The sequence below is a fragment of the Nocardioides sp. AE5 genome (genome assembly GCF_031844485.1).
In the GTDB taxonomy this organism is placed as follows: domain Bacteria; phylum Actinomycetota; class Actinomycetes; order Propionibacteriales; family Nocardioidaceae; genus Nocardioides.
In genome coordinates this window covers 1-115,343 of the sequence record NZ_JAUZVI010000001.1, presented here as the reverse complement: position 1 = coordinate 115,343, position 115,343 = coordinate 1, and the positions used below count along the sequence as shown (strand labels likewise).

Annotated in this window: 99 protein-coding genes (1 of these 99 running past the window's edge); 34 read left to right on the top strand and 65 right to left on the bottom strand. The window is 69.4% G+C overall.

Features of this window, described 5'->3' with window-relative positions; translation table 11 throughout:
• On the bottom strand, positions 1 to 240 hold the 5' portion of the coding sequence (locus Q9R27_RS00495; RefSeq protein WP_311250363.1) for a VOC family protein. It extends 132 nt beyond the left edge of the window; the window shows 240 of its 372 coding nt (coding positions 1-240); its start codon is at positions 238 to 240; its stop codon lies off the left edge, out of view.
• Between the two features lie 87 nt (positions 241 to 327).
• On the bottom strand, positions 328 to 768 hold the full coding sequence (locus tag Q9R27_RS00490; RefSeq protein WP_311250362.1) for a hypothetical protein: 441 nt from the start codon (positions 766 to 768) through the stop codon (positions 328 to 330).
• 4 nt (positions 769 to 772) lie between these two features.
• Here Q9R27_RS00490 and Q9R27_RS00485 point away from each other — a divergent pair, with 4 nt between their 5' ends.
• From Q9R27_RS00485 to Q9R27_RS00465, 5 genes are all read left to right on the top strand, one after another.
• The gene (locus Q9R27_RS00485; protein ID WP_311250361.1) at positions 773 to 1,129 is read left to right on the top strand and encodes a CAP domain-containing protein; all 357 of its coding nucleotides are present in this window, start codon (positions 773 to 775) and stop codon (positions 1,127 to 1,129) included.
• Positions 1,130 to 1,142: 13 nt separating this feature from the next.
• Positions 1,143 to 1,889 carry an SDR family oxidoreductase gene (locus tag Q9R27_RS00480; RefSeq protein ID WP_311250360.1) on the top strand — a complete coding sequence of 249 codons (747 nt, stop codon included), beginning with the start codon at positions 1,143 to 1,145 and terminating at the stop codon, positions 1,887 to 1,889.
• Between the two features lie 109 nt (positions 1,890 to 1,998).
• Complete coding sequence (locus Q9R27_RS00475) at positions 1,999 to 2,571, top strand: DUF6318 family protein (RefSeq protein WP_311250359.1); 573 nt, start codon at positions 1,999 to 2,001, stop codon at positions 2,569 to 2,571.
• 364 nt (positions 2,572 to 2,935) lie between these two features.
• A complete protein-coding gene (locus Q9R27_RS00470; protein ID WP_311250358.1) occupies positions 2,936 to 3,397 on the top strand; it encodes a hypothetical protein in 462 nt (153 codons plus the stop codon).
• A 235-nt stretch (positions 3,398 to 3,632) separates the two neighbouring features.
• The gene (locus tag Q9R27_RS00465; RefSeq protein ID WP_311250357.1) at positions 3,633 to 5,348 is read left to right on the top strand and encodes an HNH endonuclease signature motif containing protein; all 1,716 of its coding nucleotides are present in this window, start codon (positions 3,633 to 3,635) and stop codon (positions 5,346 to 5,348) included.
• 107 nt (positions 5,349 to 5,455) lie between these two features.
• Here the strand turns inward: Q9R27_RS00465 and Q9R27_RS00460 are convergent, their stop codons facing one another.
• The 5 genes from Q9R27_RS00460 to Q9R27_RS00440 form a co-directional block, all read right to left on the bottom strand.
• Entirely contained in the window at positions 5,456 to 5,950 is a 495-nt protein-coding gene (locus Q9R27_RS00460) for a hypothetical protein (RefSeq protein WP_311250356.1), read from the bottom strand.
• A complete protein-coding gene (locus Q9R27_RS00455) occupies positions 5,937 to 7,448 on the bottom strand; it encodes a zinc ribbon domain-containing protein (protein ID WP_311250355.1) in 1,512 nt (503 codons plus the stop codon). The genes Q9R27_RS00460 and Q9R27_RS00455 overlap by 14 nt, the downstream gene beginning before the upstream one ends.
• Entirely contained in the window at positions 7,445 to 7,867 is a 423-nt protein-coding gene (locus Q9R27_RS00450) for a hypothetical protein (RefSeq protein WP_311250354.1), read from the bottom strand. The genes Q9R27_RS00455 and Q9R27_RS00450 overlap by 4 nt, the downstream gene beginning before the upstream one ends.
• 72 nt (positions 7,868 to 7,939) lie before the next feature.
• Positions 7,940 to 8,617 carry a histidine phosphatase family protein gene (locus Q9R27_RS00445; protein ID WP_311250353.1) on the bottom strand — a complete coding sequence of 226 codons (678 nt, stop codon included), beginning with the start codon at positions 8,615 to 8,617 and terminating at the stop codon, positions 7,940 to 7,942.
• On the bottom strand, positions 8,618 to 9,412 hold the full coding sequence (locus Q9R27_RS00440) for an SDR family NAD(P)-dependent oxidoreductase (protein WP_311250352.1): 795 nt from the start codon (positions 9,410 to 9,412) through the stop codon (positions 8,618 to 8,620).
• Between the two features lie 45 nt (positions 9,413 to 9,457).
• Between Q9R27_RS00440 and Q9R27_RS00435 the strand changes: the two genes are divergently transcribed.
• On the top strand, positions 9,458 to 10,015 hold the full coding sequence (locus tag Q9R27_RS00435) for a hypothetical protein (protein WP_311250351.1): 558 nt from the start codon (positions 9,458 to 9,460) through the stop codon (positions 10,013 to 10,015).
• Positions 10,016 to 10,131: 116 nt separating this feature from the next.
• Here Q9R27_RS00435 and Q9R27_RS00430 read toward each other — a convergent pair whose 3' ends face one another.
• Together Q9R27_RS00430 and Q9R27_RS00425 are read right to left on the bottom strand one after the other, a co-directional pair.
• Entirely contained in the window at positions 10,132 to 12,336 is a 2,205-nt protein-coding gene (locus Q9R27_RS00430) for a 3-hydroxyacyl-CoA dehydrogenase NAD-binding domain-containing protein (RefSeq protein ID WP_311250350.1), read from the bottom strand.
• A 33-nt stretch (positions 12,337 to 12,369) separates the two neighbouring features.
• A complete protein-coding gene (locus Q9R27_RS00425) occupies positions 12,370 to 13,581 on the bottom strand; it encodes an acetyl-CoA C-acetyltransferase (protein WP_311250349.1) in 1,212 nt (403 codons plus the stop codon).
• A gap of 146 nt (positions 13,582 to 13,727) precedes the next feature.
• On the opposite strand from Q9R27_RS00425, the gene Q9R27_RS00420 reads away from it, so the two are divergent.
• Positions 13,728 to 14,468 (top strand): MerR family transcriptional regulator, encoded by a 741-nt coding sequence (locus Q9R27_RS00420; protein WP_311250348.1) that lies wholly within the window; start codon positions 13,728 to 13,730, stop codon positions 14,466 to 14,468.
• 16 nt (positions 14,469 to 14,484) lie between these two features.
• On the opposite strand, the gene Q9R27_RS00415 is transcribed toward Q9R27_RS00420, so the two are convergent.
• From Q9R27_RS00415 to Q9R27_RS00385, 7 genes are all read right to left on the bottom strand, one after another.
• Positions 14,485 to 15,660, bottom strand: coding sequence for an acyl-CoA dehydrogenase family protein (locus Q9R27_RS00415; protein WP_311250347.1), 1,176 nt, complete (start codon positions 15,658 to 15,660; stop codon positions 14,485 to 14,487).
• Between the two features lie 32 nt (positions 15,661 to 15,692).
• Complete coding sequence (locus tag Q9R27_RS00410) at positions 15,693 to 16,355, bottom strand: DUF5701 family protein (protein ID WP_311250346.1); 663 nt, start codon at positions 16,353 to 16,355, stop codon at positions 15,693 to 15,695.
• A gap of 162 nt (positions 16,356 to 16,517) precedes the next feature.
• Entirely contained in the window at positions 16,518 to 17,954 is a 1,437-nt protein-coding gene (locus tag Q9R27_RS00405; RefSeq protein WP_311250345.1) for a DEAD/DEAH box helicase, read from the bottom strand.
• 331 nt (positions 17,955 to 18,285) lie between these two features.
• Entirely contained in the window at positions 18,286 to 19,725 is a 1,440-nt protein-coding gene (locus tag Q9R27_RS00400) for an NAD(P)/FAD-dependent oxidoreductase (protein ID WP_311250344.1), read from the bottom strand.
• 150 nt (positions 19,726 to 19,875) lie between these two features.
• Positions 19,876 to 21,498, bottom strand: coding sequence for a hypothetical protein (locus tag Q9R27_RS00395; RefSeq protein WP_311250343.1), 1,623 nt, complete (start codon positions 21,496 to 21,498; stop codon positions 19,876 to 19,878).
• Positions 21,499 to 21,561: 63 nt separating this feature from the next.
• Positions 21,562 to 23,250: a tetratricopeptide repeat protein gene (locus Q9R27_RS00390; protein WP_311250342.1), complete on the bottom strand. Its 1,689-nt coding sequence runs from the start codon at positions 23,248 to 23,250 to the stop codon at positions 21,562 to 21,564.
• A gap of 128 nt (positions 23,251 to 23,378) precedes the next feature.
• Positions 23,379 to 26,990, bottom strand: coding sequence for a carboxypeptidase regulatory-like domain-containing protein (locus tag Q9R27_RS00385; protein WP_311250341.1), 3,612 nt, complete (start codon positions 26,988 to 26,990; stop codon positions 23,379 to 23,381).
• A 236-nt stretch (positions 26,991 to 27,226) separates the two neighbouring features.
• Between Q9R27_RS00385 and Q9R27_RS00380 the strand changes: the two genes are divergently transcribed.
• Positions 27,227 to 29,191: an LTA synthase family protein gene (locus Q9R27_RS00380; RefSeq protein ID WP_311250340.1), complete on the top strand. Its 1,965-nt coding sequence runs from the start codon at positions 27,227 to 27,229 to the stop codon at positions 29,189 to 29,191.
• Between the two features lie 23 nt (positions 29,192 to 29,214).
• Positions 29,215 to 29,904 (top strand): DUF2510 domain-containing protein, encoded by a 690-nt coding sequence (locus Q9R27_RS00375; protein WP_311250339.1) that lies wholly within the window; start codon positions 29,215 to 29,217, stop codon positions 29,902 to 29,904.
• Between the two features lie 573 nt (positions 29,905 to 30,477).
• Here the strand turns inward: Q9R27_RS00375 and Q9R27_RS00370 are convergent.
• Complete coding sequence (locus tag Q9R27_RS00370) at positions 30,478 to 31,722, bottom strand: acyl-CoA desaturase (RefSeq protein WP_311250338.1); 1,245 nt, start codon at positions 31,720 to 31,722, stop codon at positions 30,478 to 30,480.
• A gap of 14 nt (positions 31,723 to 31,736) precedes the next feature.
• Positions 31,737 to 32,870 carry a ferredoxin reductase gene (locus tag Q9R27_RS00365; RefSeq protein WP_311250336.1) on the bottom strand — a complete coding sequence of 378 codons (1,134 nt, stop codon included), beginning with the start codon at positions 32,868 to 32,870 and terminating at the stop codon, positions 31,737 to 31,739.
• A gap of 72 nt (positions 32,871 to 32,942) precedes the next feature.
• On the opposite strand from Q9R27_RS00365, the gene Q9R27_RS00360 reads away from it, so the two are divergent.
• A complete protein-coding gene (locus Q9R27_RS00360; protein ID WP_311250335.1) occupies positions 32,943 to 34,268 on the top strand; it encodes a helix-turn-helix domain-containing protein in 1,326 nt (441 codons plus the stop codon).
• On the opposite strand, the gene Q9R27_RS00355 is transcribed toward Q9R27_RS00360, so the two are convergent.
• The 4 genes from Q9R27_RS00355 to Q9R27_RS00340 all read right to left on the bottom strand — a co-directional run bounded on the left by Q9R27_RS00355 (position 34,237) and on the right by Q9R27_RS00340 (position 41,738).
• Positions 34,237 to 35,685, bottom strand: a complete 1,449-nt coding sequence (locus Q9R27_RS00355; RefSeq protein ID WP_311250334.1) for a pentapeptide repeat-containing protein — start codon at positions 35,683 to 35,685, stop codon at positions 34,237 to 34,239. The two genes, Q9R27_RS00360 and Q9R27_RS00355, sit on opposite strands and share 32 nt — an antisense overlap.
• A gap of 53 nt (positions 35,686 to 35,738) precedes the next feature.
• Positions 35,739 to 36,374, bottom strand: a complete 636-nt coding sequence (locus Q9R27_RS00350; RefSeq protein ID WP_311250333.1) for a hypothetical protein — start codon at positions 36,372 to 36,374, stop codon at positions 35,739 to 35,741.
• A complete protein-coding gene (locus tag Q9R27_RS00345; protein ID WP_311250332.1) occupies positions 36,371 to 36,916 on the bottom strand; it encodes a hypothetical protein in 546 nt (181 codons plus the stop codon). The genes Q9R27_RS00350 and Q9R27_RS00345 overlap by 4 nt, the downstream gene beginning before the upstream one ends.
• Before the next feature lie 100 nt (positions 36,917 to 37,016).
• Positions 37,017 to 41,738, bottom strand: a complete 4,722-nt coding sequence (locus Q9R27_RS00340) for an AAA family ATPase (RefSeq protein ID WP_311250331.1) — start codon at positions 41,736 to 41,738, stop codon at positions 37,017 to 37,019.
• Between the two features lie 184 nt (positions 41,739 to 41,922).
• On the opposite strand from Q9R27_RS00340, the gene Q9R27_RS00335 reads away from it, so the two are divergent.
• Genes Q9R27_RS00335 through Q9R27_RS00325 form a run of 3 tightly spaced genes read left to right on the top strand, consistent with a single transcriptional unit; the run spans position 41,923 to position 45,119 of the window.
• Positions 41,923 to 42,321 (top strand): hypothetical protein, encoded by a 399-nt coding sequence (locus tag Q9R27_RS00335; protein WP_311250330.1) that lies wholly within the window; start codon positions 41,923 to 41,925, stop codon positions 42,319 to 42,321.
• A gap of 14 nt (positions 42,322 to 42,335) precedes the next feature.
• Positions 42,336 to 44,420: an LCCL domain-containing protein gene (locus Q9R27_RS00330; protein ID WP_311250329.1), complete on the top strand. Its 2,085-nt coding sequence runs from the start codon at positions 42,336 to 42,338 to the stop codon at positions 44,418 to 44,420.
• Between the two features lie 45 nt (positions 44,421 to 44,465).
• Positions 44,466 to 45,119 carry an MSMEG_1061 family FMN-dependent PPOX-type flavoprotein gene (locus Q9R27_RS00325; protein WP_311250328.1) on the top strand — a complete coding sequence of 218 codons (654 nt, stop codon included), beginning with the start codon at positions 44,466 to 44,468 and terminating at the stop codon, positions 45,117 to 45,119.
• Between the two features lie 24 nt (positions 45,120 to 45,143).
• Here Q9R27_RS00325 and Q9R27_RS00320 read toward each other — a convergent pair whose 3' ends face one another.
• The 5 genes from Q9R27_RS00320 to Q9R27_RS00300 all read right to left on the bottom strand — a co-directional run bounded on the left by Q9R27_RS00320 (position 45,144) and on the right by Q9R27_RS00300 (position 54,911).
• Positions 45,144 to 48,305 carry a type I restriction endonuclease subunit R gene (locus Q9R27_RS00320; RefSeq protein ID WP_311250327.1) on the bottom strand — a complete coding sequence of 1,054 codons (3,162 nt, stop codon included), beginning with the start codon at positions 48,303 to 48,305 and terminating at the stop codon, positions 45,144 to 45,146.
• Positions 48,302 to 50,065: an ATP-binding protein gene (locus Q9R27_RS00315; protein WP_311250326.1), complete on the bottom strand. Its 1,764-nt coding sequence runs from the start codon at positions 50,063 to 50,065 to the stop codon at positions 48,302 to 48,304. Before Q9R27_RS00315 ends, Q9R27_RS00320 begins: the two co-directional genes overlap by 4 nt.
• A 92-nt stretch (positions 50,066 to 50,157) precedes the next feature.
• Entirely contained in the window at positions 50,158 to 51,351 is a 1,194-nt protein-coding gene (locus Q9R27_RS00310; protein ID WP_311250325.1) for a restriction endonuclease subunit S, read from the bottom strand.
• Positions 51,344 to 52,930, bottom strand: coding sequence for a class I SAM-dependent DNA methyltransferase (locus Q9R27_RS00305; RefSeq protein WP_311250324.1), 1,587 nt, complete (start codon positions 52,928 to 52,930; stop codon positions 51,344 to 51,346). The genes Q9R27_RS00310 and Q9R27_RS00305 overlap by 8 nt, the downstream gene beginning before the upstream one ends.
• Before the next feature lies 1 nt (position 52,931).
• On the bottom strand, positions 52,932 to 54,911 hold the full coding sequence (locus Q9R27_RS00300) for a hypothetical protein (RefSeq protein WP_311250323.1): 1,980 nt from the start codon (positions 54,909 to 54,911) through the stop codon (positions 52,932 to 52,934).
• A 169-nt stretch (positions 54,912 to 55,080) separates the two neighbouring features.
• On the opposite strand from Q9R27_RS00300, the gene Q9R27_RS00295 reads away from it, so the two are divergent.
• On the top strand, positions 55,081 to 55,572 hold the full coding sequence (locus tag Q9R27_RS00295; protein ID WP_311250322.1) for an Ltp family lipoprotein: 492 nt from the start codon (positions 55,081 to 55,083) through the stop codon (positions 55,570 to 55,572).
• Between the two features lie 4 nt (positions 55,573 to 55,576).
• Here the strand turns inward: Q9R27_RS00295 and pssA are convergent, their stop codons facing one another.
• From pssA to Q9R27_RS00265, 6 genes are all read right to left on the bottom strand, one after another.
• On the bottom strand, positions 55,577 to 56,500 hold the full coding sequence (pssA, locus tag Q9R27_RS00290) for a CDP-diacylglycerol--serine O-phosphatidyltransferase (RefSeq protein WP_311250321.1): 924 nt from the start codon (positions 56,498 to 56,500) through the stop codon (positions 55,577 to 55,579).
• Positions 56,500 to 57,201 carry a phosphatidylserine decarboxylase gene (locus Q9R27_RS00285; protein ID WP_311250320.1) on the bottom strand — a complete coding sequence of 234 codons (702 nt, stop codon included), beginning with the start codon at positions 57,199 to 57,201 and terminating at the stop codon, positions 56,500 to 56,502. Before Q9R27_RS00285 ends, pssA begins: the two co-directional genes overlap by 1 nt.
• An 81-nt stretch (positions 57,202 to 57,282) precedes the next feature.
• Positions 57,283 to 58,110, bottom strand: coding sequence for a M23 family metallopeptidase (locus tag Q9R27_RS00280; protein WP_311250319.1), 828 nt, complete (start codon positions 58,108 to 58,110; stop codon positions 57,283 to 57,285).
• A complete protein-coding gene (locus Q9R27_RS00275) occupies positions 58,107 to 58,637 on the bottom strand; it encodes a winged helix-turn-helix domain-containing protein (protein ID WP_311250318.1) in 531 nt (176 codons plus the stop codon). The genes Q9R27_RS00280 and Q9R27_RS00275 overlap by 4 nt, the downstream gene beginning before the upstream one ends.
• Positions 58,638 to 58,693: 56 nt before the next feature.
• Positions 58,694 to 59,320 carry a PaaI family thioesterase gene (locus Q9R27_RS00270; protein ID WP_311250317.1) on the bottom strand — a complete coding sequence of 209 codons (627 nt, stop codon included), beginning with the start codon at positions 59,318 to 59,320 and terminating at the stop codon, positions 58,694 to 58,696.
• Positions 59,321 to 59,335: 15 nt separating this feature from the next.
• Positions 59,336 to 60,505 carry a CaiB/BaiF CoA-transferase family protein gene (locus Q9R27_RS00265; RefSeq protein ID WP_311250316.1) on the bottom strand — a complete coding sequence of 390 codons (1,170 nt, stop codon included), beginning with the start codon at positions 60,503 to 60,505 and terminating at the stop codon, positions 59,336 to 59,338.
• Between the two features lie 106 nt (positions 60,506 to 60,611).
• On the opposite strand from Q9R27_RS00265, the gene Q9R27_RS00260 reads away from it, so the two are divergent.
• Positions 60,612 to 61,175 carry a PadR family transcriptional regulator gene (locus Q9R27_RS00260; protein WP_311250315.1) on the top strand — a complete coding sequence of 188 codons (564 nt, stop codon included), beginning with the start codon at positions 60,612 to 60,614 and terminating at the stop codon, positions 61,173 to 61,175.
• Positions 61,176 to 61,204: 29 nt separating this feature from the next.
• Positions 61,205 to 63,223: an NADPH-dependent 2,4-dienoyl-CoA reductase gene (locus Q9R27_RS00255; RefSeq protein WP_311250314.1), complete on the top strand. Its 2,019-nt coding sequence runs from the start codon at positions 61,205 to 61,207 to the stop codon at positions 63,221 to 63,223.
• A gap of 13 nt (positions 63,224 to 63,236) precedes the next feature.
• On the opposite strand, the gene Q9R27_RS00250 is transcribed toward Q9R27_RS00255, so the two are convergent.
• The gene (locus tag Q9R27_RS00250) at positions 63,237 to 63,656 is read right to left on the bottom strand and encodes a TA system VapC family ribonuclease toxin (protein ID WP_311250313.1); all 420 of its coding nucleotides are present in this window, start codon (positions 63,654 to 63,656) and stop codon (positions 63,237 to 63,239) included.
• The gene (locus tag Q9R27_RS00245; protein ID WP_311250312.1) at positions 63,653 to 63,874 is read right to left on the bottom strand and encodes a type II toxin-antitoxin system VapB family antitoxin; all 222 of its coding nucleotides are present in this window, start codon (positions 63,872 to 63,874) and stop codon (positions 63,653 to 63,655) included. Before Q9R27_RS00245 ends, Q9R27_RS00250 begins: the two co-directional genes overlap by 4 nt.
• A 54-nt stretch (positions 63,875 to 63,928) precedes the next feature.
• On the opposite strand from Q9R27_RS00245, the gene Q9R27_RS00240 reads away from it, so the two are divergent.
• From Q9R27_RS00240 to lysS, 4 genes are all read left to right on the top strand, one after another.
• Positions 63,929 to 64,627: a pirin family protein gene (locus Q9R27_RS00240; protein WP_311250311.1), complete on the top strand. Its 699-nt coding sequence runs from the start codon at positions 63,929 to 63,931 to the stop codon at positions 64,625 to 64,627.
• A gap of 13 nt (positions 64,628 to 64,640) precedes the next feature.
• Positions 64,641 to 65,324, top strand: coding sequence for a DUF3592 domain-containing protein (locus Q9R27_RS00235; RefSeq protein WP_311250310.1), 684 nt, complete (start codon positions 64,641 to 64,643; stop codon positions 65,322 to 65,324).
• A 79-nt stretch (positions 65,325 to 65,403) separates the two neighbouring features.
• Positions 65,404 to 65,754 (top strand): VOC family protein, encoded by a 351-nt coding sequence (locus Q9R27_RS00230; protein ID WP_311250309.1) that lies wholly within the window; start codon positions 65,404 to 65,406, stop codon positions 65,752 to 65,754.
• Positions 65,755 to 65,784: 30 nt separating this feature from the next.
• On the top strand, positions 65,785 to 67,494 hold the full coding sequence (lysS, locus tag Q9R27_RS00225) for a lysine--tRNA ligase (protein WP_311250308.1): 1,710 nt from the start codon (positions 65,785 to 65,787) through the stop codon (positions 67,492 to 67,494).
• Positions 67,495 to 67,503: 9 nt separating this feature from the next.
• Here the strand turns inward: lysS and Q9R27_RS00220 are convergent, their stop codons facing one another.
• The 5 genes from Q9R27_RS00220 to Q9R27_RS00200 all read right to left on the bottom strand — a co-directional run bounded on the left by Q9R27_RS00220 (position 67,504) and on the right by Q9R27_RS00200 (position 69,759).
• Positions 67,504 to 67,848, bottom strand: a complete 345-nt coding sequence (locus tag Q9R27_RS00220) for a Uma2 family endonuclease (RefSeq protein WP_311250307.1) — start codon at positions 67,846 to 67,848, stop codon at positions 67,504 to 67,506.
• 19 nt (positions 67,849 to 67,867) lie between these two features.
• Positions 67,868 to 68,422, bottom strand: a complete 555-nt coding sequence (locus Q9R27_RS00215; protein ID WP_311250306.1) for an SMI1/KNR4 family protein — start codon at positions 68,420 to 68,422, stop codon at positions 67,868 to 67,870.
• Between the two features lie 5 nt (positions 68,423 to 68,427).
• Positions 68,428 to 68,841 carry a DUF3151 domain-containing protein gene (locus Q9R27_RS00210; RefSeq protein WP_311250305.1) on the bottom strand — a complete coding sequence of 138 codons (414 nt, stop codon included), beginning with the start codon at positions 68,839 to 68,841 and terminating at the stop codon, positions 68,428 to 68,430.
• A 169-nt stretch (positions 68,842 to 69,010) separates the two neighbouring features.
• Positions 69,011 to 69,310, bottom strand: coding sequence for a transcriptional regulator (locus Q9R27_RS00205; protein WP_311250304.1), 300 nt, complete (start codon positions 69,308 to 69,310; stop codon positions 69,011 to 69,013).
• Positions 69,307 to 69,759: a hypothetical protein gene (locus tag Q9R27_RS00200; RefSeq protein ID WP_311250303.1), complete on the bottom strand. Its 453-nt coding sequence runs from the start codon at positions 69,757 to 69,759 to the stop codon at positions 69,307 to 69,309. Before Q9R27_RS00200 ends, Q9R27_RS00205 begins: the two co-directional genes overlap by 4 nt.
• An 81-nt stretch (positions 69,760 to 69,840) precedes the next feature.
• Here Q9R27_RS00200 and Q9R27_RS00195 point away from each other — a divergent pair, with 81 nt between their 5' ends.
• The 3 genes from Q9R27_RS00195 to Q9R27_RS00185 all read left to right on the top strand — a co-directional run bounded on the left by Q9R27_RS00195 (position 69,841) and on the right by Q9R27_RS00185 (position 72,369).
• Positions 69,841 to 71,343 (top strand): DHA2 family efflux MFS transporter permease subunit, encoded by a 1,503-nt coding sequence (locus tag Q9R27_RS00195; RefSeq protein WP_311250302.1) that lies wholly within the window; start codon positions 69,841 to 69,843, stop codon positions 71,341 to 71,343.
• A 115-nt stretch (positions 71,344 to 71,458) separates the two neighbouring features.
• Positions 71,459 to 71,947, top strand: coding sequence for a DNA starvation/stationary phase protection protein (locus Q9R27_RS00190; RefSeq protein ID WP_311250301.1), 489 nt, complete (start codon positions 71,459 to 71,461; stop codon positions 71,945 to 71,947).
• Between the two features lie 62 nt (positions 71,948 to 72,009).
• Positions 72,010 to 72,369, top strand: coding sequence for an SIP domain-containing protein (locus tag Q9R27_RS00185; protein ID WP_311250300.1), 360 nt, complete (start codon positions 72,010 to 72,012; stop codon positions 72,367 to 72,369).
• Positions 72,370 to 72,378: 9 nt separating this feature from the next.
• On the opposite strand, the gene fbaA is transcribed toward Q9R27_RS00185, so the two are convergent.
• From fbaA to Q9R27_RS00135, 10 genes are all read right to left on the bottom strand, one after another.
• A complete protein-coding gene (fbaA, locus tag Q9R27_RS00180) occupies positions 72,379 to 73,407 on the bottom strand; it encodes a class II fructose-bisphosphate aldolase (protein ID WP_311250299.1) in 1,029 nt (342 codons plus the stop codon).
• A gap of 73 nt (positions 73,408 to 73,480) precedes the next feature.
• Positions 73,481 to 74,995: a serine/threonine-protein kinase gene (locus Q9R27_RS00175; protein WP_311250298.1), complete on the bottom strand. Its 1,515-nt coding sequence runs from the start codon at positions 74,993 to 74,995 to the stop codon at positions 73,481 to 73,483.
• A complete protein-coding gene (locus Q9R27_RS00170; RefSeq protein WP_311250297.1) occupies positions 74,992 to 76,161 on the bottom strand; it encodes an FHA domain-containing protein in 1,170 nt (389 codons plus the stop codon). Before Q9R27_RS00170 ends, Q9R27_RS00175 begins: the two co-directional genes overlap by 4 nt.
• Complete coding sequence (locus Q9R27_RS00165) at positions 76,158 to 76,985, bottom strand: protein phosphatase 2C domain-containing protein (protein ID WP_311250296.1); 828 nt, start codon at positions 76,983 to 76,985, stop codon at positions 76,158 to 76,160. The genes Q9R27_RS00170 and Q9R27_RS00165 overlap by 4 nt, the downstream gene beginning before the upstream one ends.
• On the bottom strand, positions 76,982 to 77,410 hold the full coding sequence (locus tag Q9R27_RS00160) for a hypothetical protein (RefSeq protein ID WP_311250295.1): 429 nt from the start codon (positions 77,408 to 77,410) through the stop codon (positions 76,982 to 76,984). Before Q9R27_RS00160 ends, Q9R27_RS00165 begins: the two co-directional genes overlap by 4 nt.
• Positions 77,400 to 79,769: a transglutaminaseTgpA domain-containing protein gene (locus tag Q9R27_RS00155; RefSeq protein ID WP_311250294.1), complete on the bottom strand. Its 2,370-nt coding sequence runs from the start codon at positions 79,767 to 79,769 to the stop codon at positions 77,400 to 77,402. Before Q9R27_RS00155 ends, Q9R27_RS00160 begins: the two co-directional genes overlap by 11 nt.
• Positions 79,766 to 80,923, bottom strand: coding sequence for a DUF58 domain-containing protein (locus Q9R27_RS00150; RefSeq protein WP_311250293.1), 1,158 nt, complete (start codon positions 80,921 to 80,923; stop codon positions 79,766 to 79,768). Before Q9R27_RS00150 ends, Q9R27_RS00155 begins: the two co-directional genes overlap by 4 nt.
• The gene (locus tag Q9R27_RS00145) at positions 80,923 to 81,897 is read right to left on the bottom strand and encodes a MoxR family ATPase (RefSeq protein WP_311250292.1); all 975 of its coding nucleotides are present in this window, start codon (positions 81,895 to 81,897) and stop codon (positions 80,923 to 80,925) included. Before Q9R27_RS00145 ends, Q9R27_RS00150 begins: the two co-directional genes overlap by 1 nt.
• Before the next feature lie 25 nt (positions 81,898 to 81,922).
• Entirely contained in the window at positions 81,923 to 88,159 is a 6,237-nt protein-coding gene (locus Q9R27_RS00140) for an Ig-like domain-containing protein (protein WP_311250291.1), read from the bottom strand.
• 58 nt (positions 88,160 to 88,217) lie between these two features.
• Positions 88,218 to 88,868, bottom strand: coding sequence for a TrmH family RNA methyltransferase (locus tag Q9R27_RS00135; protein WP_311250839.1), 651 nt, complete (start codon positions 88,866 to 88,868; stop codon positions 88,218 to 88,220).
• Between the two features lie 99 nt (positions 88,869 to 88,967).
• On the opposite strand from Q9R27_RS00135, the gene Q9R27_RS00130 reads away from it, so the two are divergent.
• On the top strand, positions 88,968 to 89,672 hold the full coding sequence (locus tag Q9R27_RS00130) for a DedA family protein (protein ID WP_311250290.1): 705 nt from the start codon (positions 88,968 to 88,970) through the stop codon (positions 89,670 to 89,672).
• Positions 89,672 to 90,352, top strand: a complete 681-nt coding sequence (locus tag Q9R27_RS00125; protein WP_311250289.1) for a DedA family protein — start codon at positions 89,672 to 89,674, stop codon at positions 90,350 to 90,352. Before Q9R27_RS00130 ends, Q9R27_RS00125 begins: the two co-directional genes overlap by 1 nt.
• Positions 90,353 to 90,367: 15 nt before the next feature.
• Here the strand turns inward: Q9R27_RS00125 and Q9R27_RS00120 are convergent, their stop codons facing one another.
• A complete protein-coding gene (locus Q9R27_RS00120; RefSeq protein ID WP_311250288.1) occupies positions 90,368 to 91,045 on the bottom strand; it encodes a class E sortase in 678 nt (225 codons plus the stop codon).
• Between the two features lie 33 nt (positions 91,046 to 91,078).
• Between Q9R27_RS00120 and Q9R27_RS00115 the strand changes: the two genes are divergently transcribed.
• The gene (locus tag Q9R27_RS00115) at positions 91,079 to 92,257 is read left to right on the top strand and encodes a pyridoxal phosphate-dependent aminotransferase (protein ID WP_311250287.1); all 1,179 of its coding nucleotides are present in this window, start codon (positions 91,079 to 91,081) and stop codon (positions 92,255 to 92,257) included.
• On the opposite strand, the gene Q9R27_RS00110 is transcribed toward Q9R27_RS00115, so the two are convergent.
• From Q9R27_RS00110 to dnaK, 9 genes are all read right to left on the bottom strand, one after another.
• On the bottom strand, positions 92,234 to 93,346 hold the full coding sequence (locus tag Q9R27_RS00110; RefSeq protein ID WP_311250286.1) for a hypothetical protein: 1,113 nt from the start codon (positions 93,344 to 93,346) through the stop codon (positions 92,234 to 92,236). The two genes, Q9R27_RS00115 and Q9R27_RS00110, sit on opposite strands and share 24 nt — an antisense overlap.
• Positions 93,347 to 93,380: 34 nt before the next feature.
• On the bottom strand, positions 93,381 to 95,975 hold the full coding sequence (clpB, locus tag Q9R27_RS00105; protein WP_311250285.1) for an ATP-dependent chaperone ClpB: 2,595 nt from the start codon (positions 95,973 to 95,975) through the stop codon (positions 93,381 to 93,383).
• A gap of 117 nt (positions 95,976 to 96,092) precedes the next feature.
• Positions 96,093 to 96,956, bottom strand: a complete 864-nt coding sequence (locus Q9R27_RS00100) for an Abi-alpha family protein (protein WP_311250284.1) — start codon at positions 96,954 to 96,956, stop codon at positions 96,093 to 96,095.
• 16 nt (positions 96,957 to 96,972) lie between these two features.
• Positions 96,973 to 98,298: a hypothetical protein gene (locus Q9R27_RS00095; protein ID WP_311250283.1), complete on the bottom strand. Its 1,326-nt coding sequence runs from the start codon at positions 98,296 to 98,298 to the stop codon at positions 96,973 to 96,975.
• Positions 98,295 to 98,954: a TetR family transcriptional regulator gene (locus Q9R27_RS00090; protein WP_311250282.1), complete on the bottom strand. Its 660-nt coding sequence runs from the start codon at positions 98,952 to 98,954 to the stop codon at positions 98,295 to 98,297. The genes Q9R27_RS00095 and Q9R27_RS00090 overlap by 4 nt, the downstream gene beginning before the upstream one ends.
• 59 nt (positions 98,955 to 99,013) lie before the next feature.
• Positions 99,014 to 99,436, bottom strand: a complete 423-nt coding sequence (locus Q9R27_RS00085; RefSeq protein WP_311250281.1) for a heat shock protein transcriptional repressor HspR — start codon at positions 99,434 to 99,436, stop codon at positions 99,014 to 99,016.
• A 2-nt stretch (positions 99,437 to 99,438) separates the two neighbouring features.
• A complete protein-coding gene (gene dnaJ, locus Q9R27_RS00080; protein WP_311250280.1) occupies positions 99,439 to 100,563 on the bottom strand; it encodes a molecular chaperone DnaJ in 1,125 nt (374 codons plus the stop codon).
• 34 nt (positions 100,564 to 100,597) lie between these two features.
• Complete coding sequence (gene grpE, locus Q9R27_RS00075; protein WP_311250279.1) at positions 100,598 to 101,197, bottom strand: nucleotide exchange factor GrpE; 600 nt, start codon at positions 101,195 to 101,197, stop codon at positions 100,598 to 100,600.
• On the bottom strand, positions 101,194 to 103,047 hold the full coding sequence (dnaK, locus tag Q9R27_RS00070) for a molecular chaperone DnaK (RefSeq protein ID WP_311250278.1): 1,854 nt from the start codon (positions 103,045 to 103,047) through the stop codon (positions 101,194 to 101,196). Before dnaK ends, grpE begins: the two co-directional genes overlap by 4 nt.
• Before the next feature lie 170 nt (positions 103,048 to 103,217).
• Between dnaK and Q9R27_RS00065 the strand changes: the two genes are divergently transcribed.
• From Q9R27_RS00065 to Q9R27_RS00050, 4 genes are read left to right on the top strand one after another with little or no spacing between them, the layout of a single operon-like run.
• Positions 103,218 to 104,429 carry an AAA family ATPase gene (locus Q9R27_RS00065; RefSeq protein WP_311250277.1) on the top strand — a complete coding sequence of 404 codons (1,212 nt, stop codon included), beginning with the start codon at positions 103,218 to 103,220 and terminating at the stop codon, positions 104,427 to 104,429.
• A 1-nt stretch (position 104,430) separates the two neighbouring features.
• On the top strand, positions 104,431 to 105,477 hold the full coding sequence (locus Q9R27_RS00060; RefSeq protein WP_311250276.1) for a tetratricopeptide repeat protein: 1,047 nt from the start codon (positions 104,431 to 104,433) through the stop codon (positions 105,475 to 105,477).
• Positions 105,470 to 106,516: a tetratricopeptide repeat protein gene (locus Q9R27_RS00055; protein ID WP_311250275.1), complete on the top strand. Its 1,047-nt coding sequence runs from the start codon at positions 105,470 to 105,472 to the stop codon at positions 106,514 to 106,516. The genes Q9R27_RS00060 and Q9R27_RS00055 overlap by 8 nt, the downstream gene beginning before the upstream one ends.
• The gene (locus Q9R27_RS00050) at positions 106,513 to 107,568 is read left to right on the top strand and encodes a tetratricopeptide repeat protein (protein ID WP_311250274.1); all 1,056 of its coding nucleotides are present in this window, start codon (positions 106,513 to 106,515) and stop codon (positions 107,566 to 107,568) included. Before Q9R27_RS00055 ends, Q9R27_RS00050 begins: the two co-directional genes overlap by 4 nt.
• Here the strand turns inward: Q9R27_RS00050 and Q9R27_RS00045 are convergent.
• Both Q9R27_RS00045 and Q9R27_RS00040 read right to left on the bottom strand, forming a co-directional pair.
• Entirely contained in the window at positions 107,531 to 108,892 is a 1,362-nt protein-coding gene (locus tag Q9R27_RS00045; protein ID WP_311250273.1) for an ATP-binding protein, read from the bottom strand. The two genes, Q9R27_RS00050 and Q9R27_RS00045, sit on opposite strands and share 38 nt — an antisense overlap.
• A 3-nt stretch (positions 108,893 to 108,895) precedes the next feature.
• Positions 108,896 to 109,504, bottom strand: a complete 609-nt coding sequence (locus tag Q9R27_RS00040) for a response regulator transcription factor (protein WP_311250272.1) — start codon at positions 109,502 to 109,504, stop codon at positions 108,896 to 108,898.
• A 101-nt stretch (positions 109,505 to 109,605) separates the two neighbouring features.
• Between Q9R27_RS00040 and Q9R27_RS00035 the strand changes: the two genes are divergently transcribed.
• From Q9R27_RS00035 to Q9R27_RS00020, 4 genes are all read left to right on the top strand, one after another.
• Positions 109,606 to 110,658, top strand: a complete 1,053-nt coding sequence (locus tag Q9R27_RS00035; RefSeq protein WP_311250271.1) for an iron ABC transporter substrate-binding protein — start codon at positions 109,606 to 109,608, stop codon at positions 110,656 to 110,658.
• A gap of 113 nt (positions 110,659 to 110,771) precedes the next feature.
• Positions 110,772 to 112,190, top strand: coding sequence for an iron ABC transporter permease (locus Q9R27_RS00030; RefSeq protein WP_311250270.1), 1,419 nt, complete (start codon positions 110,772 to 110,774; stop codon positions 112,188 to 112,190).
• Positions 112,187 to 113,218: an ABC transporter ATP-binding protein gene (locus Q9R27_RS00025; RefSeq protein WP_311250269.1), complete on the top strand. Its 1,032-nt coding sequence runs from the start codon at positions 112,187 to 112,189 to the stop codon at positions 113,216 to 113,218. The genes Q9R27_RS00030 and Q9R27_RS00025 overlap by 4 nt, the downstream gene beginning before the upstream one ends.
• 20 nt (positions 113,219 to 113,238) lie before the next feature.
• Positions 113,239 to 114,078: an aldo/keto reductase gene (locus Q9R27_RS00020; RefSeq protein ID WP_311250268.1), complete on the top strand. Its 840-nt coding sequence runs from the start codon at positions 113,239 to 113,241 to the stop codon at positions 114,076 to 114,078.
• A gap of 15 nt (positions 114,079 to 114,093) precedes the next feature.
• On the opposite strand, the gene Q9R27_RS00015 is transcribed toward Q9R27_RS00020, so the two are convergent.
• The 3 genes from Q9R27_RS00015 to Q9R27_RS00005 are packed head-to-tail and all read right to left on the bottom strand — an operon-like array spanning position 114,094 to position 115,229.
• A complete protein-coding gene (locus tag Q9R27_RS00015) occupies positions 114,094 to 114,423 on the bottom strand; it encodes a hypothetical protein (protein WP_311250267.1) in 330 nt (109 codons plus the stop codon).
• A gap of 9 nt (positions 114,424 to 114,432) precedes the next feature.
• Positions 114,433 to 114,792 (bottom strand): fluoride efflux transporter CrcB, encoded by a 360-nt coding sequence (gene crcB, locus Q9R27_RS00010; protein WP_311250266.1) that lies wholly within the window; start codon positions 114,790 to 114,792, stop codon positions 114,433 to 114,435.
• A complete protein-coding gene (locus Q9R27_RS00005; RefSeq protein ID WP_311250265.1) occupies positions 114,789 to 115,229 on the bottom strand; it encodes a CrcB family protein in 441 nt (146 codons plus the stop codon). The genes crcB and Q9R27_RS00005 overlap by 4 nt, the downstream gene beginning before the upstream one ends.
• Positions 115,230 to 115,343 lie beyond the last annotated feature (114 nt).

Genomic DNA, 115,343 nt, shown 5'->3' with positions numbered 1-115,343 from the left:
CTCGAGGTCGTCGACCTCGATGACGATGATCGGTCCCTGGCCGGGGCCCTCGCTGCGCAGCAGGCCGCCGTTGACATAGCCCGGTCCGGTCGGCTCGAAGTCCTCCGACGGGCCGGTCACGGCGTGCATGTAGCCGCGCCCCGCCTCGGTGACCTCCCAGCCGAACGCCTCGGCATAGAAGGACCTGGCCCGTTCACCATCCACGTAGGGAAGCTCGAAGTGCACCACTCGACCGCTCATGGTTGAGGAGATTACGCGAGTCGCTTCCGCCGCGACACCGTCAGTGCCACACTTCGAACACGAAAGGGGGGTCGGGATGCGAAGTGTTCACCTGGCTGGTCGTGTCGGGTGGTTCCTGGGTGGTGCGATGCTCGTGCTCGCCGGTTGCGGGGAGGCGACCCCGGACGCAGCGAGCTCCGCCTCCGATCCTTCCGCCGCTCCCAGCAGTACGGCGCCCGTGTCGCCGTTGTCTTCGTCGCCCGCTGAATCTGAGACGGCGTCTGCAACTGTCACCCCCACTGGGTCCGCATCACCCACCGAGGCGGACCAGACGCCCAGCAAGACTCCGAGCGCGGCGCAGTCCGCGACTGCCAAGCCGTCGACCGCGAAACCCTCGAACAGGCCGACCCCGCGGTCGACGCCGAAGCCCTCCAGCACGCCCAAGCCGAAGCCCAAGCCGACGGCGACTCCGAAGCCGACAGCCAAGCCGAAGCCCGAGCCGACCCCGGCGCCGGCGAAGTGCGCTGCCCCCGCCAAGACGGGATCCAACGCGGTGAACCTGACCAACAACGAACGATTCAAGGCGTCCAAGACCCCCAGTTGCCTGCGCGCGCTGAAACTCAGCTCATGCGCGCAGCGAGCGGCCCAGAAGCAGGCGGACGCACAGGCTGCGGCCGACAAGATGTTCCACAATGCCGATCTGACTGGCGTGATGACGTCGTGTGGCGCCTCAGCCGTCGGCGAGAACGTGGCTTATGGCTTCTCCTCCGACGCCGCTGTGATGGCAGGTTGGATGAACTCCTCCGGACACCGGGCCAACATCCTCAGCACGAAGTACACCAGCGTTGCCGTGGCTTGGGCGGTGGGATCGAACGGGCAGCGCTATTGGGCGCAGGTCTTCCTGGGCTGACAGACTCAGGCCCATGACGAAGACGATCCTGATCACCGGCGCCAGCTCCGGACTCGGCGCAGAAATGGCCCGCCAGTTCGCCGACCGGGGGCACGACCTGGCGCTCGGTGCGCGGCGTACCGAGAAGCTCGAGGCCCTCAAGGGCGAGATCCTCGCGCGCCACCCGCAGCGCCGCATCGAGATCCGCGCACTCGACGTGACCGACGACGACCAGGTCTTCGAGGTCTTCCACGCCTTTGCCGACGACTTCGGGACGCTGGACCGGGTGGTGATCAATGCCGGGCTGGGCAAGGGTACGCCGCTGGGCACCGGCCGTTATGACGCCAACCGGGAGACCGCGATGACCAACTTCATCGGCGCGCTGGCCCAGGCTGAGGCGGCGATGGAGATCTTCCGGGCCCAGGAGCGCGGCCACCTGGTGATGATCTCGTCGATGTCGGCGATGCGCGGGATGCCGAAGGCGATGACGACGTACGCCGCGACCAAGGCCGGGGTCGCCCACCTCGCCGAGGGACTGCGCGCCGAACTGCACGGCACGAGGATCAAGGTGTCGGTGATCTACCCCGGCTTCATCGACTCGGAGATGAACGACGTCCCCGGCGCGCAGCCGTTCCAGGTCTCCACCGAGAAGGGCGTCAAGGCGATCGTCCACGCCATCGAGAAGGAGAAGGCCTCCGCAAGTGTCCCGCCGCTGCCGTGGGCGCCGCTCGGTGTGGTGATGAAGCTGGCACCCGACGCGGTGATGAAGAAGATGGTCTGACCGGCCGCCTTTCTGCGCTGTCCACAGGCTGCGTGGGACGCCATTCCGGATTGTCCGGGTTGGCTCTAGGGTCGTGGGTGGTTTCGCCGTTCGTTGTTGTCTCGGGAAAGTGGACGGTCTGATGGGTTTCATGCGACGGGTCGCGGTGGTCGTGGCGTGTGTGCCGGTGTTGGTGCTGGCTGGGTGCGGTGACGACGAGCCGGCAGAGCCGGTGGAGTTGCCGTCGTTGTCGCCCTCAGCGCCGGTGTCGCCGAGTGCGTCGGAGTCGGTGGGGGTCGAGGAGTTGCCGGCGAGTGAGGTGGAGCCGGAGGAGTTCGTGCGTGCGTGGGTGGAGGCATACAACGCAGCCACCCTCAATGGGGACACGACGCGGATGCGCGCGATGAGCGCTGAAGGATGCGTGACTTGTGCCTCGCTTGCAGAGTCCTACTTCGAGATCTACGACGCAGGTGGATCGATCACTGTGAACGCTGGCGAACCGGTAGAGGTCAGCGAGTTGCATCTTGAACCTGGCACCACGGAGTTGGAGGCACAGGTCTCGGCGGGCCTTCATTTCAACTCGGGCAAGACTGTCGAGTCAGCGGGAGCGGAACCCGTCGCATTCCAGGAGAGTGATCTGGCGTGGGATTTCTATCTCGCTGTCGTCGATGGCCACTGGCGCATAACTGACATCGGGATCTGAGATGCCGATTCACAGGTTTGGACCTTCCTCATCTGCGATCGCATGCGGCATGGCCATGGCCATCTGCCTCACTGCAGCGGGTGCGGCAGTCGCGGACCCACGAACCGACTCGAATCGCTGCGGATCAAGGGCGAGCGCGAGTGCGTCACCGCACGCGTTCACCATCCACGGAACAGACAAGAGTGGGTGCAAGCCGCTGGCTGAGAAGGCTGATCCAAAGCCGAGGGTGGAGTGGCGTCGTACCTCGGTGCCGACGGTGGTGGGGTCGTTGGAGTGGGAGCACTGTTTCCAGTTCTTCGAGCAGGCAGGGAACGCGGATCGTCGTACGTTGACGAATCGTTGTGCGGAGGTGGTCGAGGGTGGCGTGGACACGGCGACCTTGGTGCGGCAGGCGTTCGAGGATGTGGTGATCCCGGCATCAGTGGTGGTGGTGCAGCCGCCGGGTGGGGTGACGTTGGTGAATCTGGAGACGTTGTTCCGTACGGAGGCAACGCCGTTCGAAGAGTCGGTGTCGTTGTTGGGGCGCCAGGTGGTCTTGCGGATCCGTCCGGTGCAGTTCGTGTGGCATCCCGGGGATGGGTCGTCGTTCTCGACGACGTCGCCGGGGAGGGTGTTCGAGAAGGGGCGTCCGATGAGTGATTACGTCTCCCACACCTATCCGGATGTGCATGAGCAGGTGATGGTGAGTGTGGATGTGGTGTGGGCTGCGGAGTACAGCGTGGACGGTGGTCCGTTCCTGCCGGTCGCGGGCACGGTCACCACGACGGGTCCTGGTGTGGAGTTGCGGGTGAAGGAAGCAGTACCGGTGCTGGTCTCCGGCGGCTGATCGGGTCTCATCCTTCCCCGCGTTCGGAATCGCCGCGGACTGCCTTGGTTCGTCCCGAGCGTGCGCTGTCTTTCCGTCTTCGGGGGCAAGTGTCGGGGGTGTGTGCGAGGGTTGACCCGGTTGACGCGGTCGCCTGCGTGGTGGGTAAAAACATGGTCTGACCTGTGGAAACAATCCCGCGCGGTACCGTTCAAAGTGTTGTTTTCGAACATCTGCTCGAGGTAGAATCGGGTCCATGACCACCGGCGATCACACCCACCGCCCCGGCCCCGTGCCGGGTGCTGGTGACGTGCTGGCGGATGCGGTCCGGTGGCGCTGGATCGCCGATGACGCGGAGCGTCAACTGCTCATCACGGCGGTGGCGTGGGCACACGCACACCCCGCCGACGGTGACGACGAAGCAGTGACGGGTCCGTGCCTGGTCGACGGCACCGAAGTGCCGGACTGGGATGACCTACCAGCGGTCGCATGGGATGCGGGTGTGGAGTTCGCCGCCGCACTGGGAATGTCACAGGCCGCAGGAGAACGGCTACTGGTCGAGGCGTTGGAGTTGCGGCACCGGCTACCTGGTGTGTGGGGTGAGGTGCTGGCCGGTCGGGTCCAGGCGTGGCGGGCCCGTCGGATCGCGCAGCACACACTCGGCCACCCTGGTGATGTGGCGGCGTGGATCGATGAGCGGGTAGCTCCGGTGGCGGCACGGGTGGGTGTGGGCAAGCTGGACAAGTTGTTGGACGAGGCGATGCTGCGGCTGCACCCCGCACAGCGGGAGGCAGCCGACAAGGCTGCGTTGGATGCGCGGCAGGTGCGGATGTTGGCGGATGTGTCGGCCTCGATGGTGGCGCACATCGTGATCGATGCCGACTTCAAGGACTGTGACGACTTCATGCACACCGTCAACGCCCTCGCAGCCCGGTTGGGCGAAGCAGGGTGTGAGGAGTCACTGGACGTACGACGGTCGCTGGCGGTGGGGATCCTCGCGGACCCGGAGGCTGCGTTGACGCTACTCAACGGAACCGGCGACGCCGACGACATCGACGCCGACGCGACGAACGCTGACGAGCCTGCTGCCGCGGCCCAGCCCACCATGCCGGTCCGGCCTGGTGCCCGGCGCAAGCAGGTCCGTCTGGTGGTGCACCTGTCCGCGGACGCCCTCACCCGCCACAGCCACAGCCACAGTGACTGCGGGTGCGGGTGCGGGTGCCCGGACGCGGTCGCGTTGGGTCGCCTGGAACGCGACGACGTCCCCGTGTTGGCCTCTATGGTGGCGAACTGGTGCGGCCGCTCCGACACTGACCTTGTCCTCACGCCGGTGATCGACACCGGTGAGCACATCCAGGTGGATCGTTACGAGATCCCCGACCGTCTGGTCCGCCAGATCGAGCAGACCCATCCGACGTGCGTGTTCCCGTTCTGTACGCGACCCGCCAGGGCATGCGACAAGGACCACATCGTCCCCCACGGCGAGGGTGGGGCGACCTGCAGTTGCAACCTGGCGCCGTTGTGCCGGCGCCATCACCGGTACAAGACGCTGACCGGGTGGGATTACCACCAACCCAGGGCGGGGGTGTTCGTGTGGACCTCACCCCAGGGCCGGTGCTACCTGCGTGACCACGCCGGCACCGTCGACCTCACCGCACCGACCGGACCCACCGATGGCTGTGCCGAACATACCGCCGCGCACGAGCGGACCGCGGGACGCGTGGTCGAGCACCAGTGGACACCCGCCGACCTTCGCGAACACCGTCAACACCTCCAGACCAACCTCGCCGCCGTCGCCACCACTTACGGTCCGCCGGGCTGGCCGATCGACCCACCCGACCAACTGTGCCACCGCGGCAAGTACGACCACATCCCCGAACCCTGGGAACCCGAGTGGGACCACTACACCGGACCCGGCACCCCACCCTGGGACCCACCACCAGCACCAGTCGACGACACACCACCCTTCTGACCGCCGAGGTGAGCCGGCTCAGGCGTCCAGTTCTGCGCGGAGCAACTTCATCCTTTGGTGCGAGACCACTGCCCAAAGCAGGGCGATCCCGCTGGCACCGAGTGCAATCAACCACAGCAACCAGATCGGCACGCTGACCCCGTCGGGCGGCTGGACCGGCGTGCTCTGCGCCGCGCCGGGTTCGGCTCCCGACGCCACCGGAGCGAAGAGTTCCGCGCCTTCGGCTGCGACCGTGGCCTCCGCAGGAGGCATCGCCGTCCGGCGCCGGTCAGGAGCAGCCCCAGGACGGCGCTGCAGCCCGAGCCGAGGACGTAGACCGCGACCGAGGCCAGCGCCGCACCGGCACAGACGGCGATCACTGTGCTGTCCATCCGCAGGCCACGGACGATGGTGCCGGTGTCGTGCCGTACCTCGTGCCACACCGTGCCCAGGGAGAGGCCCTGGGCGCCGATCGCCAGGCTGGCGCCGGCGCACAGGACCAGGACGCCCATACTGAGAACCAGGAGGCCGGTGCGTCCCAACGCCCCGAGCACGGTGCTCTTGGGCAGCGTCGGGTCACGCCGGATGAGATGGACGGGACGCACCCGCTCAGTACTCGTCATAGTCATCGATGCTGCAGTCACAGTGACGCTCGAACCACTCCTCGACGTAGCCGTCCTCCTGGGTCTCGATGGCGCGGTCCACGGCATCGATGAACGAGTCCAGCGGCCGGTCCCCGAAGCCGGTCACCAACGCATCGGCGTACGCGACCACCGTGGCCAGCGGATCGAGCTGATAGCCGCCCTTCACCTCCCGCAGCACAACGAACGCGCCGTCGAGACCGAAGTCGTCGAGGAGCCACTGCGGGGCACAGGCGGACCCGTAGTCGTAGTCGTCCTCAAACCAGCCGCACTCCCCCTCGAGTCCGAGGTTGAGGTATTCGTCGGAGTAGTCCTCCTCCTCGAAGGTCACGCCCACGTCCGCGGCGTCGAGCCAGAGCCGGACCAGACCGTCACCCATCTCCTCGGTGGTGGTGTCGAGTTGGTTGATGTCGATCCGCAGCCCCAGCCGGTTGTCGTCCCAGGGCTCCTGGACCAGGTGGACGAACGGCTGCAGCACCGCGGACTGCTCGATGGGCACCCGGCGCAGCAGGTCCGAGAAGTTGCCGCCCTCGGCGGCATCCGCGAGGTCGTCGATCACGTCCGCCGGCTCGGCCGAGGTGATCGGGTCCTGGCCGAGCGCTCGGTCGTACGCCGTCCAGTCCCCACCCCGGTGGTCCCTGCTCTCGATGATCGCCGTGTACTCGGCCCAGGTGCCGGCCGGGGTGATGTACCACCTGCCGTCCTTCTCCACGACCATCACGAAGAAGCCGATCTCGTGGTCGACGTACCCGTCCTCGTATTCACTGTCCTCGTCGTCACCGACGCGACCCTCGTCATAGGTCCAGTACGTCGGCGACTCCAGGTCACGGATCGTGTAGGTCTTCTGCCAGGTGTCGCCGACCTCGTCGCGCACCGCGTCACGGACTCCCGATAGCCGGTCCGGGAGCTTCGAGGTGTCGAAGGTGACGGTGGCGGTGAAGTCCTCGACGTCCACCTTGGCGGCGTGGTCACTGACCATCTCGGTGCGCAACTCGAGGTCGGTGAAGTCGATGCTGCCGGCCTCCAGCAGGCTGTCCGACGACTTGAGCTCCTGGCTCACCAGGCGATCGTTGAGGCTCTCGTAGAGTGCGTCCACACTGCGGGCCTCACCGGGGTTGACCAGTTTCAGTGCCTCGATCGGGTCCTGCGACTCGACCGCGGCGAACATCGCCTCGACCGCCTCGTCCGGGTTGCCCGCACCACCGGCCGAGGCGAAGAAGACCTTCCACACCACCAGACCGACCACCGAGGCCGCCACCAGAGTGAGCACGCCGATCAGGGCCGGGACGAGCCAACGGGATCGACCGCTGCCGCTGGGCGGCGGCACCGGTGGCCCGGTCAGGGGCGCCGTGGCCGTGGCAGGCGGGGGCGCGGCAGGCGGCGGGGGCGCCGCGGTGACCGCTTGGACCGGATTGCCGCACGCGGGGCAGAAGCGCACGCCCGGCGGGAGCTGGTTGCCGCAACGGGGACAGAAGTTCATCGGTTCTCCTTGATCACGACCGACGAGGCGAAGGCCCCGACGGCAAGCAGGACCCCGGCCAGCGCGAGCCATGCACCGGGGCCGAAACGGTCCGGCTCCGCACGGGTCAGGCTGGCCAGGATGACGAGCAGGATCGCCGAGGCGATGCCGGCCAGCACCGAGCGCAGCACGCGCCAGGCCCGGCCGGACAACGGCACCGTGACGAGCAGGATCGCCGCCACGGCCGGCACCAGCACGATGAGCCAACCGACGGACGCGGGCACGGAGCCGAGCACGCCGTCATGGCGCAAGGCCCCGGCCTCCAACGGTGTCGCCCGGGAGAGCGGACCACGGCTGGTCCAGGGCAGGAACACCTGGCCGAGCCAGGCCCCTGAGGCTGCCGCCCAGAGCACGGCTGGCACGGCGGCGGCAGGTCTCACAGGGAGATGTTGGCATCCATCCGGGGGTGTTCGTCGGGTTTTGCCCGATTTTTCTTCCGCGGCACCCGGATTTCAGCGGTAGGTGAGGCCGTCGCCCTCGAGGTGCCCGTGCTCGTTGAAGGTGACCAGCGTGGCGACGCCGGACCGACCGACCACCACCTTGGTGACCGAGGAGTTCACCGCCACCCGGTTGAGCTGGTTCCACATCCGCGCCGGGGGCGGCTCGTCGTCACAGCCGGCGGCCAGGCAGGCCGCGGCGACCGCGATCGGGCCGCCCGAGGTGACGACCAGGCCGGTCCCACCTGCCGCGACCCGTTGCGCTGCCCGCTCCAGCGCGGCCCGGACCCGGTGGGCGAACCCGGCGTACGACTCGGCGTAGTCATCGTCGTGCTCGCCGCTGGCCCAGCGCTGGCTCGCGGCGACGAACCACTCCTGGAACTCTGCCGGGGTCAGCTCTGACGTCTCCCGCGGCCACGGCTGCACCGCGAGCATCGCCAGGTGGTCGAACTCGTTCCACGCCTCGTCCTCGACCACCTCGATCCCCTGCCAGCCAGCACCCTCGACAACCGCCTCGGCGGTCTCGCGGTGGCGGCGCATCCGCCCCTGCACCACGAAGTCGGGCGTCACCTCCCGCGCTGCCAGCGCTGCACCCAGCAGGCGCGACTGCTCCCAACCCAACGGCGACAACACGTCATAGTCGTCGGTCCCCCACGAAGCCTGGCCATGACGCACCAGCAGAAGTTGGCCCACTCAACCCATCCTGTCCAGCTTGGCGGCCTGCTTGCGCATCACCGCGTCGTACCCCACGCGGTCATTCTGCTTCAGGGACCATGCTCCGCGGGCGGCTTCGTCAGGAATGATCACTTCTTCTCCGCGATCCATCCCGGCCAGCACCTCGGCAGCGATCTGCTCGGCCGAGATCGGCGAGTTGGTGACCAGGGAGCTCATCACCTCGCCGAGGGCTGCGTCAGCGCCCTGGAGGCTGTCCATCAGGTTGGTCCGGAAGTACGACGGGCAGACCACGCTGCAGCGCACGCCGTACGCCGCGAGTTCGTGGCCGGTGGTCTCGCTCAGCGCGACGACGGCCGCCTTGACCGCGTTGTAGGAGCCCATCCCGGCCGGGTGGACCAGCCCGGCCAGCGAGGCGACGTTGACGATGTGACCGCTGCCCTGCTCCTTCAGAAGCGGCACGAAGGTGCGCAGTCCCCGCACCGCCCCGAAAAGGTTGATGTCGGTGATCCACTGCCACTCCTCGATCGTGGCCCGGTCCAGCCGGCCGCCACCGGCCACGCCGGCGTTGTTGACCAGGACGTCGAGGCCGCCCCAGGTCTCCATGACGTGGTCCCGGGCGCGGGCCCAGTCGTCGTCGGAGGTGATGTCCAGGCGCAGGTCGGCACCCTCGGCCCGGTCGGTGCGCAACACCGTGTCGCCGCGGGCGGTGAAGGCCTCCGCGAGCGCCGCGCCCAGGCCCGAGGCCGCGCCGGTGATCAGGACCCGTCGTCCGGTGGGCACGGGGTTGGCGGTGGTCTCCTGCGTGGTCTCCATGCGTCGAACATAGTCACCCGCCCCGCGCGCTGCCATGATGACCCCATGCGTCGAGTCGCCGTCATTGCCCCGTTGCTCAGTGTCCTCCTGGTGGCCACCGCCTGCGGGTCCGAGGACTCCGATGAATTGAGTTCCGACGAGCGCAAGGCGGCACAGTCGCTGGCCGCCGAATTCCAGGGCCCCGGGCCGAGCGCGAGCCGCCGCGACAACGGGGTCTGCCTGGGCAAGGAACTGGTCCGCCGGGCCGGGGTGGACCTGCTGGTCTCCTCCGGGATGCTGACCGAGGACCTGGAGGTCAACCAGGACCTGCCCGAGACCGTGCCCGACGAGATCGCCACCGCCTATGCCGACGCCTACGTGGCCTGCCAGGACCTGCGCGCCGAACTCGCCGACGTGGCCGACTTCTATCCGGACCTCACCGACGCCCAGGTCGACGACTACATCGCCTGCATGGACGACGTCGACGACGACCTGCTCCGCGCCGCCGTAATCGCGCAGGTGACCGGCGAAGGCGAAGAAGCTGCCACTGCCGCATGGACCGAGGCGACCAAGTCGTGCACCGACCTGCTCGGGGCGCCCGGCGGCGACCTCCCCACCCCCTGACACGAACGCTCAATGGTTGTGTCGCGAACGCTCAATCGTTGATGCGCGAACGCTCAGTCGTTGTCGGAAATGCGTCGAGGCGGCGTCCATTGACGCCGCCTCGACGGTTGGATTGATCAGGCGGGGAGGGACTCGCCCTTCGCCGCCAGGTCGCGCAGGTACTGCGTCGGCTGGAACCGGTCGCCGTACTTCGCGGCCAGTTCGTCGGCGCGCTTGATGAACGCCTCGATCCCGACCTCGCCGTCAGCGGCGATGTAGCCGGTGATGAACTGCGCGGCGCCACCGGTGGCCGGCGGGAAGCCGATGCCCATGATGGAGCCGATGTTCGCGGCCGCCGACGAGGTGATCACGCCCTCCTCGAAGGTCTTCGCGGTCTCCAGCGCCTCGGCGAAGAGCATCCGGTCCTTGATGTCCTCGAGCGGGATCTGCTCCTCGGCCAGCGGGAAGAGGTCGGCCAGCCCGGACCAGATCGATCCGCGCTTGCCGGACTCGTCGTAGTCGTAGAACCCGGCGCCACGCAGGCGTCCGGAACGACCGGCCTCGAGCATCTTCTCGACCACGGCCTGGCCCGGGTGCGGGGTGTACGGCGTACCGTCGCGCTCCGCCGCGTCCGCGGTGGCCTTGGCGATCTTGCCCATCAGCTCGAGGTTGAGCTCGTCGGAGAGCTGCAGCACCGGAGCCGGGTAACCGGCCTGGGTGGTGGCCCGCTCGATGCTCCAGGGGTGGACGCCCTCGGCGAGCATCGCCATGCCCTCGTTGACCATGAAGCCGATCACCCGCGAGGTGTAGAAGCCACGGCTGTCGTTGACCACGATTGGGGTCTTGCGGATCTGCTGCACCACGTCGTACGCCTTGGCCAGCGCCTCGTCGGAGGTCTCCTTGCCGCGGATGATCTCCACCAGCGGCATCTTGTCGACCGGGCTGAAGAAGTGCAGGCCGATGAAGTCGGCCGGGCGGGCAACGCCGGTGGCCAGCTCGGTGATCGGCAGGGTGGAGGTGTTGGAGCAGAGCAGCGCGTCGGGGTTGACGTGCTCGATGACCTCGGCGAAGACCTTGTGCTTCAGCGCCGGGTCCTCGAAGACGGCCTCGATGACCAGGTCGCACCCGGCCAGGTCGGCCGCGTCGGCGGTCGCGTTGATCCGGCCCAGCAGCTCGGCCTTCTTCTCCTCGGTCGACTTGCCGCGCGCGATCGCCTTGTCGAGGAGCTTCTCGGAGTAGGCCTTGCCCTTCTCAGCGTTCTCGTTGCTGACGTCCTTGAGCACGACCTCCATGCCGGCGCGGGCGCACGAGTAGGCAATGCCGGCACCCATCATCCCGGCACCCAGTACGCCGACCTTGGTGGCCTTGAACTTCTCGAAGCCGTCGGGGCGCAGCGAGCCGGCACCGATCGCCTGCAGGTCGAAGAAGAACGCCTGGATCATGTTCTTCGAGCCCTGGTTGATGATCAGGTTGGTCAGATAGCGCGACTCGATCCGCGAGGCGTTGTCGAAGTCGACCTGGGCGCCCTCGACCGCGGCCGAGAGGATCGCCTTCTGCGCCGGGAAGTCGGCACCCTTGAGCTGCTTGCGCAGCAGGGCCGGGAACGCCGGCAGGAACGCAGCCAGCTTGGGGTTCGACGGCGTGCCGCCGGGCATCTTGTAGCCGGCGCGGTCCCACGGGTTCTGCGCGGCCTCGGGGTTGTCCTTGTTCTCCATGATCCACGACTTGGCGGCCGGGACGAGCTCCTCGCGGGTGGCGACGAGTTCGTCGACCAGGCCCTTCTCCTTGGCCTGGGCAGGGGAGAACTGCGGGCCCTGGAGCAGGACGTCCATCAGGCCGGACTGGATGCCGAGCAGGCGGACGATGCGGGTGACGCCGCCGCCGCCGGGCAGCAGGCCGAGCGTGGCCTCGGGGAGGCCGATCTTGACGGAGTTGTCGTCCACGGCGATGCGGTGGTTGGTGGCCAGGGTGATCTCGAAGCCACCGCCGAGCGCGGCGCCGTTGATCGCGGAGACGACCGGACGGGGGTAGGTCTCGAGACGGCGCAGGTCGGCCTTGATGCCCTCGGACATCGCGAAGATCTCCGCGGCGTTCTCCTTGGTCGCCTTGACCATGTTCTTCAGGTTGCCGCCCGCGAAGAAGGTCTTCTTGGCGGAGGCGACGACGACGCCGGTGACGTCATCGACCTCGGCGTACAGGCGGTCGACCGCCTCGGCCATCGATGCCTTGTAGAGGTCGTTCATGGTGTTGGCGCTGGCCGTCGGGTCGTCCAGCGTCAGGGTCACGATGCCGTCCGCGTCACGCTCGTAACGGACAGCGGTCTGGGTCTGGGTGTCAGTCATGTTCGATGTGTCCTTGGAAGAAGTCGTGGGTGGTCAGACGAGCTCGACGATGGTGGCGATGCCCATGCCACCGCCGACGCAGAGCGTGGCGAGACCGCGCTTGAGCTCGCGCCGCTCCAATTCGTCGATCAGGGTGCCGAGGATCATCGCGCCGGTGGCGCCGAGCGGGTGGCCCATCGCGATGGCGCCACCGTTGACGTTGGTGATCTCGTGGCTGATGCCCATGTCGCGCATGAACCTCATCGCCACCGCGGCGAACGCCTCGTTGATCTCGAAGAGGTCGATGTCCTTGACCTCCAGTCCAGCCTTGGCCAGGGCCTTGCGGGCGGCCGGTGCCGGGCCGGTCAGCATGATCGTCGGGTCGGCACCGGAGACGGCGGCGGAGACGATCCGGGCTCGCGGGGTGAGACCGTTCGCCTTGCCGGCGGCCTCGGTGCCGATGGCGACCAGCGAGGCCCCGTCGACGATGCCGGAGCTGTTGCCGGCGTGGTGGACGTGGTTGATCTTCTCGACCCAGTGGTACTTCTCCAGGGCAACGTCGTCGAAGCCGGCGTCGGCACCGATCTGGGCGAAGCTCGGCTTCAGGCCGGCCAGGCTCTCCGGGGTGGTGCCGGGGCGGATGAACTCGTCCTTCTCCAGCACGACCAGGCCGTTGATGTCCTTGACCGGGATGACCGAGTTGTCGAAGTAGCCGTTGGCCTGGGCCTTGGCCGCGCGGGCCTGCGACTCGGCGGCGAAGGTGTCGACGTCGGTGCGGCTCCAGCCCTCGAGGGTGGCGATCAGGTCGGCGCCAATGCCCTGGGGAACGAAGCCGGTGGCCAGTGCGGTGGCCGGGTCACCGGCCCACGAGCCGCCGTCGGAGCCCATCGGGACGCGGCTCATCGACTCGACGCCGCCGGCGAAGATCAGCTCCTCGAAGCCGCCGCGGACACGCGAGGCGGCCTGGTTGACGGCCTCGAGGCCGGAGGCGCAGAAGCGGTTGAGCTGGACACCGGCAACGGTCTCCGGCAGGCCCGCCTTGAGCGCGGCGGTCTTGGCGATGTCGCCGCCCTGGTCGCCGATCGGGGAGACGACACCGAGCACGACGTCATCGACAGTGTTGGGGTCCAGGGACGGGTTCCGCTTCTGGAGCTCGTCCAGGAGTCCCACCGCGAGGTCGATCGGCTTGACCTCGTGGAGTGATCCGTTCGCCTTCCCCTTGCCGCGCGGCGTACGAATGTGGTCGTACACGAATGCTTCAGCCATGACCGTCCCTGTTCCTTGATCGCTGGGTGTGTGGAGTCGACGCGCCGGGAAGGGCCGCCAACCTGCTCGATTGTGACACCATTACTGTCAGAATAGTAAGGGGTGGGTCAAGATGTGACTCGCTTCATAGGAACAGGACGGTCCGGATGAGCGAAGACGCCGACTCCACCAGCGATCTGATGACCCTCGACGAACTGTGCGAGCGGGTGCAGATGAGCGTGCGGAACGTGCGGTTCTACACCACCAAGGGCCTGGTCCCGCCGCCGATCCGCCGCGGCCGCTCCGGCTACTACACCGTCGACCACGTCGCCCGCCTGGAGCTAGTGACCGAACTGCAGGCGCACGGCTTCACCCTGGCCGCGATCGAACGGTACGTCGCCCGGATCCCCGAGGACGCCACCGCTTCGACGATCAGCCTGCACCGCACCCTGCTCGCGCCGTGGATGGCCGAGCACCCGCAGTCGATGGGCGCCGACGAGCTCACCGCCCTGACCGGCCGGGAGCTGACCGAGGACGAGATGGCGGTGATGGACGAGCTCGGGATCATCTCCCCCGCCGGCCCGAACCGGTACGACGTGGCAGTCGGCCACCTGGACGCCGGGATGAAGTTGATCGCGGTCGGCTACCCGCGCTCCGCGGCGTCGGCGGCCAGCAAGGTGTTCACCCATCACGCCTCGGCGATCGCCGAGGCAATCAGCGAGATCTTCCGCCAGGAAGTGTGGCCGCACTACCGCGCCTCAGGGGCCAGCCCGGAGGACCTGACCGTCGCCATCGAGGCGCTCAAGCCGCTCTCCATCGCCAGCCTGGTCAACGCGTTCGAGAAGGCGATGAACGAGGACAAGCGGAAGATCATCGCCCGCCGTGCCGGCGAGGAAGCCGCCGACTGACCCGTCGGCGTCCGGTTCACCGGAAGGCGGACTCCCCGGTCAACGCCTGGCCGATCACCAGTTGGTGCACCTCCGAGGTGCCTTCATAGGTGAGCACCGACTCGAGGTTGTTGGCGTGCCGCATCACCGGGAACTCCAGCGTGATCCCGGCGGCACCGAGGATCGTGCGGCACTCGCGGGCAATGGCGATCGCCTCCCGGGTGCTGTTCAGTTTGCCCATGCTGACCTGGGCCGGCGTACTGCGCCCTTCCTCCTTGAGCCGGGCCAGGTGGAGCGCCAGGAGCATCCCCTTGCCGAGTTCGAGGCCCATGTCGGCGAGCTTGGCCTGGGTGAGCTGGAAGGCGCCCAGTGGCTTGTCGAAGATCTCGCGCTGTGCGGCGTACGCAATGGCCGTCTCCAGGCAGTCGCGGGCCGCACCCAGCGCGCCGAAGATGATCCCGAACCGGGCCTCGGTCAGGCAACCGAGCGGGCCGCTGAGCCCGACCGCTTCCGGCAGCACCGCATCGGCCGGGAGGCGTACGTCGTCCAGCGCCAGTTCGGCGGTGACCGAGGCGCGCAGCGACATCTTCTGCTTGATCTCGTGCGCCGAGAATCCCGGCGTGTCGGTGGGCACCACGAAGCCCCGGACCTGGCCACCGGCGTCCTCGTCGGCGCGCGCCCAGACCACGGCCACGTCGGCGACCGATCCGTTGGTGATCCACATCTTGTTGCCGTTCAGGATCCAGTCGGCGCCGTCGCGCCGGGCCCGGGTCCGCATCCCGCCGGGGTTGGAGCCGAAGTCGGGCTCGGTCAGCCCGAAGCAGCCGATCGCCTCGCCGGTGGCCATCCGCGGCAGCCACTCCTGCTTCTGCTCCTCGGAGCCGCTCTTCCAGATCGCGTACATCGCCAGCGACCCCTGGACGCTGACCAGGGAGCGGAGCCCGGAGTCACCGGCCTCGAGTTCCATGCAGGCCAGCCCGTAGGCCGTGGCGCTGGTGCCGGCGCAGCCGTATCCGGTCAGGTGCATGCCGAGGAGGCCGAGCTCGCCGAGTTCACGGCTGACCTCCCGGGCCGGCACGGTGGCCGCCTCGTACCACTGCGCGAGGTGGGGCCGGGCACGATCGTCGACCCAGCGGCGGACCGTGTCGCGAATCGCGCGGTCCTCCGCGTTGAGCAGGGAGTCGGTGTCGAGGAGCCCGAGCGGAGCGGTCATGGGCCCAGTCTGTCAGCCCGCGGCGAGGTGCCTCACACGCTGCGGCGGGCGCCGGCCGAGGCGACGCCGAGCCAGGTGTGTGGATTGCCGTCCCAGCACCAGCCCAGCTTGGGCGCATTCTGGCTGATCCACAGCGCCGGAACGCGTCGATCGCCGCGGCGCGAGCCGGAGAGCATGAAGCACTTGTTCTTCTCCAGCAGGTGCGGTGCGTGGGTGGCCAGGGCGATGCCCTCGTCGATGGTGAGCGGCGTACGTCCCCGGTCCCGGATCACCGGGAGCGCCTGCTCAGGGGCGACGTTGCAGAACTCCTCACCTCGCTCGACGTCGACCAGGAGGTAGGCCCGGGCGTCGGGGAGCTCCAGTTCCTCGAGCGGATGGTACGTCGCCAGGTCACCCTCGGCATGGTTGCGGTCGATCACGCCGGGCTTGCTGCCCAGTCCCCGCTTGCCCATCAGCCGCAGCAGCGGAACGGTGGCCTCGGGATCGACCATGTCGCGGGTGATCACCAGGACGAACGGGGCGCGACCCTCGGTCGGCGCGGAGCCCAGGACGTCCGGGACGTCCGGGAGTTGCTCGGCCAACGGCGCGACCAGCGCACGCAACTCCTCCTCGGCGATGCCGGCGAGGGCGGGATATCCCAGCTCCACGAGGCGGTCGGTCTGGCGGTGGAACTCGGTGCGTGCAGCGTCGGTCAAGGTTCTCCTGGTGTGTTGGGGACCTTGTTCAACGTCGTACGCCGGCGGAAGGTTCCCCCGGGCGTGCGAACGGTCATGCAGTTCGCGGCCTGTTCGGGCCGCTCACGCTCAGCGCACCAGGCGCCAGCGCCGAACTGCATGTCCGTCGGCAGGTCGCTCCAATCAGCGGCGACCAGAACTGAACGACGCCGCGCTGTGGCCCCCGCTGCTGCCCCCACTGGCAGCGGGACCACCGCGACGCTGGCCGCCCTTGCCGCCGCCGGCGCTCGAACCGGCCGGGGCCGAGGAACGGTTGCCGCCGGAGCGACCACGGTTGCCGCCGCTCGAGCGCGAGCCGCCCGAGCCGGAGCCGTTGCCGCCACCGGAGCGACGGCGGTTGCGTCCGCCGCCCTTCTTCGGGGCGCCGCCGGTGGTCATCGCGTTGCCGCCGGACTCGATCACCAGGCCACCCGGGGTGGAGCGTTCACCGGGGGCGAGGTCGACCAGGATCGGGTGCGAGGTGCCCTCGAGGCGGGTGGTGGTCGGCTTGATCCCGGCGGCCCGGGTCAGCGCCCGGACGTCGCGGACCTGCTCGTCGGTCATCAGGGTGATCACGGTGCCCTCGGCGCCGGCGCGGGCGGTGCGGCCCGAGCGGTGCAGGTAGGCCTTGTGCTCGACCGGCGGGTCGGCGTGCACGACCAGCGCAACGTCATCGACGTGGATGCCGCGCGCAGCGATGTCGGTGGCCACCAGGGTGGTCGCCTTGCCGGAGTGGAAGGCGTCCATGTTGCGGGTGCGGGCGTTCTGGCTGAGGTTGCCGTGCAGGTCGACCGAGGGTACGCCGTTCTTGTTCAACTGGCGGGCCAGCGCCTTGGCGCCGTGCTTGGTGCGGGTGAAGATCACCGTGCGACCGGGCGCACTGGCCAGGTCGACCAGGACCGGCACCCGGTGCTCGCGGGCGGCCAGGTGCAGCACGTGGTGGCTCATCTTCGCCACCGGCGACTGGGCCGAGTCGGCCTCGTGGGTGACCGGGTTGTGCAGGAACTGCTGGACCAGGGTGTCGATCGCGTTGTCCAGGGTGGCCGAGAAGAGGAGGCGCTGGCCGTCGCGCGGGGTCTGCTTGAGCAGGCGGCGTACGGCGGGCAGGAAGCCGAGGTCGGCCATGTGGTCTGCCTCGTCGAGGATGGTGACCTCGACGTCGCCGAGGTTGCAGTGGCCCTGGCCGATCAGGTCCTCGAGGCGACCGGGGCAGGCGACGACGATGTCGACGCCCTTGCGCAGGCCCTGGACCTGCGGGTTCTGCCCGACGCCGCCGAAGACGGTCTGGACGGAGAGGCCGGCGGTGCGCGCGAGCGGCTTGAGCGACTCGACGATCTGGGTCACCAGTTCGCGGGTCGGGGCCAGGATCAGGGCGCGCGGTGCTCCGCTGCGCGGCGTACGACGGGTGGCGTCGAGGCGGGCGACCAGCGGCAACACGAACGCGAACGTCTTGCCGGAGCCGGTGCGGCCACGGCCGAGCACGTCGCGGCCGGCGAGGGAGTCAGGCAGGGTCGCGGCCTGGATCGGGGTGGGGGTGGTGATGTCGAGTCCGGCGAGGACGTCCACGAGGTTCGCGGGCACGCCAAGATCTGCAAAGGAAACTGAAGACACGTTGAAAGATTCGCTATCCGTTGGTGTGTCTCACCAAACGATCACGGACCCTGGTGGATCCGGAAGGCGACGCATGTGAAGGCAGCTCCATGTGGGCTGCGCGCCGACGACCCGAGGCAAGACTGGACGGATCGCTGCGCCAAGCCTAGGGGAGGCAGGGCCTGAAGCCAGCATCGGCGGGGCCGGTTGTGACCGACCTCTCGCCACGGCGTACGTCGGGACTTGCGCGCCCTTGCTGCGCCTTTGCACCCCGCCGGCGGGGTGCAAAGGCGCATGGACAGCGCTTTACAGCGGGGACGGGTCAGCTGAAGGCGAGGACGCCGTCGTCGAGTTCGCTGTTGCGGATCTGGCGCACGTCATAGAACCAGTTCTGCTTCAACTTCCACGGCTCCACGTCGCCCTGCTTGGGCAACTGGTCGAGCGAGCGGAGCACGTAGCCGGCCTCGAAGTCCATGAACGGCTCCTCGGCGACGCCCTCCTGGCGCACCGGCACCACGGTGGTGGCGCCCTTCTCGTCCATCTTCTCCAGCAGCCGGCAGACGTACTCCGCGACCAGGTCGGCCTTCAACGTCCACGAGGCGTTGGTGTAGCCGATCGTGTAGGCGAAGTTGGGCATCTCCGAGAGCATCAGCCCGCGGTAGGCCATCGTGTGCGGCGCGTCGAACTTCTTGCCGTCCACGCTGACCTCGACGCCACCGAAGAGGTGCAGGTTGAGGCCAGTCGCGGTGATGATGATGTCCGCCTCGAGTTCCTCGCCCGAGCCCAGCCGGATGCCATCGGGGGTGAAGGTGTCGATGGTGTCGGTGACCACCTCGGCCTTGCCGGAGCGGATCGCCTTGAAGAGGTCGCCGTTGGGCACCAGGCAGAGCCGCTGGTCCCAGGGCCCATAGGTCGGCTTGAAGTGGACGTCGACCGGATAGTCCTCGGGCAGCATCCGCTGGGTCAGCTTGCGGATCATGGCCCGCATCAGTCTCGGCTGCTTCTGGCTGACCGTGTAGAGCGCGGCGGCCTGGGTGATGTTCTTCAACCGGGTCACGTTGTAGGCGGCCTGCTTGGGCAGCACCTTGCGCAACCCCAGCGCCAGCGGGTCCTTCGACGGCAGCGACAGGATGTACGTCGGGGAGCGCTGCAACATGGTCACCTTGGCGGCGTCCGGCGCCATCGCCGGCACCAGGGTCACCGCGGTGGCACCCGAACCGATCACGACGACCCGCTTGCCCGTGTAGTCGAGGTCCTCGGGCCAGTGCTGGGGATGGACGATCTGTCCGGTGAAGTCGTCACGGCCGGCGAAGTCGGGGGTGAATCCCTCGTCGTAGTTGTAGTAGCCGCTGCACGACCACAGGAAGTTCGCCGTGTACGTCGTGGGCTTGCCGTCAACCTCGGCAGTGACCGTCCAGGCGCTGGTCACCGAATCCCACTCGGCGCTCTTCACATGGTGGTCGTAGCGGATGTGCCGCTCGACGTCGTACTCCTCGGCGGTCTCGCGGACGTAGTCGAGGATCGAGGCGCCGTCGGCCAGCGCCTTCTCCCCCATCCATGGCTTGAACCGATAGCCCAGGGTGTACATGTCCGAGTCGGAGCGGACGCCGGGATAGCGGAACAGGTCCCACGTGCCACCGCTGGCGGAGCGGCGTTCGAGGATCCGGTAGCTCTTGCCGGGCTGGCGCTGGGCAAGCGTTGCGGCAGCACCGATCCCGGAGAGCCCGGCACCGATGATGAGGACGTCGACGTGTTCGGCCATGGGATAACATTACTGAATAAAGTTCAATGACGGAACCCCGTCCCGGCTGAGCGTCTTGCCACATTGATATCGTGGCCGAAACGGTGGCGCGCAGACATCGCCTTGGGCTGGAAATCATCAATCCCTGGGAACCAGCGGCATAGCCGCCGGTCAGTAGGTGTCGCGGATCCGCACCATCCCGGCCAGGGTGGCGATCCAGGCAGTCCCGTCCGGGGCGATCGTCACCGCGGCGTAGTGGTTGTTGAACAGGGTGCCGATCCCGGTCCGGACGCTGAAGACGTGGCGACCGGTGTGCACGTCGATGCCGGTGAAGTACCACGCATTCACACCCCACAGGTTGGGCCGCTTGGAGTAGACATAGAGCAGCCCCGTGGCCAGCGACACCTTCGGCACCGAGGTCGGTGCGATCACGTCACTGGTCCACGCCACCTCGCAGGTGTCGCCCTCCACGTCGACGCGCGCGATCCCGCCGACCGGGGCGCGACCGAACATCACCCGCTGCGGGCCCGTGTAACCGTAGTTGTTCTCCACGATGACGCCGCCGTCGACGGTGACCAGGGAGTTCTCGGTCGCGCTCTCGCCGCTGTCGAAGACGGGCGCCTTGCAGACCACCTCGCCGGTCGCCCGGTCGTGGAAGACCACGTTCATCCGGTCATCGGCGTTGTCGGTGATCGCGACCAGGCGCTCGTCGACCACGGTCGGTGTGGTCCCCGACCCCTGGCTGAGCTGGCCGGGCTTGTGCTGTACGCCGCGGTCATAGGTGGTCCGCCAGGCGATGGTCGGCGTGCCGCCGGGGCCCGACTCGAAGCGGTAGAAGGCGGTGTCGGAGACGATGTAGACCCCACCGGTCTCGTCGACGGAGAACGAGTTGACCAGTTCCTCGCCGAGGTCGTGCGCGCGCACCTCGCCGGCTCCGTCCACGGTGCCGACCAGTCCGCCCTGCGACTCGAACCAGACCAGTCCGTCCCAGTCCGGCAGCAGCGCGATCAGGCAGTCACCCCCACCGATCGTCGCCGACAGGTCGACGGTCTCCACCTTGGCCAGGGCCGGCTCGCCGTCGGCGTCGGAGGTGGTGAAGGTGAGGATCCGGCGATCGCTGGTCGCCACCACGGCCCGGTCCTGCTCATCGAGGTAGAAGTATGCCCCGCCGCACAGGTTCTCCCACGGCTTGACCCCGTCCTTGCTGGGTCGCTTGGGCAGGTTGACGGTGTCCAGCTTGCGCATGGTGTCAGGGTCGAGGATGTGCAGGTTGGCGCTGTTGATGTCCCCGCACAGCGCGATCAGCCGCTCGTGGCTGTCGAAGGCAAGAGTGGCGCACTCCTCGATGCCGAACCAGGCCGTGTCCACCTCCGGGTCCGCGCCGCGGGGGCCGGCCCACGTGTACGCATCACTGGCCCACGCATCGTTGTGCATGCTGTTGGCGCCGTTGCGGGCCAGGTAAGGGTGCTGGGGCAGGTCGACGCCGCGCACCGGGTTCACCTGCGCGGGTTGTCCGACGTACGACGGAGTGACCAGGTGACCTGCCCCGGGCGGGATCGGCAGCCAACCGTCCGGGATGACGACCACGAGCGTGACGAGAACAACCACCACGGCCCCGGTGGCGCCAGCCACCTTCCACCGCAACCAGCCGCGCACCGTGGCGCCGACGGTACGTCGTACCCGTGGGACCGCCAGGGTGGCCAGCAACGCCACCACGGCCCACGGGCCGATCGCCCAGATGAGGACGAGCGCACCGAGCGCCACCAGCCATGTATAGAACCTGTTCCACTGCACCCAGTCATCGTGCCACCTGACCGCCGTCCTGTCCGGCAACGCCGGGCCTGACGTGCGTCCGACTCACCGACCGGCGCGTTCGTTGATCGCCGCCAACAACCGCGCAGGGATCGGATCGTCTGGGTCCAGTTCCAGTGCGTGCCGGAGGTCGGCAGTGGCGCCCGCGACGTCCCGCAGGCCGTATCGGGCCACGCCCCGTTGCACCCACGGCTGCACTGCGGTCGGGTCGCGGGCGATCGTGCGGTCGAGCAGCTCGACTGCCCGCTCGAAACGGCCCTCGCTGTTCTCCACGACCGCCAGGGCCACCGCCGCCTGGGTGGAGCGGGAGTGTTCGGTGAGCGCGGTGATCGCCCAGGCCCGGGCATGGCGCTGGGCACCGGGATCGCCGTACGACGCTGGTGCGGCCAGCGAGGCTGCCGCCATCACGGCGATGTCGTGGTCCCAGGGTTTGAGTTCGTGGGCCCGGGTGAACTCCCTGTCGGCCACCTCCACCTCGCCACGGGCCGCCGCAGCGAGACCCTGCTCGAGGTGCATGTCTGCGCGGCCTGCAGCCGACCACACCACGACGACCAAGACTGCAGCAACGACGGCGGCAGGGGGCACCGCCCGCGACAGCAATGCCGTGCTCCTCGCGCGTGTCGGGCGGACTGCCACGAGCGCCCCGGCCACGAAGGCAGCCAGGCACGTCGTCCCCGGCGACGTGAAGTGGGTGAGCAGCACCAGGCCGTAGCCGACGACGGCGCCGAGCAGGTCCGCGGCGTACGGCGACTCGCGTGCCTTGTGCCACCCCCGGCGCAGCACGACAACCGCCAAGGCGACGGCGACTCCGAGCAGGAGCACCCCACCGGCGAGCAGCGCCTGGAGCATCCAGTTGTGCGGCGAGTCGGGCGGATTCGCGACCCCGACGACCTCGGCCCAGCGCATCGAGTGGTGTTCGCCGATCCGGTCGACGAAGCCACCCGGCCCGACCCCGAGCAGGGGGTGCTCCCGGGCCAGGGCAAGGCTGTCCCCCCACAACTCGAGTCGACCGCGCACGGTGCCGGAGGCGAGGAGCCGGTCCCGCGCCTGCGGCACCAACAACACGAATCCGATCAGGAGCGCGGCGCCGCCGAGCCACTGCCAACGAACTGCCCGGCGGGAGAGCACGGCGTGCAGGCCGACGACGCACAGGCCGGCAAGCAGGACCGCCCGCGAGCCGGAGAGCAGCATGGTGGCCAGTCCCGCCACCGTGCCGGCGACGGCCAAGGCGTGTCGCTCCGTGATTGCCTCCCGGCCCAGCACCGCAGCGACGAGGAGTCCGATGATGCCTTGGTCGGTGGCATTGCCGAGCAGGGCTCCTGGTCTTTCGACCGTCGTCGCACCGGGCCACCAACCTCCCGCCTGCAGCAGGGAGCAGACGGCCAGGACGACGGCGGTGAGGGCCAGCGCTCGCCGGAACGCGGTCATCCTGTGTCCCTCAGCCAGGTGGCCGACCAGGCGCGCCCCCAGCCAGGCCATCAGCACGTAGAGCGGGACGACCAGGAGCCCCTCGTGGCGTGGCCAGCGGCCGAATGGTGCCGGATCGGGCGACGCGATGACTGCGGTGGCCAGGACCAGTCCGCCGGCAGCCAGCAGCCAATGCACTTCAGTGCGCAGGCGACCGGCCGGCAACGCCCAGACCCCGACGGCGACGGCGAGGGCGACCAGGATGAGTTTCGCCGCGACGTACTGGACGTGTGCACCGGGCCAGATCGCCAACGTGGACAGCGGCACCAGCCAGAGCGCGACCGTGGCTGCATCGACCGACCACGTCCCGGGGGGTCCCCATGATTTCCAGATCGGTGGTCTCCGGTTCAGTGATCTCCGGATCCGGGACGTGGTCCGCTGCAGGGTGTTCGTGCTCAGGCCTGCACCTCGACCCGGGCGCCCCTGCGCAGCAGTGCCAGGCCCACGCCGACGAGGATCACACCGGCTCCGATCGGCAACGGGTTGGGGCCACCGGTGGCGGGCAGGGCCGAGGACTGGTCTCCAGCGCCCGCGTCTCCAGCGCCCGCGTCTCCAGCGCCCGCGTCTCCAGCGCCCGCGTCTCCAGCGCCCGCGTCTCCAGCGCCGGCGTCTCCAGCACCCGGGGTGCCGCCACCGCCGACGACGGTGAAGGCATGCCAGCCAATGACGCCCCCCGTCCCGACCAGTGCCACTCGGTGATCGCCGGCGGGCAACGCCGCCGGGACCGTGACCGTGGCCGTGCCGTCGGGGGCGACCGTGACCATGCCACCGGAGATCGGGTCGGAGAAGAAGAGCACCTCGAACTCCTGGCCGGCGAACTCCTCACCCGCATCGAGGGTCATCTGCTGGCCCGCCTGCGAGTTCGAGGGCCCAGTCAACGAACCCTTGTTCTCCGCGACCAGGTCGGCCTCGGTGATCGGGTCCTCGTTGTCACCCGGTTCGTTGTCCCCGGGCTCACCGTCCCCGGGCTCACCGTCCCCGGGCTCACCGTCCCCGGGGTCGTCCACCGCGAGGATGGTGAACGCGTGCCAGCCGATCAGGTCGCCGTCGAGCGTGTAGGCCGCGACCTTGTAGTCACCGGGCCCGTACTGCATCGGCACGATCACGGTGGCGTCCCCATCGGTGTCGACCGTTGAACTGGCGCCGTAGACGGTGGGCGAGAAGAACCACAGGTCCACGTCGTCGCCCGCGTGCTCCGTGCCGATGTGCAACACCATGGGCGTCTCGTTGCTGCCCGTGCCCGGTCCCGTCACCGAGCCCTTGTTCGCGTCGGTCAGTTCATCCGCGGACGGAATTCCGGGCTCACCATCCCCGGGCCCACCATCCCCGGGCTCGTCGACCGCGTCGATGGTGAACGTGTCGGTGTCGACCACGTTGCCCCCGTCAGTGATCAGTGTCAGCGTGTAGTCACCCGGCGCGAGCCCGTTCACCAGCGGATCCACGAAGGGGTCCGCATCGCTGTTCTCGTTGCCGGTGGCATACGTGAGCTGCGCGCCATCGGTGAGCACGTACTTCCAGGCCGGATGCCACGGGAACTCATAACCCAGACCGGTCGGCGTACGCAGGGTGACGCCGTCATCATCGAGGGTGTAGACAGACGTGCCTGCCGGGGTGCCGTGGACGGCGATGGTGACGGTGACGGTCTGTCCCTCTTCGACGACGACGTCCTGGGGCTCGGGCAGGTCGCCCTCGCCCTCGAGCTGGACGCGATAGCTTCCCGCAGGGACCCCGAAGGAGAAGCCGCCCTCACCGTCGAGCGTGACCAGTTGGTGGAAGCCGGAATCCAATCCGTCGATCCACACTCCTTCGGTGGTGAGGTCAGGCCCGGCCAGGACGGTGCCAGCGATGGTGCCGGTGCCCTCGTCGTCACCGTCGTCAGGAACCGTCGCTCCCACGACCAGGGTGTCCAGGTCGAGCGAGCCCGGCACCGAGGAGGTCACCGGGACTGCGTCGGCGCGGTCCCGCGAGAGCATGCCCGGACCGGCGTAGAAGTACTCGCCTTCCGCGACCCCGTCGGGCACCGGAGCCTCGACGTACTCATCGGTCTCTTCGTCATAGACCCAGTCGCTGCGGAACCAGACACTGACCAGGTAGTCGCCCTCGGCCAGACCGGCCACCGCGAAGGATCCGTCATCGTGCCCCATCCCCGAGCGGGCGAAGAGGCTGTCGTCGTCGGTGAAGGCAACGACCTGGCTGGCCCGCAGCGCATTCCCCTCGACGTCCTCGATGTGGCCGGTGAGGGTGCCTGCGGCGAGGCTCGGGTCGATCCCGGTGACGTGCTCACCCTCGGCGAGGGTCAGCACCTCTGCCCCCGCGAGGTCGCGGGAACCACCGTAGAACTGCTCCGAGATCGTGCTGTAGCCCGATGCACGGCCGAAGCTCACCGCATACGAACCGGGCAACAGGTTGGAGATGACATAACTGCCCGTCGCCCATCCGTCTTCATCCCACTCGTCCGCATCCGCCCAGGCATTGCGGACCCACTCGCCGGTCTCCGGATCCACCGCCTCGGGGAGCGCGCCGGAGCCTTCCCACAGTCCGTCCGCCTTACCAGAGATCCGTGCCTGGTCATAGACGGTGAAGTCAACCGTCGTGCCCTGGCCGGAGACCACCACGACGTTGTCCTGGTAGGAACTGGCGAGGTCAACCTCCGGGTCGCCCCAGGTGCCGTAGGTGCTGGTGGTCACCGTGTAGGTGGAGGGCGGCAGACTGATCCGGTAGTAGCCGTTGTCGTCAAGCTCCGCGACACCACCGAGGTCCCAATCCTCCTCGGCCATGCCGGAGGCATAGACCTCGAACCCGTCGATGCCCACCACCGGGTTGCCGGCACTGTCGGTGACTGTGCCCTCGATGTAACCGTTGGGTTGCAACGCAAGATCCACGGGCGTCACGGCCCCAGAAGCGACCTCGATGGTGGTGTCGACGAAACCTTCAGGACCCTCGCCGTACTCGTCGGAGTAGGTGACCCGGTAGGTGCCCGGCAGCACGTTGTCGATGTCGATCGCACCATCGGTGAGCCATGCCTCGGCATAGCGAACCTCGTCGCCGGGCTGCACGGTGTCGACATCGATGCCTTCGAGGTCGACGCGGCCGCCATTGACGAGTTGCCCGTCCACATCCTTGATCGTGCCGCTCACCGAGCCGAAGACGACAGGCAGCTCGATGTCGAGGGTGGCCGCCGTTCCGGCGTCCACGACGACCGTGCCCTCCGCCAGGACGGGCGGCTGCGGTCCGTAGTAGACCTGCCAGTCGTAGTCACCACTGCGCAGCGAGGCAAGGGAGAAGGAGCCCGAAGCGTCAACATCTGCCTGCGACCCGGAGCCCGTCTCCTCCTCGTACAGGTTGAGCAGGAACGGCCCGACCGGGTCACCGTTGGCGTCGGTCACCGTGCCGCTCAGCGACCCGTAGGCCGTGGAGACGGTGATGCCCAACGTGACGGCTTCACCGCCGGCGACCTCAACGGTACCGAGCACCTCGCCGGCCAATGAGTACTCGTACGTCCCGGCATCGACCCCGTCGACGAAGTAGGCACCGGACGCATCAGTGTCGCCGTAGAAGTAGTTCCAGTCATCGCCGTTGCCCTGGAACTCGACCCGGTGTGACTGGATCGGCCTACCCGCGCTGTCGCGGACCACGCCCGCCACAGTCCCGGTGCCGTCCTCGGCGACGCTCATCGCGACCAGGGCCTGGGGCTCCACTGCCGGGGCCTGGTCGTCGTCACCGGCCTCGGGCCCGTCCCCTGCCGGCGCATCGTCGGGGACAGGTGTGTCAACAGCGGCGCCGTCCGGCTCCGGTGTGTCACCTCCCAGCGCATCCCCGTCCGGGGCGTCCCCTTCCGGCGCTTCGGTCACAGCCCTGTCCGTCGTGGGGGCCTCCGTCGTGGGGGTCCCGACCGTGGGTGTCCCGGCAGCGACTTCCCCGGAGGGAGGCGCAGCATCGTCGGCCTGCACCGGCGCGAAGGCCGCGAAGGACAGGGCGACCAGGATCAACGCAGCAAGGATGGCCACCAGGCCATGGCGTGGTGATGACTTCGACACAGGGGTCCCCCGCACAACAGTTCGTAGGTGCCCCAGCCAACGGAACCGCCCCGTCAACCCCCGAGAAGACACACCGTGTGCCATTCCATCGAATTCGGACAATCGTCGCCATCCCCAAAAAGGGGGACACGTGGGGCATTGCCACATAGCCCGAACGGACTACGATCACCCGGGCCCATCGTCCCCCGAACCCGGAGAGGAATTCCTTGAGCGAACTCCCCTCCGCCGACCCTGGCACACCGCCACCGCCGTCGATGTCGGACGCATGGCTGGAGCCGAACCAGCCGCCACCCGTCCACTTCCCGATCACCCGGGTGCTCATCGACCTGCTGGTCTCGACCGGAGCCGCCGGGGTTGTGACCATCGTCCTTGAGTACTCGACGGTCGGCGGCTGGGAGTCGCGGTGGTGGGAGGATCTCTTCGGCTTCATGGGCTTCTATGTCGACGGACTCATCGTATGGCTGGTGCTCGTGGCGCTCTGGGCCGCGCTGGGCCGCCTCCCGCTGGCCGTCGGCGTGCTCTGGAGCCTGGGACTCGTCGTGGCGTTCGCGAACGCAACGAAGCTGACGCTCCGCAACGAGCCGCTCTATCCCAGCGACCTGGACTTTGCCGGCGATCTCGGGTTCCTGCTCTCCATGGTCTCGACCACGAGCATCGTCGGCGTACTGCTGGCCTGCCTGGTCTGCCTCGGCGGCGCCTGGTGGCTCGAGCAGCGCCGCCGGGGGCGAGCGAGGCTGCGCGACCTGCATCCACATGGCGCGACCGTTCTTCTTGGCACCCGGGCGGTGACCATGCTGATCACGTGCTGCCTGCTGTGGCAGACCACGAACTTCAACGAGCCCGACAATCCGTGGCGTTCCCTCTACGAGTTGCGCGGGGACCACTGGCGGATGTCGAACCAGGCAGCGAACTACAGCAGCAACGGCTTCGTCGGGGGATTCCTCTACAACATGCCGGTCGAGCCGATGGCCGAGCCGCCGGGCTATGGCCCTGAGGCGATGGCGGCGATCGTGGAGCGACAACGGACCGCGGCCGCAGCGATCAACACCGGCCGATCCGGGAGCCTGGCCGACGTCAACATCGTCTTCGTGCTGAGCGAATCGTTCACCGACCCGATGGGCATGCGGGGCTTCGAGCTGGACCACGACCCGATCCCGCACGTGCGGGCCACGATGGCCCAGACACTCTCCGGAGACCTGCTGTCGCCGATGTACGGCGCCGGCACCGCCAACGTCGAGTTCGAGATCCTGACCGGGCAGTCCCTTGCCCTCTTCCGGCCCCAGGTGAACTCGCCCTACCAGAACTTCGTCGCCGGCATGGACGACTATCCCTCCTTGGTCGGCTGGCTCAAGGACCAGGGCCACCGCACGGTCGCCATCCACCCCTTCGGCGGCCAGATGTACAAGCGCAACCAGGTCTACCCGGCGCTCGGCTTCGACGAGTTCATCGACGCCGACGGCCTCTCCCGGGCTTCCCGCATCGATGACAACCCCTACCTCAGCGACGCCTCGGCCTTCGACGAGGCGATGGACCAGATCCGCACGTACGACGAGCCCGTGTTCGTCCACCTCGTGACGATGCAGAACCACATCCCCGTCACGGGCCACTACGACGACCCGCTGCAGGTCACCGGCGTCGACGGCGACCAGGCCGAACGCCTGGGTCACTACGCGCGCGGGCTGGAGCACAGCGACGCAGCCGTGGTCGACCTTCTCGATGCCCTGGCAGCCAGCGGCGAGAGAACCATCGTGGTCTACTACGGGGATCATCATCCCGGGATCTACGACGCCGAGGTCAAACGGGCCACCGGCGGACTCGGGATGCACCGGGTGCCGTTCTTCATCTGGCGCAGTTGGGGCAACCAACCACAACCGCAGCCACTCACTGCTCCGACGTCGATCCTGCCCCTGCTCTTCGAGGCGGCCGACGCGCCTGTCCCACCCTATGTGGCGCTGCTGGAGCAGCAGCGCCGCCAGGTCGGCATCCTGCGCCGCTCCGACGGGGGCAGCCGACTGGGTGGACCCAGGGCCCACGATGCCGTCACCGGCCTGGTCGACGACTTGCGCATGGTCCAGTTCGACCTCTCCATCGGGCAGCGCCACGGCGCCGCCGGCCTGTGGGACGTTGCACCGGATCCGGGAAGTCCGGCCAATTCGCCCACAGGGCACTAATCCGTGCATTACCATCGTCGCTCGTGACGCATCCACCGCAGACGCCCGCAGGCTGGTACGACGACGGCTCCGGCCGCAAGCGCTGGTGGGACGGCACCGCCTGGGGCCAGTACGCCGACGTGCCGCCGCCGACTCCACCCCAGAAGTCCAACACCGGCGTGATCATCGGCTTCGTCGGCTTCCTCGTGGTGCTGCTCGGTCTGGGCGTGCTCGCGTTCGTCCTCAACATCACCGGCTCCAGCGGCGCCGAGAAGGCGCACGACGACCTCCGGTCAGCCTGGGCCGAGTGCGACGCGGACCAGTTCCGCGAGGTGACGTCGCGCTCCTACCGACGCCAGGTCAGCACGAGCGACTTTGATGACTGGTGCAGGATCGATGAGCCGACGATCGGCAAGCCTGACGAAACCTTCGACGACATCTCCGACTTCCACGATTGGTGCAGGGACGAGTACGGCAGGGATTGCCTCGCCGACCCGCGCCGGACGGACTACTACGCCGAGTCACTCGACAACTTCACCGCAGATGCGGACGACGCCACGGTCATCGTCGCACGCTACCGGGACAATGACGGCGACAACCAGGACATGGCCTTCTACTACTCGAAGGTCGACGGCGACTGGACGCTGGAGTTGATGTGGGAGATCGAGGACGTGTATTCGGATGAGTATTACGACGATGAGTACTACGACGACGACTATTACTACTCATACTGAGTCTCAACGCCGACTCGGCGCTGATCTACGTCAACACATGCCGACTCGGCGCCGGGGCAACGGGAGGGTTGTCATGATGCGATGGGGACGCTGCAGTCCTGTGCCTGACCTTGACCGGGTGTTCCGGAGCGAGCGACCCGGCAGAGTCTGCACCAACGTCGGAGTCACAACCGGAACCCGACCCTGACCCGGGCCACTTCCGAGGACAGTGACCCCCATCGGCCTTTCAATGTACGTGCCTGCCAGTTCCGTCATGCGCCCATAGTCACCGACCGTGATGTCGACCTGGTGACGATCGTTGACGTTGGCTGCGGCGACAATGGCACCGGTGTCGAACAGGATCACCGATCAGTCACGACCAAAGCCCTCAAAATGCTCGTGACTGGTCGAGAGATCAGAGGGCCCACTGAACGAACCCACCCATGCGAACGCCTTATCCGAGGAGACCGCGTGTAACTGGGCACGCCGACGCACGTCGCTCAGGACCTGCTTGACCTGCTCCTCGGGAAGAGCATCGATCAGCTGATGAAGTTCATCGCGACTCTTGGGGCAGGGATCGACCAGTGGCGCGAGTCAGGCAGCAGCGGCTGCGGCCCGGCGCTGGTTCTCGGCCCGGCGCTGCGCGGCGTCGTACGCCCGGCGCACCTTGGGGCCGCCGGTGGTGAGCTTCCACAGCAACGCCACCTGCTGGGGTGCGTTCTTCACGTTGGTCTCGGCGAGCCAGCCGTTGGGCAGGGAGAGGCGGACCACCTTGTGCCAGGCCGAGTAGACCTGCTTGGGCAGCGGCGCGGTGTGGTAGTTGAGGTCGTACTTCTCGAAGAGCGCCCGCACCTTCGGCGCCACTTCGGCATAGCGGTTCGATGGCAGGTCCGGGAAGAGGTGGTGCTCGATCTGGTGGCTCAGGTTTCCGGTCATCAGGTGCATGAACTTCGAGCCGGAGATGTTGGCCGAGCCGAGCATCTGGCGCACGTACCACTCACCGCGGGTCTCGTTCTCGGGGATCGCCTTCTTCTCGAAGGTCTCGACACCCTCGGGGAAGTGGCCGCACAGGATCACCGAGTTGGACCACAGGTTGCGCACGATGTTGGCGGTGAAGTTCGCGGCCAGGGTGGGCAGGAACGAACCGGTGGGGATGGAGAGCGCCGGGTGCACCACGTAGTCCTTGGTCGCCTGACGGCGGATCTTGGCCAGCGTCGCCTTGGCCTTCCGCTTGAACTCCTCGCTGCGCTTCTCCTTGGGGATGCGCAGGTTCTTGCCGAGCTCGAGGTCGTAGGCGGCGATGCCGTATTCGAAGAAGCAGGCGTTGATGAAGTTCCAGATCGGCTGGCCGAGGTAGAGCGGCATCCAGCGCTGGTCCTCGTCCACGCGCATGATCCCGTAGCCGAGGTCGTTGTCCTTGCCGACGATGTTCGTGTACGTGTGGTGCACCTGGTTGTGCGAGTGCTTCCAGCCCTCGGCGGTCGAGGCGTTGTCCCACTCCCAGGTGGTCGAGTGGATCTTCGGGTCACGCATCCAGTCCCACTGGCCGTGCATCACGTTGTGCCCGATCTCCATGTTCTCCAGGATCTTGGCGATGCTCAGACCGATCGTCCCGGCGATCCAGGCCGGCGGGAAGACCGAAGCGAGCAGCACCGCACGCGAGCCGAGCTCCAGCTTGCGCTGCACGTCGACGACCTTGCGGATGTACGCCGCATCGGCCTCGCCGCGGGAGTCGAGGACGTCCTGGCGGATCTGGTCCAGTTCGAAACCGATCTGCTCGATGTCGGCCTCGGTGAGGTGGGCGGTGGGGTTGACTTCCTTGCGGGTGATCGTGGTCATGACGCCTCCCGGGGTCAGTGGTCGATGGCGCACGGCCCGGCGGCCGCGCTGATGCAGGTCTGGATGGAGACGCCACCGGCGTTGGTCTCGCCGGGGGTCGCCGTGGTGATCTCGCCGTTGCGCAGGTCGCGGACCGCTCCGGACTTCAGCGGCAGCACGCAGCCCATGCAGATGCCCATCCGGCAACCGCTGGGCATCAACACGCCGGCCTCCTCGGCCGCGTCGAGGATGGTGGTGGCGCCGTCCAGGTCGAGGGAGACGCCGGCCTTCTCGAAGGCGACGGTGCCGCCCTCCCCGGCGGCGATCACGACGGGGCGGAACTGCTCGGTGAAGAGCTCGATGCCGCGCTCGGCGTGGTGGGCGGCGAGCGCGTCGAGCAGGCCGCCCGGGCCGCAGGCGTACGTCGTACGCTCGGCCAGGTCGGGGACCAGCGCGTCGAGGTCGGCCACATCGAGCACGCCGTGCTCGTCGTCGTGGCGGGCGACCAGGTTGATCGCGCCCGCATCGGCCAGTTCGCGCAGGTTGCGGATGAAGATCGAGTCGGCCTCGCTCGGGGCGATGTGGACCACGGTGATGTCGAGGCCCTCGCTGCGCGGCAGCCGCAGCACCCCGGATTCGGTGGCCGGGAAGAGGTTGCGCAGCATCCCGATCACCGGGGTGACGCCGGATCCGGCGGTGACGAAGAGGAACTTCTCCCCGGCCAGGCGCTCGGGGAGGACGAAGTCGCCGGTGGCTGGCTCGAGGTGGACCAAGGTGCCGCGTCGCGCCCGGTGGACCAGGTGGTTGGAGACGATGCCGTCCGGGACCGCCTTGACGGTGATCGAGATGAAGCCGTCCGCGCGGGGACCGTGGGTCAGCGAGTAGGCACGCCATTGGCGTACGCCGTCCACGTCGATGCCCAGACGGATGTACTGCCCCGGCACGTGGCCGGACCAATCGGCGCCGGGGCGGATCACGATGGTGGCGGCGTCGCGGGTCTCGGGGATCACCTGCTCGATCCGGCCGCGCAGGTCGGCGCCGGAGCGGAGCGGGGCGAAGAGGTCGAGGTAGTCGGCCGGCAGCAGCGGCGTGGTTGCCGCCTCGACGACGCGGACCAGGCGGTCACGGACGCGGGTGCTCCGGGGACCGGAGGCTTCCAACAGGGCCATGGCTCCATGCTCTCCGCTCGGCGCGAATGATTCATGACCTGCTCTGCGTGAATCGGGCGTACTCTTTTGTTCGTGACGAGTGAAGATCGCCGATCAGGACGGGTCGAAGGGCTGCGACTGCCCGAGCCGGTGATCGCCGCCATGCGTGCCGAACTGGCCGGCTGCGCGGAGCGTGTGGTCGCGGCCGTGGTCCACGAGGTGCCGAGCTATTCCGAGCCGTTCCGCGGCCGGATGGGGCGCAACATCGAGAACGCCGTCGCCCTGGCCCTGGGCGGCTTCCTGGACATGACCGCCACCGGGACCACCGCCGCCGAGGCAGGCGACCAGGTCCAGATGGTCTTCGAGGCGGCGTACGGCCTGGGGCGCGGGGAGGCGCGCAGCGGACGGACCATGGATGCCCTGGCGGCGGCGTACCGGGTCGGCGCCCGGACGGCATGGCACGACCTGTCCACCGCGGCCGTCGAGGCCGGACTCCCGGCGGCCGACCTGGCCCGGTTCGCGGAACTGGTCTTCGACTACATCGACGAACTCTCCGACGTCAGCGTCTCCGGCCACGCGGACGAACTGGCCACCACCGGCCGGGTCCGCGAGCGCCACCTGGAACGCCTCGCGCTCGGGATCCTGCAGGGCAGCGATCCCGACCACCTGGCCGCGCTCGCCGAACGCGCCGAGTGGGAACCGCCCACCACGCTGACCCCGATCATCACCGCCGACGCCGCCCTGGGCACGCTGCGTCCGCACCTGGACGGGCGCACCCTCGGCCTGGGCTCCGAGGCGCCGGGCCTCGAGGAGCACCAGGGGCGCGCCGTCGTGCTGATCGCCGACCTGTCGGCGCGCGAGCGACGGCGCCTGGTCGACCTGGTCGGTGACCGTGCCGTGGTGATCGGGCCGAGCGTGCCCTGGACGAGTGCGGGTACGGCGTACCGGCGGGCGCTGCGCCTGGTCGAGCTCGGCCTCGACGGCGAGGACCACTCCCCCGATGCCGCCGACCACCTGGTCGCGCTGGTCACCACGGCTGACCCGGCCGCCCTGGCCGACCTGCGTGCGCGGGTGCTGGCGCCGATGGCGGGGCTACGTCCCTCGACGGTGGAGAAGCTGGTCGAGACGTTGCGTGCCTGGCTGCTGCACCAGGGGCGCCGCGAGGAGATCGCGACGGCGCTCTTCGTGCACCCGCAGACGGTGCGCTATCGGGTCGGCCGGCTGCGCGAGCTGTACGGCGACCGGCTGGGCGATCCGCAGTTCGCGCTGGAGGCGACCATCGCCCTGGCCCTGCACGGACCGTCGTGGCCAGGTATGGATCTCCCCCTCCGGGCGAGCGGCGAGGGAGGCTCGGGACCAAGCGTCGGCCCTCGCGACGCGCTACGACTCAGCTACGACCTCCCCGCGCAGGAACCGTGACCCGTCGGGCCCGGCCCAGCAGGAGTACGCCGAGTCCGAGCAACACCAGGCCGACGATTGCCGCCGAGAGGTCGGCACGAGCGCCCACGTCGGGCAGCACCTGGTCGCTGCTCGCCGGACTCATCCCGCCGGTGCCACCGGCGGTGTTGTCCTCGGCGCCGCCTGTGTCGTTTTCATCGGTGTCGTTGTCGTCGCCCGTGTTGCCACCGGTGGTGTCATCGGTGTCGCCGGTGCCATCGTCGCCATCATCGCCATCGTCGTCAGCATTTCCCGGAGCCGCGGCGATCGTGATCGTCAACTCCTGCTCGTCGAAGCCGAAGTCGTTGGTCAGCCGAAGGGTGAAGGTCCACGTGCCTGCCTGCGCCGGCGTGCCGGAAATCAGCCCCGAGTCCCGGTCGAGGACCAGGCCCGGCGGGAGCTCACCGTCGCTGAGATACAGCGCGAGCCCCGGGTCGCCGGCCACGGTGACCTGGTGGGCGTAGGCAACGTCGACCTCACCTGCCGGAGCCGCACCCGAGGTGATCTCCACCGGAGCTGCCTGGTCGACGGTGATGCTGAAGGTACCGGTCGCCCGGCCGCCCACGGTGGTGTTCGCCCGGTACTGGCAGGTGACCACATGGGTGCCGACCGGAAACACACTGCCGGAGGCGGGCGTGCAGCTCGTCATCTGGACTCCGGTGGGCAGAGTTGGCGCCCAGGTGATCACTGCACTCGCATCGTCGGCCGGGATGGTGTGCTCGATGTCCCAGGGCATCAGGGTCGACCCCGTGACGGAAGCGCCTTCCAGCCGGGCACCGGTCAGGTCCGCTCCGGTGAAGTCCACCTCCTCCAGGTCGGCGAAGCGCAGGACCGCATCACGCAGGTCGGCGCCACTCAGATCGGCGCCACTCATCGTCGCCTCATAGAAACTGGTACCAACCAGGGTCGCCTCGGAGACGTCGGCGTCACGCAGATCCGCGCCGCGGAGTTCAGCGTCGGTGAGGTCAGCACCGCGCAGGTCTGCACCGCTCAGGTCGGTGCCGAAGAGGTTCCCCCGCCGTAGGTCGGCATTGGTCAGGTCGGCCCCGGCGAGCCCGGTGTAACGCATCTCGGCATCCACCGCCGTTGCTCCCGACAGGTCCGCCCCGGACAGGTCGGCCTCGTAGAGGTAGGCGTCCGTCAGGTCGGCGCCCGAGAGGTCCACCCCGGCCAGGTCGGCACCACGCATTCGCGCCCAACGCAGGTCCTTGCCAGTCAGGCTGGCCCCCTCCGCGGACCATCCGCTGCCGCAGTCGGTGTGCACCGCAGCGGTGGGGAACTCGACGATGGTGCAGCCGTTGATCACCTCGTCGGCGGCATGGGCGGAGGGTTGGGCCAGGACAAGGGAGCCGAGCAGGAGGGCCGGCGCTGCGAGACGGGCAAGGACTGTGCGGGACATGGGCATTTGCTCCAGGGGGCTTGACAAGAGGAATCGAGAAAGGGGGATGGTCACTACTCGCGCTGCATCACCGTGCTGACACCGTCCACGGAGACGGTCAGGGTGTCGCCGGAGCAGGTGAAGACGCCTTCGTGCAACTCGCCGGGTTGGTGCTCAACCTGGGGAATCGGGATCGTCATCCCACCGGCGGTGATCGATGCCTCGACCCGGGAGGCGATCTCCGTCTCTTCAAGGCTGATCGTGCCGTCCGGACGTGTCATCCAGCGGCCGGTGTCGGTGCCCTCGCGGACCAGCACCATTTCGCCCTCGGGCATCCGGGCGGTGAAGGTCCACGCCTGGTATTCGGTGGCCGCACTGCCATCCGCGCCGGCCACGAACCGGGCCCGGCCGGAGATCTCGACCTCGAACCCACCGCCGAATTCCTTCAAGGCATCGGTGAAGGTGCTGTTCTGCAGTGCCCAGGTGCCGACGATGCAGTCACCGTCGTCCGACACCGGGTCGGGGGTGCCCGGCTGCTCCGGGCCGCTCTCCGGCGTGGTCGCCCCACTGGGGCCGGTGCCGGGTGCCGTGCCGGCACCACCAGCGGTCGTCGTCGACTGGCCCGCGTCCGGCCGGTCCTCGTCATCACATGCCGCCACCGAGAGGGCCAGGCAGACGACCGCCGCCACGGCCAGGAACCGCGCCGTCATCGCGCTTCCAGGCACGTGACGGAGACCTTGCCGTCTCCGCTGGCGACCCCATCGGCGTTCCGCGCCTGACCGGTGAAGTCGTGGCGATCCCCGACCTGCTCGTGCCCCAGCGGGTCGCCGAAGTTGGTCACCACGACCTCGTCGTCCGTGGTGACGAACCGGTCGGTGGTGCCGACCTGAGCCCGGACCTCACCGACCCAGTCCCCGGCCTCGTCTGCGAAGAGATCTCCCTCCAACCAGGCTGGCTCGCCCGCGCCGGCCTCCATCCCAGGACCGGCAATCAGGAAGTCCTCATCACTGATCAGGCAGGTCTCCAGGGTGAAGGAGAAGATCCGTCCGCCCGCCTCCATGCTGACCGATCCCCGTGAGTTGGCCGCACTGGTGCCCTCGGACGGGGTGGTCGGGGTGGTCGGCTCGGCCGGGTTGGACGGGGCGTCGGCGTCCGATGACCCGGAGCAGCCGGCCAGGAACAGGACGACGACGGCCAGCACTGCCGGTGCAGGCAGGCGGCGTTTCCGGGTCGGTTGAACGGGGGTGGGCATCGGGATCCTCTCGCGACAGGTGTCGGGGTCGGATCCACGCTAGGAAGCGAGTTGTGACTTTTCTTAAAGCCGCATCTGGCGCCGAAACGCCGGGGCGGCCTCAGTCCCTGGTCAACTCGGTCAGGCGAGCCTCGAACTCCTCGGCCAGCACACGCGCCTGGCCGTGGGCACCCATCGCCTGCAACGTCTCGACCAGGCCACGGTTGGCCGCGTCGTGGAAGGGGTCGACCTCGAGCACCCGGCGGAACAGGGCGGCGGCGGCGGGGTGCTCCGCACGCTGCGCCTCCAACGCGGCCAACTTGGTGGCCGCATGACAGAAGGCGACCCGCGCCTGCTCCCGCACTCCCGCGGCCCACTCCGCCTCCACTTCATCGGCGAAGGCATCGCCGCGATAGAGCTCGATCGCCCGACGCAGCTCGGCAATCTCGTGACCGACGGCCAGGACGTGGAACTGGTCCAGATCGGTCCGGATCGCGTCCACGTTGAGTCGGAGCAGGTCGTCGCGCATCTCGACATGGTGATCGGTGGGGAACTGCCTGCCCGGGTCCAGCGCTCGCCGCACGGTGGCCAACGCCACCGAGAACCGGTTGGCCAACCGGGACGGATCCTGGTCGGGCCAGAGCAGGTCCATCAGGGTCTCCCGGCGGACCGCAACGCCCTGCTTGGCCACGAGCACCTTGAGCAGGGTGCGTGCCTTGCGCGAGGTCCAGCGGGGCACCGAGCCGTCCGCGGCCTCCACCCCGAAGCCACCCAGCACCCGGACCATGACGCCCTGGCCGGACACCCTCGGCGTGGCGCGCACCTCGGCGGCACCGACGCCGACCGGCGATGGGTCGGTGAGCCGTCCTGCGGTCAACTCTGCAGCCTGCGCGGCCAGCGCAGTCAGGCCCAGACGCTGGGCACCGGCCAGGGCTTGATCGGCCAGACCAGCCACGTCGATGTCCCCGCGCCGGGTCCGGGCGCCGAATGCGGCCAGGGCGAGTTGTGCCTCGACCAGCCACGGCTGGGCACCGACCCGCAGGCAGAGCGTCGCGCTGGTCGCCAGGTGCCGGTGCGCCTCGTCGAATAGCCCCAGGCCCTCGGCCAGCAGGCCCAGAGTCTTGGCGACCGTTCCCCAGAAGGCGACTCCTGCACCGATCGGGACCACCCGCTCGACGTACGGAACCAGCACGTCGTACAGGCGCTGCATCTGATCGCGGTCGCCCTTGATGTGGGCAACCTCGGCCAGCACGGTCAGCGTGGCCAACCCGTTGCGGTCCCCGAGGATCTGCTCGACCGGCGGCAACTGGTCCAGCACTGCCCGCGCCGCGTCGTGGCGCCCCTGGGCGAGCCGGGCCCAACCCAGCGATGCGGGCCACAGGGCCTCGTCGGGCTCTTCCTGCCTGGCCCGCAGGAAGAGCGGCTCGAAGGCCGCTGCGTCTCCGCGCTGCCAGGCGATGATGGCGCTGTGCGTGATCCATACCGCGACGCTGTCCGGATCACCAGCGGCCTCTCCCTCGGCCAGCAACTCCGCGGCCAGGCTTGCCGCTCCCTCGGTGTCCCCGTCGAGCAGCGCGCGAGCGCAACGGAACCGGCCCCGGACGGGGCCGGGCATCAGGAATGGCATCCTGGTCAACAGGACACTGCGCCAACTGAGCTCGGCGTCGAGGGCCGCGATCTCCCCCGCCTCCAGGAGGGCCGAGAGGAGCACGAAGTACGCCGCGTTGGCCAGCCACCGGTTCTCCTGCTGGGCGACCTCCTCCACCAGCGCCCTGGCCGTGGCGACCCGCGGTCCCAGCGGTGCCTGTGGATCGATGATCAGTGCCTCGCCGACGCGGATCGCGAGCAGGGCGCCCGGGTCGGAAGGCGCAACGGCCATGGCCAGGCCCCGTGCCTGATCGACCAGCTCCCGAGCGGCCCGGCGATCGCCCCGCCACTGCGCGGCAGCCATGGTCAGCACGACCTGGACCCGCAGGGTGGACTCCTGTGGGTCCAGGTGCTCCAGCACCTCCGCACAGCGCCGGGCCTGCTCGGCGAGCGCCTGGCCGGCCGACCCGATCGGCAACTCCGGACCGATTGCCGCCCGTGCCGCCTGGGCCATGTCATCGTCCGCGAGCGCCTGGTGCCAGGCCAGATCGAAGGAGGTCCGGGCGGCACCCCGGTCCCCGGCGTACCAGTGGTGCCGCCCCTCGGCCAGGTGGTGGCCGGCAGGTCGCGCTGGGTGGTGCACCGCTGCGGGACAGGCCAGGCTTCCCGGGGATGCCGCCAGGGTGCCCAGCCAGCGGTCTACGTGTACGCGCCAGGCCCGGGCGCCAGCCGCGTCGCACTGGCGAGCGGCCGTCGTGCAGTGGCCGCGGGCCAGGCCGATGTCCCCGAAGGTGGCGGCCAGGGAGCCGAGGTGAAGGTCGACGGGGCCGGCGTCGATGGTGCCGTTGTGGGCGAACATCCCGGCGTACGGCGCCAGTTCGGCGTACACCGCATGCGCGGCATCGGCATCACCCAGGCGCACCACGGCACTGGCCAGGAAGGCCAGACCTTGGAGGCGCAGCATGTCCTGGGGCAGGTTGGCGAGGCCGCTGCTGACGAACTCCTTGACGATCTGCTCCGCCTCGGCCTCGCGGCCCGCCGAGGCCAGGGTGAAGGCGAGCCCTGCCTGCCACGCCGGGACGGCCGCGGCGTGCTCGGCGACCTGCTCCTCGATCGCATCGATCAGCTCGGCGGTGCGGTCCTCGAGGTAGCGCAGCCCATAGAGCTGGCCGGCGAACCAGGTGAGGGCATCGGGTTGGTCCAGCGCCGCACCGAGTTCGTACGCCGCGGAGGCCAGTTCCTCGGCCCGGGCCACGTTGCCGCGCATCGCCGTACGGGTGGCTATCCAGACCCGGGCCAGCCACAGCCGCACCGGCCGGTGCACCCGCGTGGCCAGGGCTTCCGAGAGGAGCAGGGCCTCGTCGGAGGTGGTGAAGTCGCCGATCAACATGGTCGACTGGGCGACCGCGATCGCCGCGTTGAGCAGGTGGCCCTCGTCGCCGCTGGCCCGGGCCAGGGACTCGATCCGGCGGGCCAGGGCCACGCATCCGTGCGGGTTCTCGAAGCTGGCATACATCACCGAGAACCGGTCGCAGAGGATGTCGATGAGCAGGTGTGGGTCGCCGGCCTCCTCGGCGAGCTGGACCGCCTCGACACTGCGCGCGAGGACCCGATCACGCTCGTCCGGGTCGCGCACGTTCTCCATCGCCCACATCGCGTTCAGTCGGGCCCGCGCGGCCAGGTCGTCGACAGGGCAACGCAGCAGCGCCAGCGCGATCAGCTCGACCCGCTCCCGGTCCACCCCGACGGTGCTCGAATACCAGCCCCGGTGATTGGCCACCACGGCCTGCACCAGGTGGTCCACGTGCCCGGTCCGGGCCGCCTCCCGCGCCGCCTCCAGGAGCGTCCCGCGGAAGACCGGCAGGCCCGCATGGAACTCCGCGATGCCCCGGGCGATCATCAACGCGCACCGCTCGTCGACCGGTGCCTCCGGCCCGAGCAACTCCTCGGCCCGGCGATAGCGCTGGGCGGCGGTCGCATGGGCCCGACGCTGCGCGCTCAGCTCCGCTGCCCGGGCCAGGTGGCGGCTCGCCTCGCGTGCCGAACCCGCGACGGTGGCCCGACCCAGGTGGTGCCCCAGGGCGAGATGGACCCCCTCGGTGTCCGAACCGGCGTGGTGGCGGGCCAGGACCCCCGCGATCCGGTGGTGCAGTTCGGCACGCTGCAGCGGTCCCCATGCGGCGTACAGGGCCGTGCGCACCGCGTCGTGGCAGAACCGGAAGCGGAGGGGCGCCGAGCCGTGCTCCTCGACCAGCGACCTGGCAGCGCCGATGGTGAGGCAGTGGTCGATCCCGTTGGCCGCCATCCCGGTGACCTCGGCCAGCACTGCCGGCTCGAACTCACGACCGAGCACCGCGGCGACTTGCAGGCAGGAGCGTACGTCGTCCGGCAGCCGGGCAGCGCGCTGCCGGATCGCGTCGAGGAGTCCATCGGGCAGGGTGGTCAGCGGCCCCGCCCCGACGTCGGGATCCGCGGCGTACTGCCGGGCGAGTTCCAGTACGAAGAGCGGGTTGCCCCCTGCCGCCTCGTGTACCCGATCGGCGACGGAGGCGATCCGGTGCAGCGTCGCCTCGGTCAGCGCCGACACCTCCAACTCGACCAGGGTTGCCACGTCATCGCGGTCCAGGCCAGCGAGCGGCAGGCGACGCAGCCGGTTCGCGGGTCGGAGCAGGCGGGCCACCCGCTCCTCGTTCGGACTCGCCTCGTGCTCACGACAGGTCACCACCACCAGCATCGGCAGGTCGACGCACTCGTCGAGCAGGTGCTCCAGGGTGGCCAGTGTGTCCGCGTCGGCCCACTGCAGGTCGTCGATGAAGAGGCAGACACGATCGCTCGCAGCGGCCGTCGCCAGCCAGCCAGTGATCGCCTCCAACAGTCGGTGTCGCTCCAGGCTCGGGTCAGTCCCGGGCTGCGGTTCCGCACCGCTCTCAGTGAGGAGTCTGATCAGGTCACCGGCTCGCTGGCCCAGGCGCCGGAGGAGTTCCTCGCCATCGTGGTCACCGCAGTCGCTGCGGAGCATCTCGATGAAGGGACGGTGGGCGACGTCGAGGAACTCTCCGCACCGCCCGGTCAATACCCGGGCGTCCCGCCCCACCGAGGCCAGGAACTCATCCACCAGGCGGGTCTTCCCGATCCCGGACTCACCGAGGACGGCCACGACTCGCAGGCCACCGTGCGACTCCTCCCACGCGGCATGCAGGCGCTCCAACTCGTTGGAACGGCCCACCAGACGAGACGGGACGGACAGGTGTGCCAAGACGACCCCTTCACCAAGACGACCCCTTCACCAAGGCGAACTCAGACCCTAGCAACGTTCCGCGGGCGCGGGGACGGCGATCGGGAAAGTTCACTCGGCCCGGGCTTTAAGAATGCTCACAGATCGCGGACCACGATGCTGTCGGACCGACGTGGCCCTCCAACCCCACTCCCCGAGGATTCCGATGAACCCCACCAGCCGCCTGCTCCACCGGACCGGCCTGGCCCTGGCTGCCCTGACCCTGGCCCTGGCCGCTGCCGGCTGTTCAAGTGACGACCCCGACAATCCCCAGGGCAGCTCTGGCGGTGGATCGAGCAGTTCTGGTTCCGGATCCGATCGACCGATGGGCAACATCGCCGACGATGACGCGATCCGGATCATCGCGAACACGCTCAAGGCCGACCGTGCCGAGTGGCGCGGCGAGGTCGCGGTCTTCCACTTCGCCGACGGCAGCCGAGACGATCCGCTTAGCCGCATCAACTGCTCGGCCATCAGCCACCTGATCGCCGACACGGAGAGCGCGGAACTCCACTATCCCGACGGTGTCCTGGACTGCACCGAAGCCTTGGCACCGCTGAACTGATCGGACCTTTCCTGATGCGCAGACCCATTCTTGCCCTACTGGCCTCCGCCGCGCTGATCCTCGGCGCATGTTCGGGCTCCGACGAGATCGGCGCAGCCGGGAATCCAGCGGCCAGCGGCGCGCCGACAGCACCCGCCGCACCTGCCGCCGCTGAGGACAACGGCCCGAACGGACCGTGGGTGCAGGACCTGTGGGTCTATGAGTCGGTACGCACCGTGGATGCCGCGGGCCAGGAGGTGGACCTGACCGATGAGATCATCGACGGCCTGGGCGCCCCGACGCGCTCGGTCGACCTGCCCGAGGGGGCGACCTTCCATGTGTACGACGACCTGGCCGGGACGGTGACCAGCCATGGCCACACGCGTGGCGACGTCACCGTCATCGCCGGCGTGATCGAGTTCGAGGGCAGTCGCTCCCTGGCCGCACTGGGCACCCCGGACCCCGACGCGGAGGAGCCGATCGGGCCCGACGATGCCGTGGAGCTCGACCTGACCTTCCTCGGCGAACGCCTGCAGCCCGGCGACCCGATCGCGGTCGACTTCCTCTTCGTGCAGGCCCGCCCGGCCGCCGACGAGGAGGCGGCCTCCGGGATCGACCTGCTGGTCTCCCGCCTGCGCGCCGGTGAGGTCCACCACCTGGCCGAGACGGACGGGGAGGATGCCGAACCCCTCGCCTTCCAGTCCGTGATGGGCGTCGCCGTGGCCGGCTCCACCCGGATGCAGGCCCCCGGCAAGGGCCCCATCTCGGGGCCGGCGATGAAGGCCCTCAACGGCTTGATCTGCACCACCCTCCCGATCCGCTGCATCCGGAAGTACTTCCGGAAGATGACCAAGGGAGTGGAGGGTGCCATGGAACTGCTCGAGTGCAACCTGGGCCCCTGCAAGGAGCCGCCACCCCCTCCGCCCCCGCCGACCTGCATCGGCTTGGGCTGTCCACCGCCCAACGTCCGAGCCGATCCGCACGTGACCAGCTTCGACGGGTTGGACCTGTCCATGCAGGGCGTCGGTGAATACGTGGTCACCCGCGCCGGCGACTTCGAGGTGCAGATGCGCACCGCACCGGTGAGCCAGGAGAACCGGTTCGCCTCCGGGGTGACCATGGCCGCGCTGCGAGTCGGGGACGACACCGTCCAGGTCGGCTTCGACGGCGCCGGTGAGTTGGCCGTCTGGGCCGGTGGCACCGCCATCGAGCCGCCACCGGGACCGACCACCCCGAGCGAGGCTCGGCATGGCGACCTCACCGTGACCTGGCTGGGCAACGACGTCGTGATCTCCACGCCCGACAGTGCCGGCCTATGGGTGCATCGGTCCTTCGGCCGCTGGCTGGACCTTGCCGTCGCCCTACCCGACGGACACGATCAGGTGGTCGGCCTGCTCGGCGACGCCGACGGCAACCCGGACAACGACTGGACGGCCCGCGACGGATCGGTCCTGCCCACCAGCACCACTGGACGGGAGCTCTACACGGGCTTCGCCGACACCTGGCGGGTGGATCCGGCGGAGTCGATCCTGCGCTATGGCTCCGGGGAGGACACCGGGACGTTCACCGACCTGTCCTTCCCGGACCAGGTGATCACCCTGGCCGATCTGGATCCGGGGGTGCGTGCCCGCGCCGAGGCGGTGTGCCGGATGGCCGGCGTCGACGAGGAGCCGCTGCTGGGCCAGTGCATCCTGGACTACGCACTGTCGGGCGAACTCGGCTTCGTCCACTCTGCGCAGGACGTGATCCGGGCCGAAGTGACGCTGGGCTCGACGGCCTCCGGCGGCTCGACACCAGGAACTCCTTCCCCGGACAACGGCGGGTGGAGCAGCACGGTCTCCGGGCAGGGCCACCGCGGCGGTGCGGCGTACCGGCACTCGTGTGATCCGAACGGGACACCGCACACAGTCTGGGGCGGGGACGGTGGCACCTACACCGACGACTCGTCGATCTGCACCGCCGCGGTCCATGCCGGGCTGCTCACGCTCACGGCAGGCGGCTCGGTGCTGGTGACACCGACGCCCGGGCTCGACGACTACGGTCCGGGCAGCACGCAGCACGGGATCACCACCCAGTCGTGGACCAGGAGTTGGCCGGGATCGTTCACGCTGTCCCCGTGAACCGGACGGACACCACCCGCATGGATCGCGGCCTATCCTCGATCCATGACGACCCTGGACCGCGAGACCCTGCGTGAGGAGCTCGGCCAGCCCGGTGAGGCAGCCAGCAACAAGTCGATCCGGGCCCTGGACGAGCACTGCGAACAGTTCCTGGCTCTTTCCCCCTTCGTGGTGGTCGCCACGGCCGACGCCCGGGGACGCACCGACGCCAGTCCACGCGGCGGTCCGCCGGGCTTCGTCCGGGCGCTCTCCTCCACCCGGGTGGCGCTCGGCGAACTGCCCGGCAACCGGCTCTTCGACGGCGCGCAGAACCTGGCCGAGAACCCGTACGCCGCGTTGTTGGTGATGGTGCCCGGCGTGATCGAGACACTGCGCATCGAGGGATCCGCACACCTGAGCCGGGACGAGACGATCCGGGCCGCCGTCGCCCTGGACGGTCGCCTGCCCTGGGGCGCGTTGGTGGTCGACGTCGAGGCCGCCTTCACCCACTGCGGCAAGGCTTTCAAACGGTCCCGGCTCTGGGAGCCGGAGTCCTGGCCGACCCTGGACCGGCGCCCCCGGATGGGCGCGGTGATCGCCGACCACATGCGCCAGCCGGGCCCCGTGGACCGTGGCCCCGAGCCCGGCCCGGACCGCACCGCGGAAGAGGTCCAGGCTGGCCTGGACGACTCCTACGCACACCGACTCTGGGAGGCCTGAGCACAGCAGTCGGCCAGACCGCAGTCATGCTGCGTATCTGGGCGCCATCGCCTCCATCTGCTCCATCACCAGGTTGATCGCGTCGGGCTGCTTGTCCGGCGGATACTTGTGCTTCACCAACAGCCGCTTGATAGATGAGCGCAGCTTGGCCCGCACGTCGTCGCGCACCGTCCAGTCGGTCTTCACGTCGCGTTGCATGACACCGACCAGCTCCCGGGCGATGGCGGCCAGCACGTCCGACCCTTGGAGCTCAACGGCCGACTCGTTGGTGCTCACCGCGTCATAGAACGCGAGCTCGTCTTCGTCCAGGGGCGGCTCGAAGCCCTGTCCGCGGTTGCCTTCAATCGCGACCTCACGCGCCATCTCGATCAGCTCAGCGATGACCTCGGCGGAGGTGAGTTGCTGGTTGGTGTATTTGTTCATCAACTCCTTGACTCGTTCGGAGAACGCTCGCTGGCGGACCACGTTGTGCCGGGAGACCTTGCCGGACTCCTCGGTCAGGAGTGCCCGGAGTGCCTCGATGGCGAGGTGTGCGTTGGAGGACGACTGCGCCACCGCAACGAACTCCGGGCCGAGGTCGGAGAGGCTCGGTTTGGGGATGCCGGCCGCCTGATAGATGTCGACGATCTCCCCGGACTCGGTCGAGGTGGCGACGAGTTGGGAGAGCATCCGCTGGATCTCGTCCGGGATCGGCCTGCCGTCGGCCTGGCGTTCCTGCGCATCGAACTTGGCCATCCAGACCCGCACCTCTTCATAGAAGCGCGCCTTGGTGCGCAGGTGCGCCAGGGTCTGGTTGCCGGAGCAGAGCGCCCAGGCCCGGGCGAGGGAGTTGGCCAGCTGTCGATAGCGCTCGCCGAGGGTCTCTTCGCCGTCCGGAGCCTCCCGGGGAGCGCGCAGGTGGTTGGTCAGGCCCACGGCTGCCTGCACCCAGCTGCGCGGCCCACCATCGAGCTTCGCCATCCAGTCGTACGACGCACAGAGGTCATCCAGGGCACCGATCAGGTCGGTCGTGGCCGCGACGACTGCGTCGATGTTGCGACCGACGGGCTTGGTGGCCCGATCCGTCTCGGTGTATTCGGCGAGAGCCTTGTTGAGGTTCTCCGCCAAGGGTGCATAGGCCACCAGCAGGCCGTCCTCCTTGCCCCGGAAGGTGCGGTTCACCCGGGCCAGGGTCTGCATCAGCAGGGCGCCCTGGAGCGGGCGGTCGAGATAGAGGGTGTGCAGCGGCGGGGAGTCATAGCCGGTGAGCATCATGTCCTTGACGATGACGATTTCGAGTTCGTCGTCGACGTCGCGGAGCCGCTCCTTGATGACCTTGTTCTCAGACTCGCGGCGCACGTGCCGAGCGACCGGTTCCTGGTCCTGTGCGCTGCCGGAATAGACGACCTTGATCCGGCCCTTGTCGATCGCGTCCGCATGCCAGTCGGGACGGAGCGCGACGATCTCGTCGTACAGCCGGGCGCAGATCTCGCGGGTGCCGCCGACGATCATGGCCTTGCCGGGCGCGTCGATGAACTTGCGCATCTGGGCTGATCTGTTCTCCCAGTGGGTGACGATGTCCTCGGCCAGGGCGTGCAGTCGGGCGGGGGCGCCGTACACCGCATTGATCACCGCGACGGACTTCTCGACCTGAGCGCGTTCGACCTCGTCCAGGCCGACCGTTGCTTCGTCTGCCGCTTGATCCAGGTCGTCCTCGCTGATCGCCGAGGCCAGGCCGACCTTGACCAGGCGCGGCTCGAAGTGGACCGGCACGGTGGCGCCGTCCTCGACCGCGCGGGTGAGGTCATAGATGTCGATGTAGTCGCCGAAGACATCGCGGGTGTTGCGGTCCTCGAACGAGATCGGGGTGCCGGTGAAGGCGATCAGGGTGGCGTTGGGGAGTGCGTCCTTGAGATGGCGGGCATAGCCGTCAAGGTCGTCGTAGTGGCTGCGGTGCGCCTCGTCGACGATGACCACGACGTTGCGGCGATCGGTGAGCAGGGGGTGGTCGGCGCCGGCATCCTTCTCCGCCTGGCTGCGGCCGAACTTCTGCAAGGTGGTGAAGTACATGCCCCCCGTGGTGCGGCCGGCGAGTTCGGCGCGCAACTCGGAGCGGGTCCGGACCGCGATCGGCTGCTCGGGGAGCAACTCGCTGCGGCGGAAGGTCTCGAAGAGTTGCCCGTCCAGCTCCTTGCGGTCGGTGATCACCACGATCGTGGGGTTCTTCAGCTTCGGCTGGCGGATCACGAGGTTGGCATAGAGCTCCATCTCCATCGACTTGCCGGAGCCCTGGGTGTGCCATACGACGCCGGCCTTGCCGTTGCTCTCGACGGCCTGGACGGTGGAGCCGACTGCCTTGGTGACGGCGAAATATTGGTGGGGTTTGGCGATCCGTTTGAGATAGCCGTCGCCGGTCTCGTCGTACGCCGTGAAGTTGCGCAGCAACTGGAGGAATCGTTCCGGGTTGAAGACTCCGTCGATCAGGAAATCGAGCTCGGTGCCGAGGCGGGATTCGTCGAAGGTGTCCCCGAACGTCACCGGTCGGCCGTTGTCGTCCACGTTCCACGGCGAGTAGTGGTGCAGCGGGGTGAACGGGGTGCCATAGCGTGCGGTGATTCCGTCGCTGATCACCGTGGTGACGGCAAACCTGAAGGCCATCGGGAACTCGCGCAGATAGGTGCCGAGCTGGGCGTGCGCCGCGGCGAGGTCGGCCTTGGCGGCGCCGGCCTTCTTCAACTCGACCACCGAGACCGGCATGCCGTTGAGATAGAGCACCAGGTCGAAGCGGCGATCCACCTCGGAGGAGCGGATGGTGACCTGACTGACCGCGAGCCACTCGTTCTCCTGGACGCGGTGGCTGACCAGCCGGATCGTCGGGTTCTGCTCGACTCCGTCGGCGTCGAGATAGCTCAGGCCGCGATAGCCGTCGACGTACCACCGGTGCAGGCGCCGGTTCTCGGCGATGGCGTCCTGGGAGGCCGGGGCGAGGATCTCCGCGGCGGCCTGGGCGAGGTAGTGCCCCGGCACCTGGGGGTTGAGCCGCCGCAGTGCGTCGAGCAGGCGAGCGGGCAGGTGGATGTCCTGCCAGGTTTCCCGGCCGTTGTCCGCACCGGGTGCGACCTCGATGCCCTTGAGCGGACGCCACCCCTGGTCGGCAAGTGCTTCGAGGGTGAGCTCCTCCCACTGCGCTTCGCTGACTCCGTTCATGAGTCCCCCTTGCTGACGATGCGATAGGTCTGTCTTCTGCTGCGACTCGGCTCGGTCTGCTCGACCTCGCCGCGGTCCCGGAGCACCTTGAGGCGGCGCATCAGGGTTGCGTAAGGAATGCCCAACTGATCTTCCAGCGCCTTGGCCGTGGCGCGCCCTGCGCGAATGGCCTGCTTGATCGCATCGAGGTCTGACTCGACGCCATGATTGGCGCGGACCTCCGGGCCAGGAGACTCGCTTCCGGCTGTTGGGGGCTCATCCTCAACATTGACTTCGAGCCGGTACGACGCATAGCGCCGACCGCCACTTGCACTCGCGATCCCGCGGTCTACCAGATCTCGAAGGGCGGCCCCAGCCACGCGAGCATCGACCCCCCATGCCTGCAGCATCTGATTGGTCACCCGACCGCTGTTGTGCATGATCGCCAACGCCAGCCTGTGCGCGTCGGTCAGGTCGTCGTGGCCCAAGGAAGCCATCCAGTCCAGCACGTCGACGGAGAGCAGCGCATGGCGTGGAATCGTCACGATCATCTGCCCCGGGTCAACGTCGAAGTTCGGCGGGCTCATCCCGGCCTTCCGCAACGCATCCACCACGGTGGGCAGTCCCGACCCGCGCTTCTCACAGACGGTCTCCAAGGTCTCAGGAAGCGGCGTGTCCGTGAGCAGCTTCGCCAGCAGTTCGTTGCGTGAAGCACTCTGCTGCTCACTGGTGCCGAGAACGTCGGCGTTCACGGGCCCGAAGAGGCCGCCGGGATTCTTGACGACCAATCGATCCGGGTAGACCTCCACCTGCACGTGAGTGCCACGTGACTCCGGGCTGTAGTCCCGGTGCATGAGGCCGTTGACGATCAACTCGCGAATCACCTCGAGGGGATAGTCGTAACGGTCCTCTCGCCCGGCTCCCTTGATGATCGCCGCCCGGCTCATGTTCCGCTCGACCGCGGCGATGGCCGCGACGACGGCCTCCGGAATGGGGCCGTCGAGCGTGTGGTTGTCAAGGAATCGCCGTCCATCGGATGTGGTCTCACCCATGGTGAGGCCAGGAAGAGCAACCACTGCCAGATAAAGCTGCGGAAAGAACTGCTGCGGAAAGCTGCCCAACGCAAGCAGTCCTGCCAAAGTGGGATGCAGGTCGTCGCCGTCCCTTCCCAACACACCGAGCCGGACGAGAGCATCCTCATCGTCAAGATTCTTGAACGCGCGCGGGGTCCGCTTCCTGGCCCGGGCCAGGAAGTCTGCGACGAGCGCGGCGTCGAGATCCTCGGGGGATGCCTTGAGCACCAACTCCCTGTCGTGCTCGGGTTGGCTGCGATTGGACAGCAGTTGGGTCACTTCATAGGACGTGAGCCGTCGGTCACCGTCCCCGCCTCGGATGAACGACCCGGCGTAGGCACCCCGAGTCCTGATGTGTGCTGGTTTGTCCCGCGGATCGAGTTCAGGAACATCCATGCGGACGACGAACGCTCCTTCGAACTCCTCGATCTCGATATCGGCTCGGACCGGAGGTTCCATCGAGTCCGCTGCCAAGCCGGCCAATGAGTCTCGGATCTTCAGGGGGTCGAACCCATCGACAGGGGTGAATCCGTGCTCCTCGCTCAGGCCCAGGATCAGGGTCCCTCCAGAGCCGTTGGCGAAGGCGCTCAAGGTCTCCACCACGGTCTTGGGCATGCCGCGAGCAGCTGCCTTGACCTCGACCTCGGCGAGGTCCGCCCCGATTCGACGCATCCGCTGCACCAGGGACAACGTGCTGACCTGGCTCATCCGTGACTCCTCATTCTCACATGATTCTCAATCATTCTCACATGCTCGCGACGGATTGAAAATGTGAATGAGAGAGTGACAGTGAGCATGAGTCAGAGCACCCCGTTCGCGACCTGCCCGGCGTCCTTGACGCGGATCTTCCCGGACATCAGGAGCGGGAGGAGTTCGTCGCGGGTGCGGGCGAGGAGCGATGACTCAGCCACCGCGTACTCGCCCCTCGCAACGAGTCCAGCAATTCGATCCTCCAGAAGGAACCAATCTCGATCACTCAAGTCTGGAACCGATACATGATCGAAGGTACGCATCGTGATCGTGTCGAAGACCGAACCATGGGCCATCGACCTAACTTGGGCCGCAATGTTCTCGACCGCGAAGAAGAGGCTCGTGCCTGGTATTCGGTCGGGAACAAAGCCATAGCAGGACTGATTGATTGCCGCGGCGACGCCCAGCCTCGCCACCTCTCCTACTGTGCCGCGTGCCGTGAGCACAACTGAACCCGCAGGAAGCGGGGTCAATCTCTTGGCCCGGCCTGCAACCTCAGTGATGCTCTCGCTGGTGGACAAGATGATCCCGTGCGGCGCGCCCGTAACGTCCCGTGCAGATGCCCAAGGAATGCCACCACCCCATAGAGATTCGTCCGAACGCTTCGGGGTCCCTCCAAGACGTGGAAGCAAAACGCTCGACAGCCTGCTCTCAGGAAATTGCATAGTGTTCTGCCGATAGATCCAGCGCGCCAGTTCGATGGCGGCCTTGGCGATTCGGTCGTTGGCGGCGATCTTGTCGTCGAAGGCGCCCAGGACCTCCGCGATCGCCTGCTGCTTCCTAGCAGGTGGCACCAGAACCGTAAGTGAGTTGAGATCGCCTAACGAAAGGAAGTCGGCCATGTCCGTCTGCGCTTTCAGCGGACGGACTTGCTTCCAGAACTCCTCACTCTTCAACCAGTAGTACAAGTACCGGGGCTTGAGTGAACCGCCAGCGGTCGGTCGAAAAAAGCACAACTGGGGGCTGTAAGCAAAGGTGGAGCCATCCGGAGGCATGATCGCGACTCGGCCAACGGTTCCCTTCACTGTGAGGACGATGTCACCGGGCCTGGAGGTCTTGGGCCCCAACTTCTGTGACTGCGTCGTCGATTCGCACGCTTGAGATGGTGATTGGATTCTTCCTTCAAGCACATCTGCGACTCTCAACACTGGAAGATGCAGGGCCTCCGATCGTGGCCGTCCAGCACCGATCTCAAGTTCCTTGTTGTCGCAGAGGTCGGCGAACCGCACCAGTCGCTCACCCACGGACCCGCTCCAACTGCTCCCGCACGACCTTCTCCAGCCGCGCGGACTCCTCGAACGCCTCGGTCAGTTCCTTGGTGAGCCGAGCGATCTTCTCCTCGATCGGCTCCCCGTCGTCCTCGAGCTCGGCGGCCCCGACGTAGCGCCCCGGAGTCAACGCATAGTCATTCGCCTTGATCTCCGCCAAGGTCGCGGACTTCGCGAAGCCGGGCACGTCGACGTACTCCTCACCCGACGATCCCAACCAGGCATGGTAGGTGTCGGCGATCCGGGCGATGTCCTCGTCGCTCAGCGACCGCTCCGCACGGTCCACCATGAAGCCGAGCTCGCGGGCATCGATGAAGAGCACCTCACCGGCCCGATCGCCCTTGTCCTTGGCGAAGAACCAGACACAGACCGGGATCCCGGTGCTGCGGAAGAGCTGCGTCGGCAGCGCCACCATGCACGAGACCAGGTCGGCCTCGACGATCTGCGCCCGGATCTGGCCCTCACCGCCGGAGTTGGACGACATCGACCCGTTCGCCATCACCACACCGGCACTGCCGCCGGGCGCCAGCTTGGAGAGGATGTGCTGGATCCACGCGAAGTTGGCGTTGTTGGCCGGGGGTACGCCGTACTTCCAGCGCGGGTCGGACTCGGACCGGGTCCAGTCCTTGATGTTGAACGGCGGGTTCGCCATCACGTAGTCCATCTGGACGTCCGCGTGCTGGTCGCGGGCGAAGGTGTCACCCCAGCGGGCACCGAGGCCCTTGTTGTCGATCCCGTGGATGGCGAGGTTCATCTTCGCCATCCGCCAGGTCCGCTCGTTGAGCTCCTGGCCATAGATCGCCACGTCCTTCGGGTCGCCGTCGTGCTCATAGACGAACTTCTCCGTCTGCACGAACATGCCGCCCGATCCACAGCACGGGTCATAGATCCGGCCCGAGGTCGGTTGGAGCATCTCCACGATCACCCGCACCACGCTGGCCGGCGTGTAGAACTCCCCGCCCCGCTTGCCCTCGGCGCGCGCGAACTTCTCCAGGAAATATTCGTAGACCTCACCCAGCAGGTCCCGTGCCCGCTGCTCGCCGTTGCGGGTGAAGCGGGCACTGTTGAAGAGATCGAGCAGCTCACCCAGGCGGCGTTGGTCGACGTTGTCCCGGTTGAAGATCCGCGGCAGCGTCCCCGCCAACGCGGGGTTCGCCGTCATCACCGCGTCCATCGCGTCGTCGACCAGCTGGCCGATGTTCTTCTCCGGCTCCTCCGCCGATGCCGACAGGCCCTTGGCATGTTCGGCCAGCCACGACCACCGTGCCCGTGGCGGCACCACGAAGACGCCATAGCCCTGATATTCCTCCGGATCGTCGATCAGATCGTCGATCTGCTCCTCATCCATCCCCTCCGCGGTGAGCTCCGCACGGATCGCGGCGCGGCGTTCGTCGTACGCGTCGGAGACATATTTGAGGAAGACCAGACCCAGGATGACGTCCTTGTATTGACTCGCATCCATCGAGCCGCGGAGCTTGTCGGCCGCCTTCCACAGCGTGTCCTTGAGCTCCTTCATCGTCGACGGCGCCGTCGACTCCTTCTTCTTCCTGGGCATCTCAGTCCTGCTCCTCATCTCTGATCTCCGCTGACCCTGCTGCGTCCGCTGCCTCTGTTGTGTCCGCTGACTCTGCGAAACCGACCGCCCCCACGGCCACTGCCCCGATCACTTCGCTGATGGCCTCATCAACCATCTGCGTCCTGCGTTCCAGCTCCGCACGGTTGGCCTGCAGCGCACCCAGCGCTGCCTCGAGCCGTGCGCTGCTGCCCACCTCCATCACCGGCACCGTCCACCGCCGCCAGTCCCGAGCAGTCTCCGGCAGCCGGTTGATCGTCGCGCAGAGCGCATGCGGCCCCACACCCGCATCCGGGTGGAGCCGGAAGATCCGGGCCGGCGAGGCGACCACATGGCCGCCCGTCAGGTCCACCCGAGCGCACGGGCGCGGTCCAGCGACGAAGACCACGTCGCCAGGCTCGGTGCGTCGCACCCGCGGGTGCCGCAACTCCAAGGCAAGAGGGTCGACCCCGACCTGCCCGACACCAGCGACCGGGTCGAAGAGCCGCACCTGCCCGTCCGGTCCGAGCAGATCTGCATCCAGCCGGGCACCCGGAAGAGCCCGGAGCGCCCGCTCCTCAAGGAGCAACTGAACAGCCTTGGGTTGGACCTTCACTCCATCCCCCGGCACCGCAGGAGGCAGCGGCACCGGTGAAGACGGAGTGCGCAACGCTTCGAACCGGGTCTCGAGCGCGAGCAACCTCGCGGCAGGGTCCACGCGGGGAGGCGCCAACGCCGCCGCGCCCGCTGGCACCACCTCCCCCGCACTGATCACCCGACCAGTGCGGAAGACCCGGCTGCGGGTGAAGGCGCGGCCCCGCAGATCACCGAGGCTGGCCACCATGTCGGTGATCACCTGCTCCCGCACCGAGAGGCTCAGCTCGACCTGGCTCGCCTCGGCGGTGACCAGGGAGCGGTCCTCGATCGCGGCGGCACTGATGCCACCGAAGCACCACACCCCCATCGCTTGGCTCGGCGAGGCCGGCCACATCCCTCGGCCCAGTCGAGCAGCGAACCGCAACCGGCCCGTGCGGAGGATCTGCGAGCGGACCAGGTCCAACTCCCCCGATGCGTGATCGCACAGGACCCGCGCCGGCCCGAGGACCAGCGCGACCTGGTCCGCGGCCAGCCCGAGCTGCAACTCGTCGATGGCCGAGACGTCGTCGTGTGCCGATTCCCCCGACACCGACAGCACGACGACGCCCGGCCCGGACATGGCAGTGGCCACCGCCAGCCCGTGCAACCTCGCCAGCCGTCGCTGGCGCCGTGCCGCCGCCGTGGTCCCCACGACCACGATGCCGCGACACATTCCTTCCGGAAGCCTTCTCGCCACCTCGATGACGAACGGGTCACCCCCGACCGAGCCATCCGCGAGGTGCACCCGGTCAGGGCCGAGATGGGTGAGCAACGCTTGCACCATCTCGGCACCCACCTGCAGCCCGGACTCGGACAGCTCACCGCGGGCCCGGCGCCGTCGACCCAGCCGAGTGCCCTGGAGCCGCGCCACGGCGTCGGCTGCGCTGAACGAGACCGACCGCAGGGCATCGACGTGCGCCGTGAACCGATCCGGTCCGACAAGACCCTCAACCTCGGAGAGCAGGAACTCGTCGTCCGGATCGACCTCGTCGGCGAGGTCCACCAGATCCTCCGCGCTCATCGCCGCAAGATCTCGGTCACTCAGCGCGCCCAGCGTGAGCAGGCACTCCAGAGCATGGCGCTCGGCATCCTCCGGAAGTGCGAGGGCAACGGCGTCAGCGGCGATGTCGTCGTTCCTGCCTCGACCGGTGGCGGCAAACCAGCCCACCACCTCATCGCGGTCGAAGTGTTCGACGCCGTCTCGAGTCGCCACCGACGCGGGGAAGGCAATGGTCTCGCCGTTGACCTGATCGCGACGGCGCCACATGGAGACCACGGGGCGCCGGACACACGCCAGGTCGGCGATGTCCTGCAAGGTGAGCGTGGTCCGCACCCGGGTCGCATCCATGTCGGGGCCTCCTTCCGGGATCAACCTAACCTTCCCGGGACTCAAAGTCAGTGGATTCACCGATAAGACCCCTTATCGCCCACATGCGTTGGCACAGTACTCGAATCGGTCCAGCGTTCTCCTCAATCCCGACTGGTTCAGTCGGGCCCAGAACGACAAGGAGACATCCATGAAGCGGACGATCATCACTGCCTGTGTCCTGGCGGCCCTGGCCCTGACCGGTTGCGAGATCGACGAGCCGGCCTCCGAGGTGACACCGAAGCCCCGGACCGATTCCACGCCAGAGGCCGCCGCTGCGTCGACCTCGACAGTCCCGACATCCGATCCAGCACCTGAACCTGACCCAGAGCCCGAGGCCACGGAGCCCGCCGAGACAATCAGCCAGGCCAACGCCGTCCGGGCCGCGAGAAACTACCTCGACCTGGCGCCCTTCTCACGCAGCGGCCTCATCGACCAACTCACGTTCGAGGGTTATGACACCGCTGACGCGACGTACGCCGTCGATGCCGTCGCCCCGGACTGGAACCGGCAGGCAGCGCTGGCGGCCGAGAACTACCTCGACATGATGCCATTCTCACGCCAGGGACTCATCGACCAGTTGGTGTTCGAGGGATACACCCGCGAGCAGGCGACCCACGGCGTGGACCAGGCGGGTCTGTGACGCGTCAGTGCTCCTCGACCGAGTGGTCGTCGTCCCCGGCCAACGGCAGGAAGACCGACTGCTGGCGCTGCCGCGGAGGGGCCACCGACTCGTCCCCGAACCAGGCCCGCCGCAGCGGCGCGGTGAGCACGCCCAGCGGAGCGGTGAGCACATAGGCGTAGGCGCAGACCAGCAGCGTCGTGGTCGGGGCGATGACCAGACCGGCGACCACCGCCAGCACGACCACACCCGTGGTCGCCCGAGCCTGCCGGGTCCGCGGTGAGACCAGGTTGCGGAACGAGCGGAATCGCGCCGTGCTCACCATCAGCCAGGCTGGCACCAGGCTGATCAGCGCCGGGAGCAGGATCGCCGGACCGACCCGCAGGTCCGGCCCGGCCACATCGGGGCTGTCCAGGGCGAGCACGGTGGCCATCACCACGGCCGCGGCAGCCGGGGAGGGCAGCCCGATGAAATAGCGCTTGTCGTCGGTCGGATCGATGGTGAAGTTGAACCGGGCCAACCGGAAGGCGGCACACGCCAGCCACAGGAACGCCGCCGCCCAGGCCACCGAGGGCCATTCGGGCAGCACCCAGATGTAGACCAGCGCGGCCGGCGCGAGGCCGAAGGAGACCAGGTCGGCCAGCGAGTCCAGTTGTACGCCGAAGGGCGAGGTGGCGCCGACCAGGCGGGCGACCGCGCCATCGGCGATGTCCATGATGATCGCCACCGCGATCAGGATCGCGGCGAATTGAACCCGCCCGTCCAGCGCCAGCAGCACCGAGGAGAAGCCACAGGCCATGTTGGCGGTGGTGAAGAGGCTGGGCAGGGTGACCCGAAGCTGCTCCTTCGCACTGAGTTGTCGCAGCGAGACGACTTCGGCACCCGAGTGTGACTCGAGCCGCCAGCGGGCCAGGACCCGCTTGCGGATCGGCACATGTCCCGGGGGCATCAGGCGCCGACCACGGCCGGCTCACTCGAGCGCCAGTGTCCGATCACGCTCTCGCCGGCAACGGTCCGCTCCCCAGCGGCGACCGTCAACTCCACGTCGTACGGCAGGAAGATGTCCATCCGCGAGCCGAACTTCATCAGCCCGATCCGCTGCCCCGATGAGATCTCGTCGCCGGCCCTGACCCGGGTGACCACCCGACGAGCGACCAGGCCGACGACCTGGCGGAACACATAGCGTCGCACCTCGCCGCGGACCACCCGGGCGACCTCGATGTCACTGCGCTCGTTCTCGAAGGCCGACTCGAACTTGTACGCCGCGAGCCACTTGCCGGGCCGGTAGGAGATCTTCTCCACAGTGCCGCCGTAGGGGGCACGGTTGATGTGCACGTCGAAGACGGAGAGGAAGATGCTCACCTGCTGCCACTCGCCCTGGATCGGGTCGGCCGGCGGCGTCACCTCCGGCTGCGCCGGGCCGGCGTACATCACCTTGCCGTCGGCCGGGGCCAGCACGGTGTCCTCGTCGACCGGGGTGGTGTCCACCCGGCGTGCCGGGTCGCGGAAGAAGGCGATCAGGCCGGCCGGGAGGGCCAGCAGCCCGGCAGCGATCCGCGGGTGGCCGGTGGCCAGCGCGATGGCGCTCGGGATCGTGCCGATGGCGGCCGGAAGGACGGCTTCGGGGTCGATGGTGGTGCGCTGCGGCACGGTTTCTCCCAATCTGCGGCGGTCTGTCTCGCGGGACAACCTAACCCGTCAGGCACCACAGGGCATCCCCGACGAAGCGCGTCACCCGATCATGTGCTGGCTGTTCTCGGGGAGACCGTTGCGCACGTCACCCCCGATCTCGACCTGGGCGAACGCCATCGGGAGGCCGCGGGCGCCGTTCGGCCGTGGCCGGTCCATCAACTGGGCGTGTACGTGTGGCTCGCTGCTGTTGCCGGAGTTGCCGCAGGCGCCGATCACGTCGCCGGCCCGCACCCGGTCGCCGACCCGGACCGTGGCCGATCCCTGCTGGAGGTGGGCGACGAGCGCGTGGACGCCGTCCCCGCCGTCGATGACGACCTGGTTGCCGATCACCCCGTCGGCACCGCGGAACTCGCGGAGCGCTCCCTCGACCATCATGTAGAGCACTGCCCAGATCCGGCTGCGGGTGCGGTGGTCGCGCTGCCGGTCGGCCACCCTGACCACGACCCCGTCGATCATCGCGTGCACGGGCGCACCGAACGCAGGGAAGTCCTCGGGCCGCGCCATGCCCGGGCCGGTGCCGAAGGCAGGGCGCTGTGGCCCGTCGATCGGCTCGAGGCACAGGTCGATGGCGAACGCCTGCCCATAGGCGCGGACGCCGTGGCTGGGCACCTTGGTGGCGGGTGAGTTCAACGCCAGCCAGCGGCCGCGGACCGGGCTGGTGACGACGATCGGGTCACGGTCGTGGTCCTTGCCGGGGAAGACGAAAACCAGGACCAGGCCGACCAGGACCGCGACCACGGCGACCAGCACGATGGCCCGGACCCATCCAGGCAGGTCGACGAACCGGTCGGCGACCTCGACCGCGACGAAGACGGCCAGTCCGGCGAGGATGATCCGCATGGACTGGCGCTGGAGGATGTCGATCACCGGGTGCCTCCGGTGAGGATGGTGAGCAGGGGTACGACGCGGGCCGGGGGCACCTCGTAGGTTCCCCGTCCGCGCTGGGCCAGCCAGCCCGCCGTAACGAGTTGCTTGAGGTGGTGGTGGAGCTGGCCGGTGCTGCCGGTGGACTCCGCGAGATCAGCGGTCGCGCGCGTCCCGTTGAGGATCGCGCGAAGCAGTTCGAGGCGGACCGGGTGGCCGAGCGCAGCCAGGGTCGCCGCCACCGGGGACCAATCGGTCGCCAGCGTGTCGGCGGTGGCGGCACTCTGCTGCCATTCGATCTGCTCCCCGCCCGGGAGTTCGAGGGAGCCGGCGAAGAGGACGATGCCCTCGGCGGTGGCGGGATGGTCGGCGCGGCGGGCACGTACGCCGTCGAGCGCCCAGAAGGTGTCCGTCTCCGCCGCGTCCGACGGGTCGGGCCCGGGGGTCGCAGGGGGTGGCGTGGCGGCTTCGAGGCGCGTCACGCGCTCGCGCAACTCGGCCATCTGGTGGGCAAGGTCATCCGGACTCATACTCCGATATTACGGATTTCCGGATTATTCGACAAACGCGCGGCCGTGGCGGCCGGTCAGGGCTGTCCCGGGCGCAGTTCCAGCAGCAAGGTCTCCGCCTCGGCGCAGAGCGTCGGTCCGTCGTGGAGGGTGCCGCGCATGATCCGCTTGCGTCCCTCGATGGACTCGATCCACAGGCGTACGTCGAGTTCCCGGCCGACCGGGGTGATCGCGCGGAAGTCGACATGCAGCGCGGCCGTGCGGGAGAACCCGCGGTCGCCGTGGTTGGAGAGTTTGCCGAAAAGTTCGTCGAAAAGCAGCGGAACTGCGCCACCGTGGACGGCTCCGTTGCCCCCGAGGTAGGCGCGGCCGAAGGTCACCGTCCCGCTCAGTTCGTCGTCGATGATCTGGAAGACGGTCCGCGGCACCAGCGCCTGCCCCCGGCCGGGAAGCTCCGGGCGCCGACTGTAGGGCTGCTCCCGCTCGGAGACGGCGTACCCGTGCAGGCGCGAGCGCCAGGCAGCCAGGTCCTCGGTGAGTTCACGGATCGCCTCGTCGTCGGGCCGGGCGGCGGCGAACGCGTCGAGGAAGCCGCGCAGGCCGTGGACCAACCGGCCGTAGCCGTCCTCGGCGGCCACCTCGGGCGGATCCTCGAGGAGCCCGAGCCCCGGATCGTCGCTCTGGTCAGGGAGCTTCACTGCCATCTCAGCGGAACCGGTTCAGGCCTGGACCGCCGCCCCGGACTCGAGGAGTTCGTCGACGTTGCCCACGCCCCACGCCGCGAGCGCCTCGCGGGTGTGTGCGCCCGCCTTCGGTGCGGGCGGGAGCCCCAGGGTTGCCTCGGTGCGGGAGAACCGCGGTGCCGGGGCGGGCTGGGTGATCCCCTCGTGCTCGACGAAGACCTCACGCGCCTTCATGTGCGGGTGTTCGAACGCCTCGCTCATCGGGATGATCCCGGCGACGCAGGCGTCGGTGCCCTCGAAGACCTCGACCCACTCGGCCTGGGTGCGCGAGGCGAACTTCTCGGTGATGATCTGGCGCAGTTCGTCGGCCTTCGCCGGGTCGAAGCGGTCCGGTGCGCTCTCCCGGATCCCGAGCAGGTCCACGAACTCCTCGTAGAACTGCGGCTCCAGCGAGCCGACCGACATGTGCTTGCCGTCCGAGGTCTCGTAGATGTCGTAGTAGGGCACTCCGCCGTCGAGCAGGTTGGAGGCCCTGGTCTCGTGGAAGCCGCCACCGGCAACGAAGGCGGCCGTCATCGCGTTGAGGTGGGCCGTGCCGTCGACGATCGCGGCGTCGACGACCTGGCCCTGGCCGCTGGTCCGCGACTCGAGCAGGGCAGCCAGGATGCCCATCACCAGATAGGTGGAACCGCCACCGAAGTCGCCGACCAGGTTGGCCGGGAAGTGCGGACGGGCCTTGTCCTGGCCCAGCCCGTGCAGGGTGCCGGTGATGGCGATGTAGTTCATGTCGTGCCCGGCGACCTGGGCGAACGGGCCACTCTGGCCCCAGCCGGTCATCCGCGCATAGACCAGCTTCGGGTTGCGGGCCAGGCACTCCTCGGGGCCGATGCCCATCCGCTCGGTGACGCCGGGGCGCATCCCCTCGACGAGGACGTCGGCACCCTCGACCAGATCCAGCACGGTGGCCACCGCGGCCGGATCCTTCAGGTTCATCGCAACGCTGGGCCGGCCGCGGTTGAGCAGATCGGTGCCACCTCCGGTGAGCATCTGGCCGCCGGGGCGCTCGATGCGGATCACGTCGGCGCCGAGGTCGGCCAGGATCATGCACGCATGTGGGCTGGGACCGATGCCGGCGATCTCCACGACCTTGATGCCACGCAGCGGTCCGGTGCCCTGTCCCAGCTGGATTGTCCCGTCGATAGTCATGTGCGCGATTGTGACAGATCCACTGTCACATTCGACAGGCGCGTTCCCACCAGGCAGCACCGGGCAAGCCTTGCAACGAGTTGCATAGGTAGGGCACCATGTCCGCATGGCCCTCGAACATGCGCTGCTCGTCTCGCTCAGCGAGCAGGCCGCCTCCGGCCTCGAGCTGACCCGGCGCTTCGACAAGTCGATCGGCCACTTCTGGACCGCGACCCACCAGCAGATCTACCGGGTGCTCGGCCGGATGGAGCGCGACGGCTGGGTCCGTTCCGAGGTCGTCGCCCAGCAGGGCCGTCCCGACAAGAAGGTGTACGACGTCACCGAGCCCGGCCGCCTGGAACTGCAGCGCTGGCTGGCCGAGCCGACCAACCCCGACCCGATCCGCTCCGAGATGATGGTCAAGTTCCGCGGCGCCTCGTACGGCGACCGCACCGTGCTCCTGGACCAGGCCCGCGAGAAGCTCGACGAGCACGCCCGGCGCCGGGACCTCTACGCGTTCCTCCAGGACCGCGACTATCCGGACCCGGATGCGCTGACTGGCCAAGACCTCGACATCTACCTCGTGCTGCGCGGCGGCGTACGCATGGAGCAGTTCTGGATCGACTGGCTCACCGAATACATCCAGGCCCACGAACGCTCACTCGTTGATGCGCGAAAGCTCAACCGTTGATGCGCAGCCACCCACCGGAGGAACCCACGATGACCGACTTCCCGCACCTGCTCGACCCGATCACCATCGGCCCGCTGACCCTGCGCAACCGGGTCGTGATGGGCTCGATGCACACCGGCCTGGAGGACTTCTTCTGGAGCACGCCGAAGCTCGCGGCGTACTTCGCCGAGCGGGCCAAGGGCGGCGCCGGGCTGATCATCACCGGCGGCTACTCCCCCAACTTCCGGGGCCAGCTCAAGCCGCTTGCCTCGCAGTTCTACACCCGACTGCACGCGGCCCGGCACCGCCAGATCACCGACGCGGTGCACGAGCACGATGGCAGGATCGCGCTCCAGGTGCTGCATGCCGGGCGCTACGGCTACACGCCGTACAGCGTCTCGGCGTCGAACAAGAAGTCGCCGATCACCCCGTTCCGGCCCAGCGCGCTGTCCACCAAAGGTGTCGACAAGACGGCCACCGACTTCGCGAGGTCCATCGCCCTGGCGAAGAAGGCGGGCTATGACGGCGTCGAGATCATGGGCTCCGAGGGCTACCTGATCAACCAGATGCTGGCCGCGCGGACCAACGACCGCACCGACGCGTGGGGCGGCAGCGCCGCCAAGCGGATGCGCTTCCCGGTCGAGATCGTCCGGCGGGCCCGCGACCTGGTCGGCGACGACTTCATGATCGGCTACCGGATCTCGCTCCTGGACCTGGTCGAGGGTGGCCAGACTTGGGAGGAGACCGTCGAACTGGCCAGGATGCTCGAGGAGGCCGGGGTCAACCTGCTCAACACCGGCATCGGCTGGCACGAGGCACGGGTGCCCACGATCATCACCCAGGTCCCGCCCGGCGCCTGGCGCGAGTACACCGCGCGCCTCAAGCCCGAGGTCTCGATCCCGGTCTGCGCCTCCAACCGGATCAACACCCCCGAGTTGGCCGAGGAGATCCTGGCCTCCGGCGAGGCGGACCTGGTCTCGATGGCGCGCCCGTTCCTGGCCGACCCGGAGATCGTCAACAAGGCCGCCAGCGGCCGCGCGGATGAGATCAACACCTGCATCGCCTGCAACCAGGCCTGCCTGGACCATGTCTTCTCCAACAAGCACGCCTCCTGCCTGGTGAACCCGCGCGCCTGCCGAGAGACCACCCTGGTGCTGGGTCCGACCCGGTCGACCAGGACGGTCGCCGTGGTCGGCGGTGGGCCGGCCGGGCTCTCCGCCGCGGTCTCGGCAGCCGAGCGCGGCCTGGCGGTCACCCTCTTCGAGAAGTCCGACGCGCTGGGCGGCCAGTTCCGGCTCGCGATGCAGGTGCCCGGCAAGGAAGACTTCGCCCACACCCTGCGCTATTACACGCGCCGACTCGAGGTGCTCGGGGTCGACGTACGCCTGGGCACCGAGGCCCGGCCCGACGACCTGACCGGCTTCGACGAGGTCATCGTGGCCACCGGGGTCGTGCCGCGGATCCCGGCGTTCCCGGGCGTCGACCACGCCAAGGTGGTCCGCTATGACCAGGTTCTCGACGGCTCGGTCGAGGTCGGCCGCAAGGTCGCCGTGATCGGCGCCGGCGGGATCGGCGTCGACGTGAGCCACTTCCTGACCCATGGGCACGGGCAGGACCTGGACGACTGGATGGCGGTCTGGGGCGTCGGCGACCCGTCCCTGCACCGTGGTGGGCTGAAGGAGAAGAAGCCCCGCACGTCGCCGCGCGAGGTGTGGCTGCTGCAGCGCAAGACCACCTCGATCGGCCGCGGGCTGGCCAAGACGTCGGGCTGGGCGCACCGTGCCGTGCTCAAGGACGCCGGCGTGCACCTGGTCCCGGGCGTCACCTATGACCGCGTCGACGACGAGGGCCTGCACATCACCGTGACCGACGAGGACGGGGTGAGCACCCGGGTACTCGACGTGGACCACGTCGTGCTCTGCGCGGGTCAGGAATCGGTGCGCGGCCTGTACGACGCGCTCAGTGCGCACCCCGCACCCGTGCACCTGATCGGCGGCGCCGACATCGCCGCGGAACTGGACGCGAAGCGCGCCATCGAGCAGGGCACGCGGACCGCCGCCGCCCTCTGAGGGAGGACGGATCTCAGGGGGCGAGCAACACCACCTCATCATCGTCACCCCACGCGGAGACAGCCCGGTCGAACGTGACGAACTGACCACCGTTCGCGCGGCACAAGGCCAGCAGGTGCGCATCCGTCACCTGCTGGTGACCCGTCAGCACCACCTCGCTGCGCCCCGTCACCAACTCGACACCGTCTGGCCAGAATGCATGGCCGGGCAGGGAGCGCAGCCGCCCGAGCATCTCCACCGCGATGGCCGGAGTGGTGGCCCGGGGCAGGGCCCGCCGATTGCTGGAGACCCGCACGAACCCTGACTCGGTCATCGGGGTGGTGGCCCATCCCGCAGCCGACGCCTCGGCGAACCAGGTGCGCGCTGCCTGATGGCCAACGTGGTTGGGCCACACCAGCGCGATCAGCACGTTGACGTCGAGCAGCGCCGTCACTGGTCGTCCAGCGCTCGTGCCACGTCCTTGCCGGTGATCGCTGGCGCATCCACCTCCACGTCGAACACGGGAAAATCGGCGTCCATCCTGATCGGCGTCGGCGCCAGCCCTCGCCGAGCGAGTTCCGAGATCACCGCCCCCAGCGAGCGGCCCTCGACGCTGGCCAACTCTCGGGCCTCTTCCAGGACGTCATCATCAATGGCCAGTGTGGTGCGCATGACATCATGATGGCAAACTGATGCGTCCCCTTCAAGATGCCTAGGCTGGTGCTCGTGGAGATCCACCGATCCGGCGACCGCTTCGTCACCGACGCCGAAGGGCGGCGCACCCGGCACTCGCTCTCCTTCGGCAGCCACTACGACCCGGACAACCTCCGCTTCGGGCTGCTGGTCAGCCACAACGACGACCTCGTCCAGCCGGGCCACGGCTATCCCGACCACCCGCACAGCAACCTCGAGGTCGTCACCTGGGTGCTGCGCGGGGCGCTGGTCCATGCCGACTCGCGCGGCCACTCCGGCGTGATCGAACCGGGCCGGGTGCAGGTGATGTCCGCCGGCGCCGGCGTGGTCCACTCCGAGACCGTCGACGCTGCTTCCGGCCCGACCCGCTTCCTCCAGGCATGGGTGCTCCCCGACGAGCCCGGCGGCCCCACGGCGTACGACGCGGCGGCGGTCGCCCCGGGCCCCGCCTGGCTGCCGGTCGCCTCGGGCGCGCATCCGGATGCCGCCGTGCGGATCGGTGCCCGCGGCGCCACCCTGTATGCCGCCCACCTCGCCGCCGGGCAACGGATTACGGTGTCTCAAGCCCCGTTCGCCCACCTCTTCATCGCCACCGGCGCGGTCCGCCTCGGCGCCGGCGACCTGGGCAGCGGCGACGCGGCCCGGTTCCGCGACGAGGGCGCAGACCTCGTGGCGACCTCCCCGACCGAGGCCCTGCTGTGGACCTTTGCCGATCCGCTGGTCGGGCCCTGATTCAATGGCCCGCGTGAACACGAACGATCAGGTCATCGGCAACACCGGCAAGCGCCTCGGCGCAGCCGTGAGCACCGCAATCGCTGCGTTCGTGGTCGGCTGGGTGGTGATCGACTGGGCCAACACCGAGGAGAAGGCCGAACCGGCGATGGTCTCGCTGGGCGTTGTCGCCGTGGCCACCATCGTCCTGGTCTGCGGGTTGATCGCCTGGGCGCTGATGCTGGACCCACGCAAGGCACTCTCGCTGTGGCACGGCGTCTCGTTCGCCCTGGTGCCCGTCGCCGCGGCCCTGCTGCTCGGCAACCTCGGCTCCGGGAACGCCCGCGCCAACCTGGTCGGGGTGATCGTCGGGGTGCTGGGCGTGCTCGCCCTTGCCCTGGCGGCCTGGTCCGGCTCCCGGGCACGCGACAAGGCGAACCTGGTCGACGACCTGATCCGCACCGGCACCGAGGCCCCCGCCCGGGTGCTGGACCGGGGCTATGCCGAATTCGGCGAGAGCACCCAGGTCAACACCCCTGTCCGGTTCGGGTTCACCGATGCCGACGGCGTCGAGCGCGAGGTGTGGAAGCGACTCCTGATCCTGCCCGATGACCCGATCGAGAACGGCCAGGAGACGGTGCTCTGGTATGACCCGGCCGCCCCCGACGACGAGGACCGGATCGTGGTCCGGCTCCAGCAGGAGCATCCGGCACCCTGAGCCATGCGCCTGCACCGGTCCGGGCTAGGTTGGACATCCCGCGCCAGTGGGGGTCCGACCTCTCACAAGGGAGCCCGCCATGGCACACGACGTACGACAGGTCCTGCTGTCCACCGATGACCTGGACGCCTCGATCAAGTTCTGGACCGAGACCCTCGGCTTCACCCTCAAGTTCCGCGACGGCACGCACTATGCGGCCCTCGACGGCGGCTCGGTGACCATCGCCCTGGCCACCTCGCTCGACCACCCGCTGCCCGGCAAGGTCGTCGTCGGGGTCAAGACCGACGACGTGGACGGGGCCGCGGCTGCCGTGGAGTCGGCCGGCGGCGCGATCGTGAAGGCGGCGTACGACGATGCCCACGAGCGCCGGGCCGTGGTCTATGACGACCAGGGCAACGGCGTGGTCTTCTACCAGCCACTGGCCCGCTGACCCGATTCGCAGCGCGATAGCGTTGCCCCCATGGCACGAGGACAGCAGCAGACCCCCACCGACTGGGTGACCCGCGCGGCCGACGACGCCGTGCGCCATGCTGGCGAGGGCGCCACCCGGATCACCCTCGCCTCCGGAGCCAGCCCGTCGGGACCGATCCACTTGGGCAACCTGCGTGAGTTCCTCACCGTGCACTTCGTCGCCGAGGAGTTGCGCGGTCGGGGGCTGGAGGTGCGCCACCTGCACTCGTGGGACGACTACGACCGCTTCCGCAAGGTGCCCGCAGGTGTCGACCCGGCCTGGAGCGAACACATCGGCCGGCCTCTCTCGGCGGTGCCGGACCCGTGGGAGTGCCACCCGTCGTGGGCCGAGCACTTCAAGGCGCCGCTGCAGGCCGCGCTGGCCGAGATGGGCGTGGAGATGGACGAGATCTCCCAGACCACGATGTATCAGGCCGGCACCTACCGCGAGCAGATCCTCACCGCCCTGCGCAACCGGGAGCTGATCGAGAAGGTGCTGGCGAAGTACCGCACCAAGGCCGCGCCGGTGGCCGAGTCCGAACAGGAGGCCGCCGCGCTGGCGGACTCGGTGACTGCCGACGACGAGGCCGAGGACCTGCCCGTCGGGGCGGACACCCTGCTGGCCCGCTTCCCGTACAAGCCCTGGTGCCGCGACTGCGGACGCGACACGACCACGGTCACGGCGTACGACGACGCGACCACGGACCTCGCCTACACCTGCCAGATCTGCTCGTTCGAGGGCATCACCAACGTGGCCACCCAGGACGAGGGGAAGCTGGTCTGGAAGGTCGACTGGCCGATGCGCTGGGCCTTCGAGGGGGTCAACTTCGAGCCCGGCGGCGTCGACCACGCCTCGCCCGGTTCGTCGTACACCGTGGGCAAGGAACTGGTGAAGGCCGTCTATGGCGGTCGGGCGCCGTCGTTCGTCGGCTATTCGTTCGTGGGCGTGGCCGGGATGGCGAAGATGTCGTCCTCGCGCGGCGGCGTACCCACTGCGGCGGACGCGCTGCAGGTGCTCGAGGCGCCGATCCTGCGCTGGCTCTACGTACGCCGCCAGCCCAAGCAGGCGTTCAACGTGGAGTTCGGTCCCGACGTGGTCCGGCTGTACGACGAATGGGATGCGCTGGGCCGCAAGGCCGCCAACCCCGCCAAGCGCGACGCCCAGGTGCTCGCCTTCGAGCGCGCCTCCTCGACCACCACTGCCGGCACCCTGCCGACGCCGAAGGTGGTCGTCCCGTTCCGCACCCTGGCCTCGGTCGCCGACGTCACCGCTGGCTCGGCCGACCTGATCAGCAAGGTGATCGGCGACGTCGGCAACCCGCACGACTCGGTCGACGACCTGCAGCCGCGGCTGGACCGGGCGATGCAGTGGACCGCGGACTACGTGGACCCCGACGAGCGGACCATCGTGCGCGCCGAGCCGGACACTGCACGGTTGGCCGCGCTCGGGGAGCAGGAGGCCCGATGGCTCGAGTTGTTGCTGGCCAACCTGCCCGATCCGCTGGCGCTGGACGAGGTGACCACGGTGGTCTACGGCGTACCCAAGCTGGCCCGCGGCCTCGCCCTCGACGATGCCCCCACCGACGAGGTGAAGGCGGACCAGAAGGCGTTCTTCACGCTGCTCTACAACCTGCTGGTGGACAAGGACAAGGGCCCGCGGCTGCCCACCCTGATCGTGGCGCTGGGTGCGGAACGGGTGCGTTCGCTGCTCGGTGGCTGAGCCCGCGGTTCAGCGGACCAGCGCGGCCGGGGAGACGGTGACCGGGTACGGCGCACTCGCCGTCCAGGTCTCCTCGCCGGCGATCGCGGCGACGGTCTGATCGAAGACGATCAGGTCGGGCACCACCACGGAGCGTTCCTCCAGCGCGACATCGAAGGGCGCGAAGAGGACGAGCAGGTTCTCCGGACAGGCTTCCCTGAGCAGGGTGAACAGGTTGGCGGCAATCACCTGATGACGCATCCGCGGAGAGGGTGACATCACGATCTCACCCTCGATCAACTCGTACCGGTTGCCGTCGTCGGGCATCCGGTCGAGGTCTTCCCGTGTGCTCGGGCCGATCGTCGGCGTGCTCATGACCTCCATGGTGCCCCACTCAGTAAAGGTCGGCCAGCTCCACCGAGTTGTGCTCGACCTCGAAGGCGCCCTCGTCGATCAGGTCCACCACACGCTGCAGGAAGGCCGCCAGCGACGGAGCCTTCGGCTCCTCGAGGTCGGGGACGTTCGGGCGGGCGAACACCTGTCCGACCACCCCTAATTCGCCGGGATCGGTGTCGATGGCGAAGCAGTCGCCCTGGAAGGCCAGGAACGGGATCCAGCCCGACGACCAGCCGGTGCTCGAGTAGTGCGAGGGCTGCTCCTCGGGCTCGCTCCACTCAGCGGCCACCTCGTCGAGCATCTGGTGCATCTGGATGATCTCGTCGACGCCGAGGAAGTGGTGGAAGTTGACCGGCCCGTTGTCCCAGGACGGGTCGTCCTGGCCATCGGCGATCGACAGCAGGGCAGCGAGGTCGTCCGGCACCGGTCGCCCCAGGGCGGCGGCGAGGCGCTCCAGGTCGGCGGCGGTGGCCGGCGGACGGAAGGGTGCGGTCGGCTCGGGCAGCACCCGCTCGAGCGCTGCCCTGAGCCGTGCGAACTCCGCGGCGACCATCGCGCTCAGCCCAGCAGCTCGTCGTACGCCGCCTGGCTGGAGTCACGCAGGAAGGTCGAGCACCGCTCCCACTCGGCGCTCTCGCCGATCGCCTGCGCACTCGAGGCGAGCAGCGCCAGCGCCCGGAGGAAGCCACGGTTCGGCTCGTGCTCCCACGGCACCGGGCCGTGGCCCTTCCAGCCGTTGCGACGCAGCAGGTCCAGGGAGCGGTGGTAGCCGACCCGGGCATAGGCATAGACGGTCACGTCGTCGGCGCCCTGCTCCTGTGCCTGGCCGGCCAGGGCGGCCCAGGCGGCCGGCGACTCGGGGTGACGGCGTACGACGTCACTCGGCGCGGCGCCCGCCTCGAGCTCGGCCGTGGCGGGGTCGACGGGGAGGTGGGTGGGCGGGGGTCCCGCCATCAGGTCGATGTGGCTCATGGGCCAAGCCTGTCATGCGGGCCATGCGGGCGGGCGCGGAGTGCCGTCCCCTGTGCGACACCCCGGGCGCCCTGCCTGCGATCCACAGTAGGGAGGAAGTGGGGTCGAAGTCAGCGCTCCGGCGCGACCCCGCACAATCCCGGACAGCGTTCCGGCGCTGCCAGCGGCCTCAACCGAGGCTGGAGGCCAGGCGCTGGAGCTCGGCGACGTGGCCGGCGAAGGCCACTCGCCCCTCCTTGGTCAGGCTGGCCCAGGTCCGCACCCTCCCCTCGCCGGTCGGCTTGTCGAGCTTCACGTAGCCGGCGTCGGCGAGCACCTTGAGGTGCTTGCTGGCGACCGAGTCGGCCACCTGCAGGGAGTCGCGGATGGTGCTGAACTCGGCACGGGCGACGGTGGCCAGGAGGGCGCAGATCTGGAGCCTGTTCGGCGCATGGATGATCTCGTCGAAGCGCGGGCCCGCCTCGCTCACTGTGCTCCCTCCCGCAGGTCGGCCCGGTAGGCCTCGTCGTAGCGGCGGCCGAAGATGGTGGTCCCGACCACGGTGATCACGGCGAGCGCCACGACGAACGGCTTCGAGGGCTCGAGCACGACCACGTAGACGAGGGGTGCTGCCATCACCACGCAGCACCAGGCGAAGGCCCGGCGGCTGCGCGGCCCGCCCGTCCCGGTGATGGCCAGGCCAGTACGACGGGTGTACCAGGTGATCATCCCGAGAGCGACCAAGACGCATCCGCAACTGGTCCAGGCCTTCATCATGGTGGAGCCGCCGAACCCGTGGACCAGGACCAGCACGGCCAGCGAAAGGCCGAGGACCGGGTGGTAGAACCACGGCGTCACGAGTCGCGCGGCGACGTCGGAGCGCGTCGACGCGATGGCATCGAGCGCTTCCCTTGCTTGGTTGCGATCGTTGTTTTCCATATCGGAAAGTCAATCACTTTCCAATGCGGAAAGCAAGTGCGATGGACGGTTTGCTCCTGCAAGGGTGTTCACTTGTCGGTTGTGACTGACACTGACACCAACCAGGGAGCGAAGCCGGCCGGGGCGCAGGCTCCCGAGGGTGCCGGCACCAACCCGTGGCCCGCACTCTTCGCACTCTGCCTGGGCTTCTTCATGATCCTCGTCGACATGACGATCGTCACCGTTGCGACGCCGGACATCATGCGCGAGCTCGACGCCGACGTGAACTCGGTGGTCTGGGTGACCAGCGCCTACCTGCTTGCGTACGCCGTGCCCGTGCTGATCACCGGCCGGCTCGGCGACCGGTTCGGCCCGAAGCGCCTCTACCTGACCGGATTGACGGTCTTCACCCTCGCCTCATTGTGGTGCGGGCTCACCGGGACCGTGGAGAACCTGATCGCGGCCCGCACCGTCCAGGGCCTCGGCGCCGCCATGATGGCGCCGCAGACGATGGCGATCATCACCCGGATCTTCCCCGCCGCACGCCGCGGGCAGGCCATGTCCCTGTGGGGTGCCACCGCCGGCGTGGCCACCCTGGTCGGACCGATCCTCGGCGGTGTCCTTGTCGGCTCCCTGGGCTGGGAATGGGTCTTCTTCGTCAACATCCCGTTCGGGATCCTCGCCTTCGTGCTGGCGATGCGGTTGGTGCCCGGCCTGGAGACCCATCCGCACCGCTTCGACTGGCTCGGGGTGGCGCTCTCCGGCCTGGGCATGTTCTGCCTGGTCTTCGGGATCCAGGAGGGCCACCAGTTCGACTGGGGACGGATCACCGGCGTGATCACCGTCTGGCGCCTGATCATCGCAGGGCTCGTGGTGCTCGCGGTCTTCATCGGCTGGCAGGCGATCAACAAGCGCGAGCCGCTCGTCCCGCTGCGCCTCTTCGGCGACCGCAACTTCTCCGTCTCCAACCTAGCGATCTCGACGATGTCGTTCGCGATCACCGCGATCGGCTTCCCGTTCATGCTCTATGCACAACTGGTGCTGGGGATGTCACCGGTCGAGGCCGCCATGCTGCTGGTGCCGATGGCGGTGATGAGCATCGTGCTGGCCCCACCGATCGGCAAGTTGATCGACCAGGTGCACCCGCGCAACCTCACTGCGCTCGGTTTCCTGGCCGCTGCTGGGGCACTGTGGTGGACCTCGCAGGTGATGGAGCCCGGGGCCTCGGCCTGGGACTTCGTCGGACCGATGGCCCTGCTCGGCACCGGCAGCGCCGCGGTCTGGGCGCCACTGACCGCGACCGCGACGCGCAACCTTCCCCTCCACCTGGCGGGGGCCGGAGCCGGGGTCTACAACGCGACCCGCCAGGTCGGTGCCGTGCTGGGATCGGCCGCCATCGCCGTCCTCATGGATGCGCGCCTGGCCGAACACCTGCCCGGGGTCTCCGCGTCCCCGGAGGCCGCCGTAGGGGAGGCCCTGCCCGAGTTCGTCCATGCACCGTTCAGTGCAGCGATGGCAGACGCCATGCTGCTGCCCCCGGCCGTGCTGCTGGTGGGCCTGGCGGCCGTCCTCTTCTTCGCGAAACCCACGCATTCCCGGGAGTGATCGGGCCGCTGAGGGGAGGCTCATCTTCGTTGCGGAGCCGCTCCCGGTGGCGCATGGTTGGAGTCATGGCCCCAAGAGGGCCACTCCCCGACAGATCCGAGGAAGGACCTTCTCGATGACCCAGACCACCCCGGCATACGACACCCAGACCCTGCCCGCCGACGTCGCCGCCGGCGCTGCGCAGTTCCTCACCCCGATGGTCCTTGACCTCGAGGCCCTGGTCGTCAACGGCAAGCAGTTGCACTGGCACGTGCGGGGCGGCAGCTTCGCCGGGGTCCACACGCTGCTGGATGACGTGGTCGCCCACGCCCAGGACTTCGCCGACACCGCCGCGGAGCGCGTGATCGCCCTCGGCCTGCCCGTCGACTCCCGTCTGCAGGCCGTCGCCGCCAAGGCGACCCTCCCCGAGTTGCCGGCCGGCTTCCTCGGCTGGGAAGCGACCGTCGAGCACGCCGTGGCCCAGCTGGACGCGGCCCTGGCCACCGTCCGCGCCGCCATCACCGGCCTGGACGAGGTCGACCTGTCCAGCCAGGACATCGCGATCGCGATCGAGCAGGGGCTGACCAAGGACCGCTGGCTGCTCCAGGCGCACGTCGCCAGCTGATCGTCCCGGCAGACGGAACAGCCCCCTTCTCAGTGAGGTTTGCCTTACCTATACTCGGGGGCATGAGGCGCCGTCCACGCAAGTCCAGCATCGACCAGGTCCTGATCGCAGGGACCGCAACCGACCTCCCTGCGATCAGGCAGGTCCTGCTCATGCTGCCCGACGACATCTACGGCCAGGTCTATGTCGAGGCCCCTGAGGCTGCCTGGACCACGCTGCCGTGTCCGCCGCGGGTCACCGTGGCCTGGTTGCCGATGGATGACCAGCCCCGGGCGGCCACGGCCACGACCGCATGGCTGGCCGAGTGGATGCCCGAGGAGCCCCAGTCCGACCGCGAGTTCAGCCTCTGGGTCGGTGCCGGGATCAGTGGTCAGATCGGCACCCTGTGCCACCGGCTCGACATCGAACTCGGCGTCCTCTGACCGGTCAGCTCAGAGCTTGCGGCCCGCCGAGCGCAGGTTCTGGCATGCCTCGACGATCCGGGCAGCCATGCCGGCCTCGGCGGCCTTGCCCCAGGCCCGCGGGTCGTAGGCCTTCTTGTTGCCGACCTCGCCGTCGACCTTGAGCACGCCGTCGTAGTTGGCGAACATGTGGGCCGCGGCCGGACGGGTGAACGCGTACTGGGTGTCGGTGTCCACGTTCATCTTGACCACGCCGTGATCGACGGCGGCCGCGATCTCCTCCTCCGAGGATCCGGAGCCGCCGTGGAAGACCAGCGAGAACGGCTTGGATCCGGGTTCCAGGCCGAGTTGTGCCACCACCGCATCCTGGGCGGTGCGCAGGATCTCCGGGCGCAGCTTCACGTTGCCGGGCTTGTAGACACCGTGCACGTTGCCGAAGGTCAGCGCCGTCAGATAGCGCCCCTTCTCCCCCACGCCCAGGGCCGCGACGGTGGCCAGTGCGTCCTCAGGCGTCGTGTAGAGCTGGTCGTTGATCTCGTTGGCGACCCCGTCCTCCTCCCCGCCGACCACACCGATCTCGACCTCGAGCACGATCTGTGCCGCGGCACAGGCCACGAGCAGTTCCTCGGCGATCTGCAGGTTCTCGGCCAGCGGCACCGCGGAGCCGTCCCACATGTGCGACTGGAAGAGCGGCGCCTCACCACGCGCGACACGCTCGGCGGAGATCGCCAGCAGCGGTCGCACGAACCCGTCCAGTTTGTCCTTGGGGCAGTGGTCGGTGTGCAGTGCGATGTTGACCGGATAGTTCTTCGCCACCTCGGCGGCGTACGCGGCGAAGGCCACCGAGCCCGTCACCATGTCCTTCACGTTCGGGCCGGAGAGATATTCGGCACCACCGGTGGAGACCTGGATGATCCCGTCCGACTCGGCCTCGGCGAAGCCCTGCAGCGCAGCGTTCAGCGTCTGCGAGGACGAGACGTTGATGGCCGGGAAGGCGAAGGCGTTGGCCTTGGCCGTGTCCAGCATCTCGGCGTAGACCTCGGGGGTGGCGATGGGCATCGCAGGGGCTCCTCATCCGGTACGTCGTGGTGTCGGCGCCAGCCTAGATGATCACCGCACTACGCAAGCTTCCTCACCCCAGGTCGCACTTGAGCACGGGTTGCGAGCGCTGGTTGCCGCGCACGGTCCGCACCGTCACGCACCGCTCTCCGTTGCTGGCCACCTCGAGCCGCGTCTCTCCCGTGGTGACCCCCTCGCCCGGGGTCATCACCACCGATGCCGGGTCCGCCTGCAGGAAGACCTCGAAGGTGTCTCCCGGCTGTGGATCCGGGTTCTGCCAGGCGACCACGAGCGCTTGCGGCCCCCACTCCACCTCCACCTCGCTCGGGCTCATCGGTCCCTTCGGTGCAATGGGGTCCGCCGGCGCCGTCGTGGGCGCGGACCTCCCGGGCACCTCGGTGCCGTCCGGGGCGCGGTTGCCCAGCCACACGGCCACTCCTGCCACGGCGAGCGCCAGGACCGCCACGCCGAGCAGCACCGGCCACCGCCTGGCCTTCGCCTCGGGCGGCGCCTCGGGCGGCGCGGGAGGCGCGGGAGGCGCGGCGACGGAGCCGGCGGCCCGCGGTCCCGCGATCACCGTCGGCGTGGGCTCGCCGCGCACCCCCGGGTACGGCGTACTCCCGCGCGTTCCCGTGGTCGGCGGGGCCTCCGGGTCCACCGAGACGAACCCGCTCACCCGGGTGCCACCGACCTCCTCGCCGGGTGCCGTGTCGACCACCTGCTCGTCGAGCACGTCGATCGTGGTCACCGGCTGGTGGAGTTCGGCCTGGATCGCCTGCAACGCGCGGGCCAGGGCGAGCGCGGAGTCGAAGCGTTCATGCGGTGACTTCGCCAACGCGGTGCGCAGGGTGCGCTCCAGCGACTCCGGTACGTCGTGCCTCCCGGTGGGCGGGGCGGGCATGCCGCGCACCCGCGCGGCCATCGACACCGAGTCGTTGGCGCCTCCGGGCAGGTGGAAGGGAGAGCGGCCGACCAGCGTCGCCCACAGGGTGGCACCGAGGGCGTAGACGTCGCTGGATGGTCCCATCGGGGCGCCCGTGGTCAGTTGCTCGGGGGGCGCCCAGGGCACCGAGACCCCGATCCCCCCGCCCTGCTGGGCGTGGGCGGTGGTGACCGAGATGCCGAAGTCGGTCAGGGCCGGCCGGCCGAACTCGCTGAAGAGGATGTTCGCGGGCTTGATGTCGCGGTGCAGGATGCCCAGGCGGTGTGCCGTCTCCACCGCACCACACAACTGGATCAGCACCTCCAGCGCCTTCGGCACCGCAAGTGGTTGACTGCGGACCCGGATCGCGAGGTGTGGTGGCGGGCAGTGCTCCATCACCAGGAACGGCCGTCCGTCCGGAGTGACCCCGGCCTGGTAGATGCTGACGATCGAGGGGTGGTTCGAGAGCTGGGCCATCACGGTGGACTCGGCCTCGAAGGCGGCGCGGACGTCGGTGTCGATGTCGGTGAGCAGCACCTTCACCGCGACCTGGCGGCCCAGCCCGAGCTGGCGGTACTTGTAGACGTCGGCGAAGCCGCCGCTGCCGAGGAGTTCGACGAACTCGAAACCGGGCAACTGCGGAGGGGGGCCGATCGGGCGACTCACGGCAGCTCCTCGAAGAAGAGCTGGGCCCCGTGGCCCAGGTCGACGACATCACCGGGGACCAGCAGTTGGGGCTGGTCGGAGAGCCGGAACGGCGGCTGCTCGTGCCGGCGCAGGAAGGTCCCGTTGGTGGAGCCGAGGTCACGGACCAGGACGCTCCACCCCTCGACCCGCAGGGCCAGATGGCTGGCCGAGACATGCGCATGCGGCAGGGTGAGCAGTCGCGGCGCCTGGGCCCCGGTGAAGCGGGCCGCTCGCGGCGCCCGGCCGACGATCACCGGCCCGGTCAACTCGAGCGACTCGCCGGTGCTGGACACCACCCGGCCGAGGCTCGGCTGCGGGACCCGCCGCGGCGCCTGGTCCAGGTCGGCCCCGCAGACGCGACAGGCGACCCGCTGCGGCGGGTTGGCGTGGCCCGAGGCGCAGACCACCGCGAGTACGTCGCCCGCCGCTGTCGGAGCGGGGGGCGTCGACGCGGGCGGTGTCGGGGGACGCGGCGTGGAGGCGGCCGGGGGCACCTGGGCGATGGTCTCGCCGTCATGGTCCCCCTTGCGCGGCGGAGCAGGACGCACGGGACGGACGGGCGCCGCGGAGGAGCCCCGCGGCACGGACGTGATGAAGTCGGGGCTGAGGCGCCCGCGTGCCGGGGCGGGGACATCCGCAGCGGGCGTCGGGGCCGGCGTACCTGCACGCATGGCGAGGCTCATGCCCGAGGCCGGGACCACTCCGGAGCGGAGCAGCCGACCGGTGGTGGCAACCGCACCCGGATCCGCCTCGGGCGTGGCCAGCACGGCCCGACGTGCCCCGGGGACCTGGCGCTCGGACCAGGTGGTGACCCCGACCCCGGAGACGGTCACGGACCCCGGATCGGCCTCGACCGTGATCGTGCCGTCCCCGCGCACAGCACAGTGGGCTCCCTGTGCTCCCATCACGATGACGGCGAAGGGCGGGAGCCCGAGCAGTCCAGCACCGACGCACTCGGCGAGCACGTTGAGGAAGTCCCCCACCTCCAGCGTGGCCCGCCCGGGCTCGTCCAGGCGTTCCCAGAGTTTGTTGACCACGGCCAGGTCCACCCCGGCGTCCAGCAGGGCCACCCCGGACGACCAGGCGAGTCCGTGGTGACGACCGGTCGCCCACCGCATCTCGATCTGCACGTCGACGTCGGTCATCGGATCACCGGATCCCGGCGGGGCAGCGTGTCCCCGGAGAGGTCGTCGCCCTCCACGGTGTCATCGACCGGATCACCGGACGACATCCCCGGCCCGGCCACCACGACTGCGTCCACGACCAGCGCCGTCACGTTGTCCCGACCACCGCAGCGCACCGCCGCACCGACCAGTTCGGCGGCAGCCTCGGCCGGATCGGGATAGGCCATCAGCAGGGCGGTGATCAGCGGGTCACTCAATTCGCCGTACAACCCGTCGGAGCAGAGCAGAATCCGGTCCTCCGGCTGGGCCGGCACCAGCCACTGGTCCACCTCCGGGGCCCGCCGCAAGCCGGCACCGACAGCGCGGGTGATCACGTGGGGGCGGGAGCGCTGCCGGACGTCCTCACGGGCCATCCCCTGGTCGAGCAACTGCTGCTCCTCGGAATGGTCGACGCTCACCTGCGCCAGGGTCTCCCCACGGAGCAGGTAGCAGCGCGAGTCACCGACGTTGAAGACCAGCCAGGACGGCCGCTCGCCATGGTCGGCCAGACCAACGCCCACCATGGTCGAGCCGGGCGCGCCAGGGCCCTTGGCCGCGAACTGTCCGACCAGGTCGAAGGCGCGTTGCGATGCTGCCACCACGGCACCTGACGACGCCCACGGTCCCCAGTCCGTCTCGGCACAGGCCTGCGTGACCAGATCGGCGGCAACCCGGCCCGAACTGTGCCCGCCCATCCCGTCGGCCACCACGAAGACCGGTGGGTCACTCAGCCACGCGTCCTGGTTCTCCTCGCGGACCGCGCCGGGGTCACTCGACGCGCCGTGCGCCACTTCGAACCTGATCATGGCGCCCTCACCACCAGCGTCCGGAGACCGTACTCCACCGTGCTGCCCCACTCGGCCGTCGCCGGGACGCCCGGGACCAGGACGACCATCCCACCGCTCGGGCGGCGGATCCGGACCCCGTTGACCGAATGCACGTCGACCACCATGGCACCACCCGGTGCAGGTCCGACGGCCAGGTGGGTCTTCGACAGGGACTTCATCGCATCGGGTACGGCGAACGGCGTCGCATCCGTGCGCTCCGGCGGCGCCACCGGGGAGCGCCCCAGGACCCACCAGCGATCCAGCGGCAGCCGGGTGCCCTGATCGAGTTCGAGCACCCCCGATGGCGCCGGGGTGGGTTGCACCGGGACGGGTTGCACAGGGGCCCAGTCGACATTCATCGCACCCCACGGCGAGGCCGGCGGATCGTTCGGATCAGGTTCCACGATGGCTTCTCCCTTCCCGCAGACCGCGACGCAGCGACCTCGTGGAGAATCTTGCCCTGATCCGGGCCCACCTGCCGACGGATTCGCGGAACTCCACGCGCAGACCGTCCACGGCGCTCCACACCGACTCCGCATCCGCCTCGGTCGGCTCGCCGGGGCCGAAGACGTGACCATCCACCCGGTGTGCCATCGGCACGCCCGAACTGGTCGGGATCCGGTCCCCCATCAGCATTGCTGCCTCGCTCCGCGTTGCCTGGGCATCGACGGTGATCCCGACGTCAGTGGCCAGGTCGATGATCTCGGACCAACCACCGCTGATCCGGTCGGCGACCCGCTCAGCGTTGCGCCGCCGCTTGCGACGCCGCGCCTTGAGCAACAGCACCAGGGCGAACGGGCCCACCAGCAACAGCAGCACCCCGACGCCGACCAGGACATACTTCACCACTGAGGCCAGCACGCCCTGCTCGCGCGGCTGGTCCACGTCGGAGTCGGTCTGGGGCGGCTCGGTCGGCTCCCGCTCCTCGGGCACCTCGGGCGGGGGCAACATCTGTGGCTCGTTGCGCGGGTTCGGCTTCGGCGTGGTCACTTCCGGCTTCTGGTCCTCGGGCGGGGTCGGGTCGAACTGCACCCAACCCAGGTCCTCGAAGGCGACCTCGACCCAGACATGGGTGTCGCCACCCGTGATCGCCACGCTCGCCCCGGAGCCGCTGCCCGGCTCGGGATAGAAGCCCATCACCACCCGGGCGGGCAGGTCCAGCGCCCTGGCCATCAGCGCGAACGCGACGGCGTACTGCTCGTCGTCCCCGATCATCTGTCGGCCCTGGTCGTCCAGGAGTTGGTCGATGCGGGCGATGGTGTGTCCCGGGTACGACGGATGGGCCTCGTCGGTGCCGTTGGCGAAGAAGCCGTCGTTGGTGAACGTCTCCTCGATGGCGCGCAACTGCTCCAGCGGCGTCGCCGCGCCCTCGATGAAGTCGGGCAGCTTGTTGCCGACCGACTCCACCCGCACCGGGCTGCGCGGAAGCCGCCAGGCAGGATCCGGCTCGGCCGAAACGGGCAGTTGCTCGCGCGCCTCGGGCGAGTAGGTGGGGACCAGTGCCACCTCCACGTCGTACGCCGTGCCCTCGCGCAGGCCGGCGGTGGCGAGCACGGTGCCGGTGGCGGCGTTGTAGTGAAGACCGGACCGGGGCTCGTTGGGCAGGCCGGCGGTGAACTCGACCCGGCGCAGGTCGCCGCCGCCGGGCATCCAGATCCCGGCGTACCGATCGATCTCGAAGTGGAGCCGGCGCACCGTCGCCCCCGGGTCGGAGAACTCCCCGGGCAGGATGGTGCCGCCGGTCGTCCGGAAGGCCGCCGACTCCTCGGTGACCCGATAGACGTTGCCGTCATAGAGGTCCATCGCGGCCAACCGGATCCGGGCGCCTTCGGGCAGCCCGGTCACCGTGAAGAGGGTCTCCTCCTCCAGGTTGGCCGAGAGTTCCCTGAAGAGCGTCAACGGACTGGGGTGGGAGGAGAGGTCGAGTGGCGGCACCACCAGATCACGCAGCACCATCCGGTCCGGGTGCGGGGCGAGGAGCGGGACCGCCACCGCGGCCAGGCCGGCCGTCACGGCCAGGGCCAGCGCCGCACTGCCCACCTGGCGCGAGCGCGACGCCACCCGTCGACCGCCTGTCGACCGGTCGAAGATCGCGTGGGTGGTGGAGCTCCCGATCCGCGAGCGCCAGGCCACCCAGGCCAGGGCCACCACGGCGAAGCAGGCGCCCTGCACCGCAGCGGCCGGAGCCGTGTGGGTGCCCCACAGGATCCCGATCACCATCAGGGCAACGGTGGGGAGCAACGACCAGGCCACCACCCAGGCCAGGCGCCGCAGCCGCAGCGCGGCGCTGCAGGCCAGGACCGAGGCGAGGAGGCCGGCCAGCAGCGGCACCACCGCAGGGCCCTCGAACTGGCCGGCCGGAAGCGCCACGGTGAGCAGGTCACGCCATCCCTGCCACGACAGCAGGGTGAGTCGCTGCAGCGTCTCCAGCGTGGGCAGGACGCCCAGGTACGTCGTCGAGGAGAGCACGACGGGCCCGCCCAGGAGCAGGTAGCCGATCATCACCGCCAGCAGGGTGCCCAGCCGACTCCAGCCGCGCCACCTGCCCAGCACCGCGATCACTGCCCCGGCCAGGACGCCCACACCGGCCGCGACGTAGCCGCGGCTGCCGCCGAAGACGGGACCGTGCGCCAGGACACCCAGGCCCAGCAGCACCCCCAGGGCAAGCAGGTCGACGACACCACGGCGTACCGTCGGGGAGCCCCAGATGCCGACGCGACGGGTTGCCCCCACGGTGCCGGTGGCGGACCGCGTGCTGCTCATCGCAGCCCTCGCAATGCCTTGGGCAGCGAGGCGAGGTCGGGCACGTCGAGTGCCGTCAGGTCACCGATGCGGCGGTGTGCCAGTTCGTGGCCCGCCGCGCAGCGCACCGCGAACGTCGAGATCGAGACCGGCAACGCCCGGTGTGCCCGACGCAGGTCCACGGCCTGGGCGCCGGCGCCAGCCAGGATCGCCGCGACCGAGGCCTGGGGGACCACCGAGGCGGCCCGCGCAGCCAGCTCGGGCAACGGCACCCGCACCGCGGCCGGCTCCAGCTCGGCCAACCGGTCCAGCATCATCGGTGCCGTCCGGGCCTCCAGCATGCCGCCGGACGTGACCAGGGTGACCTGGCGCTCGAGCGAGAAGGCGTGGCGGGCCAGCGACCCGGCCACCGAGATGACCAGCTCCAGTTCGTCGGCACTGGCGTGGTCGTCGAGGTGGGTCGGCACGATCACCAGCAGGTGGGCGCGCCGGGTCTCCTCGAACTGGCGGACCATCAGGCGTCCCACCCGCGCCGTGGTGCGCCAGTGGATGGCGCGCCGGTCGTCCCCGGGCTGGTATTCACGCAGTGCATGGAAGGAGACGTCGCTGGAGGAGAGCTCCTGGGTGGTGACGCCCTCGACGTCGCGGATGAAGCCGGTGCTGTCGTGGGACAGCCCCACCGTGCGCGGGTGGACGTGCAGGTCGATCGATCCGGTCCAGCGACGCGTCCGGCGCAGCAGGCCCACCGGGTCGGTGCGGACCGAGGCGACCGGGCCGATGGTGATCACGCCACGGCGCCGGGTCGGGATGTCGAAGAGCTGCTCGTGCACCTCGTCGGCAGCGAGCGCGGGCAGCATGAAGTGGGCGCGGCCGCGGCCGACGTTGAGCTCGATCCGGGTGCCGAAGAGGGCACGGCGACCGCGGTTGGCGATCACCACCCGCCCACTGGCCGACTCCCCGGCCACCACGCGCTGGCGGTGCAGGTCGAAGCGGACGTCGTACGCCGTGCGCCCGAGCAGCCAGAGCGCCGAGAAGACCAGGAGCACACCGCAGGCAACGCCGATCACCCGGAGCTCGGTCCACCCGCGGGGCCAGCCGAGCACCACCGCAACGGCCACGCCGCCGATCGCGACCCAGCCGACCGGTGAGATCCACTCGTTGAGCCGTTCCCGCATCAGGCGCCGGAGCCCCGCTGCTGCGGTGCGGGGGTGGTGGCGACGACGCGGGCGATGACCGCCTCGGGGGTGGTGCCCACGAACTCCGCCTCCGGGGAGAGCACGAGCCGGTGCGCCCAGACCGGGCCGGCCAGCGCCTTCACGTCGTCGGGAGTGACGAAGTTGCGCCCCTGGGCCGCGGCCAGGACCCGGGCCGCACGGACCAGCGCGATCGAGCCGCGGGTGGAGACCCCGAGCGCAGTCTCGGCGTCGGCACGGGTTCCCTCCGTGAGCGACTGGACATACTCCAGCACGGAGCCGTCGACGTGGTTGTCCCGGACCAGGTCGATCATCTGGGCCACCGCGTCCGCGGCGATCACCGCCGGCAGGTCGCGGGTCCGGTCGGGGTTGGCCGACCCGGCAAGGATCTCCAGGGCTGCGGCGCGGTCCGGATGGCCCACGGAGGTCTTGATCAGGAAGCGGTCGAGCTGGGCCTCGGGGAGCTTGTAGGTCCCGGCCTGTTCCACCGGGTTCTGGGTGGCGATCACCATGAACGGGCGCCCCACCTCGTGGCGGACACCGTCCACGGTGACGCGGGACTCCTCCATCACCTCGAGCAGCGCCGACTGGGTCTTCGGGGAGGCCCGGTTGATCTCGTCGGCGAGCACGATGGAGGCGAAGACGGGACCCTTGTGGAACTCCCAGGTCCCCTTCGCCTGGTCATACATGGTGACGCCGGTGATGTCGGAGGGCAGCAGGTCCGGGGTGAACTGGATCCGGCTGTTGGTGCCCTGCACGGTCGCCGACAACGCCCGGGCCAGGGCGGTCTTGCCGGCGCCAGGGGCGTCCTCGAGCAGCAGGTGGCCCTCGGCGAGCATCGCGACCAGTGCCAGGCGGATCACGTCCTGCTTGCCGAGCAGGGCCGTGGCGACGTTGTCGGTCAGCCTGGTGAACGTGCCCGCGAACCAGGCCGCGTTCTCGGCGGTCATCGACATCAGGTGGATTCCTTTGCTGTTCGGTTCATCGCTTTACCCGGCATCCGCTGGCATCCCCCGGCGGGGCGCCGGTGACGCTCGCCGGCACGCCCTCCCCGCCCCAGATGCTCGCCAGCCTGCCCTTCAGGTGGCCGTTGGCGTCCGCCGGGTCCTGCGACGGGTGCCAGAACGTCTGGCCGTCATAGTGCTCACCCGAATAGACGACCGGGCACTCGACATAACGCCCCGGCTCCACGTTCCACGCCTCGACACCGACCCAATAGCACTCGGCGTTGCAGTTCCCGGTGCCGTACGGCGCGGCGCCGGCGTTGTAGTGGGCGAAGGTGGGCTTGGCGGAGCGGCCGCTGGCCGAGGCGCTGTTCGAGGCAACCGCAGGGTCGCCGGCCACGGTCACGGTGGCGACGGTGAGGGTCAGGGTGACGGCCTGGTCCTCCCGCGACGTCGCCACCTTGTAGGTCCCGTTCGCGCTGCCGCTGGTGGCCGTGGGGAAGGAGTGGTTCCCCGAGCGCTTGCACTGGCGTCCGTGGGAGACCACCCTCCAGTTGAAGGTCACGGAGAGGGTGCCCGACGACGGGCTGCCCACGCTCACCGTGCACGGAGCGAAGGTGTTGACGCTGGTCGAGGCACGTGCGGAGTCCGCGGACCCACCTCCGACGGAGGTGTTGGCATAGGTCTTGGCCCAGACCTCCACCGTGGAGTCGGTGCCGTTGGTGAGGCCGGTGACGGTGAAGGTGTGGTGGCCGGTCCCGGTGCCGACCACGGTGGCACCGGTCCGGTTGGAGTAGAACTCGACCCGGTCCGCACCCTGCAGTTCGGCAGCGGTGAAGTCGAAGCTCACCGTGGCGGTGCCGGAGCCGCCGGTCGGCGACGCCTTGAGGTTCTTCACCGCCTTGGGAGTCAGGGCACCGGTCACCTGTGCGGTCGGGGCTGACCACTCGCCCCAGCCGTCGATGCCGCGGGCCGGGTCGGCGTTGGCCCGGTTGAAGACCCGGACCTGGAACTGCTGGTCGCGCCCGGCGCCGGCGAGCGAGACCCGGCAGGTGGAGCCCGTGGCGGGCCCGACGCACGAGACGACCTGGCCACCGACGCGACGTACCTCGAAGTCCGCCACCTGGTGACCGCCGTCATCGACGGTCCAGGTGATCTGTGCGGACGGGTCCGCGTCGGGGGCATCGGCAACGATGCTGATGCCGGTGACCCGCGGCTCCGCGTTGGGGTGCTCGATCACGCTGGCCGACCAGGCGCTGGCCCCGGGCGTGCCGAACGGCGCCGCCTCGGCCTGGTTGAGGGCGCGCACCTTCACCTCGTACTGCGTGCCGTTGGCCAGGTCGGGCAGCACCTGGGACAGGTCGGCACCGGCATCGATGATGCTCCCGTTGACGAAGACCTCGTAGCGCTCGACGGGAGTGCCCTCGTAGTCCGGTTGGGTCCAGGTGACGTGCAGGCGACCGTCGTCGAAGGAGACGGCGACGCCGGCCGGCGCCGCGGGCACGTAGTCCGGGACGGTCTCCGGGGACCAGGGCGAGGCCGCATGCGACTCGCCAACCTCGTTGATCGCGAAGACCTGGAAGCGGTAGGTGTCCCCGTTCCGCAACCCGCGCGCGGTGTGCGTCGTCTGCGGACCGCTGGTCGTCGCCTCGCCGCTGTCGCCGCCGGTGCTCGTCCAGGCCACCCGATAGCCGGTGATCGGGGCACCGTTGGGCTCGGCACCGGCCCAGTCGACCTGCACCTGCTGGTTGCCGGCCTCGGTGGTGACGGTGGTCGGTGCGTCCGGGAAACCGCGCACGTTGAGGTTGACCTGGCCCTGCACCCGGCGGTCGGGGAGGCCGGACGCGTCCGCGAGGAGGTAGGTGAGCCGCAGCGTCCCGTGGAAGTCGGCACCGGGCACCACGGTGACGACCAGGTCGTCGACGGTGACCGAGTCGGCGGTGCCGGTGACCACCTGGGGCGGTTCGACCATCCGGACCGGTTCGCCCTCGGCCTCGAACGGGTTGAAGGTGACGTAGTCGGCGAGGTCGATCACCTGCTCCGCAGCCGCGTCCACGGTGAGGTCGACGTCGCGGACGGTGAGCAACTCGCGGGTGGAGGCGACCACGGAGACCTCGGCGGTACGTCGTACCGGCGCGGTGCTGCCGTCGGAGACGACCAGGTCGAAGGTGTAGGGCCCCGGCTCGGCGCCGCTGGCCGGCTCGACACTGATCGTGCGTGCCCCGGCGTCGATGCGGACATCGAGTCCTGCCTCCACCTCCTCGGCGGCGAAGGTGAGCCGCGCCTGGTCCCCCGGGTCGGGGTCGGTCGCGATCAGGTCCAGATCGCCGACCCAGGCCTCCTGTGGGGCCACGGTGATCGACGGGACCCGTACGTCGGGCTGGGTGTTGCCGCTGGCGTTGACGAAGACCGGCAGGCTGATCGTGTTGGTCAGGGCGGCCGCGTCGTCGCTGCCACTGGCGTCGGAGACGATGGCGGTCACCGAGCTCGGCCCGTGGAAGGTGTCCACCGCGCCGAAGGTGATCTGGGAATCCCCGGTCTTCAACTGCGAGCCGTCGTGGCCGGGGCCGGCATGGACGCCCTCGCTGAAGGGCAGCGTCGGGGTGCGGCCGTCGCGGACCACGACATAGTCGGCCAGGTCGATCTGCACCGACCCGCCCGCGTCGACCTCGATCGGCAGCGGCGCATCCGGCCGGATCGCCGGCCGCTGGGCGGCCAGGGTCTCGTCGCCGGGCACCACCACCACGGCGCGCCCGGTCTGGCCATCCGGGTCGGTGAGCGCATAGAGCACCACCTGGCGCTCGGCCCGGACCGGGATCACCAACTCACCGTGGTCGGTGACCCTGACGCCGGGGACGGAGACCTCGGGGGTGAGCTCGGAGACGGCGCCATCCGGGTCCTCGTCGTTGCGCAGCACGTCGACGGTGACCTCATCACGGCCGATGATCTCCGGCACCGACAACACGTCGTCGCGAGCGATCGGCGGCAGCAGCGGGGCGTCGGGGTCCACGTCGATGACCAGGTCGCCGCTGGCCTCCTCGCCGAGGTCGTCGCGGATCCGGTAGCGCAGGCTCACCGTGCCGGCCTCGGCCGGCGTACGGACCTGGACACGGCCGTCGACCACCTCGGCGTGGACGGAGGGGCCACCTACCTGCTCCACGTCATCGAGCAGCGTCAGCGCGCCACCCTCGGGATCGATGTCGTTGGCCGCCACCGGCACCGCAACCAGCCGGTCCGGCCGGACCCGGCGTTCGTCGAGCACCGCGATGGGTGGCAGGTTGCTGGTCGGGGGCGCGGCGATGCCGACCTCGACCTCGCCGAAGCCCTGCCGGTTGAAGCGGTCCTCGACCACGTAGCGGAACCGGTCGGTGCCGCGGTTGGCCTCACCGTTGGCGGCCCGGTAGACGATGTTGTTGCCGTCGAAGCTGACCGTCCCCTTGGTGGGCAACCGGTCGACGTCCAGGCCGACGATCGAGACCGAGTCACCGTCCGGGTCGATGCCGGCGACGGGGATCGGGATCACCACCTCACCGCCCTGGACCAGTCGTCCGGTCAGCACCTGCGGGCTGGGCGCCCGGTTGGCTCCCTGCAACGGGTTGACCGTGAGCCGGACGCTGGCGCTGTGCGTGCGCAACTCCGTGTCCCGCACCGTGTAGTTGATCCGCACCTGCCCCTCGCCGCCGGTGGCCATGAAGCGGACCTTGTTCTCCGAGACCCAGGCAATCCCCAGTTCCTCGCCCATGCTGATCGCGTCGTCGGGCAGCGGCAGCACCTCCAGGGCCAGGTCGGTGGGCGAGACGTCGTTGCGCAACACGTCCACGGTGACCACGTCCCCCTCCCGCACCTGGCCGGCGTCGTCCCCGGCCACCGGGGCCCCGGGGGTGCGGGACGGGTCCAGGACGACGGTGACCGTGCCGGTGCCGGACTGGGCGCCGTTGCCGACCTGGTAGGAGATGGTCACCGGTCGCCCCTCGGGCAGGTTCACATCCGTGATCCGCAGGGCGGCATGGTCGACCACCTCGGCGCGGACCTCATGGACCGAGCCGACATTGACCGACTCGACCACGAGTACACCGCCGAGGGGGTCGGTGTCGTTGGCCAGGACGTCGACCAGCACCTCGCCGTTGGGCGGGAGCACGGCCAGGTCACCGTCGGGGATCGGCCTGGCCTGGGCGGGCGCCAGGGTGTCGACCCGGATCACGCTGGTCACCGTCGAACTGCCGTCGGTGATCGAGTATTCGACATAGTCCGTGCTGCCGGGGCGGGTGCCGACGATGGTGAGGCTGTCGTCCGGGTTGGTGGTCACCTGCAGGCCCTCGGGGACCTGCCCGACGAGGGAGAAGAAGAGTTGGTCCCCGTTGGGGTCGTGGTCGTTGGCCAGGGGGCGGACCAGCACGCTGTGCGCCTCGGTGCCGGTGGCGGCCAGGGTGGTGACGAAGTCGGCATTGGCCACCGGCTTGGCCTGCGACTCGACGGGCAACACGGTGACCGGGAAGTCGACGGTGCGGCTGCCGTTGACCCGGCCGTCGGTCAGGGTCACCTTCACGATGCGCTCCGACGGCAGGTCACTGCGCCCGGAGTCGGTGACCTGGATCAGGCCATCGGGGCGATAGGTGCCACTCAGCCCCTCACCGAAGTCGACCCCGGAGACCCAGAACGGATCGCCGTCGGGATCCACCCACTCCTGCAGGATGTGGTGCTCGCCGCTGCCGCGCGCCTGGATGGTCAGGGCACTCTCCCGCTCGGGGGCCAGGAGCCGGGGCGGGCTGTTCTCCGAGTCGCGCCGGACAGTGATGCTGACCTGGGCATCGGCAGTGCCCTGGGGCCTGCCGTCGTCGGCGGTGTAGGTGAAGGTGGCGCTGCGCCCCGGTGTTGCCTCGCCGTCGACCGAGAGCCGCACCGCCCGGCCGTCACGGACCGGCTCCAGGGTCCCCACCCGAGCCAGTTGGCTGTCAGCGAGCCGGGCCACCAGCACGTCGCCGTCCGCGTCGCGGTCATTGCCCAGCACGGGCAGGGTGACGGTGGCCCCGGGACGGACGCCGAACTCGTCGTCGCGTGGCTCGGGCGGGGTGTTCTCCTCGGAGCGCTCGGAGATCGCGATGGTGGTGTCGGTCTGGTCTTCCTGCTCCTGGTTGAGGTTGGCCATCACCGCGGTCCAGTCGGCGATCTTCTCCATCTCCTCGTTGACCAGGAAGATGTCACCGTTGGAGGGGTCGTTGAGGACCACGACGTCGCGGTTGGTGCGGAAGACCAGTTCGGTGTTCGCCTGCATCTGCGGATAGGTGTCCATCGCGACGTCGTCGGCGCTGCCCCGGCACTCGCGCAGGTAGGCGCCGGTGCCCACCCACGCGCCGTACGCACACGATCCGACGGTCACCGGTGCCACCGGAGTGCCGCCGGGCGGGGCGGCAATGGTGACCGGGTCGCCGCCGTCCATCGGCACCTGGACGAAGCCTGACGGGCCGGCCAGGGCAATCGACCCCATGTCGTCACCGGACTCCTGGAGCACCAGGTCGCGCGCCTGCGGCAAGTCGACCCGGTTCCCGTCCCAGGCGATCCAGCCCGCGGTGGGGTTGAGGACCACACCCCGACGGCCCACGGCGCTGACCTGCACCTGCTGCAGTTCGGCGTCGGTGAGGGCGGGGACCGACCCGGCGTCGGCGACCTGCCACCCCCCGCCGGTCCGGCGTACGTCGCGCAACGTGCCGTCGGGCAGCACCGCGTGCACCACGTCGTCCTTGCCGATCGCGACACGGACGCCGATCGCACCGGTGAGGACGGGCTCGGTGGTGTCGGGGCTGAAGGAGGCGACCTCGGTGGCCGGGATTGCCCAGACCTTGCCCTGGTTGGGGTCAGCGACGGCGACGACGTCGGTGCCCTGGCTGAAGTGGGCGCTGTCGGGGAGCTGGGCCGGGGTGCTGTCCGGGAGCCAGGTCATCGTGTCGACGCTGCCCAGGCTCTGCCCGTCGCCGGTCACCACGACCGCGTTCGCCTCCTGGCTCAGGTCCAGGAACGTCCCCGGGATCGAGGGGGTGTTCGCGTCGAGCTGACGCGACGGATAGTTGAGGTGGGCCGCGACCTGGATCCCGTTCAGGTTGCGGTTGGTCACCCAGACGCCGCCGTCGTGCAGTTCGACGTCGGCAACCTCGGTGCCGTCATGCAGGAAGGCAAGGGTCGCCAGGGCCACGGTCAGCGCCGTGAAGGCTCCGACCGTGCGGCTGCGCTGGCTGGGGACGAGGCGCCGTACGACCGTCCCGAGACCACCTCGACCCATGCGTCCTCCCCCAATCCGCGACTAGCCTAAGAGATGACGGGCGGAACACCGAACGGCGTCAACCCCGCCAGGCGCTCTCACCGGAGAGATCGGCGTACTCCCGGACCCAGGTGTGCATCGCGATCGCGGCCGCGGCAGAGGCGTTGATCGAGCGGGTGGAGCCGAACTGGGCGATCGAGAAGGTGCCGTCACACGCCTCGCGGGCACCGTCGGAGAGCCCCGGTCCCTCCTGCCCGAAGAGGAAGCAGACGTGGCGCGGAACCGTCATCGTCTCCAGGTGCGCGGAGCCGGGCAGGTTGTCGATGCCGAGCAGCCGGACACCCGCGCCGCCGCGGAGTTGGCCGAGGTATTCCGCCAGTGACGCCGCGTCCTCGTGGTGACGCACGTGCTGGTAGCGGTCGGTCACCATCGCTCCGCGGCGGTTCCAGCGGCGCCTGCCGACGATGTGCACCTCGGCGGCCAGGAACGCATTCGCGGTGCGCACGATGGTGCCGATGTTGAAGTCGTGCTGCCAGTTCTCGATGGCGACATGGAAGTCGTGGCGGCGGCTGTCCAGGTCCGCGACGATCGCCTCCATCGTCCAGTAGCGATAGCGGTCCACCACGTTGCGCCGGTCACCGTGCTCGAGGAGTTCGGGGTCGTACTGCTCCCCGGTCGGCCACTCCCCGACCCACGGCCCGAGGCCGACCTCGGCAGGCCCGTGCGGCATCGGGTCGTACGGCGCGCGCTGCTCGACGGGCTCCTCCACACGCGTGAGCCTATGACGTCGGCTGCGCGTGTTGCGGGGCGGGCGGATACCGTGGTCCCCGTGATCCTCGAGCCCCTCCTCTTCGGCATCGACTGGATGGATCTGGAGTGGTGGCTCGACATCTTCGGCCCGGCGCTCTTCTGGATCAGTCTGGTCGTGGTCTTCGTCGAGTGCGGGCTGCTCTTCCCGTTCCTGCCAGGCGACACGCTGCTGTTCAGCCTGGGCCTCTTCGTTGCCACCGGGCAGATCGAGATCTTCGACGCCTCCGGGCTCGCCCAGCTGGGCGTGGCGATCCTGTTGCTGATCATCGCCGCGTTCGCCGGCAATGCCGTCGGCTACGAGATCGGGCGCAAGGTCGGCCCGCCGCTCTATCAGCGCAACGGCCGGATCATCAAGCGCAAGCATTTCGAGCAGACCTCCGACTTCTTCGACCGCCACGGCAACGCTGCGCTGGTGCTGGGCCGGTTCGTGGCCTTCGTGCGGACCTTCATCACCGTGGTCGCCGGGGCCACCGGCATGGCGCGCCGCCGCTTCTGGCTGTGGAGCTTCGTCGGCGCGGTGGGCTGGGTCACCAGCATCACCTCGATGGGCTATTTCCTCGGCCGACGCTTCGAGTCGCTCGGCGACAACATCGACTACGCGATGATGCTGATCCTGCTCGTCTTCGCGATCCCGCTCTTCCTCGAATGGCGCCGCTCCCGCCGTGAGGACCGCGCCGCGTCCACCGAGGCGCCAACCCCGACTCCTGCCGAAGGCGAGACCTGATGTCCCCGACCACCCTCTCCTCCCTGGCTGCCGGCGAGGTGCACCCCGCTGAGGGGTACGACGGCTTCATCGGTTGGGTGATCGGCCTGATGGAGTCGATGGGCGAGCTCGGCGTCGGGATCGCAATCTTCATCGAGACCTTCTTCCCCCCGATCCCCTCAGAGGCGGTCCTGCCGGGCGCCGGGTTCCTGGCCTACGAGGGCCGGATGAACTTCGCCCTCGCCTGGGCCGCTGCCACCCTGGGCGGCCTGGTCGGCGCCTGGGCCTGGTACGGCGTCGGCGCCGCGATCGGCCGGGACCGCACCCGGGCACTGATCGGCGCGATTCCGCTGATGAAGCACGAGGACTTCGACAAGTCCGAGGAGTTCTTCCAGCGTTACGGCGTGATGGCGGTGCTGCTGGGACGCTGCGTCCCCCTGGTCCGTTCCTTCATCTCCCTGCCGGCCGGCGTGGAGCGGATGCCGCTGGGCACCTTCACCACCTACACCGTGATCGGCACCGGCGTGTGGAACGGGATCTGGATCGGGCTCGGCTATGGGTTCGGCCCGGCGATCAAGCCCGTCCTGGAACGCTGGAGCGGGATCCTGTCCTACCTGGTGGTGGCCGTGATCCTGGCGCTCTTCGTCTGGTTCGTCGTGGTCCGGCTCCGGGAGCGGGCCCGGGAGTCGGACAGCGCCTGAGCCTGCCCGGCGTGCTCAGGTGCGGGGCTGCTCCCCGATCAGTTCCCCGAAGGCGACCAACCGGTTGTCGGTGTGGAAGAGCTCCGAGCAGGTGGTCAGCGTGATCAGTTTCTGGCCCGGTTCCTGGACTGGCTGGACGCCGCCGGCCTGCGGGTTGGTGGGCACGTCGGCCAGCACCCACCCGGCCGTGAACGGGACTTCCAGGTCGTTGCCGCCGGTGGTCAACTGATAGGTGTACGTCGCCTCGCGGGTCTCGATGATGATCTCGTCGCCGACCTTCAGCGAGGGCATGTTGCGCAGCGGCTCCCCGTGGGTCACCCGGTGCGCGGCGAGCGCGAAGTTGCCGACCTCGCCGGGCTCGGCGCTGTCGCTGAAGTGGCCATAGCCCGAGGAGAGCGCGGTGTCCCCGACACCTGCCAGCACCGGCACCACGTAGTCGTCACCGAACCTCGGGATCCGGACCAGGGCCAGCACCTCGCCCTCGGGGACATGGACCCGGGTCGCCCGCTCGGTGGGCCCGATCTCCTTGTTCCACTCCTGCTCGACCTGGTCGACGATCCGATCGTGGGTGCGTTGCGAGACCCAGTTGGTGCCCCAGAACTGCCAGGCGACCCAGCCGAGCACGGCCAAGCCCGCGACGACGAGCCCCAGCCCCGTCCACCAGATGGCCCTGCGGCGATCGAAGCGACCCATGCGGCAATCCTGCCACAGCATAGGGTCGGCCCCATGGCAGCGCCCACCGACCGACAGGCCCGTCGACTCGACGGGATCCCTCCCACGATCTTCACCCGGATGTCCGCGCTCGCGATGCGCACCGGGGCGATCAACCTGGGCCAGGGCTTCCCGGACCAGGACGGGCCGGCCTCGGTCATCGAACGGGCCGCGCAGGCCCTGCACCAGGGCGCGAACCAGTATGCGCCCGGCTCCGGCATCCTGGAGCTGCGCGAGGCGATCGCCGCTCACCAGCACGCCCACTACGGGATCGAACTGGATCCGCGCCATGAGGTGGTGGTGACCACCGGCGCCACCGAGGCGATCGCGGCCGCGATCCTGGGCCTGGTCGACCCCGGCGACGAGGTGGTCGTCCTCGAGCCCTGGTATGACTCCTACCCCGCGATGATCGCCTTCGCCGGCGGCGTACGACGGGCGGTCACCCTGCGCGGGCCCGACTTCCGGCTCGACACCGACGAGTTGCGGGCCGCGATCACCGGCCGGACCAAGCTGTTGCTCATCAACTCCCCGCACAACCCGACCGGCACCGTGCTGGACCGGGCCGAGTTGCAGGCGATCGCCGACGTGGCGATCGAGCACGACCTGGTGGTGGTCACCGACGAGGTCTATGAGCACCTCACCTTCGACGACGCCGTACACGTGCCGCTGGCGACCCTGCCCGGGATGCGGGAGCGGACCCTGACCCTGTCCAGCGCGGGGAAGATGTTCTCCTTGACCGGCTGGAAGATCGGCTGGGCCACCGGGCCGCGGGACCTGACCGCGGCCCTGATGGGCGCCAAGCAGTGGCTCTCGTTCTGCTCCGGCAGCGCCTTCCAGCCCGCGATCGCGCACGCCCTGAGGCATGAGTCCGGCTTCTACGCCCGCCTGCGCGAGGAACTGCGGGGCAACCGTGACCTGCTCTGCGCGGGACTGGCGGAACTCGGGATGGACGTGCGGGTGCCCGAGGGCACCTACTTCGTGTGCACCGACGTGGCCGGACTCGGGTGGCAGGACTCCGCCGAGTTCTGCCAGGCATTGCCCGAGCGCGCCGGCGTGGTGGCGATCCCGGCGCAGGGGTTCTATGACGACCAGGTCGAGGGGCGGCACAAGGTCCGGTGGGCGTTCTGCAAGGACACCGAGGTGATCGCCGAGGGGCTCTCCCGGCTCTCCTCAGCGGACCTTGCGCGCGGCTGAGCGCTCCCGGAACCAGGCCGCGACCGGCTTCACCGACAACGCATAGATCGTGTAGGCGGCAGCCGCGCCGAAGACCAGGACCATCGGAGCGGAGAGTGCCATCAGCAGGCAGAGCAGGCCAGCACAGGCGGCCGAGCAGATCAGCAGCACCCGCGCCCAGTTGTGGCCCATCATGGTGAAGATCGCCAGCCCCATCGCTCCCAGCGCCCACAAGCCGAAGAGGATCGCCATCACGATCGAGGCGACGCGCACGTCGTGCGCACTGAGCCCGGCCTCGGCGAGCATCGGCTCGGACTCGACCATCTCGCGCACCGCGTCGGGCCAGGTGGCGAAGCCGATCACCGCGACCAGGCAGCCGACCAGCACGATGCTGCTGGTGAGCCAGGTGGCCAGGCAGGCGCGCAGCACGTCGCCGGGTCGCGGCGCCGGTTGGGCGGCGTACGGGTACGGGCCGGGGTACGCCGGCGCCGGACCGGCCTCGGCAGCGGGACGCTCCGGGTCGGCAACCGCACCGCTGGGGGTGCCGAAGCCGCTGTAGGGCCGTGGCTCGTCGCTGGTCCCGCCGGTGATCGGTGGCGTGGGCGGGACATCCGGGGCCTCCCTGCGCGGGGGCTCCTGCCGGGGCGGGGGCGGCGTACGGCGCTCCGGTGGCGTCGGCGCGATGCCGTTGAACCAGTCCCGGGCCGGCCTGGTCCACAGCAGCGCGGCGCAGACCGCCACCATCGGCGAGAGCAGGTCGCCGGTGACCATCCCGGCAATGACCAGCGGGAAGACCACCACACTGAGCGCGATCCGGGCCTGGTGGTGGCGCTGCAGCACGAAGATCCCCAGGATCGCGGCCGCCGCGCCGCAGGCCCCACTGACCAGCGCCGAGACGTGCATGACCTCCAGCGCCTGCTCCAGGGTGATCCCGGTGCTCTTCAACGGGTCCCGGGACAGGGTCTCGCTCAGCCGCTCACGGTTCTCGATCGAGCGCAGGTTGGCGACCACCGAGAAGGCGTTGAAGACGACGAAGACGGAGCCGACGATGGCCACCCAGCCGGACAGGGTCACCTGGGGTGGGCGAGGCAACTTCTTCGCATCACTCATGCGCGCAAGTCTCTCAGCCCACCCCAGCCGCGCCTCAGGCGGTGGCCACATCCAGGTCGTCACCGGCTTCGTTGAGGGTGATGGCCACGGCACCCCCGTCGACGACCTCGCCACCGATGAGCAACTTCGCCAGCCGGTCACCGATCGCGGTCTGGACCAGCCGGCGCAACGGACGGGCGCCGTACGCCGGGTCGTACCCCTTCTCGGCCAGCCATGCCCGGGCTTCGTCGGAGACGTTGATCGCGATCCGGCGGACCGCGAGCCGCTTCTCCAGCTGGGCCAGTTGCAGGTCGACGATGTGGGCCAGTGCCTCCTTCGAGAGCGCCTCGAACATCACGATCTCGTCGAGCCGGTTGAGGAACTCCGGCTTGAAGTGGCTCCGGACCACGCCCATCACGGAGTCGTGCTTCACGCCCGGTTCCAGCAGCGGGTCGACCAGGAAGGTGGAGCCCAGGTTGCTGGTCAGGATCAACAGGGTGTTGCGGAAGTCCACGGTGCGGCCCTGCCCGTCGGTCAGTCGACCGTCGTCGAGGACCTGCAACAGAATGTCGAAGACCTCCGGGTGCGCCTTCTCCACCTCATCGAGCAGCACCACGCTGTAGGGACGGCGACGGACTGCCTCGGTCAACTGGCCGCCCTCGTCATAGCCGACGTAACCAGGAGGGGCACCGACCAGGCGGGCCACCGAGTGCTTCTCGGCGTACTCGCTCATGTCGATGCGGACCATGGCGCGCTCGTCGTCGAAGAGGAAGTCGGCCAGCGACTTGGCCAGCTCGGTCTTCCCGGTCCCGGTGGGGCCGAGGAAGAGGAAGGAGCCGGTGGGCCGGTTGGGGTCGGCGACCCCGGCACGCGAACGGCGTACGGCGTCACTCACCGCGTTGACCGCGGCCTCCTGGCCGATCAGCCGCTGGCCGATCTCGGCCTCCATTTCGAGCAGGCGCGAGGTCTCCCCCTGCAGCATCCGCCCGGTCGGGATCCCGGTCCACGCCTCGACCACGTCGGCGATCTGCTCGGGCCCGACCTGTTCGCCGACCAGCGGCTCGACCTCGGCCTGCTCGGCGGCGACCGACTCGGTCAGCTTCCGCTCGAGGTCGGGGATCTGGCCGTAGAGGATCTCGCTGGCCTCGTCGAGCTTGCCCTCGCGCATCAGCTTGTCGGCCTGCACCTTGACCGCGTCGATGCGGCGGCGCAGCTCGCCCTCGCCCTCGAGCGAGGACTTCTCGGCCTCCCAGCGTGCCTCCAGCGCGCGGAGTTCCTCGGTCTGGTCGGCGAGCTCGGCGCGGAGCTTGTCGAGGCGTTCCTTGCTGGCCTCGTCGCTCTCCTTGGCGAGCGCGAACTCCTCCATCTTGAGCCGGTCCACCGAGCGGCGCAGCTGGTCGATCTCCTCCGGGGAGGACTCGCGCTCCATCCGCAGCCGGCTCGACGCCTCGTCGATCAGGTCGATCGCCTTGTCGGGAAGTTGGCGCCCGGTGATGTAGCGGTCGCTGAGCGTCGCGGCGGCGACCAGGGCGGCGTCGGTGATCCGGACCCCGTGGTGGGCCTCGTACTTCTCCTGGATGCCGCGCAGGATCCCGATGGTGTCCTCGACGCTGGGTTCGCCGACGAAGACCTGCTGGAAGCGGCGCTCCAGGGCCGGGTCCTTCTCGATGTTCTCGCGGTATTCGTCCAGCGTGGTGGCGCCGATCATGTGCAGCTCGCCGCGGGCCAGCATCGGCTTGAGCATGTTGCCGGCGTCCATCGCGCCCTCGCCGCCGGCGCCAGCACCGACGACGGTGTGCAACTCGTCGATGAAGGTGACCACCTGGCCGCCGGCGTCCTTGATCTCCTCCAGGACGGCCTTGAGTCGTTCCTCGAACTCGCCGCGATACTTGGCCCCGGCGACCATCGCGGCCAGGTCGAGGCTGAGCACCCGGCGGCCCTTGAGCGAGTCGGGCACGTCGCCGGCGACGACCCGCTGGGCCAGACCCTCGACGACGGCGGTCTTGCCGACGCCGGGCTCGCCGATCAGGACCGGGTTGTTCTTGGTGCGGCGGCTGAGCACCTGGACCACGCGGCGGATCTCGGCGTCGCGCCCGATCACCGGGTCCAGGCGGCCTTCCTCGGCCGCCTTGGTCAGGTCGACGGAGTACTTCTCCAGCGACTCGTACGTCGACTCGGCGTCCTGGCTGGTGACGCGGCGGTTGCCGCGGATCGCGATCAGCCCCTCGCGCAGCCCGGGCTCGCTGAGCCCGGCATCGGTGAGGACGGTGCGGGCGCTGCTCTCCACTCCGGCCAAGCTGATCAGCAGGTGTTCGGTGGCGACGTAGTCGTCCTTCATCCCGGTGGCGAGGTCCATAGCGCCGGCGAGGACGCGGGTCAGCGCGGCCGACGCTCCGGGCTGCTGCACCGTGGCGCCGCTGGCACTGGGCAGCCGGCCAAGGCTCGCCTCGGCCGAGGCGGTCAGGGTGGCGGCATCGACGCCCGCCTTGGTGACCAGGTTGCGGGCGGTGCCCTCGGCGTCGCGCAGCAGCGCGACCAGCAGGTGGATCGGCTCGGTCTGGGTGTGGCCACTGGTGGTGGCGAGCAATTGGGCAGCCTCGATCGCCTCGCGGCTGCGGGTGGTGAACTTGTCGGCGCCGAACTGGCTCATGGGCAGGGCCCCCTTCGCGTGCGGATGACGGCACCCAGTGTGTCGTCACTCATCTCAACGCGCGAGAAGTTGAGTCCATTCCACTCAACTTTGACTTTTCCTGCCTCCGGGAACCCGTCAGTCCAGGTCCTGGGGCGCGTTGTGCTCGGGATGCTCTGCGGTGGCCTCGTCCTCGTCGAGCAGGCAGGTGCGGCAGAAGTCCTCGCCGAACGGGGTCAGGTGGATCGAACGGCGCACCATCTTGGGGAACCGCACCGAGTGCATGGCCTCGAGCACGTCCGGTTGGGCCTCGACCACCTGATATTCCAGCGGGTCCTTCAACTGCTCCTTCGAGTACCAGATCAGCCCGAGGCGGAAGAGGTTGTTCAGGTAGGACGGCACCTGATCGACATAGCGCAGTCCCGCCCGCGGGCCGATCATGTTCAGACCAGCGGCGACCAGGTCAGAGCTGACCATGCCCACCGGGCCACCCGTGCGGACGTCGACGGTGGCCTGTGGGCCACTGCGCATGAGCAGCAGCAGGATCCGGCCCTCGTCAGGGGCCAGTTCGGTCAGGATCCGTCCGTACGCCGGGTGCGCACTGGATTCGTTCCACACGTCGCGGCTGCGCTGCAGCAGTTCTGCGCCCTGCTTGCGCAGGTCAACTGCCTTCTCCGGCGCCTCCCGGGCCGGGCGCTGCGCGGAGGCGGCGAGCGGATTGGAGCGGCGCAACGGCTGCGACTCGGCCTCCCGGCTGCCCTCCGCCGTGCCGTTGTCGGCTGCCTTCATCGCCACGCTGGCCACGCCGTTGACCAAGACCCGTGCGGCAGTGGCGACGTCGGAGGCGAACTCGACCGCCTGCTCCGGGGAGGAGGCGGCACGGACGAGCCGGCGGCCGAGGCCAAAGCCGGTGGAGACCGCCCATCCGGTGGTGTGCCAGGCGGCTCCGGCGGCGAGCCGGGCCAGCGAGGCCTCGTTCTCCGGCTGGCGTTCCAGGCTCATCGGTTCCGCTCCTTCATCAGTGCACCCCGGCCGCGACGAAGATCGCCCAGTGCAGGAGACCGCCGCCGAACCCCATGATCGCGCCATGGGCATAGAGCATCCACTCGTCCTCCTTGATCGCGGCCCGCATCATCTCGACGAAGTCGCGCGGCGGGAGTTCCTTGGTCCGCTTGCCGACCAGTTCCCGGATCTTGTCGGACTGCTGGCGGGAGAACTCCGGATCCTTGAACGGAGTGATCGTCCGGCCCACCGCCTCGTTGGCGAAGGCGTCGGTGACCGCGGCGTACTCCTTCTTGCCCATGGCGACCTTGACCGCGCCGCGCAGTGGACCGGCGGCCTTGTCGATCGCGGGCGCCATCGCAGTGGCCAGCATCTGGCGGGTTCGGTCCCCGCGCGGGCCGTCGAGGAGGAAGTCGCCGATGTTCTCCAGGGTGATCACCTCGTCGGCGATGATCTGGGCATAGACCTCGGCGGCCTCGGACTGGCGGCGGGGGAAGAGGCCCTGGAAGGTGATGCCGAACTTCTTCTGCTTCTCCGGCGGCTCGAAGATCAGCCACATGCCGAGCGCGTTGGTGACCCAGCCGACCAGGATGCCGAGGAACGGCAGGGTCCACCACGGGCTGCCGAAGGCGTGGTCGACGAAGGCGACCGGGATGCCGAGCAGGAACCCGAAGATGAAGCCGAAGTTCACCATCATCCGCAGTTCCTTCTTGCCGAAGTCGCGGAAGATCCGGACCACCAGGGAAGGGTCGCGGGAGAACTGGTCGATCACCATGATCTTGGGGTCGAGCAGCTGGTCGATGTGGATCCCGATCTCGGTGGTGATCCGCCGCACGATGCCGGGCAACTGGGCCTGGACGCGGTCATAGACGGCTTGCTTCCCGAAGGGAGGTACGTCGCGCCACAACTGCGGGTTCTCGCGCCACATCACCTCGTCGACCAGGTCGGGGATGTCCGGCTCGAAGACGGCGACGATGTGCTCGGCGATCTTCTCCGGCTCCAGTTGCTGGTAGAACTCCGCCGGCGTGCCCAGCTTGGCGATCGCCTTGTCCACGGCGATGGAGCCCATCTTCGCGGCCCGCGCCGGGACGATGCCCTGCCAGCCGATCCCGCCCTGGAGGAACCCGGGGACCTCCTGCACCTTGCGGGGCGCGATCCGGCTCAGTTCGGCCATGCCAGGCACCTTGAAGCCGTGGAAGTGGACCGGGCTGAAGAGCATGATCAGGCCGGTCCAGTTGATCAGCCAGCCGACGACGGCGGTGAAGACCGGGATCGTCAGGAATGCGAGCCAGTTGACGTCGCTGAAGTAGGACTCGATGCCGCCCACGATCGAATCGATCACTTGCCCGACCCTTCCTTGACTCCCACGCCACCCGGTCCGTCACTGCGTACGTCGACGTGCATGGCCATGGTGACCATCGCGTCCACGACTGCTGAACGATCCAGATCCGTCGGAGTCACAACCAGGCCGAGCACGAGCCGCACCATCAGGTCCGCGACCACCGTGGCGGCTGCCCGGTCGCCCTCGGGCCAGCGCAGCATGACCATCTCCACCAACCGGTCACGCACGGGCAGCAGGATCGCCTCCGAACGGACCGTGAGCAGCGCGACCAGGCTCTGGTCGGAGCCGTTGCGGGCATCGTTGACGATCCGGGCGAGCAAGGCATGGCCCGCGGTCTCCTCCACCATCCAGTCGAGCGCGATGCGCACCGATTCCGAGAAGCGGTCGGCAGAACGGAACCGCGCCTCCATCTCCACCAGGAACTTGTCCAGTTCCCGGGCAAAGACGGCCTCACCGAGCTGATCCTTGGTGCCGAACTCGTTGTAGATCGTCTGGCGGGAGATGCCGACATCGTCGGCCACGTCCGCGATCCGGACCTGCGCCCAGGGCAACTCGATCGCCCGTGCCCACGCCGCGTCAAGGATCGAGGTGCGCATCATGGCCTGCACCTTGTCCCGGAACGCCCGACCAGATCCGGCCGGTTGGCGATCATTCATGGGCCGAACTTTACACAGGACAAAATCGGTAAAACCGGTCTACAGCCGTCGGCGTCCGGTCAGCGTCCGCGACGCCACACCACGACCTCGCCCTCACTGCGTGCCCGGAGCGCAGGCAACCGGGGCGCGGTCGCATTGGCCGGGCCGCTCCGGGTGACCGCGAGCAGCTCCCGCATCGCCGTGCGCACGTCCTCCAGTTCGGCAACGAGGTCCGCGTTGCGGGCGCGCAGTGCCTCGACCTGGTTCTCCAGGTCGAGGATGCGGCGCACCCCTTCGATGCCGATGCCGTGCGAGGTCAGCTCGGCGATCACCCGGAGCAGTTCGACATCCCGGGGCGAATAGCGACGACCGCCACCACCGGTGCGGCCCGGGGAGATCAGGCCCATCCGCTCATAGGTGCGCAGCGTCTGCGGGTGCAGTCCCGCCAGTTCCGCCGCCACGCTGATCACGTAGACGCCGGCGCTCGGATCCGGGGTGACCATGCTCAGGACTCCGTGAAGAGATTGCTGCGCAGTGCCTTGCCGCTCATGGCCTCACGATAGGCCTCGACGGCCTCGCGGGCAGCCGGTTCCAGCACCGCAGGGACCTGGACTTCGATGGTCACCAGCAGGTCGGCGTTGGTGCCGTCCTTGCGCTTGGCACCACGGCCCCGCACGCGGAAGGTCCGGCCGTTCGGCGTGCCGGCCGGGATCTTGAGGGTCACCGGTGCACCACCGAGCGTGGGCACCTTGATGTCGGCCCCCAGCGCGGCCTCGTCGAAGGAGACCGGCAGGTCCAGGGTGAGGTTGTCGCCCTTGCGACCGAAGATGCGGTGCGCGGTGACCTTGACCGTGACATAGAGATCGCCGTTGGGACCGCCGTTCTCGCCGCTGCCGCCCTTGCCGCGCAGCCGGATCCGCTGGCCGTCCTTGACCCCGGCCGGGATCCGGGCCTGGATGGTGCGCGCCGAGTTGCCCCGGCCAGAGCCGAAGCAGGTCGGGCACGCCTCGTCGTACACGAGCTGGCGCCCGCCACACGAGGGGCAGGTCTCGTTGAGGGTGAACGCACCGCCGGAGGTCGCCGCGACCATGCCGGCGCCCTCGCAGACCGGGCAGATGTGTGGCTTGGTGCCGGGCTTGCCGCCGGTGCCCGAGCAGGTCGCGCACGGCGAGTCCGAGGTCAGCCGCAGGCTGATCGTGACCCCGTCCATCGCGTCGGTGAAGCTGATCGTGGCCGAGCTCTCCACGTCCGGGCCGCGCTTGGGGCGTGCGGCCCGCTGGCGGCCTCCACCGAAGAGGTCGCCGAACATGTCGCTGAAGCCGCCACCCCCGCCGCCGGCACGGTCGCGGAAGAGGTCGCCCATGTCGAAGCCGCCACCGCCGAAGCCACCCATCGGGGCGCTGCGGATCTGGTCGTACTCCTTGCGCTTCTCGGCGTCGCCGATCACGTCGTACGCCTCGGCGACCGCCTTGAACTTCTCGTGCTTGGCGTTGTCGCCCGGGTTGGAGTCGGGATGGTTGGCGCGCGCATGGCGCCGGTAGGCCTTCTTGATCTCGTCAGCACTGGCGTCCTTCGAGACCCCGAGCTCCGCGTAGTAGTCCTTGGTCGCCCAATCAGCCTTGCCGCTCATGCGCGCGCCTCCCTTCTTCTCATCCGTGTTTCGTTCAGGCCTCGGGTGCGGATGCTTCCGTCGCCGGGTCCACCACGAGGACCTGGGCTGCCCGGACCACTCGCTCGCCGATCCGGTAGCCGCCCTTGGCCACGACCTTGATCGTGGTCACCTCCACGTCGGGGTCCTCACCCATGTGGGAGAGGGCGTCGTGGAGGTTCGGGTCGAACGGCTCACCGGGCTCGCCGAAGCGAATCAGGCCCTGGCTGGCGACGGCGTTCTTCAACTGATCCGCCACCGCCCGGAGGCCGTCCTCGAGCGGACCGTGCTCACGTGCGCGGTCGATCGTGTCCAGGACCTCGATGATCGGGGTGAGCACCTTGTACGTCGTGTTCTCGACCTGGACCGGGCGGTCCCGCTCGACACGGCGCTTGTAGTTCAGGTACTCCGCCTGCACCCGCTGGAGGTCGAGCTTGAGCTCATCGCGCTCCATCCGGGCGACGGTGAGCTCGTCGGCCTCGGCGCTCGCCTCGGCGGCCTGCTCCCCCTCCGGGGAGGAGGACGCTGCCTGCTCGACCGCGTCCTCCTCACCCGTGGCGGGCTCGGTGCCGTGCTCCGGCTCCTCCGGCGTCGGCCCCTGCGGGGTATCGGTCACTTGGACTCACCCTCGCCGGGCTCCTCGTCGATGATCTCGGCGTCGACGACGTCCTCGTCCGCCTCACCGGTGGCGCCGGTGGCACCGCCGGCTGCCGCCGAGTCCGCCTCGGCAGCGGCGTACATCGCGGCACCCATCTTCTGGCTCGACTCACCGAGCTTGGTGATGCCGGCCTGGAGCTCCTCGGCAGAGGCTTCCTCGTTCTCGAGCAGCGCCTTGAGCGCCTCGACGTCGGCGGTGACCTCGGTCTTGACCTCCTCGGGGATCTTGTCGCCGTTCTCGGTGAGGAACTTCTCGGTGGTGTAGACGAGCCCGTCCGCCTGGTTGCGGGCCTCGACGGCCTCCTTGCGCTTGCGGTCCTCGTCGGCGTACTGCTCGGCCTCCTTGACCATCCGGTCGATCTCGTCCTTGCCGAGTGCCGAACCACCGGAGATGGTCATCGACTGCTCACGGCCGGACGCGTGGTCCTTGGCCGAGACGTGGACGATGCCGTTGGCGTCGATGTCGAAGGTGACCTCGATCTTCGGCACGCCGCGGGGGGCCGGCGGGAGGCCGGTCAGCTCGAAGTTGCCCAGCGGCTGGTTCTGCGCCCACATCTGGCGCTCGCCCTGGGCCACCTTGATCTCCACCGACGGCTGGTTGTCGTCGGCGGTGGTGAAGATCTCCGAACGCTTGGTCGGGATGGTGGTGTTCCGCTCGATCAGGGTGGTCATCACGCCGCCCTTGGTCTCGATGCCCAGACTGAGCGGGGTGACGTCGAGGAGCAGCACGTCCTTGACCTCGCCCTTGAGCACACCGGCCTGGAGCGCGGCGCCGAGGGCGACGACCTCGTCCGGGTTGACGCCCTTGTTGGGCTCCTTGCCGCCGAGCAACTCCTTGACCGCGTCGACGACCGCCGGCATCCGGGTGGAGCCACCGACGAGGACCACGTGGTCGATCGCGGAGATGGCCACGCCGCCGTCCTTGAGCACGGACTGGAACGGAGTCTTGGTCCGCTCGAGCAGGTCCGCGGTGAGCTTCTGGAACTCGCTGCGGGTCAGCTTCTCCTCGAAGTGGAGCGGGCCGGACTCGCCGTGGGTGATGTAGGGCAGGTGGATCTGGGTCTCGCTCGAGGAGGAGAGTTCGATCTTCGCCTTCTCGGCGGCCTCCTGGAGGCGCTGCTTGGCGATCTTGTCGGCAGCGAGGTCGACGCCGTTGTTGGCCTTGAACTTGTCGACCATCCACTCGACGATCCGGTTGTCCCAGTCGTCACCACCGAGGTTGTTGTCACCGGAGGTGGCCTTCACCTCGACGACGCCCTCACCGATCTCGAGCAGGGAGACGTCGAAGGTGCCGCCACCGAGGTCGAAGACCAGGATGGTCTGGTCGTCGCCCTTGTCGAGGCCGTAGGCCAGGGCGGCCGCGGTCGGCTCGTTGACGATCCGGCTCACGTTCAGGCCCGCGATCTCGCCGGCCTCCTTGGTGGCCTGGCGCTGGGCGTCGGAGAAGTAGGCGGGGACGGTGATCACCGCGTCGGTGACCGGCTCGCCCAGGTAGGCCTCGGCATCGCGCTTGAGCTTCTGCAGCACGAAGGCGGAGATCTGCTGCGGGGTGAAGTCCTTCTCGTCGATCTTCTGCTTCCAGTCGGTGCCCATGTGGCGCTTGACCGAGCGGATCGTGCGGTCGACGTTGGTGACGGCCTGGCGCTTGGCGACCTCGCCGACCAGCACCTCGCCGGACTTGGCGAAGGCGACCACCGACGGGGTGGTGCGTGCGCCTTCTGCGTTTGCAATGACGGTGGGTTCGCCACCCTCGAGTACGGCGACGACGGAGTTGGTCGTGCCGAGGTCGATTCCGACCGCTCGTGCCATGGGAGTACCTCCGGTGTTGTTTCGTGGTCCCGGGTGGCCCCGGGGAGTCCTGATGACGCCATCCTGCGTCGCTGCAGGAAGTTTGACAAATAACTTGAGTCGGATCAACTCAATTTCAATCACTGGGTACAACTCAAGGAGGGCGCGGCGTATTCCGGTAGCCTCGGCGCGTGGAGAATCCCCTCATCGACAGCCTGGCCAGCGCCGTCCGGGCAGCCCCCGAGGACGTGCCGCTGCGCCTGCACCTGGCCGGGCTGCTCATCGACGCCGGCCGCGGCACCGAGGCCGTGGTCCACCTCGGCGTCGCCCTGGGCCAGCAGCCGGACTCGGAGCAGGCCCGCGAACTGATGGCCCGTGCCCTCCAGCCCCCGCAGGAGCCTGCAACACCCGGCGCACCTGCCCCGGGCGGCTTCGACTGGGGCTCGGCCGAGGAGCAACTGGGCGATGCGGTGCCGCCGATGTTCGTCGACGGCAGCGAGGACTCCGGTGCGCCCCTCCCCCCGGCGTACGACGTGGAGCGCCACGACCTGCGCCTGGCCGACGTCGGCGGCCTGACCGAGGTGAAGAAGCGACTCCACGCCGGTTTCCTGGCTCCGTTGCAGAACGAGGAACTGCGCAAGCTCTACGGCAAGTCGCTGCGCGGCGGGCTGTTGCTCTATGGCCCTCCCGGCTGCGGCAAGACCTTCCTGGCCAAGGCCGTTGCGGGCGAACTGGGCGCCGCATTCCTGCACGTCTCGCTGGCCGACGTGCTGGACATGTACATCGGCAACTCCGAGCGCAACATCAAGGAACTCTTCGCCACCGCGCGCACCTCGGCACCGTGCGTGCTCTTCTTCGACGAACTCGACGCGATCGGCCAGCGGCGTTCCCAGGTGCGCAACTCCGGGATGCGCGGCACCGTGAACCAGTTGCTGGAGGAGCTGGACGGCGTCGGCGCGGAGAACGACGGCGTCTTCGTCCTGGCCGCCACCAACCACCCGTGGGACGTCGACCCGGCGCTGCGCCGTCCGGGGCGCCTGGACCGGACCCTGCTGGTGCTGCCGCCGGATCAGGAGGCACGCGAGGCGATCTTCCGCACCCACCTGCGCACCCGCCCGGTGGAGAAGATCGACGTACGCCGCCTGGCGAAGGCCACCGACGGCTACAGCGGCGCCGACATCGCCCACATCTGCGAGTCCGCCGCGGAGATCGCGCTGATGGATTCGGTGGAGACCGGCCAGGTGCGGATGATCGGGATGGCCGATCTGGAGGCCGCGCTGCGCGACGTACGCCCGTCGATCGGGCCGTGGCTGGAGACCGCCCGCAACGTGGCGCTCTATGCCAACGAATCCGGGGAGTACGACGAACTGGCCAGGTTCCTGCGCAAGCGACGCCGGGGCTGACGTGGCCGACCCGGGCACTGTCGAGGACGCGCTGGGGAAGGTCGAGGCGCTGGTCGCAGTGAACCGGCTCCGGCAGGCCGAGACGCTGGCCCGGGCCCTGGTCGCGCAGGCGCCCGACCTGGCCAACACGCACTCTGCGTTGACCGGCGTCCTGGCCAGGATGGGCCGCCACGAGGAGTCGCTGGCCCCGGCCCGGGAGACACTGCGGCTGGATCCCCTCAACGCGGGCCATCACCTGCGGCTGGGCAACGCCCTCGTCGAGACGGGCCAGCCGGTCGAGGCGCTGGAGCACGCCCGCGAAGCCGTCGGGCTCGCGCCCCACGAGTGGATGTGCCACCACATGGTCGCGCAGACGATCGTGGTGGGTGGACTCACCGACCTGCGGGCCGAGGCGTTCCGGGCCCTGGCCGAAGCCCGGCGGCTCGCTCCGCACCAGGCAACCATCCTGACCCTGCTGGGCGTGACCCACGCCCAGGGCGGCGACCGCGACGCTGCCCGGACCGCCTATCGACAGGCCCTCGAACTGGAACCGGGCAACGCCACCGTCCTGCACAACCTGGCCACGCTCGACATGAGCCAGGGCAACTTCGTGCGCGGCGCCGACGGCCTGCTGTCGGCGGCGGCGATCGATCCCACCAACCCCCTCCAGCGAGAGAACCTGCAGATCGTCCGGGCCAGGCTGGGTGCCGGCTTCACGGCACTGTGGGTGCTCGCGGGGGTGGTGCTCGGCGCCATGCTCGTCCTCGACACCGCCGGATCCGCCCGGGTCGTGACCGGGCTCGTCTGGGGAGTGGCCACCCTCGTGCTCACCGGCCTGGCGTGGCGGTCCCTGCCACGCCGGGCACGTCGGGGTCCGCGGCGGATGGCCGACGCCCTGGAACGCAGCGAGAAGATCCTCCTCGCCGCCCAGGCAGTCCCGGTGCTCGGCGTGGCCACGATGGCCATCTCCCCGCGGATGGCAGCGATCGTCGCGGGCGGCGTCGTCCTGGCCTACCTGGTCATCATCACCGGCGCCATCCTGATCTACGGCGGCGACGAGGATGACTGACCTCGACCGGGCCGAGCACCTGCTCGACCTGGGGCGCGCGGCCGAGGCCGAGCAGGCAGCCCGCACCGTCCTCGCCAGCCAGCCGGGCCATGCCGCCGCCCTGCACCTGATCGGGCGAGCGCTCCACCTGCAGGAACGCAATCAGGAGGCCGAGGCCGCCCTGCGCTCGGCACTCGCCGTCGACCCCGATGCCGCGGTGGTGATGATCTCGCTGAGCGAGGTGCTCTTCACGCTGCGTCGCGCGGCGGAGGCGACCGCCGTGGCCCGGCGCGCGGTGGACCTGGAGCCGCACTGGTGGGTGGCCCATTACCAGCTGGCACGTTGCCTGGTCGCCGGCAACCGGGAGGAGCGGCGCAGTGCCCACCTGGTCGCCCGGGAGAGCGTCCGGCTGGCCCCGCACAGCGCCGATGCCCACAACCTGCACGGGATGGCCCTCGACGAGGCCGGGCAGCGCCGCAAGGCCCGGGCGGCCTATCACCGGGCCACCGAACTGGACCCGGAGCACGGGCCGGCGCTGAACAACCTGGCCGTGCTCGACAACTCGGTGTGGCGCGTCGGTCGCGCCACGCGCTCGCTGCGCCAGGCCCTGGCCATCGACCCGTCCGACCCGACCTTCCGGGCCAACCTGGGCATCCTGGTCGCCCAACTGGCCTACCGGCTGCTGCTGGTGATGGCCGCGTGTGGCCTGGTCGTCGGCATCCTGATCCTCGCCGGGACCGCACCGGTGTGGCGCGCCCTGGTCGGCACGGCGCTGCTGGTGCTGGTCACGGTCGTGGCCCGCAGCACCTGGCGCACCCTTCCTGCTGGCCTCCGAGCGACCCCGCGGAGCCTGCTGAGCCAGGTCGGCTGGCGCGGTTCGATCCTCGTCGTGGCACTGGCACCGCTGGGCGTGCTGCTCTGCCTGATGGCCTTCGCGCCGCTCGAGGTGGCCCGCGGCGCCGGGGCTGCGCTCGTGGTCGTCGTACGGATGCTCGCCATCATCGGTATCGTCTCGCTCGTGGTGCGCGGGCTGACCCGCAGCGGAGGGCAGGGACGATGAACGACCGCGAGGAGCTGGAGCGGATCCGGCACCTGCTCGATTTCGGGCGGCATGCCGAGGCCGAGGAGCGCGCCCGTGCGCTGGTTGCCGACGATCCCGGCAACGTGGAGGCGCTGCTGCTCCTGGCCACCGCCCTGTCCCACCTCGACCGGGCCGAGGAGGCGCTGACCACGGCCCGGGCCGCCCTGGCGCTGGCCCCCGAGGAGACCGAGGCGATGCTCGGCGTCTGTGAGGCGCTGGCCCAGTTGCGGCGCGGCGAAGAGGCACTGCCGATCGCCGAGCGCGCGATCGCGGGCGACCCCCACGACTGGCGCACCTACTTCGTGCACGCCCAGGCGCTGACCACGGTGCGGATGCCACGGATCCGGGAGGCACTGGAGTCACTGGACCGCGCCATCATGCTCAACCCGCACGCCGCCGAACTCCATGCGTACGCCGGGTTGTTGCTGGAGGCACTGGGCCTGCGCGACCAGGCCCGGTCCGCGCACCAGCGGGCACTCGCCATCGACCCACAGAACACGACCGCGCTGGCCGGCATGTCGGGCCTGGACGGCACGTTGATGCGCCCCGGTGCGTCGGCGGGCCCGATCCGCTCGGCCTTGGACACCGACGCCAGCGACGAGTTCGTCCACGGCCGGTTGGACGCACTGGTGTTGCGGCTGGTCCTGCGGGTGGTGCTGGCCCTCGCCGGCGCGATGATGATCGTCGGCCTGATGGTCAACGCCCAGGCGTCATGGTCGCTGCGCGCCCTGACCGGTGGACTGGCACTGGCCGGGTGCGCCTGGCTGGTCCGCTCCTCCCTGGACCACCTCCCGGCCGGGATGGCGCGCTCGGGCGGGGGCCTGTGGTCGGCGCTGAAGGGCGGACCGAAAGTGTTGGTGGTCCTGGGTGCCGCGATGGCGGGGTGCCTGGCGGTGATGGCGTTCGGGCCGCTGGGCGCTGGCGGTGACGTCGGCCTGCTCTTCGTGCGCGGCATCCAGGTCGCGCTGCTGGTCGGGATCGTTGTCGGCGTACTCAGTGCGGTGGTGTCGCTGGGTCGCCGGGGCGACTGACTCGGCGTACGACGCCCCATCGGCCACGCCGGCTGCCGGGGTCGCGCGGCAGGACGACCCGGATCGCGGTGCCTTCACCGGGCGCGGTCTCGACCGTGACCGAGCCGCCGCGCGACTGCGCCGCGAGGGCCATCAGCCGGAGCCCGAAATGTCCGTCGGGCACCGCATCCGGGTCGAATCCGGGCCCGTCGTCGACCACCAGTGCGGTCACCTCGCTGGCCAGGTCGTGGACTTCCACCCGCACCGTCGCCCCCGGGGCGTGCCGGGCCACGTTGCGCAGGGCTTCCTTGATGATCCGGTGGGCGACCTCGACCTCCGGGCGGCCCGATGCCACGGACTCCGCGACCTCGATGCGCACCCCGTCGATCCCCAGTTCGTCGCACCAGTCGGTGATCGCCGCGGCCAGGGGTTGGTCGCCCCGGGGTGGCGCGTACGGCCCGTCGAGGAGGTCGCGCAGCAGCGCGATGTCGTCGCCGACGATGGCCTCCACCTGGTCGACGACGGCTCGGGTCGGTGCGGGCAGCGGATGCCGGCGCAGCGTGCCCAGCATCAACGCGGCCCCGGCCAGGTCCTGGAGGGCGCGGTCATGGATCTGCTCGGCCATCCGCTGGTGCTCGGCGGCTGCCGCGTTCAGGGCCTGCTGGGCGATCGCCCGCCGTTCGCGCTCCACGGCGGCCACCCGCCGCGAGAGGGAGAGGGAGAGCGGCAGGGTCGCCAGGCCGAGCAGGAGCACCCCTCCGAGCGCCAGCGGGAGCCAGTCACGCAGCAGGGCGTTGCGAATCCGGGCGGGGTCCGCAACGGGCTTGTAGACCTCGAGGAGGTAGCCGTTCCCGCCCTGGTCCGCGAAGCCGACGTAGGCCTCGAAGAGCTCGGGTGGAAGGTCACGGTCCGGATAGGAATCGGTCGTCACCTCGTGCACCTCGGAGCCGTCGGTGCCGAAGAGGAGCAGTTCCGAGTCCAGCACCCGCACGGTGTCGATCTCCTCGGCCCGGGTGGACCAGATGATCCGGCCCGAGTCGTTGCCCTCGGGGGCCCACACCTTGACCTGGAGGAGCTCGCCGGACTCCACCCGGGGTAGCAGCGCGGCGTCGAGGTCGTGGCGCCACTCGTCCTCGTCCAGGTCGCGCGAGCGGAGCGGCGCGGAGAGTTCCAGGCCGATGGTGCGCACCTGCATCTCGGTGGCGATCCGGGCATCCTTGGTCGCCACCCGGTCCCCTTGCCAGACGAGCAGCAACGAGACCACCGCCATCACCAGCAGCAGCGCCAGCACGTGGCGCAACAGGGCCCAGCGCAGGTGGCCCACCCCGCCGCCCGGAGCAAACACTGCTCAGCTCCCGTCGAGCGAGATCAGGCCGGCCCGGTGTGCAGCCAGGACGGCACCGAGCTGGTTCGGCGCGTCCAGCTTCACCAGCAGGTTCTTCACGTGGTCACGGACGGTGTGGACGCTGATCCGCATCGACTTCGCGATCCCGCGTACGTCGTGGCCAGCGGCGAGCAGGTTGACCACCTCGAGTTCGCGCGGGCTCAGCAAGGGTGGTTCGAGGACGTCGGGCCAGCCCACCGGGTTGCGGAGCGCATCGATCAACTCGTCCAGCCCGCTGCCCTTGGCCAGCAACCCCTCCGCCCCCGCCTCACGGGCCCGGGCCACGACGTCCGCGCGTGGGTGGGCGGTGAGCACCAGCACCCGGGGCCGCGGCGCGTGCGTGGCCAGTTCCTCGACCAGGTCCAGGCCGGTGCCGTCGCCCAGGCGTACGTCGACCAGCACCAGGTCCCACTCGCTGGCGCCAACCGCGGTGCGGGCGTCGGCCAGGCTGCCGACGACCTCGATGTGGCTGAATCCGGGGTCCGCGTCGAGCACGAAGGCGAGGGACTCCGCGAAGACCGCGTGGTCGTCGACGACCAGGACGCGGGCGCCCGGGGGCGCGGCATTGAGCACGGCGTACTTCCTTCTCCGGACCCCCTCAATTTGGGGATCGCCGCCACCAGACAGCCAGTTTTAGGGTAGCCACACCTTATCTGATCGACCCCGAGGAACACATGCGCTTCACGACCCTGCGCCGCATCGGCATCGCCACCGTTGCCGCCGGCCTCTTCACCACCACGCTCGCCGCCTGCGGCGAGGACGCCGCACCGGCCGGGAAGGAAGGGGGCATCGAGCGCAGCGCGGACGAGACCCTGGTCCTCTACTCCGGCCGCAACGAGGAACTCGTCGGTCCGCTCATCGAGCAGTTCACCCAGGAGACCGGCATCGAGGTCGACGTCCGTTATGCCGGCACGACCGAGCAGGCGGCGCTGCTCCTGGAGGAGGGCGCCAACTCGCCCGCCGACGTCTTCCTCTCCCAGGACGCCGGGGCGCTGGGCCTGCTCAGCGACGCCGGCATGCTGGTCGACCTGCCCGAGGAGATCACCGGCGCGGTGATGGGCGACTACTCCTCCCAGGACGGCTCGTGGGTGGGCCTGACCGCCCGCGCCCGCGTCATCGCCTACAACGGCGACAAGTACGACGAGTCCGAGGTCCCTGACAACGTCGCGGCCCTGACCGGCCCGGAGTGGAAGGGCAAGGTGGCCTTCCCGCCCGGCAACGCCTCCTTCCAGTCGTTCGTGACCGGCTTCCGCGTCGCCGAGGGTGACGACGCTGCTGCGGCCTGGCTCAAGGGCATGGTGGACAACGACTTCCAGAGCTTCGAGAAGAACGGTGACGTGCTCACCGCCGTGGACGAGGGCGCTGTCGACCTCGGCCTGATCAACCACTACTACCTCTACGCACTGATCGCCGAGGTCGGCGAGGAGAACGTGAAGGCGAAGCTCAAGTTCCCCAAGGCCGGCGACCCGGGCGCCCTGGTCAACGTGACCGGCGCCGCCGTCCTGTCCACCCACCCGGACGCGATCGCCCTGGTCAAGTTCCTGGTCAGCAAGACCGGCCAGGAATACTTCGTCAACGAGACCCACGAATACCCGGTGGTCGAGGGCATCAACCCGCCGGCCGACCTGCCCGCGCTGGCTGATTTGAAGGGCCCGCTGGAGGACCTCTCCGACCTGGACGACCTCGAGAAGTCGATCCAGATGATCCAGGATGCGGGGATGAGCTGACCACAGCACCCGCCTCGCACCGCCGACCCCCGGGAGTCCTGCTCGCAGGAGCCCTCCTGGGGGTCGGCTGCGCGCTGCTGCCCTTCGTCTTCCTCCTCATCCGGGCCTCGGGCGTGGACCGCGACTCCGTCCTCGGATCGGTGGCCCGCGGGCAGATGCTCGACTGGACGCTCAACAGCGTCGTGCTGGTCACCGCGGTCGGCGGCAGTTGCCTGGTGCTCGGCACGGCGACGGCCTGGCTGCTGACCTGCACCACCCTCCCCGGCCGGGGACTCTGGCTGGTCGCGGCCGCGATGCCGCTGGCCGTCCCGTCGTACGTCGCGGCGTACGGCTGGATGACGACGTTCCCGCTCTTCCACGGCTTCTGGCCGAGCTGGATGGTGCTCACCGCGGTCTGCACGCCCTACGTCACCCTGCCGACCGTGGCCGCGATGCGCCGCGCCGACATGACCCTGGTCGAGATCGCCCGGGTCTCGGGGCGGCGCCCGGCAACGGCGTGGCTGGTCGGGCTGGGGCCACAGGTGGCGCCGGCCGCGGCGGCCGGCACCCTGCTCGCGGCGCTCTATGCGCTCTCCGACTTCGGTGCGGTCGCGCTGCTGCGCTTCCAGGTGCTCCCGTATGCGATCCACCGGCAGTACAACTCATTCCTGGGCCGCGACCGCGCCGCGGTGCTCGCGTTGATCCTGGTCGTCGGCGCACTCCTCCTGGTCCTGGCCGAACGGCGTACCCGCGGCAACAGCGACCGCTGGAGCGTCTCCCGGGGTGCGGCACGGCCGGTCTCCCCGATCCGGATCGGCGCCTGGGCCGGGCCGGCGACGGCAGTGGTGGCACTGCCCGTCATGGTCGGAGTCGTGTTGCCCGTCATCGCCCTGTTCCGCAGGATGCTGCTCGGCACCCGACGCCCCCTGGACTGGGCCGACCTCGCCTCCGCCGTGCAGACCACCGCAGCCGTCTCCCTGATGGGCGGCGCCCTGGCGCTGGTGATGGCCTCCTTCATCGGGGTCCTGGCTGCCCGGTTCCACGGTCGCCTGGTCGGCGTGGTCGAGACGTTGTCGTTCTCCTCGCACGCGCTGCCGGGGATCGTGGTCGGCCTGGCCCTGGTCTACTTCTCGATGCGCGCCGTGCCCGGCCTCTACCAGAGCATCTGGGTGCTGGTCTTCGCCTACGCCGTGCTCTTCATGCCCAAGGCGATCGGCGCCGTACGGACCGCGGTGGCCGCGGTACCGCCCACCCTGGGCCAAGTCGCAGCGACGCTGGGCCGCAATCCCGTGCAGTCCGGCCTGCTCACCGCCCGGTTGGCGGCGCCGGGTGTGATGGCCGGCTTCCTGCTGGTCGTGGTGACGGTGATGAAGGAACTCCCGGCCACCCTGATGCTCCGCCCCACCGGCATGGAGACGCTGGCCACCGAGATCTGGGACCGCACCTCGAGCATCGCCCACGGTTCGGCCGCGCCGTACGCCCTGGCCCTGGTCCTGCTGGCCTCCGTGCCCGCCTTCTTCCTGTCCCGACGATCCACCTGGGGTGAACGATGAGCAGTGTCGAGATCCGGGGAGCCTGCTTCGGCTACGGCTCCAGCGAGGTGCTCACCGACCTCGACCTGGACGTCGCCAGCGGCGAACTGGTCTCGTTGATCGGACCCAGTGGCTGCGGCAAGACGACGCTGCTGCGGCTCCTTGCCGGGTTCGAACGTCCCCGCGCCGGGACGATCGCACTCGGCGGACGGATCGTCGCCGACCGGGCCACGTTCACCGCACCGCACCGCCGCCGGGTCGCGATCGTGCCCCAGGAGGGTGCTCTCTTCCCGCACCTCGACGTCGCCGCCAACATCGGCTACGGCCTGCCGCGGCGCTCGCCGGACCGGGCAGCACGGGTCGAGGAACTGCTCGACCTGGTCGACCTGGACGGGCTCGGGAACCGCTACCCACGCCAGCTCTCCGGCGGCCAGCAGCAGCGGGTCGCCCTGGCCCGGGCACTCGCACCCCGACCCGACGTCGTACTCCTCGACGAACCGTTCGCTGCACTCGATGCCGACACCCGCCGGGTGGTACGCCGTGCCGTCGTCGAGGTCCTGCTCGCCGAGCGCGCCACGGGAGTCCTGGTCACGCATGACCGCGACGAAGCGCTCTCCCTGGCCACCCGGACCGCGGTGATGATCGACGGCAGGGTCGTCCAGGCCGGTGCACCGGACGAGGTCTATGCCTGCCCGGTCGACGCACGCGTGGCGCGCCTGCTCGGCGAGGCCACCCTGGTGCCGGTGGCCCGCGCCGGCGACGGGATCGTCGAGTGCGCGCTGGGGCGCCTCGAGGTCGCCGACGACGCACCCCTCGGTGGCGGGAGTGGCCTGCAGGTGCTGGTGCGCCCGGAGCAGTTGCGGCTGGCGGATGACGGCGTACCGGCGCGCGTGGTGACCAGCGACTTCCACGGCGCCACCAGCCGGGTCGGGGTCGAGCTCGCCGACGGCACGCGACTGGTCATGGAGACGCCCGGGGCGGTGCAGCCGCGGGTCGGCGAAGCGGTCACCGTCTCGACGACGGGAGCGGTGCACGTGCTTGCCGGATGAGGTCGTGGTTGGCTGTGCCCATGACAGTTCCCGCGCTCCCCCTCAACGACGGCCGCACCATCCCCCAGCTCGGGCTGGGTGTCTTCCAGGTGCCGCCCGAGCAGACCGCCGAGGTCGTCGGCACGGCGCTCGAGGTCGGCTATCGCCACATCGACACGGCGCAGATGTATGGCAACGAGAAGGGTGTCGGCGACGCGATTGCCTCCTCGGGCATCGCCCGGGACGAGCTCTTCGTGACCACGAAGCTCAACAACTCCAACCACCGGCCCGACGACGTACGCCGTTCCTTCGACGAGTCGCTGGAGGAGCTCGGCCTCGACCACGTGGACCTCTTCCTGATCCACTGGCCGATGCCGGAGGCGTACGACGGCGACTACGTCTCGACCTGGCAGGCGGTGGCCGAGCTGACCCGCGACGGCCGCGCGAAGTCGGTCGGGGTCTCCAACTTCGAGCCGGACCACCTGGAGCGGATCATCAGCGAGACCGGGGTGGTCCCGGCGGTCAACCAGATCGAGGTGCACCCCCGCTTCGGCAACGAGGCGGCCCGTACGGCGTCGCTGGAGCGGGGCATCCTGGTGGAGGGCTGGTCGCCGATCGGGCGGGCCCGGGTGCTCGACGACCCGGTGATCACCACCATCGCCGAGCGGATCGGGCGTACGCCGGCCCAGGTCACCCTGCGCTGGCACATCGAGCGTGGCGACATCGTCTTCCCCAAGACGATGCACCGTGCCCGGATGGAGGAGAACTTCGGCCTCTTCGACTTCACCCTGTCGCCGGAGGACGTGCTGGCCATCTCTGCACTCGACCAGGGCGCCGAGGGCCGCTTGGGGCCGCACCCCAACAACCTCAACCGCTGGTGAGGTGACGGCGGACCCTCAGTTGCAGGGTCCGCCGATGATCCCGAAGGCGCGCACGGCGTGCACCACGGAGACCAGGACCAGTGCGATGCCGAGGACGGCGTGCCACGGGCGCACGGATCGGTCATCAGGGTTGCGTGGACGCACGGCGTACCAGCCCAGCAACGCGCCTCCCACCAGGCAGATGACCGCGACCCCGAGGGCGAAGACGTCGAAATGGCTGCAGCTGGTCACCTCACCGTTGACCGTGCTCGAGGAACTGGCGCTCAGGCTGATGAAGAAGGCCAGCACGGCCAGGATCGGCAGCACCTTGGCCTTGGTGTCGAGGGAACCCAGCAGATCGCGCATGCAGTGGGACTACCCGGAGCCGGTGATCGCGAAACCGAGGAACGCGGCGCCCACGCCGCCGGCGACGCTGGCCACCAGGTAGGCCAGGGCGCCGATGCGGGCCCGGACCTGTGCCAGTTCGAGGGTCTCCCAGGCGAACGTCGAGTACGTCGTCAGGGCGCCGCAGAACCCGGTGCCGACCAGCGCCAGGGCCTGCACGGATGCGTCGCCGAGTCCGAGCAACGCACCCAGGACCAGGCTCCCTGCGATGTTGACCGTGAAGGTGCCCAACGGCACGTCCACCAGGCGACCCCGGCGCAGCGCCCGGTCGACCAGGTAGCGCAGCGGTGCGCCGACAGCGGCACCGACAGCCACCAGGAGCCAGGTCATCGGGGCCCTCCCCCGGCGTGTGGCACGGCGCGGGGGCGGCGTGCGCGTCGGACCGCCGTGGCGGCCGTCCAGACGGCAAGCAGTGCCAGCACCGGGGTGAGCACCAGATAGGCCACGGCACTCGCGGCATGTCCGCCCGAGAAGAGTCGCTCGACCTCGACCGCGTAGGCGGAGAAGGTCGTGAAGCCGCCGAGGAACCCGGTGGCCAGGAACGGCTTCGCCAGCGGATGCGCCGGTCGTTCGGGTGCCCGCTCCAGGACGAGGACCAGGACGATGCCGGTCAGCGCGCAGCCGATCACGTTGACGAGGGTGGTCGTCCACGGGAAGTCCCCGCCACCAGTCGGCCAAAGGGTGGCGGCCCCATGGCGGGCCAGCGCACCGAGGGCACCGCCGAGCGCAACGGCACCCAGCACGGTTCCGGAGCGCGGTGAAGGCACGCCCGGCACCCTACTCCGGGCCTGAGGTCAGGCTGCTGGGTTGTTGATGATGTCGGGGAAGCGGATCCGGATCATGGTGGGCGCGATGGAGCGGCGGATGAGGGCGCGGGCTTC

Coding starts and splice junctions, on each gene's coding strand:
- Q9R27_RS00035 (WP_311250271.1), top strand. CDS start 109,606: ATGCGCTTCACGACCCTGCGCCGCATCGGCATCGCCACCGTTGCCGCC.
- Q9R27_RS00300 (WP_311250323.1), bottom strand. CDS start 54,911: ATGGATGCGACCCGGGTGCGGACCACGCTCACCTTGCAGGACATCGCC.
- Q9R27_RS00295 (WP_311250322.1), top strand. CDS start 55,081: ATGAAGCGGACGATCATCACTGCCTGTGTCCTGGCGGCCCTGGCCCTG.
- Q9R27_RS00420 (WP_311250348.1), top strand. CDS start 13,728: ATGAGCGAAGACGCCGACTCCACCAGCGATCTGATGACCCTCGACGAA.
- Q9R27_RS00440 (WP_311250352.1), bottom strand. CDS start 9,412: ATGGAGACCACGCAGGAGACCACCGCCAACCCCGTGCCCACCGGACGA.
- clpB (WP_311250285.1), bottom strand. CDS start 95,975: ATGAGCCAGTTCGGCGCCGACAAGTTCACCACCCGCAGCCGCGAGGCG.
- Q9R27_RS00415 (WP_311250347.1), bottom strand. CDS start 15,660: ATGACCGCTCCGCTCGGGCTCCTCGACACCGACTCCCTGCTCAACGCG.
- Q9R27_RS00185 (WP_311250300.1), top strand. CDS start 72,010: ATGAGGCGCCGTCCACGCAAGTCCAGCATCGACCAGGTCCTGATCGCA.
- Q9R27_RS00275 (WP_311250318.1), bottom strand. CDS start 58,637: ATGAGTCCGGATGACCTTGCCCACCAGATGGCCGAGTTGCGCGAGCGC.
- Q9R27_RS00135 (WP_311250839.1), bottom strand. CDS start 88,868: ATGCCGCACGGGCCTGCCGAGGTCGGCCTCGGGCCGTGGGTCGGGGAG.
- Q9R27_RS00435 (WP_311250351.1), top strand. CDS start 9,458: ATGCGTCGAGTCGCCGTCATTGCCCCGTTGCTCAGTGTCCTCCTGGTG.
- dnaJ (WP_311250280.1), bottom strand. CDS start 100,563: ATGAGCGGCAAGGCTGATTGGGCGACCAAGGACTACTACGCGGAGCTC.
- Q9R27_RS00255 (WP_311250314.1), top strand. CDS start 61,205: ATGACCGACTTCCCGCACCTGCTCGACCCGATCACCATCGGCCCGCTG.
- Q9R27_RS00100 (WP_311250284.1), bottom strand. CDS start 96,956: ATGAGCCTGGAACGCCAGCCGGAGAACGAGGCCTCGCTGGCCCGGCTC.
- Q9R27_RS00140 (WP_311250291.1), bottom strand. CDS start 88,159: ATGGGTCGAGGTGGTCTCGGGACGGTCGTACGGCGCCTCGTCCCCAGC.
- Q9R27_RS00365 (WP_311250336.1), bottom strand. CDS start 32,870: ATGGCCCTGTTGGAAGCCTCCGGTCCCCGGAGCACCCGCGTCCGTGAC.
- Q9R27_RS00115 (WP_311250287.1), top strand. CDS start 91,079: ATGGCAGCGCCCACCGACCGACAGGCCCGTCGACTCGACGGGATCCCT.
- dnaK (WP_311250278.1), bottom strand. CDS start 103,047: ATGGCACGAGCGGTCGGAATCGACCTCGGCACGACCAACTCCGTCGTC.
- Q9R27_RS00345 (WP_311250332.1), bottom strand. CDS start 36,916: ATGCCCACCCCCGTTCAACCGACCCGGAAACGCCGCCTGCCTGCACCG.
- Q9R27_RS00400 (WP_311250344.1), bottom strand. CDS start 19,725: ATGGCCGAACACGTCGACGTCCTCATCATCGGTGCCGGGCTCTCCGGG.
- Q9R27_RS00015 (WP_311250267.1), bottom strand. CDS start 114,423: ATGCGCGATCTGCTGGGTTCCCTCGACACCAAGGCCAAGGTGCTGCCG.
- Q9R27_RS00320 (WP_311250327.1), bottom strand. CDS start 48,305: ATGAACGGAGTCAGCGAAGCGCAGTGGGAGGAGCTCACCCTCGAAGCA.
- Q9R27_RS00460 (WP_311250356.1), bottom strand. CDS start 5,950: ATGACGAGTACTGAGCGGGTGCGTCCCGTCCATCTCATCCGGCGTGAC.
- Q9R27_RS00425 (WP_311250349.1), bottom strand. CDS start 13,581: ATGGCTGAAGCATTCGTGTACGACCACATTCGTACGCCGCGCGGCAAG.
- Q9R27_RS00215 (WP_311250306.1), bottom strand. CDS start 68,422: ATGGTCGCCGCGGAGTTCGCACGGCTCAGGGCAGCGCTCGAGCGGGTG.
- Q9R27_RS00055 (WP_311250275.1), top strand. CDS start 105,470: ATGACTGACCTCGACCGGGCCGAGCACCTGCTCGACCTGGGGCGCGCG.
- Q9R27_RS00245 (WP_311250312.1), bottom strand. CDS start 63,874: ATGCGCACCACACTGGCCATTGATGATGACGTCCTGGAAGAGGCCCGA.
- Q9R27_RS00480 (WP_311250360.1), top strand. CDS start 1,143: ATGACGAAGACGATCCTGATCACCGGCGCCAGCTCCGGACTCGGCGCA.
- Q9R27_RS00370 (WP_311250338.1), bottom strand. CDS start 31,722: ATGACCACGATCACCCGCAAGGAAGTCAACCCCACCGCCCACCTCACC.
- Q9R27_RS00025 (WP_311250269.1), top strand. CDS start 112,187: ATGAGCAGTGTCGAGATCCGGGGAGCCTGCTTCGGCTACGGCTCCAGC.
- Q9R27_RS00120 (WP_311250288.1), bottom strand. CDS start 91,045: ATGGGTCGCTTCGATCGCCGCAGGGCCATCTGGTGGACGGGGCTGGGG.
- Q9R27_RS00315 (WP_311250326.1), bottom strand. CDS start 50,065: ATGAGCCAGGTCAGCACGTTGTCCCTGGTGCAGCGGATGCGTCGAATC.
- Q9R27_RS00090 (WP_311250282.1), bottom strand. CDS start 98,954: ATGAATGATCGCCAACCGGCCGGATCTGGTCGGGCGTTCCGGGACAAG.
- Q9R27_RS00170 (WP_311250297.1), bottom strand. CDS start 76,161: ATGACCGACGTCGACGTGCAGATCGAGATGCGGTGGGCGACCGGTCGT.
- Q9R27_RS00335 (WP_311250330.1), top strand. CDS start 41,923: ATGAACCCCACCAGCCGCCTGCTCCACCGGACCGGCCTGGCCCTGGCT.
- Q9R27_RS00220 (WP_311250307.1), bottom strand. CDS start 67,848: ATGAGCACGCCGACGATCGGCCCGAGCACACGGGAAGACCTCGACCGG.
- Q9R27_RS00155 (WP_311250294.1), bottom strand. CDS start 79,769: ATGAGCAGCACGCGGTCCGCCACCGGCACCGTGGGGGCAACCCGTCGC.
- Q9R27_RS00125 (WP_311250289.1), top strand. CDS start 89,672: ATGTCCCCGACCACCCTCTCCTCCCTGGCTGCCGGCGAGGTGCACCCC.
- Q9R27_RS00330 (WP_311250329.1), top strand. CDS start 42,336: ATGCGCAGACCCATTCTTGCCCTACTGGCCTCCGCCGCGCTGATCCTC.
- Q9R27_RS00325 (WP_311250328.1), top strand. CDS start 44,466: ATGACGACCCTGGACCGCGAGACCCTGCGTGAGGAGCTCGGCCAGCCC.
- Q9R27_RS00265 (WP_311250316.1), bottom strand. CDS start 60,505: ATGACTATCGACGGGACAATCCAGCTGGGACAGGGCACCGGACCGCTG.
- lysS (WP_311250308.1), top strand. CDS start 65,785: ATGGCACGAGGACAGCAGCAGACCCCCACCGACTGGGTGACCCGCGCG.
- Q9R27_RS00305 (WP_311250324.1), bottom strand. CDS start 52,930: ATGCCCAGGAAGAAGAAGGAGTCGACGGCGCCGTCGACGATGAAGGAG.
- crcB (WP_311250266.1), bottom strand. CDS start 114,792: ATGACCTGGCTCCTGGTGGCTGTCGGTGCCGCTGTCGGCGCACCGCTG.
- Q9R27_RS00260 (WP_311250315.1), top strand. CDS start 60,612: ATGGCCCTCGAACATGCGCTGCTCGTCTCGCTCAGCGAGCAGGCCGCC.
- Q9R27_RS00165 (WP_311250296.1), bottom strand. CDS start 76,985: ATGATCAGGTTCGAAGTGGCGCACGGCGCGTCGAGTGACCCCGGCGCG.
- Q9R27_RS00050 (WP_311250274.1), top strand. CDS start 106,513: ATGAACGACCGCGAGGAGCTGGAGCGGATCCGGCACCTGCTCGATTTC.
- Q9R27_RS00270 (WP_311250317.1), bottom strand. CDS start 59,320: ATGGCAGTGAAGCTCCCTGACCAGAGCGACGATCCGGGGCTCGGGCTC.
- Q9R27_RS00455 (WP_311250355.1), bottom strand. CDS start 7,448: ATGAACTTCTGTCCCCGTTGCGGCAACCAGCTCCCGCCGGGCGTGCGC.
- Q9R27_RS00110 (WP_311250286.1), bottom strand. CDS start 93,346: ATGAGTGATGCGAAGAAGTTGCCTCGCCCACCCCAGGTGACCCTGTCC.
- Q9R27_RS00355 (WP_311250334.1), bottom strand. CDS start 35,685: ATGTCCCGCACAGTCCTTGCCCGTCTCGCAGCGCCGGCCCTCCTGCTC.
- Q9R27_RS00190 (WP_311250301.1), top strand. CDS start 71,459: ATGACCCAGACCACCCCGGCATACGACACCCAGACCCTGCCCGCCGAC.
- Q9R27_RS00150 (WP_311250293.1), bottom strand. CDS start 80,923: ATGCGGGAACGGCTCAACGAGTGGATCTCACCGGTCGGCTGGGTCGCG.
- pssA (WP_311250321.1), bottom strand. CDS start 56,500: ATGCCCCCGGGACATGTGCCGATCCGCAAGCGGGTCCTGGCCCGCTGG.
- Q9R27_RS00465 (WP_311250357.1), top strand. CDS start 3,633: ATGACCACCGGCGATCACACCCACCGCCCCGGCCCCGTGCCGGGTGCT.
- Q9R27_RS00350 (WP_311250333.1), bottom strand. CDS start 36,374: ATGACGGCGCGGTTCCTGGCCGTGGCGGCGGTCGTCTGCCTGGCCCTC.
- Q9R27_RS00230 (WP_311250309.1), top strand. CDS start 65,404: ATGGCACACGACGTACGACAGGTCCTGCTGTCCACCGATGACCTGGAC.
- Q9R27_RS00020 (WP_311250268.1), top strand. CDS start 113,239: ATGACAGTTCCCGCGCTCCCCCTCAACGACGGCCGCACCATCCCCCAG.
- Q9R27_RS00200 (WP_311250303.1), bottom strand. CDS start 69,759: ATGGAAAACAACGATCGCAACCAAGCAAGGGAAGCGCTCGATGCCATC.
- fbaA (WP_311250299.1), bottom strand. CDS start 73,407: ATGCCCATCGCCACCCCCGAGGTCTACGCCGAGATGCTGGACACGGCC.
- Q9R27_RS00430 (WP_311250350.1), bottom strand. CDS start 12,336: ATGACTGACACCCAGACCCAGACCGCTGTCCGTTACGAGCGTGACGCG.
- Q9R27_RS00210 (WP_311250305.1), bottom strand. CDS start 68,841: ATGAGCCACATCGACCTGATGGCGGGACCCCCGCCCACCCACCTCCCC.
- Q9R27_RS00085 (WP_311250281.1), bottom strand. CDS start 99,436: ATGGTCACCCCGGATCCGAGCGCCGGCGTCTACGTGATCAGCGTGGCG.
- Q9R27_RS00145 (WP_311250292.1), bottom strand. CDS start 81,897: ATGTCGATGACCGCCGAGAACGCGGCCTGGTTCGCGGGCACGTTCACC.